This window comes from Enterococcus phoeniculicola ATCC BAA-412 (assembly GCF_000407505.1).
Taxonomy (GTDB): Bacteria; Bacillota; Bacilli; order Lactobacillales; family Enterococcaceae; genus Enterococcus_K; species Enterococcus_K phoeniculicola.
Map to the genome: position 1 here is coordinate 230,687 of NZ_ASWE01000004.1, position 115,343 is coordinate 346,029.

At 35.5% G+C, this 115,343-nt stretch carries 110 protein-coding genes, 1 tRNA gene, 2 pseudogenes and 1 other annotated feature (2 of these 114 running past the window's edge); of the genes and pseudogenes, 98 read left to right on the top strand and 15 right to left on the bottom strand.

The features are described 5' to 3' along the window. From murD to ileS, 11 genes and pseudogenes are all read left to right on the top strand, one after another. Window positions 1-942: the 3' portion of a UDP-N-acetylmuramoyl-L-alanine--D-glutamate ligase gene (murD, locus tag I589_RS15050; protein ID WP_034685434.1), read on the top strand. The gene continues 426 nt to the left of window position 1, outside the view; only the last 942 of its 1,368 coding nucleotides appear in the window; its start codon lies beyond the left edge, outside the window; it ends in the stop codon at window positions 940-942. Between the two features lie 18 nt (window positions 943-960). Then, window positions 961-2,046 (top strand): undecaprenyldiphospho-muramoylpentapeptide beta-N-acetylglucosaminyltransferase, encoded by a 1,086-nt coding sequence (gene murG, locus I589_RS15055; protein WP_010767161.1) that lies wholly within the window; start codon window positions 961-963, stop codon window positions 2,044-2,046. Window positions 2,047-2,067: 21 nt separating this feature from the next. Continuing rightward, window positions 2,068-3,156, top strand: a complete 1,089-nt coding sequence (locus tag I589_RS15060; RefSeq protein WP_010767162.1) for a cell division protein FtsQ/DivIB — start codon at window positions 2,068-2,070, stop codon at window positions 3,154-3,156. Window positions 3,157-3,308: 152 nt separating this feature from the next. Beyond that, window positions 3,309-4,634, top strand: a complete 1,326-nt coding sequence (ftsA, locus tag I589_RS15065) for a cell division protein FtsA (protein WP_010767163.1) — start codon at window positions 3,309-3,311, stop codon at window positions 4,632-4,634. 22 nt (window positions 4,635-4,656) lie between these two features. After that, the gene (gene ftsZ, locus I589_RS15070; protein ID WP_010767164.1) at window positions 4,657-5,898 is read left to right on the top strand and encodes a cell division protein FtsZ; all 1,242 of its coding nucleotides are present in this window, start codon (window positions 4,657-4,659) and stop codon (window positions 5,896-5,898) included. 11 nt (window positions 5,899-5,909) lie between these two features. After that, window positions 5,910-6,587, top strand: a complete 678-nt coding sequence (locus I589_RS15075; RefSeq protein WP_010767165.1) for a YggS family pyridoxal phosphate-dependent enzyme — start codon at window positions 5,910-5,912, stop codon at window positions 6,585-6,587. Window positions 6,588-6,600: 13 nt separating this feature from the next. Next, window positions 6,601-7,218, top strand: a complete 618-nt coding sequence (locus I589_RS15080) for a cell division protein SepF (protein ID WP_010767166.1) — start codon at window positions 6,601-6,603, stop codon at window positions 7,216-7,218. A 23-nt stretch (window positions 7,219-7,241) separates the two neighbouring features. Continuing rightward, the gene (locus I589_RS15085; protein WP_051100877.1) at window positions 7,242-7,496 is read left to right on the top strand and encodes a YggT family protein; all 255 of its coding nucleotides are present in this window, start codon (window positions 7,242-7,244) and stop codon (window positions 7,494-7,496) included. An 18-nt stretch (window positions 7,497-7,514) separates the two neighbouring features. After that, window positions 7,515-8,297, top strand: a complete 783-nt coding sequence (locus I589_RS15090) for a YlmH family RNA-binding protein (RefSeq protein WP_010767167.1) — start codon at window positions 7,515-7,517, stop codon at window positions 8,295-8,297. Window positions 8,298-8,315: 18 nt separating this feature from the next. Further along, window positions 8,316-8,937 (top strand): annotated as a pseudogene (locus tag I589_RS15095) (DivIVA domain-containing protein); the annotation flags it as partial. Between the two features lie 78 nt (window positions 8,938-9,015). Continuing rightward, window positions 9,016-9,234, top strand: a binding site (T-box leader). 58 nt (window positions 9,235-9,292) lie between these two features. Continuing rightward, complete coding sequence (ileS, locus tag I589_RS15100) at window positions 9,293-12,088, top strand: isoleucine--tRNA ligase (protein ID WP_010767169.1); 2,796 nt, start codon at window positions 9,293-9,295, stop codon at window positions 12,086-12,088. A 213-nt stretch (window positions 12,089-12,301) separates the two neighbouring features. On the opposite strand, the gene zwf is transcribed toward ileS, so the two are convergent. From zwf to I589_RS15115, 3 genes are all read right to left on the bottom strand, one after another. Continuing rightward, entirely contained in the window at window positions 12,302-13,828 is a 1,527-nt protein-coding gene (zwf, locus tag I589_RS15105) for a glucose-6-phosphate dehydrogenase (RefSeq protein WP_010767170.1), read from the bottom strand. Window positions 13,829-13,841: 13 nt separating this feature from the next. Further along, on the bottom strand, window positions 13,842-14,489 hold the full coding sequence (gene efaR / locus I589_RS15110; RefSeq protein ID WP_010767171.1) for a transcriptional regulator EfaR: 648 nt from the start codon (window positions 14,487-14,489) through the stop codon (window positions 13,842-13,844). Window positions 14,490-14,679: 190 nt separating this feature from the next. Continuing rightward, entirely contained in the window at window positions 14,680-15,027 is a 348-nt protein-coding gene (locus tag I589_RS15115) for a DUF4828 domain-containing protein (RefSeq protein WP_010767172.1), read from the bottom strand. A 150-nt stretch (window positions 15,028-15,177) separates the two neighbouring features. Between I589_RS15115 and sfsA the strand changes: the two genes are divergently transcribed. The 15 genes from sfsA (at window position 15,178) to I589_RS15190 (ending at window position 28,149) form a co-directional block, all read left to right on the top strand. After that, window positions 15,178-15,912, top strand: a complete 735-nt coding sequence (sfsA, locus tag I589_RS15120; protein WP_010767173.1) for a DNA/RNA nuclease SfsA — start codon at window positions 15,178-15,180, stop codon at window positions 15,910-15,912. A gap of 18 nt (window positions 15,913-15,930) precedes the next feature. Beyond that, window positions 15,931-16,932 carry a Gfo/Idh/MocA family protein gene (locus I589_RS15125; protein WP_010767174.1) on the top strand — a complete coding sequence of 334 codons (1,002 nt, stop codon included), beginning with the start codon at window positions 15,931-15,933 and terminating at the stop codon, window positions 16,930-16,932. Between the two features lie 21 nt (window positions 16,933-16,953). Beyond that, window positions 16,954-18,231, top strand: a complete 1,278-nt coding sequence (locus I589_RS15130) for a DEAD/DEAH box helicase (RefSeq protein ID WP_010767175.1) — start codon at window positions 16,954-16,956, stop codon at window positions 18,229-18,231. A gap of 56 nt (window positions 18,232-18,287) precedes the next feature. Continuing rightward, complete coding sequence (locus tag I589_RS15135; protein ID WP_010767176.1) at window positions 18,288-21,011, top strand: sigma-54-dependent transcriptional regulator; 2,724 nt, start codon at window positions 18,288-18,290, stop codon at window positions 21,009-21,011. Window positions 21,012-21,147: 136 nt separating this feature from the next. Beyond that, window positions 21,148-21,471 carry a PTS sugar transporter subunit IIB gene (locus I589_RS15140; RefSeq protein WP_010767177.1) on the top strand — a complete coding sequence of 108 codons (324 nt, stop codon included), beginning with the start codon at window positions 21,148-21,150 and terminating at the stop codon, window positions 21,469-21,471. Between the two features lie 25 nt (window positions 21,472-21,496). Next, the gene (locus I589_RS15145; RefSeq protein ID WP_010767178.1) at window positions 21,497-21,817 is read left to right on the top strand and encodes a PTS lactose/cellobiose transporter subunit IIA; all 321 of its coding nucleotides are present in this window, start codon (window positions 21,497-21,499) and stop codon (window positions 21,815-21,817) included. 130 nt (window positions 21,818-21,947) lie between these two features. Continuing rightward, window positions 21,948-23,354: a PTS sugar transporter subunit IIC gene (locus I589_RS15150; protein ID WP_010767179.1), complete on the top strand. Its 1,407-nt coding sequence runs from the start codon at window positions 21,948-21,950 to the stop codon at window positions 23,352-23,354. A 115-nt stretch (window positions 23,355-23,469) separates the two neighbouring features. Then, window positions 23,470-23,691 carry a hypothetical protein gene (locus I589_RS15155; RefSeq protein WP_010767180.1) on the top strand — a complete coding sequence of 74 codons (222 nt, stop codon included), beginning with the start codon at window positions 23,470-23,472 and terminating at the stop codon, window positions 23,689-23,691. 21 nt (window positions 23,692-23,712) lie between these two features. Continuing rightward, window positions 23,713-23,907: a DUF3188 domain-containing protein gene (locus I589_RS15160; protein ID WP_010767181.1), complete on the top strand. Its 195-nt coding sequence runs from the start codon at window positions 23,713-23,715 to the stop codon at window positions 23,905-23,907. Beyond that, window positions 23,907-24,320, top strand: coding sequence for a DUF3284 domain-containing protein (locus tag I589_RS15165; RefSeq protein WP_010767182.1), 414 nt, complete (start codon window positions 23,907-23,909; stop codon window positions 24,318-24,320). The genes I589_RS15160 and I589_RS15165 overlap by 1 nt, the downstream gene beginning before the upstream one ends. A 55-nt stretch (window positions 24,321-24,375) precedes the next feature. After that, on the top strand, window positions 24,376-25,566 hold the full coding sequence (locus tag I589_RS15170; RefSeq protein ID WP_010767183.1) for a GNAT family N-acetyltransferase: 1,191 nt from the start codon (window positions 24,376-24,378) through the stop codon (window positions 25,564-25,566). Between the two features lie 194 nt (window positions 25,567-25,760). After that, window positions 25,761-25,832 (top strand) — tRNA-Arg (locus tag I589_RS15175). Window positions 25,833-25,994: 162 nt separating this feature from the next. After that, window positions 25,995-26,309, top strand: coding sequence for an ArsR/SmtB family transcription factor (locus I589_RS15180; protein ID WP_010767184.1), 315 nt, complete (start codon window positions 25,995-25,997; stop codon window positions 26,307-26,309). 141 nt (window positions 26,310-26,450) lie between these two features. Next, the gene (locus tag I589_RS15185) at window positions 26,451-27,386 is read left to right on the top strand and encodes an ABC transporter ATP-binding protein (protein WP_010767185.1); all 936 of its coding nucleotides are present in this window, start codon (window positions 26,451-26,453) and stop codon (window positions 27,384-27,386) included. Continuing rightward, window positions 27,379-28,149, top strand: coding sequence for an ABC transporter permease (locus I589_RS15190; RefSeq protein ID WP_010767186.1), 771 nt, complete (start codon window positions 27,379-27,381; stop codon window positions 28,147-28,149). Before I589_RS15185 ends, I589_RS15190 begins: the two co-directional genes overlap by 8 nt. Window positions 28,150-28,203: 54 nt before the next feature. On the opposite strand, the gene I589_RS15195 is transcribed toward I589_RS15190, so the two are convergent. After that, window positions 28,204-28,644, bottom strand: a complete 441-nt coding sequence (locus I589_RS15195) for a GNAT family N-acetyltransferase (RefSeq protein WP_010767187.1) — start codon at window positions 28,642-28,644, stop codon at window positions 28,204-28,206. 481 nt (window positions 28,645-29,125) lie between these two features. On the opposite strand from I589_RS15195, the gene I589_RS15200 reads away from it, so the two are divergent. After that, window positions 29,126-29,968: a helix-turn-helix domain-containing protein gene (locus I589_RS15200; protein WP_010767188.1), complete on the top strand. Its 843-nt coding sequence runs from the start codon at window positions 29,126-29,128 to the stop codon at window positions 29,966-29,968. 726 nt (window positions 29,969-30,694) lie between these two features. Here the strand turns inward: I589_RS15200 and I589_RS15205 are convergent. After that, window positions 30,695-31,933: an aminopeptidase gene (locus I589_RS15205; protein ID WP_010767189.1), complete on the bottom strand. Its 1,239-nt coding sequence runs from the start codon at window positions 31,931-31,933 to the stop codon at window positions 30,695-30,697. Window positions 31,934-32,190: 257 nt separating this feature from the next. Here I589_RS15205 and I589_RS15210 point away from each other — a divergent pair, with 257 nt between their 5' ends. Further along, window positions 32,191-32,763 carry a TetR/AcrR family transcriptional regulator gene (locus I589_RS15210; protein ID WP_010767190.1) on the top strand — a complete coding sequence of 191 codons (573 nt, stop codon included), beginning with the start codon at window positions 32,191-32,193 and terminating at the stop codon, window positions 32,761-32,763. Between the two features lie 48 nt (window positions 32,764-32,811). Here I589_RS15210 and I589_RS15215 read toward each other — a convergent pair whose 3' ends face one another. Next, on the bottom strand, window positions 32,812-33,258 hold the full coding sequence (locus I589_RS15215) for a flavodoxin (protein ID WP_010767191.1): 447 nt from the start codon (window positions 33,256-33,258) through the stop codon (window positions 32,812-32,814). 195 nt (window positions 33,259-33,453) lie between these two features. Between I589_RS15215 and map the strand changes: the two genes are divergently transcribed. The 16 genes from map (at window position 33,454) to I589_RS15295 (ending at window position 50,243) form a co-directional block, all read left to right on the top strand. Next, the gene (map, locus tag I589_RS15220; RefSeq protein ID WP_010767192.1) at window positions 33,454-34,218 is read left to right on the top strand and encodes a type I methionyl aminopeptidase; all 765 of its coding nucleotides are present in this window, start codon (window positions 33,454-33,456) and stop codon (window positions 34,216-34,218) included. Between the two features lie 24 nt (window positions 34,219-34,242). Further along, complete coding sequence (locus I589_RS15225; RefSeq protein ID WP_010767193.1) at window positions 34,243-35,163, top strand: YihY/virulence factor BrkB family protein; 921 nt, start codon at window positions 34,243-34,245, stop codon at window positions 35,161-35,163. Between the two features lie 23 nt (window positions 35,164-35,186). After that, entirely contained in the window at window positions 35,187-36,305 is a 1,119-nt protein-coding gene (locus I589_RS15230) for a glycosyltransferase family 4 protein (RefSeq protein ID WP_010767194.1), read from the top strand. A gap of 193 nt (window positions 36,306-36,498) precedes the next feature. Continuing rightward, window positions 36,499-37,656, top strand: a complete 1,158-nt coding sequence (locus I589_RS15235; RefSeq protein WP_010767195.1) for a CDP-glycerol glycerophosphotransferase family protein — start codon at window positions 36,499-36,501, stop codon at window positions 37,654-37,656. Next, window positions 37,653-38,393, top strand: coding sequence for a WecB/TagA/CpsF family glycosyltransferase (locus I589_RS15240; protein WP_010767196.1), 741 nt, complete (start codon window positions 37,653-37,655; stop codon window positions 38,391-38,393). Before I589_RS15235 ends, I589_RS15240 begins: the two co-directional genes overlap by 4 nt. After that, window positions 38,390-40,732, top strand: a complete 2,343-nt coding sequence (locus I589_RS15245; protein WP_010767197.1) for a CDP-glycerol glycerophosphotransferase family protein — start codon at window positions 38,390-38,392, stop codon at window positions 40,730-40,732. Before I589_RS15240 ends, I589_RS15245 begins: the two co-directional genes overlap by 4 nt. Before the next feature lie 4 nt (window positions 40,733-40,736). Beyond that, window positions 40,737-41,735: an XcbB/CpsF family capsular polysaccharide biosynthesis protein gene (locus I589_RS15250; RefSeq protein ID WP_010767198.1), complete on the top strand. Its 999-nt coding sequence runs from the start codon at window positions 40,737-40,739 to the stop codon at window positions 41,733-41,735. 27 nt (window positions 41,736-41,762) lie between these two features. Next, a complete protein-coding gene (locus tag I589_RS15255; protein ID WP_010767199.1) occupies window positions 41,763-43,292 on the top strand; it encodes a glycosyltransferase family 39 protein in 1,530 nt (509 codons plus the stop codon). Between the two features lie 340 nt (window positions 43,293-43,632). Continuing rightward, window positions 43,633-44,748: an endolytic transglycosylase MltG gene (mltG, locus tag I589_RS15260; RefSeq protein ID WP_245561643.1), complete on the top strand. Its 1,116-nt coding sequence runs from the start codon at window positions 43,633-43,635 to the stop codon at window positions 44,746-44,748. 124 nt (window positions 44,749-44,872) lie between these two features. Further along, on the top strand, window positions 44,873-45,352 hold the full coding sequence (greA, locus tag I589_RS15265) for a transcription elongation factor GreA (protein ID WP_010767201.1): 480 nt from the start codon (window positions 44,873-44,875) through the stop codon (window positions 45,350-45,352). Between the two features lie 194 nt (window positions 45,353-45,546). Beyond that, a complete protein-coding gene (liaF, locus tag I589_RS15270; RefSeq protein WP_010767202.1) occupies window positions 45,547-46,281 on the top strand; it encodes a cell wall-active antibiotics response protein LiaF in 735 nt (244 codons plus the stop codon). Continuing rightward, window positions 46,278-47,357, top strand: a complete 1,080-nt coding sequence (locus I589_RS15275) for a sensor histidine kinase (protein WP_010767203.1) — start codon at window positions 46,278-46,280, stop codon at window positions 47,355-47,357. Before liaF ends, I589_RS15275 begins: the two co-directional genes overlap by 4 nt. Further along, window positions 47,350-47,982 carry a response regulator transcription factor gene (locus I589_RS15280; protein WP_034685500.1) on the top strand — a complete coding sequence of 211 codons (633 nt, stop codon included), beginning with the start codon at window positions 47,350-47,352 and terminating at the stop codon, window positions 47,980-47,982. The genes I589_RS15275 and I589_RS15280 overlap by 8 nt, the downstream gene beginning before the upstream one ends. A gap of 206 nt (window positions 47,983-48,188) precedes the next feature. Further along, entirely contained in the window at window positions 48,189-48,854 is a 666-nt protein-coding gene (locus I589_RS15285) for a potassium channel family protein (protein WP_010767205.1), read from the top strand. A gap of 15 nt (window positions 48,855-48,869) precedes the next feature. Then, window positions 48,870-49,181, top strand: a complete 312-nt coding sequence (locus tag I589_RS15290) for a HesB/YadR/YfhF family protein (RefSeq protein ID WP_010767206.1) — start codon at window positions 48,870-48,872, stop codon at window positions 49,179-49,181. A 126-nt stretch (window positions 49,182-49,307) separates the two neighbouring features. Beyond that, on the top strand, window positions 49,308-50,243 hold the full coding sequence (locus I589_RS15295) for a glycosyltransferase family 2 protein (RefSeq protein WP_010767207.1): 936 nt from the start codon (window positions 49,308-49,310) through the stop codon (window positions 50,241-50,243). A gap of 249 nt (window positions 50,244-50,492) precedes the next feature. Here I589_RS15295 and I589_RS15300 read toward each other — a convergent pair whose 3' ends face one another. After that, window positions 50,493-51,443: a phosphoglycerate dehydrogenase gene (locus I589_RS15300; RefSeq protein ID WP_010767208.1), complete on the bottom strand. Its 951-nt coding sequence runs from the start codon at window positions 51,441-51,443 to the stop codon at window positions 50,493-50,495. Between the two features lie 184 nt (window positions 51,444-51,627). Then, entirely contained in the window at window positions 51,628-52,446 is an 819-nt protein-coding gene (locus I589_RS15305) for a DUF1189 domain-containing protein (RefSeq protein ID WP_010767209.1), read from the bottom strand. A gap of 187 nt (window positions 52,447-52,633) precedes the next feature. On the opposite strand from I589_RS15305, the gene I589_RS15310 reads away from it, so the two are divergent. The 3 genes from I589_RS15310 to I589_RS17960 all read left to right on the top strand — a co-directional run bounded on the left by I589_RS15310 (window position 52,634) and on the right by I589_RS17960 (window position 57,306). Beyond that, window positions 52,634-53,122 (top strand): GtrA family protein, encoded by a 489-nt coding sequence (locus tag I589_RS15310; RefSeq protein ID WP_010767210.1) that lies wholly within the window; start codon window positions 52,634-52,636, stop codon window positions 53,120-53,122. Window positions 53,123-53,189: 67 nt separating this feature from the next. Further along, window positions 53,190-53,792, top strand: a complete 603-nt coding sequence (locus I589_RS15315; RefSeq protein ID WP_010767211.1) for a superoxide dismutase — start codon at window positions 53,190-53,192, stop codon at window positions 53,790-53,792. Window positions 53,793-54,444: 652 nt separating this feature from the next. Then, window positions 54,445-57,306 (top strand): GW dipeptide domain-containing protein, encoded by a 2,862-nt coding sequence (locus tag I589_RS17960; RefSeq protein ID WP_016250111.1) that lies wholly within the window; start codon window positions 54,445-54,447, stop codon window positions 57,304-57,306. Window positions 57,307-57,769: 463 nt separating this feature from the next. Here I589_RS17960 and I589_RS15325 read toward each other — a convergent pair whose 3' ends face one another. Next, window positions 57,770-58,987 (bottom strand): IS110 family RNA-guided transposase, encoded by a 1,218-nt coding sequence (locus I589_RS15325; RefSeq protein ID WP_010767214.1) that lies wholly within the window; start codon window positions 58,985-58,987, stop codon window positions 57,770-57,772. A 659-nt stretch (window positions 58,988-59,646) separates the two neighbouring features. Here I589_RS15325 and I589_RS15330 point away from each other — a divergent pair. The 15 genes and pseudogenes from I589_RS15330 (at window position 59,647) to I589_RS15400 (ending at window position 74,405) form a co-directional block, all read left to right on the top strand. After that, on the top strand, window positions 59,647-60,597 hold the full coding sequence (locus tag I589_RS15330; protein ID WP_010767215.1) for a glycosyltransferase family 2 protein: 951 nt from the start codon (window positions 59,647-59,649) through the stop codon (window positions 60,595-60,597). A 117-nt stretch (window positions 60,598-60,714) separates the two neighbouring features. Further along, window positions 60,715-61,677 (top strand): diaminopimelate epimerase, encoded by a 963-nt coding sequence (gene dapF / locus I589_RS15335; RefSeq protein WP_010767216.1) that lies wholly within the window; start codon window positions 60,715-60,717, stop codon window positions 61,675-61,677. Between the two features lie 96 nt (window positions 61,678-61,773). Continuing rightward, window positions 61,774-61,974 carry a cold-shock protein CspD gene (gene cspD / locus I589_RS15340; RefSeq protein WP_010767217.1) on the top strand — a complete coding sequence of 67 codons (201 nt, stop codon included), beginning with the start codon at window positions 61,774-61,776 and terminating at the stop codon, window positions 61,972-61,974. Between the two features lie 130 nt (window positions 61,975-62,104). Further along, window positions 62,105-62,782 carry a sugar transferase gene (locus tag I589_RS15345; protein ID WP_010767218.1) on the top strand — a complete coding sequence of 226 codons (678 nt, stop codon included), beginning with the start codon at window positions 62,105-62,107 and terminating at the stop codon, window positions 62,780-62,782. Then, window positions 62,783-63,562, top strand: coding sequence for a DUF4422 domain-containing protein (locus tag I589_RS15350; RefSeq protein ID WP_010767219.1), 780 nt, complete (start codon window positions 62,783-62,785; stop codon window positions 63,560-63,562). 4 nt (window positions 63,563-63,566) lie between these two features. After that, entirely contained in the window at window positions 63,567-64,796 is a 1,230-nt protein-coding gene (locus I589_RS15355) for a hypothetical protein (protein WP_010767220.1), read from the top strand. Between the two features lie 16 nt (window positions 64,797-64,812). After that, a complete protein-coding gene (locus tag I589_RS15360; protein WP_010767221.1) occupies window positions 64,813-65,871 on the top strand; it encodes a glycosyltransferase in 1,059 nt (352 codons plus the stop codon). Window positions 65,872-65,874: 3 nt separating this feature from the next. Beyond that, window positions 65,875-66,936 carry a glycosyltransferase family 2 protein gene (locus tag I589_RS15365; protein ID WP_010767222.1) on the top strand — a complete coding sequence of 354 codons (1,062 nt, stop codon included), beginning with the start codon at window positions 65,875-65,877 and terminating at the stop codon, window positions 66,934-66,936. A gap of 13 nt (window positions 66,937-66,949) precedes the next feature. Next, window positions 66,950-68,002 (top strand): glycosyltransferase, encoded by a 1,053-nt coding sequence (locus I589_RS15370; RefSeq protein ID WP_010767223.1) that lies wholly within the window; start codon window positions 66,950-66,952, stop codon window positions 68,000-68,002. Window positions 68,003-68,122: 120 nt separating this feature from the next. Further along, window positions 68,123-68,521: a glycerol-3-phosphate cytidylyltransferase gene (gene tagD, locus I589_RS15375; protein ID WP_010767224.1), complete on the top strand. Its 399-nt coding sequence runs from the start codon at window positions 68,123-68,125 to the stop codon at window positions 68,519-68,521. A gap of 29 nt (window positions 68,522-68,550) precedes the next feature. Next, on the top strand, window positions 68,551-69,492 hold the full coding sequence (locus I589_RS15380; protein ID WP_010767225.1) for an LCP family glycopolymer transferase: 942 nt from the start codon (window positions 68,551-68,553) through the stop codon (window positions 69,490-69,492). Window positions 69,493-69,657: 165 nt separating this feature from the next. Next, window positions 69,658-70,770: a UDP-galactopyranose mutase gene (gene glf, locus I589_RS15385; protein ID WP_034685442.1), complete on the top strand. Its 1,113-nt coding sequence runs from the start codon at window positions 69,658-69,660 to the stop codon at window positions 70,768-70,770. A 15-nt stretch (window positions 70,771-70,785) separates the two neighbouring features. Next, window positions 70,786-72,201: a flippase gene (locus I589_RS15390; RefSeq protein WP_010767227.1), complete on the top strand. Its 1,416-nt coding sequence runs from the start codon at window positions 70,786-70,788 to the stop codon at window positions 72,199-72,201. Between the two features lie 98 nt (window positions 72,202-72,299). Next, a pseudogene (tagH, locus tag I589_RS15395) lies at window positions 72,300-73,346 on the top strand (teichoic acids export ABC transporter ATP-binding subunit TagH); the annotation flags it as partial. A 249-nt stretch (window positions 73,347-73,595) separates the two neighbouring features. After that, on the top strand, window positions 73,596-74,405 hold the full coding sequence (locus I589_RS15400) for an ABC transporter permease (protein ID WP_010767229.1): 810 nt from the start codon (window positions 73,596-73,598) through the stop codon (window positions 74,403-74,405). 223 nt (window positions 74,406-74,628) lie between these two features. On the opposite strand, the gene rlmD is transcribed toward I589_RS15400, so the two are convergent. Then, complete coding sequence (gene rlmD, locus I589_RS15405; RefSeq protein ID WP_139242879.1) at window positions 74,629-76,005, bottom strand: 23S rRNA (uracil(1939)-C(5))-methyltransferase RlmD; 1,377 nt, start codon at window positions 76,003-76,005, stop codon at window positions 74,629-74,631. A gap of 108 nt (window positions 76,006-76,113) precedes the next feature. Here rlmD and recX point away from each other — a divergent pair, with 108 nt between their 5' ends. The 3 genes from recX to ntdP all read left to right on the top strand — a co-directional run bounded on the left by recX (window position 76,114) and on the right by ntdP (window position 78,696). Then, window positions 76,114-76,911: a recombination regulator RecX gene (gene recX, locus I589_RS15410; protein ID WP_010767231.1), complete on the top strand. Its 798-nt coding sequence runs from the start codon at window positions 76,114-76,116 to the stop codon at window positions 76,909-76,911. After that, a complete protein-coding gene (gene mutY / locus I589_RS15415) occupies window positions 76,904-78,067 on the top strand; it encodes an A/G-specific adenine glycosylase (protein ID WP_010767232.1) in 1,164 nt (387 codons plus the stop codon). The genes recX and mutY overlap by 8 nt, the downstream gene beginning before the upstream one ends. Before the next feature lie 95 nt (window positions 78,068-78,162). Then, the gene (ntdP, locus tag I589_RS15420; protein WP_010767233.1) at window positions 78,163-78,696 is read left to right on the top strand and encodes a nucleoside tri-diphosphate phosphatase; all 534 of its coding nucleotides are present in this window, start codon (window positions 78,163-78,165) and stop codon (window positions 78,694-78,696) included. Between the two features lie 202 nt (window positions 78,697-78,898). Here ntdP and I589_RS15425 read toward each other — a convergent pair whose 3' ends face one another. Next, on the bottom strand, window positions 78,899-79,336 hold the full coding sequence (locus I589_RS15425; RefSeq protein ID WP_010767234.1) for a GNAT family N-acetyltransferase: 438 nt from the start codon (window positions 79,334-79,336) through the stop codon (window positions 78,899-78,901). Window positions 79,337-79,483: 147 nt separating this feature from the next. Here I589_RS15425 and I589_RS15430 point away from each other — a divergent pair, with 147 nt between their 5' ends. From I589_RS15430 to I589_RS15440, 3 genes are all read left to right on the top strand, one after another. Continuing rightward, window positions 79,484-80,602, top strand: coding sequence for an AI-2E family transporter (locus I589_RS15430; protein ID WP_010767235.1), 1,119 nt, complete (start codon window positions 79,484-79,486; stop codon window positions 80,600-80,602). A 108-nt stretch (window positions 80,603-80,710) separates the two neighbouring features. Continuing rightward, window positions 80,711-82,087 carry a hemolysin family protein gene (locus I589_RS15435; protein ID WP_010767236.1) on the top strand — a complete coding sequence of 459 codons (1,377 nt, stop codon included), beginning with the start codon at window positions 80,711-80,713 and terminating at the stop codon, window positions 82,085-82,087. 250 nt (window positions 82,088-82,337) lie between these two features. After that, a complete protein-coding gene (locus I589_RS15440; RefSeq protein ID WP_010767237.1) occupies window positions 82,338-83,918 on the top strand; it encodes a peptide chain release factor 3 in 1,581 nt (526 codons plus the stop codon). 366 nt (window positions 83,919-84,284) lie between these two features. On the opposite strand, the gene I589_RS15445 is transcribed toward I589_RS15440, so the two are convergent. Then, entirely contained in the window at window positions 84,285-84,758 is a 474-nt protein-coding gene (locus I589_RS15445; protein WP_010767238.1) for a DUF3955 domain-containing protein, read from the bottom strand. A 517-nt stretch (window positions 84,759-85,275) separates the two neighbouring features. Here I589_RS15445 and I589_RS15450 point away from each other — a divergent pair. After that, a complete protein-coding gene (locus I589_RS15450; protein WP_010767239.1) occupies window positions 85,276-86,736 on the top strand; it encodes a helix-turn-helix domain-containing protein in 1,461 nt (486 codons plus the stop codon). A gap of 199 nt (window positions 86,737-86,935) precedes the next feature. Here I589_RS15450 and I589_RS15455 read toward each other — a convergent pair whose 3' ends face one another. Both I589_RS15455 and I589_RS15460 read right to left on the bottom strand, forming a co-directional pair. After that, entirely contained in the window at window positions 86,936-87,256 is a 321-nt protein-coding gene (locus I589_RS15455; RefSeq protein WP_010767240.1) for a DUF1827 family protein, read from the bottom strand. Window positions 87,257-87,452: 196 nt separating this feature from the next. Continuing rightward, complete coding sequence (locus tag I589_RS15460) at window positions 87,453-89,708, bottom strand: ATP-dependent Clp protease ATP-binding subunit (RefSeq protein ID WP_034685508.1); 2,256 nt, start codon at window positions 89,706-89,708, stop codon at window positions 87,453-87,455. Between the two features lie 519 nt (window positions 89,709-90,227). On the opposite strand from I589_RS15460, the gene I589_RS15465 reads away from it, so the two are divergent. The 5 genes from I589_RS15465 to I589_RS15485 all read left to right on the top strand — a co-directional run bounded on the left by I589_RS15465 (window position 90,228) and on the right by I589_RS15485 (window position 95,515). Beyond that, the gene (locus I589_RS15465; protein WP_010767242.1) at window positions 90,228-90,494 is read left to right on the top strand and encodes a phosphocarrier protein HPr; all 267 of its coding nucleotides are present in this window, start codon (window positions 90,228-90,230) and stop codon (window positions 90,492-90,494) included. Then, the gene (gene ptsP, locus I589_RS15470) at window positions 90,494-92,221 is read left to right on the top strand and encodes a phosphoenolpyruvate--protein phosphotransferase (RefSeq protein ID WP_010767243.1); all 1,728 of its coding nucleotides are present in this window, start codon (window positions 90,494-90,496) and stop codon (window positions 92,219-92,221) included. The genes I589_RS15465 and ptsP overlap by 1 nt, the downstream gene beginning before the upstream one ends. Window positions 92,222-93,007: 786 nt before the next feature. Next, the gene (locus tag I589_RS15475) at window positions 93,008-94,231 is read left to right on the top strand and encodes a glycosyltransferase family 4 protein (protein WP_010767244.1); all 1,224 of its coding nucleotides are present in this window, start codon (window positions 93,008-93,010) and stop codon (window positions 94,229-94,231) included. A gap of 77 nt (window positions 94,232-94,308) precedes the next feature. Next, a complete protein-coding gene (locus tag I589_RS15480; RefSeq protein ID WP_010767245.1) occupies window positions 94,309-95,193 on the top strand; it encodes an NAD(P)-dependent oxidoreductase in 885 nt (294 codons plus the stop codon). Between the two features lie 91 nt (window positions 95,194-95,284). Beyond that, complete coding sequence (locus I589_RS15485) at window positions 95,285-95,515, top strand: YkuJ family protein (protein ID WP_010767246.1); 231 nt, start codon at window positions 95,285-95,287, stop codon at window positions 95,513-95,515. Between the two features lie 59 nt (window positions 95,516-95,574). Here I589_RS15485 and I589_RS15490 read toward each other — a convergent pair whose 3' ends face one another. After that, complete coding sequence (locus I589_RS15490) at window positions 95,575-96,531, bottom strand: GIY-YIG nuclease family protein (protein WP_010767247.1); 957 nt, start codon at window positions 96,529-96,531, stop codon at window positions 95,575-95,577. A 325-nt stretch (window positions 96,532-96,856) separates the two neighbouring features. Between I589_RS15490 and fabT the strand changes: the two genes are divergently transcribed. The 24 genes from fabT to I589_RS15610 form a co-directional block, all read left to right on the top strand. Next, on the top strand, window positions 96,857-97,291 hold the full coding sequence (fabT, locus tag I589_RS15495; protein ID WP_010767248.1) for a fatty acid biosynthesis transcriptional regulator FabT: 435 nt from the start codon (window positions 96,857-96,859) through the stop codon (window positions 97,289-97,291). Continuing rightward, complete coding sequence (locus I589_RS15500; RefSeq protein ID WP_034685445.1) at window positions 97,291-98,259, top strand: beta-ketoacyl-ACP synthase III; 969 nt, start codon at window positions 97,291-97,293, stop codon at window positions 98,257-98,259. The genes fabT and I589_RS15500 overlap by 1 nt, the downstream gene beginning before the upstream one ends. A gap of 70 nt (window positions 98,260-98,329) precedes the next feature. Continuing rightward, entirely contained in the window at window positions 98,330-98,557 is a 228-nt protein-coding gene (locus tag I589_RS15505; protein WP_010767250.1) for an acyl carrier protein, read from the top strand. A gap of 83 nt (window positions 98,558-98,640) precedes the next feature. Then, complete coding sequence (gene fabD, locus I589_RS15510) at window positions 98,641-99,576, top strand: ACP S-malonyltransferase (RefSeq protein WP_010767251.1); 936 nt, start codon at window positions 98,641-98,643, stop codon at window positions 99,574-99,576. Then, window positions 99,573-100,310 (top strand): 3-oxoacyl-[acyl-carrier-protein] reductase, encoded by a 738-nt coding sequence (gene fabG, locus I589_RS15515; RefSeq protein ID WP_010767252.1) that lies wholly within the window; start codon window positions 99,573-99,575, stop codon window positions 100,308-100,310. The genes fabD and fabG overlap by 4 nt, the downstream gene beginning before the upstream one ends. A 15-nt stretch (window positions 100,311-100,325) precedes the next feature. After that, window positions 100,326-101,561: a beta-ketoacyl-ACP synthase II gene (fabF, locus tag I589_RS15520; protein ID WP_010767253.1), complete on the top strand. Its 1,236-nt coding sequence runs from the start codon at window positions 100,326-100,328 to the stop codon at window positions 101,559-101,561. Between the two features lies 1 nt (window position 101,562). Further along, complete coding sequence (accB, locus tag I589_RS15525) at window positions 101,563-102,045, top strand: acetyl-CoA carboxylase biotin carboxyl carrier protein (protein WP_010767254.1); 483 nt, start codon at window positions 101,563-101,565, stop codon at window positions 102,043-102,045. 20 nt (window positions 102,046-102,065) lie between these two features. Beyond that, window positions 102,066-102,485 carry a 3-hydroxyacyl-ACP dehydratase FabZ gene (fabZ, locus tag I589_RS15530; protein WP_174298979.1) on the top strand — a complete coding sequence of 140 codons (420 nt, stop codon included), beginning with the start codon at window positions 102,066-102,068 and terminating at the stop codon, window positions 102,483-102,485. A 7-nt stretch (window positions 102,486-102,492) separates the two neighbouring features. Beyond that, window positions 102,493-103,860, top strand: a complete 1,368-nt coding sequence (locus I589_RS15535) for an acetyl-CoA carboxylase biotin carboxylase subunit (protein ID WP_010767256.1) — start codon at window positions 102,493-102,495, stop codon at window positions 103,858-103,860. An 11-nt stretch (window positions 103,861-103,871) separates the two neighbouring features. Next, on the top strand, window positions 103,872-104,738 hold the full coding sequence (gene accD / locus I589_RS15540) for an acetyl-CoA carboxylase, carboxyltransferase subunit beta (RefSeq protein WP_010767257.1): 867 nt from the start codon (window positions 103,872-103,874) through the stop codon (window positions 104,736-104,738). Next, window positions 104,735-105,520 (top strand): acetyl-CoA carboxylase carboxyl transferase subunit alpha, encoded by a 786-nt coding sequence (locus I589_RS15545; protein ID WP_010767258.1) that lies wholly within the window; start codon window positions 104,735-104,737, stop codon window positions 105,518-105,520. Before accD ends, I589_RS15545 begins: the two co-directional genes overlap by 4 nt. A gap of 359 nt (window positions 105,521-105,879) precedes the next feature. Beyond that, window positions 105,880-106,719 carry a transporter substrate-binding domain-containing protein gene (locus I589_RS15550; protein WP_010767259.1) on the top strand — a complete coding sequence of 280 codons (840 nt, stop codon included), beginning with the start codon at window positions 105,880-105,882 and terminating at the stop codon, window positions 106,717-106,719. A 16-nt stretch (window positions 106,720-106,735) separates the two neighbouring features. Beyond that, complete coding sequence (locus I589_RS15555; protein WP_010767260.1) at window positions 106,736-107,425, top strand: amino acid ABC transporter permease; 690 nt, start codon at window positions 106,736-106,738, stop codon at window positions 107,423-107,425. 12 nt (window positions 107,426-107,437) lie between these two features. Next, entirely contained in the window at window positions 107,438-108,169 is a 732-nt protein-coding gene (locus I589_RS15560; RefSeq protein ID WP_034685448.1) for an amino acid ABC transporter ATP-binding protein, read from the top strand. 388 nt (window positions 108,170-108,557) lie between these two features. Beyond that, window positions 108,558-109,085, top strand: coding sequence for a YqeG family HAD IIIA-type phosphatase (locus I589_RS15565; protein WP_010767262.1), 528 nt, complete (start codon window positions 108,558-108,560; stop codon window positions 109,083-109,085). After that, a complete protein-coding gene (yqeH, locus tag I589_RS15570; protein WP_010767263.1) occupies window positions 109,082-110,191 on the top strand; it encodes a ribosome biogenesis GTPase YqeH in 1,110 nt (369 codons plus the stop codon). The genes I589_RS15565 and yqeH overlap by 4 nt, the downstream gene beginning before the upstream one ends. A gap of 15 nt (window positions 110,192-110,206) precedes the next feature. Next, complete coding sequence (yhbY, locus tag I589_RS15575; RefSeq protein ID WP_010767264.1) at window positions 110,207-110,518, top strand: ribosome assembly RNA-binding protein YhbY; 312 nt, start codon at window positions 110,207-110,209, stop codon at window positions 110,516-110,518. Window positions 110,519-110,534: 16 nt separating this feature from the next. After that, window positions 110,535-111,182 (top strand): nicotinate-nucleotide adenylyltransferase, encoded by a 648-nt coding sequence (locus tag I589_RS15580; protein ID WP_010767265.1) that lies wholly within the window; start codon window positions 110,535-110,537, stop codon window positions 111,180-111,182. Further along, on the top strand, window positions 111,172-111,756 hold the full coding sequence (gene yqeK, locus I589_RS15585) for a bis(5'-nucleosyl)-tetraphosphatase (symmetrical) YqeK (RefSeq protein WP_010767266.1): 585 nt from the start codon (window positions 111,172-111,174) through the stop codon (window positions 111,754-111,756). Before I589_RS15580 ends, yqeK begins: the two co-directional genes overlap by 11 nt. Before the next feature lie 44 nt (window positions 111,757-111,800). After that, window positions 111,801-112,139, top strand: coding sequence for a ribosome silencing factor (rsfS, locus tag I589_RS15590; RefSeq protein WP_010767267.1), 339 nt, complete (start codon window positions 111,801-111,803; stop codon window positions 112,137-112,139). A 1-nt stretch (window position 112,140) separates the two neighbouring features. After that, window positions 112,141-112,878, top strand: a complete 738-nt coding sequence (locus I589_RS15595; protein ID WP_010767268.1) for a class I SAM-dependent DNA methyltransferase — start codon at window positions 112,141-112,143, stop codon at window positions 112,876-112,878. Window positions 112,879-112,952: 74 nt separating this feature from the next. Next, a complete protein-coding gene (locus I589_RS15600) occupies window positions 112,953-114,128 on the top strand; it encodes a nucleotidyltransferase (protein WP_010767269.1) in 1,176 nt (391 codons plus the stop codon). Next, window positions 114,121-114,846 (top strand): class I SAM-dependent methyltransferase, encoded by a 726-nt coding sequence (locus I589_RS15605; RefSeq protein ID WP_010767270.1) that lies wholly within the window; start codon window positions 114,121-114,123, stop codon window positions 114,844-114,846. Before I589_RS15600 ends, I589_RS15605 begins: the two co-directional genes overlap by 8 nt. 108 nt (window positions 114,847-114,954) lie before the next feature. Beyond that, window positions 114,955-115,343, top strand: partial view of a YebC/PmpR family DNA-binding transcriptional regulator gene (locus tag I589_RS15610; RefSeq protein WP_010767271.1) — the 5' portion only. 328 nt of this gene lie beyond the right edge of the window; 389 of the gene's 717 nt are visible here — the first part of the coding sequence; it begins with the start codon at window positions 114,955-114,957; the stop codon falls past the right edge of the window.

Sequence of the window (115,343 nt, forward strand, 5' to 3'; positions counted from 1 at the left end):
GCCAGATTAGCCGGGAACATTGGATTTCCTGCGAGTTCAGTTGCACAAGAAGCAACTGCCGAAGATGAAATGGTGATGGAGTTATCCAGTTTTCAATTAATGGGAATTGATACCTTCCATCCTAAAATTGCATTAATAACTAATTTATATGAGGCTCATTTGGATTATCATGGTAGCCGTAAAGAGTATCTCAAAGCAAAATGGCGGATACAAAAAAACATGATGTCTGAGGACATCTTAATTTTGAACTGGAATCAAGAAGAATCTCGTGTTCTTGCCAAAAAGACAAATGCGACAGTTCTTCCATTTTCAACAGAGACTGTTGTTGAAGAAGGAACCTATCTTAAGGATGGCTGGATGTACTACAAGAATGAAGCTATCATGGAAAGTAAAGATTTAGGTGTACCTGGTAAGCATAATATAGAGAATGCCTTGGCTGCTATTTTAGTTGCAAAATTGCACGGCTTATCAAATGAAACTATAAAAGAAACACTTACTCATTTTCATGGTGTTCCTCATCGCACACAGTTTACTGGTGAAATTGAGGGACGAAAATTTTATAATGATTCTAAAGCAACCAATATTCTGGCGGCTGAAATGGCACTTAGCGGCTTCAATCGATCAAAGCTTATTTTACTAGCCGGTGGGTTAGACCGCGGAAACACATTTGATGAGCTCATTCCATCACTTGTTGGTGTGAAAGCGATGATTGTTTTTGGTGAAACAAAATCTAAATTAAAAGAGGCTGCAAACAAAGCGGGAATAAAAGTTATTCATGAAACAGAAAATGCTGAAACAGCAGTACCGCTTGCATTTTCACTGAGTGAACATGGAGATTCAATCTTGTTGTCGCCTGCAAATGCTAGTTGGGATCAATATCCTAATTTTGAGGTTCGCGGAAATAAATTTATGGATGCTGTAAAAAAATTGAAAATCAAGTAGAAAAGTGAGAAAAAAAGTATGAGAATTCTAGTTACAGGTGGAGGCACCGGAGGTCATATTTATCCAGCGCTTGCCTTTGTTGATTATGTACAGATGTGTGAGCCGAATGCTGAATTTATGTATGTCGGCGCAAAACGTGGTCTCGAAAATAAGATTGTTCCGACGAAAGACATTCCTTTTGAAACAATTGAAATTCAAGGATTTAAGAGAAGTCTATCGCCATATAATATAAAAACCGTATACTTGTTTATCAAAAGTGTGTTTACAGCAAAAAAAATTCTGAAAAAATTTCGTCCAGATGTAGTAATAGGCACTGGTGGATACGTTTCTGGTGCGGTTGTCTACGCAGCGGCAAAAATGAAAATACCAACCATTATTCATGAACAAAACAGCGTTCCAGGAGTGACAAATAAATTTTTAAGCAAATATGTGACAAAAGTGGGGACTTCTTTTTCAGGCGTAGAGTCGTACTTTCCAAAAGAAAAAGTTATCCATGTAGGAAACCCTAGAGCACAAGAAGTCGCAACTGTTGCAAAATCTTCTGTTTTGTCAAATTATCAACTAGAGCCAAAACGCAAAACGGTTCTGATTTTTGGTGGGAGTCAAGGTGCATTGAAAATTAACAATGCATTTGTTGAAGCGATGGATGAATTTTCTAAGAAAGATTATCAAGTACTGTATGCATCAGGCGAGCGATATTACGCGTCTGTTTCAGAAAAAAGTAAACAACTCAATGCAAAAAATATTAGTATTCAACCTTATATACATGATATGGCGGAAGTTATGGTAAACTCTACTTTATTAGTGGGTCGTGCAGGAGCTACATCAATTGCTGAACTTACGGCTCTTGGACTCCCAGCAGTTTTGATTCCAAGTCCCTATGTAACCAACGATCACCAAACAAAAAATGCGCAAAGTTTAGTGAATGTTGGAGCAGTTGAAATGATTTCTGATGCTGAGTTGACAGGGGAAAAACTTATTCAAGTCATTGATTCAATCATGAATGACCCAGAAAAACAGGAACGTATGGCACGTGCATCTAAAGAAGAGGGCATTCCAGATGCCTCCAAGCGATTATATAACGTAGTTAAAGAAATTATTTAAATTACTACTACCTGAGAGGGGGTGACTTCTATTACAAAGAAAATAGAAGATAATGAGAGAGAAACTGGCAGAACGGGACAATCTGACGTTCCTTCAACAACTGAAGAAACTGAGTTGACGCCGTGGCAAAAAGAAAATTTACGTTATTTAGAAAAGCAGGGAACACAGCCTGCTTGGCAGCCTTCTGTAATCGATGGTAGAAGTGAAACCCCATCGGATGTGCCGATAGATGAGGAAGAGAATACTGTTGAATCAGATGAAGAATCAGATGAAGAGCATGAGGAATCACTAAAAATAAAAAAACATGAAAATGGACCAATTAATGGCTCGTTTGCAGATCGTTTACCGCAGCTAAAAAAACAAAGAAATACAGTTTTGTATCGGAGATTGACACTAATCATCAGTATCTTAATAATTCCTTTACTTTTTTTCCTATATTATGTTTCTCCCTTGAGTAAATTAAATAGAGTGGAAATTGTTGGTAATGAACAGGTAAAAGCAGATAAAATATTAAAAGATTCTCAGTTTGTTTCTGGGGATAGTTTATGGAGTCAGTATTGGGATAGAGAAACAGCTGTAAAGAATATTGAAAAACTTTCTCCACGAATAAAATCCACAAAAATAACATTGAATGGGATTAATAGCTTTAAAATTCAGGTTTCTGAATATAAAGAAGTTGCACTTCTTGCTCAAAAAAAAGGTTATTACCCAATCATGGAGAATGGTGTAGTAATTAAAGAAAAAATAGATAAAAATACTGATAATATGCCTGTTTTAGAGAATTTCTCTGATGAGAAAAAAATAAAAAATCTATTGGAACAATATAATGAAATTCCTAAAGAAATTCAAAAAGGAATTTCTCAAATCAAATATACACCTCGAAAAAATAACGATGAGTTCTTGACAATCTACATGAATGATGGCAATCAAATTCTTGTGAATATATCAAATTTAAGTCAACAAATTGCTTATTATCCTCAAATTGTGAAAGAAATGTCTGGAAAAGGAATCGTCGATATGGAAGTAGGAATTTTCTCGGAAGAGTATAAAAATGAAAGCTCAGATGAAAATAATTCGCAAACGAATGAAACTTCTGACACAAATCAGTAAATTTCAGTGAAGAAATTAGAGAATCTGCTTTCTATAAGCCCCTATTTTGTGGTAGAATTGGTAACAGTGAATATGAATTATAATAAGTATTTTGAAACGAACGAATTTTGTTCGCTTGTATAAGGAAAAGTAAGTAGGAGGGAATCCCATTCATGGCAAAAACAGGTATGTATGTAGGCCTTGATATTGGTACAACATCTGTAAAAGTTGTTGTTGCTGAATATATTGACAGCCAAATGAATATCATTGGTGTAGGGAATGCAAAATCAGAAGGAATTAATCGGGGTATTATTGTCGATATCGACAAAACCGTACAAGCAATACAAAGAGCAGTTAGACAAGCAGAAGAAAAAGCTGGCATTCAGATTAAAAGCGTGAATGTTGGATTGCCTGCAAATCTACTTGAAGTTGAAAGCTGTCAAGGCATGATTGCTGTCAACAGTGAATCAAAAGAGATTACAGATGAAGATGTGCGTAACGTCGCTTCAGCTGCTCTTGTTCGCTCAACGCCGCCAGAGCGTCAAATTGTCTCAATCTTACCTCAAGAATTTACTGTAGACGGATTTGAAGGAATTAAAGATCCTAGAGGTATGATTGGTGTACGTATGGAAATGTTTGGTCTTGTCTTTACTGGTCCGAAAACAATTGTCCATAATATTCGTAAATGTGTGGAGCGTGCGGGTCTGGTTGTTTCTGAACTAGTCATTACGCCACTTGCACTGACTGAATCCATTTTGTCCGACGGCGAAAAAGATTTCGGTACTATCGTGATTGACATGGGTGGTGGTCAAACAACAACATCAGTCATGCATGATAAACAATTGAAATTTACCCATGTTAACCAAGAAGGCGGAGAATTTGTTACAAAAGATATTTCCATTGTTTTGAATACTTCATTTAATAATGCAGAAGCGTTGAAGATTAATTATGGAGATGCATATCCAGAAAGAACTTCTGCAAGTGAAGAGTTCCCTGTGGATATCATCGGAAAATCTGAGCCAATTAAGATTGATGAACGATATCTTTCAGAAGTAATTGAAGCTCGTATCGAGCAAATTTTTAGAAAATCTAAAGAAGTGCTTGATGAGATTGATGGACTAGATTTGCCAGGTGGAGTCATTTTAACTGGTGGGGCTGCTAGTCTTCCAGGCGTAGTTGATTTAGCTCAGGAAATCTTTGACACTAACGTAAAACTTTATGTACCAAATCATATGGGCTTGCGTAACCCTGTATTCACAAATGTCATTAGTATTGTTGACTATTCAGCAAATCTAACAGAAGTTTATCACTTAGCCAAAACAGCTATCACAGGTGAAAAAACGATTTCTACGCAACAACCTGTTGCATCTCCCAAAGAAGTCACCTACGAAACTTATCCAGAGGTTGAAGAACAGCATTATGAGTCACCAGATGAACATTCAACTGGTGAAAACGTAAAAGGGAAGATTTCTGATTTCTTTAAGAATATTTTCGATTAATCAAATCCAGGAGGAATAAAACATGGAATTCTCAATAGATAACAATATTAACGACGGCGCAGTAATCAAAGTAATCGGCGTCGGCGGTGGTGGCGGAAATGCTGTAAACCGTATGATTGAAGAAAATGTAAAAGGTGTAGAATTTATTGCTACAAATACAGATGTTCAAGCACTTAAAAACTCAAAAGCAGAAACAGTCATTCAATTAGGCCCTAAATACACGCGTGGGTTAGGAGCAGGTTCACAACCGGAAGTAGGTCAAAAAGCTGCTGAAGAAAGTGAACAATTACTACAAGAAGCATTAGAAGGCGCAGATATGGTCTTCATTACTGCCGGTATGGGTGGTGGAACTGGAACTGGTGCTGCCCCTGTTGTCGCAAAAATCGCAAAAGACCTTGGTGCGTTGACTGTAGGTGTTGTTACTCGTCCGTTTAGCTTTGAAGGACCAAAACGTGGTCGTTTTGCTGCAGAGGGAATCGCACAACTAAAAGAAAATGTTGACACATTGCTAATTATTTCTAACAACCGTCTTTTAGAAGTTGTAGATAAGAAGACACCTATGCTTGAAGCATTCCGTGAAGCTGACAATGTTTTACGACAAGGTGTTCAAGGAATTTCAGATTTAATTACTGCTCCTGGTTATGTAAACTTGGATTTCGCTGATGTGAAAACAGTAATGGAAAACCAAGGAACAGCTCTTATGGGAATCGGTGTCGCAAGTGGAGAAGATCGTGTGATTGAAGCAACTAAAAAAGCTATATCTTCCCCATTATTAGAAACTTCGATTGATGGAGCAGAACAAGTATTATTAAATATTACCGGTGGATTGGATATGACATTGTTTGAAGCACAAGATGCTTCCGATATTGTTTCTAGCGCAGCGACTGGTGATGTAAATATTATCTTAGGTACATCTATCAATGAAGAACTTGGTGATGAAATTCGCGTTACTGTTATTGCAACAGGTATTGATCCATCAAAAAAAGAAAAAAAATCTAGCCGTCCAGCAAGACAATCACAAATTCAAGCAGTTCCTCAAAAACCTGTGTTAGATATGGAAACTTCTAGACCTGCACAAATAGAAGAAGAAAATGCTTTTGGTGACTGGGACATCCGTAAAGAACAAAATGTGAGACCAAAAGTTGAGGATACTCAATTTGATTCTATTGAGAAAAAAGAATTTGAAACATTCAATAGAGAAGAAGTAAAAACAAATGACGACGATGAATTAAGTACACCACCATTCTTCCGTCGTAAAAGATAGGAGGGGAGCACATGATTACTGATAACTTGCGGGAAATCAGGCAAGCCATTCAGGATTCGTGTGCTTTTGCTCACCGAAATCCTGAAGATGTAACTTTAATTGCAGTTACAAAAACGGTTGATTCAGAAGCAGCAAGAGTGCTTGTTGATTCTGGGATTACACATCTAGCTGAAAATAGAGTAGATAAGTTACTTAAAAAACAATATGATTTACGTGATAAAACTCACTTAAAATGGCATTTGATTGGAAATTTACAGCGAAGAAAGGTAAAATCAATTATAAATGAAATAGATTTCTTTCATGCGTTAGATAGTTTGAGCTTAGCTGCTGAAATAGATAAGCGTGCATTAAAAACTATTTCATGTTTTGTAGAAGTGAATATCTCTGGTGAGGAAACCAAACATGGTATTTCTCCAGAAGAGATAGAGTCATTTATCAGTCAGCTTAGTTCGTTTACGAATATTAAGATTGTTGGGCTGATGACAATGGCACCTCATGGAGCAAATGAACAAGAATTACACGACATATTCAGTAGATTGAAAATTCTTCAAGAAAATGTAAGACAACGAACATTAGCTCATGCACCTTGTACAGAGTTAAGTATGGGAATGAGTAATGACTTCCCGATTGCTATTGAAGAAGGCTCAACATTCATAAGAATCGGAACAGCATTATTTAAAGATGCGTGAAGGAGGAAATACAATGGCGTTATTCAACAAAGGAGCCCTCGCTAATTTTTTTGGTCTGGCAGATGAAGAGGAATTTGATTATTCACCAAAACCAAAGCCTGCGATTGTTCAGCCAAGAACACAAGCAAGACAGCAAAATCAGTCAATGGCACAACAGCCAAATGTGAATGTTCAATCTAAAGAGGTAGTTAGACCTAGACCAGCAGCACGTCCGTCAACTACGCCAACACAAGAAACACAACGACCTTTTCGTAGTACGAAAACATCTGTACAACAATCAAGACAAGAAGATACCAAGGTCGTATCTATGCGTCAAAATGGATCATCTGCGAGTCCACAAACTCGAAGCAGACAGACAAATAAGATAACTATTATTGAACCAAGAGTTTATTCTGAGGCAATGACAATTGCTAAACGAATTTTATCCGGTGATTCTGTGTTAGTTAATTTTCATTTGATTGAAGAAACACAAGCACGTAGAATTGTTGATTTTCTAACTGGAACAGTCTATGCTGAAGATGGCGATATTAAACGTGTGGGTGATGAAATTTTCTTATGCACACCTGCAAACGTAGAAATTGATAGTTCTACCGCACAGTCATTGGCAGAATCACAATTTTTTGATTTCTAGAGGAGGAAGTTCTCATTACAACTATTATTTACTTACTGCTTAAAGGAGTAGAAATTTATACGCTAGTGCTAGTTGTTTATGCACTGCTTTCTTGGTTTCCAGGAGGCTATCAATCACCTTTAGGGCGAATATTAGCACGTATATGTGAGCCGTATTTAAGCATATTTGATCGCTGGAACTTACACTTTGGGCCTGTTGATTTTACAATTATGGCTGCAATTTTACTCTTGAATTTTGCTAGTAGAGGTCTAGTTATTTTAATAGGTACTTTTCTTTGATAAAGGGGGTGGTTATCTGTGAACGCGAATGTGTATCAACATTTCCGAGTAGATGAGCACCCTTTTATTGATTTAATTGGTGGGTGGCTCGAGCAAGTACAAAGTCAATATGCACCATATCTGACGGATTTTTTAGATCCTCGCCAGGCATATATTTTGGAAACTTTAATTCGCCAAGATAGTGATTTAAAATTTACGTTTTATGGCGGATATGAAGCTGCTGAGCGAAGAAGATGTTTAATTTATCCTGACTACTATGAAGCGACAGATGATGATTTTGACATTACGTTATTAGAAATTCATTATCCTAAAAAATTTACGACACTTTCTCATGGTAAAGTGTTAGGCACTCTATTAGGCGCAGGAGTAAAGAGAGAATTTTTTGGTGATATTATTTCTGATGGAGAGCGCTGGCAAGTTTTTCTTGATAAGGGAGTTGCATCGTTTATCGGTATCCAAGTGGAGAAGATGGGCAAAGTATCTGTCCGATTAGAAGAAAAAAATTATACAGACATCTTAACACCAAAAGATGGCTGGTTAGAAGAACATGAGACAGTGAGCTCTTTGCGATTAGACAGTGTGATTTCAACAGTCTATAATATTTCAAGACAGCGCTCAAAGCAGTTAATTGAGTCTGGAAAAGTAAAGATTAACTGGACTGAAAATACACGACCAGATTTTGTTCTGGATTTACTGGATATTATTTCAGTAAGAGGATTTGGTCGGATTCAGATTCAAGGACTAGAGGGAAAAACGAAAAAAGATAAGTATAGGTTGTTATTGGGAGTTTTACGAAAATAAGACGAAGAGGTGAGTAAAATGGCATTGACACCATTAGACATTCAAAACAAAAATTTCCCTACAAAAATGAGAGGGTACAATTCAGATGAAGTTGATGATTTTTTAGACTTAATCGGAAGAGATTATGAAATAGCCATTCAAAAAAATCGTGAATTAGAAAAAGCATTAAAGCATGCTGAAGAAAAATTAGAGTACTTTAACGAACTAAAAGATGCGTTGAACCAATCAATTATTGTTGCACAGGATACAGCTGATAAAGTAAAAACAAGTGCATCGAAAGAATCTGAGGTTATTGTTACCTCTGCTCAGAACAGAGCAAATGAATTGATTTCTAACGCAGAGAAAAGAGCGAATGCATTAAATATTGCAGCTGAAACCAAAGCAAAAGAAATTATTACAGATGCAACCTCTAAGGCGCGCCAATTGGCTACTGAAACAGATGATTTGAAGAAGAAGACACGTGTCTTCCACCAACGTTTAAGCTTGATGTTAGAGTCTCAGCTTGAGCAAGTGAAGAGTCCTGAATGGGATGAAATTTTACAACCATTCTCATCATTTGTTACAGACAGTCATGAAGTAATTAAAGAAGTTTTATCAAAAGAACTTGACAATGAAAATGATCCTGAAGTAAACTCTAATTCAGATGATGAATTATTAATTAACGAAAAAGAAGTTGTTGAACAACAGATGAGCCGGTTTGAATCAACAACTGAAGATAATGATGACAATGAATAGAACAGAAAATCTGCCTGATATTCTTTAAGCGAGCCAAAGATAGTGTGAGTTTGGCAAGACCCTACAGACAGAAAGATCCTCTATGTATGTCTATTTCTGAAGAGAGTAGGAAATAGCGGGTGATTCCGTTAGTAATCACACAAGTGAGTTTTTCTAAAAAACTCTAAAATTGGGTGGTACCACGAACACGTTCGTCCCTTGGGATGAACGTGTTTTTTTATATACAAATAAAAACTTTAAATAAAGGAGCGACACACTGTATGAAAATGAAAGAAACGCTACAGCTTGGCAAGACAGCTTTTCCAATGCGCGGGAATTTACCAAATCGGGAAGTTGATTGGCAAAAAGAATGGGAAGAAAATGAGATTTATCAACGTCGTCAAAAATTAAATGAAGGCAAACCAACATTTGTTTTGCACGATGGACCTCCTTACGCCAACGGAAATATTCATTTAGGTCATTCATTAAACAAAATCAGTAAAGACATCATTATTCGCTCAAAATCAATGTCAGGATTTCGTGCACCATATGTACCTGGTTGGGATACTCATGGGTTACCTATCGAACAGGTCTTAACTAATAAAGGTGTGAAGCGTAAAGAAATGACGCTAGCTGAGTACCGTGAAAAATGTGAAGAATATGCACGTTCACAGGTAGATACACAAAGAGCAGACTTCAAGCGTTTAGGTGTAGCAGGGGATTGGGAAGATCCATATATTACATTAAATCCTTCTTATGAAGCTGCGGAAATTCGTGTATTTGGCAAGATGGCCGAAAAAGGCTATATCTATAAAGGATTAAAACCTATTTACTGGTCTCCTTCAAGTGAGTCGTCTCTTGCTGAAGCGGAAATTGAATATAAAGATGTGAAATCGGCATCAATTTACGTTGCTTTTCCGGTAAAAGATGGAAAAGGAATTGTTGATGAGGATGCGTCATTTGTTATTTGGACAACCACTCCTTGGACGTTGCCTGCAAACCAAGCAATTGCAGTAAATCCTGACTATACGTATGTATTGGTTCAAGCAGATGACCGTAAACTTGTTATCGCAAAAGATTTAGTTGAAACGGTAAAAGAAGCAATTGGATGGGAATCTGTTGAAGTATTAAAAGAATTTTCTGGAAAAGATATGGAATACATGGAAGCCCAACATCCATTCTATGATCGAACATCATTAGTCATTCTTGGAGACCATGTGACACTTGAAGCGGGTACTGGACTTGTTCATACTGCACCTGGACATGGGGAAGATGACTATATTGCTGGTCATAAATATAATTTAGAAGTGTTGTCGCCTGTTGACAACAAGGGAGTTTTTACAGAAGAAGCACCTGGATTTGAAGGTGTATTCTATGATAAAGCGAATCCAATGATTACTGAGCTGTTAGAGGAAAAAGGGGCGCTCTTGAAGCTTGACTTCTTTACTCATAGCTATCCACATGATTGGCGTAGTAAGAAACCAGTTATCTACCGAGCAACACCACAATGGTTTGCTTCTATTGATAAATTCCGCCAAAACATCTTGGATGAAGTAGAAAAAGTAGACTGGATTATTCCTTGGGGAAAAACACGTCTTTATAATATGATCCGTGACCGTGGAGACTGGGTAATTTCAAGACAGCGTGCTTGGGGGGTTCCGTTACCAATTTTCTATGCTGAAAATGGAGAAGCAATCATCACACCAGAAACAATTGAACATGTTGCTGGACTATTTGAAGAATATGGATCAAATGTTTGGTTTAAACGTGAGGCAAAAGATCTTTTACCAGAAGGGTTTACTCATCCTGGCTCTCCAAATGGAACTTTTACGAAAGAAACAGATATTATGGATGTCTGGTTTGATTCTGGTTCTTCGCATGAAGCAGTATTGCGTCAGCGCCCAGAGTTAACATTCCCAGCAGATATGTATCTAGAAGGCTCTGACCAGTACCGTGGCTGGTTCAACTCGAGTATTACGACAAGTGTTGCAATCAACGGAGTTGCCCCTTATAAAGCAGTCTTGTCACAAGGATTTACCCTTGATGGTGAAGGCCGTAAGATGAGCAAATCTTTAGGAAATACAATCCTTCCAGATAAAGTGATTAAACAGATGGGTGCAGATATTCTTCGTCTGTGGGTAAGCAGTGTAGATTATGAATCTGATGTACGTGTATCTATGGAAATTTTAAATCAAGTTTCTGAAGTTTATCGTAAAATTCGTAACACAATGCGTTTCTTACTAGCAAATACAACTGATTTCCAACCAAGTAAAGATGCTGTTTCTTTTGAAGAATTACGCTCAGTTGATAAATATATGATGGTACGTTTGAATCAAGTAATCAAAGAAATTCGAGTAGAAGGATATGAAAAATATAATTTTATTCATATTTACAAAACGGTTATCAATTTCTTAACAGTTGAATTATCTTCATTTTATTTAGATTTTGCGAAGGATGTTGTGTACATTGAAGCGGAGGCTGATTATCAACGCCGCTGTATGCAAACTGTATTCTATGAAACAGCGGTGGCTTTAAGTAAATTATTGACGCCTATCATCCCCCATACAACAGAAGAAATCTGGTCATTCTTGAAAGAAGATGAAGAATTTGTTCAATTAGCTGAATTTCCTGGTTATGAAGAATTTGCTAATCAAGAGGAATTACTTGATACATGGAATGCTTTTATGGACTTTAGAGATAATGTATTGAAGGCACTTGAAGAAGCTAGAAATGAAAAGCTGATTGGGAAGTCTCTTGAAGCAAAATTAACAGTTTATCCAAGTGAACAAGTTCGTAGTCTTTTAACAGCAGTAGATGCTGATTTGGCACAACTATTAATTGTATCACCCGACTACTTTACGATTGCAGATGCAGCAGAAGAAGCACCAGAAAATGCAATGAAATTTGACGATGTAGCCATTCTAGTTGAAAAAGCAGATGGAGAAACTTGTGATCGTTGTCGTCAAGTACGCAAAGATGTAGGATCAAACGAAAAATTACCACATTTATGTGGACGTTGTGCTCATATTGTTGAAGAAAATTATCCAGAAGCTGTAGCTGAAGGATTTGAAGAGTAGAAAGAGCAAGATTGACGAGAGGAGTATTCAACCCTGAGAACAAAGTGGATGCTGTACATCATTGAAAAGTAAGCTTCCATAATTTAACAAGAAGGAGTTGTTCCTTCTATCCCCAACTTTTAAAAAATCTGGAAACAACTATTGTAATTCGCTCTTTTTATATGAACATTAAAGGGATCAGAACAGAATCGTTCTAACCCCTTTAATGTTTTTTTATTTATCCAGTTTTCCTCGTTCACGATACCAGACATCTGGTTCCCAAATCCATTGGAAACCATCTCGTTCTAATAAGTCAAATGCAGCTTTTGGTCCCATTGTTCCAGCTGCATAGTTAGGAAAATCAGGTGTAGTTTTATCCCAAGAAGAACGAATGACGTCTACTAAATGCCAAGATTGTGCAACTTCATCCCAATGAGAGAAATTAGTACCATCTCCATTCAAGGCATCCAAAATAAGTTTTTCATAGGCTTCTGGACTGTTACTAACCGTTTCAGCACTATGACGGAAGTCTAATTTTACAGGCAAAGTATTAAATCCTTGGCCGACTTCTTTTCCATTTAGTGTCATCGAGAATCCTTCAGTTGGTTGAATATAAATGGTTAGTACATTTGGTGGAAGATCGCTATTTTCACATGTTCCTTCAATAGAAGGTTTGAAGACATTTACTGGAACTTGTTTAAAGACAATATTGATTCTTGTCCCTTTTTCTGTTAATCGTTTTCCAGTGCGAACATAGAAAGGAACTCCCGACCAGCGGAAATTATCAATCATAAACTTACCGGCGACAAACGTTTCAGTTTCAGAGGATTCAGAAACATTTTCCTCATGTCGATAGTCTATATAGGTTTGATTATCGAGTTGTCCGCCTCCATATTGTCCACGAACAAAGTTATTTAAAGCTTCTTTTTCATCATAGACGCGTATCGCATTTAATGCTTTGACTTTTTCTGTGCGAATTTCTTTTTCTGAGAAGGCTACAGGAGGCTCCATTGCAAGTAAAGAAACTACTTGCAGGATATGATTTTGAACCATATCTTTCAATGCACCGCTGTGTTCATAATAGCCACCACGATCTTCAACACCTAAGTTTTCTGCGAATGTAATTTGGACATTATCAATGTAGCGATTATTCCATTGAGATTCAAAAATATTGTTAGCGAATCGAATAGCAGAAATATTTTGAATCATTTCTTTTCCAAGATAGTGATCAATACGGAAAATATCTTGTTCTGGAAAGGCTAGACGAATCTGCTGATTTAATTCATAAGCTGATTGGTAGTCAGACCCAAATGGTTTTTCAATGACCAAACGATTGAATCCATTGTCTGTGATGATTTTTTGAGATTTTAAATGAGAAACAATTGTTCCAAAAAATTGTGGCGCCATCGCAAGATAATAAAGTCGATTTCCATTTAGATTGTATTGTTCGTCCAATTTATCAGCTAAATTTTTTAAAGTGTCATAATGCTCTGAGTCATTTACATTGTGTGATTGATAATAAAAATGACTAGAAAAATCTTCTGCTTCTTCGTTTGTAGGATTCAGGTCTTGAATCGTCTCGCGGACAATGTCACGATAGTACTCATCGCTCCATTCTCTACGTGCAGTACCAATCACTGCAAAATGAGTGCCTAGATTGCCTTTTTTAAAAAGGCGAAATAATGAGGGATAGAGTTTTCTTTTAGCTAAGTCGCCTGTTCCACCAAAGATGGTAAAGAGGACAGTATTTTCATTTGCCATAATTATAGCTCCTTTATAATTTATCAACAAAAATTGTGCTAGCAGCCTTGTAGCTGACTGCAATTTGTTTATCTTCATTTTCTAAAGTAATCGGACCCTCGTAGGCAGCAATATCTTTGATGATAAATTCATCATGAATATTTAAGTCAATGGAGACTAAATAATCTAATAAGTCTTTTTCATCTAAGACGCGCGCAATACGAACTTTTGTGTTCACAGGATAACCTGTGAGGGTTTCACGAAGCTTCTCGTGAATAATTTGATTTTCTTTTGGAATCATACCACCATGGGGGCAATAGGACGGATGATTGAGATATTCCTCAAGCTGTTTGGCAAGATGTGAGGAGGTTACGTGTTCTAAAACTTCTGCATCATCATGTACCTCATTCCAAGTGAAGTTCAAATGTTCCACTAAAAAAACTTCCCAAAGACGGTGCTTACGAATTAATGCGCTTGCTTTTTTTAGTCCATCCTCAGTTAATTGAGCCCCTTTGTAAGGAGAATGCTGCACAAGTCCTTCCTTCACAAGTTTTGAAATCATCTCACTCACAGAAGCTGCAGACACCCCTAGACCAGAAACAATTTGTTTATTGCTTACACTGTTTTCGTCGCCTCCGAGTTCTAAAATGAGTTTTAAATAATCTTCACGATTTGGTGTCATCTTTTGCCTTCCTTTCATGGTAGAAACCATCATGCTTAAGTGTATCAAAAAAAAGAACCTTTGACTATTTTTTAAGAAAAAAACATGAATAAAAAAAGGATTTTTCTGAAAATAGAGTAGTCTAAAGAAAAAGAGAATGAAAAGCACCTGTAAGCCCTAGAAAAAGAGAGCTACAGATGCTAACCGGTATTTAATTGTAAAGTTGATAACGCTCATCGTCAGCTTCGTCATAAAAGTAAGTCGGTTGGTCATTCTTTGTTTCAATAATTAAATGGTAGCCATATTCATCTTGAAAAACAAGACGATTCATGCTTAATTCCACAAGAATTGTTTTAGTTGGTTGCTCATCGATGACGATAGAATAATCATCTTTTACAGATAAAGTATGTAATTCCTTACTTTTATCATAAAAGCGCCATTCTCCGATAAAAAGAGAATAATCTTCAGAAGAAGAAAGAGGTCGTTTTTTTCGTAAGACAAGCGAACCAGCCAAACCAAGTAAAGAGGCGCCGATGAATAGTGATAATCTTTTTTTCAAGTTGAAGTCACTCCTTTTATTATTCCATAATATCTAACCAAAAAAGCTCACTTTATTATTATACCAAACATAGAAAGAAATACATCAGTCGAAGGTCTGAACAAGCAGTTTTTTTCTTCTATTTGTGCTAGGATATAAAAGAGGTGACCTATGAAATACACAAATGTTTGTCTTGCAAAATTTATTGAACGCCCTAATCGTTTTATTGCCCATTGTCAATTGATCGATACAGGAGAAGAAGTGATTGCTCACGTGAAAAATACCGGGAGAGGAAAAGAAGTATTTTTTCCGGGGGTTGAGGTAGCGCTTGTTTATTGTCCTAGTAAAACCAGAAAAACAGATTATGATTTGGTTGCGATTAAAAAGAAAGAAGCTTGGTTTAATATTGATAGCCAAATTCCTAATGCGCTAGCAGCTGATGGACTCCTTTCTGGTCAGATTCAACTACCTGGTATTTCGGGAGAGATTATTCACCTGAAACGAGAAAAGACCTTTAAGCATTCAAAGTTTGATATTTATATTGAAACGAATCAGTCAGAAAAAATCTTTGTTGAAGTAAAAGGAATGACGCTGGAAAATTATCAAATCGGTGCGTTTCCAGATGCTCCTAGTCTAAGAGGATTAAAACATGTTGAAGAACTGACACTTGCACAAAGGGAAGGTTATCAATGCTATGTTTTGTTTATTATTCAATTTGAAGAAGTAAAATTAGCGACTATTCATACAGATATGCAACCAGCTCTTTATACAGCTATTCAAAAGGGCAAACAAGACGGACTGCAAGTTTTAGCGTATAATTGTCATGTAACACCAGAAGAGATTCTGATAAAAAATCAGATAGAGTTTCAATTGGAATATCCTTTTGAAGATCCAAATAAAATATGATGAAATGAGGTTGAAGCAATGATAAATTTAGGAATCATTGGAACAAACTGGATTAGTGGACAATTTGTTGAAGCAGCATTATCAACTGGAGAATATGAACTTACAGCTGTCTATTCGAGAAAATTAGCGACTGCACAGGCGTTTGGTGAACCTTTCGGTGAAGTGGAGTATGCGACTGATTTGCACACGTTTTTTGGTATTCAACATATGGATACAGTCTATATTGCTTCACCCAACAGTCTACATTTTGGTCATGCAAAAGAGGCAATCTTAGCAGGAAAGAATGTTATTGTGGAAAAGCCTGCATTTTCAACACCAGAAGAAATGGATGAAATAATCAGCTTGGCAAATGAGCAGCATGTCTTTTTCTTTGAAGCCGCTCGAAACTTTCATGAGAAAGGTTTTCAAAAGGTCCGCGATTTGTTACCATTAAAAAATGAGATTTTAGGTGCAAGCTTTACCTATATGAAATATTCTTCTCGCTATGATCAAGTCTTGGATGGCGGAGAGCCAAATATCTTTTCACCACATTTTTCAGGGGGCGCGCTAATGGATTTAGGAGTTTATCTTGTCTATACAGCAGTTGCCTGGTTCGGTATGCCCAATGAAGTTCATTATTTTGCCCGAAAAGTCTCAACAGGTGTAGATGGCTTAGGCTGGGGAATTCTTCGTTATGATTTGTTTGATGTAACGATTCAACCAGGAAAAATTGGCGATTCTTATGCAACCTCTGAAGTCTATTTTGATAAAGGAACACTTGTATTAAATGGCGTAAATGCAATAGAGGATGTTGTCTATCATGACCGAAATCTGAAACAACGTGAGAAAATTGAGATACATCCTGCAGAAAACCCAATGGCTGAGGAAGCACTTAATTTTGCAAAAGTGATCTCTCATCCTACTGATTCAAAGTACGGCATACTGTACGAAGAATGGGTTGAATTGGCAAGAAATGTAAACCAAGTAATTTATGATTTAAGAAAGAGCGCAGGTATCATATTTGATGCCGATAGTAAGTAAGAAAGAGGAACCCTAATCACTATGACTGATTATCAATCAAAACTTCCAGAACCTTGGCAAAAAAAATGGCAGGATTCTGGTTTTCAAACCGCTTCATTTATTCAAGAAAAAAGTTTTTCCCCTTTGATGGGAAAAAAAGATGTCGTTGGGATTTCTCCAACAGGTTCTGGTAAAACTTTAGCCTATCTTTTACCCTTATTATTAAACGTTAAAAAGGGGGAAGCCAATCAGTTACTAATATTGACTTCTTCACAGGAACTGGCAATTCAGGTAACAGAAGTAGCCAGACAATGGGCCGTAGAGATTGGATTAAAGGTTCAACCGCTTATTGGCGGGGCAAATGTCAAAAGGCAACTAGAACGCTTAAAAACAAAGCCTGAGATAATCGTTGGGACACCAGGACGTGTGTTGGAGCTAATGAAACAAAAGAAAGTTAAAGCACATCAATTCCAAACAATTGTAATGGATGAAGCAGATCAATTGTTTCAAGAAGGAACAGAAAATTTAACTAAACAAATCTTGACGCAAGCGCCTGTCGATTATCAACTGGCATTTTTCTCAGCAACGGCAGACCGTGCACTAGAAACCATTCAATCACTAAAAAACATTAAATTTCATGTTATTGATGTGACAGAAGAAGATGATAGTCAAGGAGAAGTACGGCACGTTTTTTTACGAGTTCCAGAAAGAAAAAAAGTGGACAGCTTACGACGTCTTGCCTATGTTGACGGATTTCAAGCGTTAGTTTTCTTTAATCAAGTAGGAGAGATGGGTGCAGCAGAAGAAAAACTCGTTCATCACGGCGTAGAAGTTTCAAGCTTGGCATCAGATCAGAATAAATTGATGAGAAAAATGGCGATTCAACAATTTCGTGAAGGAAATCTTGTAGAATTGTTAACAACAGATGTTGCAGCCAGAGGATTAGACATTCCCTCACTTCCTTATATTGTAAATGCCGACATTCCAATGACGCAAGAAGGCTATATTCACCGTTCAGGTAGAGTGGGACGAATGGGAACTCCCGGTGTGGTATTAAATCTGGTGTCTCCTGGAACAATTGATGATTTAAAACGATTGGCAAAAGGGTTAGAAATTTCTTTGTCGGAAGTCTTTCTTCATGGCGGAGAACTGCACACCGAACGTCCAGTAGCTGAAGAAAGCGGACAAAACTTGCACACTAAAGCTGTGAAAAAGGAAAAAAGTCCGAAACCTATTGCACACAAGCCAACAGAACCGCAAAAAAACAGGAAAAAGAAGAAACAAAAAAATCAGAAAAACAAAGGTGCGAGGCGCAAATAAGCGCCTCTTTGTGTTACTATATAAGGGAAACGCGTTTCAAAATAGGAGGGCTTTTTGTGAATTCAAGAAAAAGCGAAATATTGAGAACTCTGGAGCAAAAAAAACAAGGGATGACTGCCGCTGAAGTTGCAGAAATCCTAGAGATTGACCGTAGCAACGCAAGTAGATACCTTAGTGAATTATTTAAAGAAAATAAAATAACTAAATCTTCAGGACGTCCAGTTGTTTATTCAATGGCTGAAGAACGTGAGAGTGAGTTTGGAGACAGCTCTACGGACGTTTCTTTTGATAATCTTGTTGGCGAGAACGATTCTTTGAAGGTAAGTATCCAGCAAGCAAAAGCGGCTATTTTGTACCCACCTAAAGGATTACACACTATTATCTTTGGTGAAACAGGGACAGGGAAATCGATGTTTGCAGAATGTATGTATCGTTTTGCTGTAGATTCAAACACGTTGGAAAAAGATGCACCTTTTGTTTCATTTAACTGTGCGGATTATGCACAAAATCCTCAGCTCTTGTTTGGACATATTTTTGGTATCCGAAAAGGAGCCTATACGGGAGCAACAGAAGATAGCTTGGGATTAATGGCCAAGGCTGATGGAGGGATTTTATTCTTAGATGAGATTCATCGTTTACCACCTGAAGGACAAGAAATGCTCTTTACCTTTATTGATAAAGGGGTTTATCGACCACTGGGAGAAAGTGAGCAGGTCTATAATGCATCTGTTCAAATTATCGGAGCGACTACCGAATCCTCAGAATCGTTTTTAACAACATTTAATCGACGAATTCCAATGTCTATTACACTCCCTAATTTGGATTCACGTTCACTTGATGAGCGCTATGAAATTATCTCATTGTTTATTAAACAAGAGGCAAACCGCTTGAATCAACGAATCGATGTAGAACGTGATGCGATTCTTGCATTTATGCTCTATGAAGCAGAAGGAAACATCGGTCAGATAAAAAGAGATTTAAAACTGGTCTGTGCTAAAGCATTTTTACATTATCGAACGCATGACGAGAAACGTTTAGTAATCTATAAAAAAGATTTATCCTTACAAGTGCAAAAAGGCTTATTAAAAGTAAAAGAGCTTCCAGATCGCTTAGATTATTTTGCGGAAGGGAAAAGTAATTATCTGACTTTTGAGCCAGGAACCGCAGATGTCGTCTGGTCTCAAGACCCTGAAAGAGATATGCAGGTATATAATGAGATAGAAGAAAAGGTTTCCTCTCTATCACAAGATGGACTAGAGAATATAGACTTGGAATCGCTTATTTCAAGGGATGTAGATGCGTATTTTCAAACCTATGTTGAAGAGCTGGCACAAAGTGAAATACACAAAGAACTATTACCAGGAGATATATGGGATTTAACGAATCAGCTTTATGATATCGCAGAAACTCGATTAGATAGAAAGTACAATGAAAAGGCGCGGTTTGCGTTTGCGCTTCATCTACAAAGCACCATTGAACGAGTAAAGGAAGGACACCTTATTGTCCACCCAGACTTAAATAATGTCCGGAAAAATTTAAAAAAAGAATTTCAAGTAGCTATCGACTTATCTAGCTTGATTGAAGAAGAAAAACAAATTGAAATCCCTTTTGATGAAATTGGCTTTATCAGTATGTTTCTTTCGATTAATGTAGGTGAAAAAGAACAGATAAAAGAAAATAATGTAGGTGTAGTAGTCTTAATGCATGGCAGTTCAACTGCTTCAAGTATGCTTGAAACAGCCCAAGAGCTGTTAGGAGTTAATTCAGGAATAGCAATGAATATGTCTTTGACGATGGAAGTACAAACAATGTACGATCAGCTACTCTATTATGTTAAGAAAAATAAAGAGAAACTAACAAATGGAGTATTACTATTAACAGACATGGGTTCACTGAATTCATTTGGGAATATGATTTATGAAGAAACCGGTATTCGCACAAAAGCAATTACAATGGCAAGTACAATGATTGTGCTTGAAGCAATCCGCATGGCAAACGTGGGTAGAAGCTTAGAAGATATTTACCAAAATATTCAGATGTCTTTTGAGAGTATTGTCCGTCAACAATTCAAAGTGATTCCACAAGACAGAGAGGAAATTAAAAAAGCAGTAATTGTGACCTGTTTTACTGGTGAAGGAGTTGCAGCAAAATTATATGAACGGATTGTTCCTGTTGTTGATGAAAGTAAAGTAGAGATTATTCAAATGCAGTTCATCGAGCGTGAGTCATTTAAAAAACATATAGATAGTCTGATGGAGGAATATGAAATCAAGGCGATAGCTGGAACAGTTGATGTAGAATATCAAAACATTCCATTTTTCTCTGCACTGGACATTTTTGATGATGAAAAGTTAAATATCCTAAAAAGAATTGCTGGAGATGAAATTCCTGTTGAAAAAATTGTCTCTTCTTTACAAGGAACAATTACTAATGTTTCTTCTTTACAAAAACTGATTCAAATTTTACAAAAAACGGTCCATCAGATTCAAACAGACATGCATGTTATTGTTGAACCGGGTGTAGATGCAGGGATTGTCATTCATTTGGCTTTCTTAATAGATGGATTAATTAATGGGGATGAAAGTCGAGTATTTCCCAACCTAACAGACTTTTCAAAAAAATATCGTTTGGAGTCTGATGTCATTCGGACGAATCTTATGGCGGTTGAAAAAGCATATCGTATCGCGATATCAGAAGATGAAATTGCCTATCTCGTACAAATGTTTATAGAAAATAAGATTAAAAGCAGTCTGGATATTACACACAAATTTAGTGTGTAACAACAAATAGTCAGTGTGCACACTATCTGTATAGACCAAAAGGGCGTGAAACCGTTCTTTTGGTCTATTTTTATTTTGGCACGCTTTTTGCATTAATATAAAGTGTAGTCAAAAATTGTAAGAGGAGTGGAGAAAAATGGCTAAAAAAACAATCATGTTAGTTTGTTCTGCAGGAATGAGCACAAGTCTATTAGTAACAAAAATGCAAAAAGCAGCTGAAGAAAAGGGAGTAGAAGCAGATATCTTTGCGGTATCAGCATCAGATGCAGATAATAATTTAGAAGCAAAAGATGTGGATGTTTTACTTTTAGGCCCACAAGTTCGTTTCATGAAAGCGCAATTTGAACAAAAACTAGCACCTAAAGGAATTCCATTGGATGTAATCAACATGCAAGATTATGGAATGATGAACGGCGAAAAAGTATTAGCACAAGCTGAAAAATTAATCGACAACAAGTAATAGTGGAAACCTGGAGGACAGAATAGTGGAAGATCAAAAGAATTTAGAAGCAATCATGGGCTTAATCATGTACGGCGGAAACGCAAAAAGCGATGCAATGGAAGCCATTGCAGCAGCAAAAAAAGGTGAATTTGAGGAAGCAGATCAAAAGATTGCAGATGCAGAAGCTTCATTAGTAGAAGCACACCATTCTCAAACTGGTTTATTGACGCAAGAAGCGCAAGGAAACCACATGGAAGTGACTCTATTAACTGTTCACAGTCAAGATCACTTAATGACAGCAATTGCTTTTACTGATTTAGCAAAAGAAATCATTGCGTTATATCGTCGTCTAGACGAAAAATAAACACCTATTCTTTTTTGAACGGAAGATTGGGAAAAGTAGTTTAAAAATTTTTGAACGGATTTTTAATTATTTTTGATATAAAGAAGCTTAGCTTCCTTATATATATACGAACTTATAGGAGGATTATAAAATGAATGCATTAACAGCTTGGTTAGAGAAGTACATCCTTCCGATCGCAGCAAAAATTGGTGCGCAAAAACATTTAGTTGCTTTGCGTGATGCTTTTATCGGAACAATGCCAGCAACAATGGCCGGCTCAGTGGCGGTTATGCTTAACGCAATTATTCGTGATTTACCACCGCAATTTGTGAAAGGATACGATGGAAATACGATTCCTGTAATCAAAGAAATCATTCAAATTAATGGGTATGTTTGGAATGGTACTTTGGCAATCGCTGGTTTAATTTTCGCCTTTTCATGGGGCTACAACTTAGCTCGTGCTTACGGTGTAAATGATTTAGCTGGTGGTATCGTATCACTATCTGCTTCAATTGCTGGAGTAACTTATTCATTCTCAGGCGCTTTAAAAGATGTTGTAGTTAGCCCTGAATTAGTTGATTCAATTAATGCAAATTCAGCAACGACTGGCTGGTCTGCAACAGCAGATCAATTGAATGTTGGTGCTTGGGGTTGGATTCCATTAAACAACATGGACAGTAACTTCTACTTTACAGCTATGATTATTGGGTTTGTTTCTACTATTATCTTTGCTAAATTAATGTTAGCTGATATTACAATCAAATTACCTGATTCAGTACCACCTGCAGTTTCAAAAGCATTCGCTGCGATTGTTCCTGCAACAGCTGCTCTTTACGCTGTGGCTGTATTCTACTGGTTATTCTCTAAAGTGGTTGACATTACCTTTATCGCTTGGTTGCAAGAAACAATTGCATTACCATTGCTAGGGTTGTCTCAAGGCTTTGGTGCAGTAGTAATTGTTACATTATTCGTACAAATTTTCTGGTTCTTCGGTATTCATGGACCTAACGTATTAGCACCAATCTTGGAAGGTGTGTTCGGCGTCGCTCAATTGAAAAACGTGAACTTATTCCAAGAAGGCGGTATGGATGCAGTATTGAAAGATGGATATAAATGGGTACGTGGTTCATGGGATGCATTTGCATGGTTCGGTGGATCTGGTGGTACAATTATCTTGATTCTTGCAATCTTGCTATTCTCTAAACGTGCAGATTTCCTAACAGTTGCTCGACTATCTGTAGGACCTGGACTATTCAATATCAACGAACCAGTTATGTTTGGTTTACCAATCGTGCTTAATGCACTATTGTTCATTCCATTCTTAGTTGCTCCAGTTGTTGCTGTAGCAATCGGCTACTTTGCAACAGACCTTGGATTAGTAAATCCAGTATCACAACAAGTGGTTTGGGTAACTCCTCCATTCTTGCTATCATTCTTAGCAACAGGAGCTGACTGGCGTGCACCAGTAGTAACCTTGGTAAGTATGCTTGCCACATTTGCTATCTGGACACCATTCGTAATTGCAGCAAATAAAGTTGATCCATCATTAGGTGAATAAAACTTTTTAGTGAAAACCGCTATCGCTTCTTGAGGTGAAGCGGTTTTCCTTTCATTTTAACTATTTGAAATATGAACTAGTTATCGTTACAATAGATATAAAGGAGGAATGATTTATGATTAGTATTGCAAGTGCGATGCAACAAGAGGCCATCAAAGAATTACTAGAAGCATATAATGAAGATGGGGTTACATTTACTTTTAAAGAAAAACAAGGAATTAAATTATTCTTTGAAACAAGTGCTGATGATAAAGATGCAGCAGCAAAGAAAGCAAAAGAGCTGATTAAAGCTGAACCTTGGGGAAGTGTACTTTTCTTCCAAGCAGCGGCGGTTTAACTAAAGATTGGACGGATGAAAATGGTTAAAAATGGTTTATTTTTATGCAGTATCGGCTTTTTGATTATTTTATACAGCCTGAATCCTAAGAACATGCAATACGACATATTAAGTATGGTTACAGGATTTACTCTTATTGGCTTGGGTGTCTTTTTCTTCATGAAAGGCAAGAAGAAAGAAGATCTTAAGAAAAAAGAGGATGGAGGGAATAAATAATGGAAATCGTGAAAAAACTAAATATTCCCGCAGAATTTTTCTTCGACAAAGTTGTGGATTCTGTGATATTTGATATCCGAAAAGCAACAGGAAAATCTGTCACAAGAAAACAATTGCGAAATTATGAGTATGTTAAGCAATTTTCAAAAGATAGTCGGGCGAGAATAAAAATAGAAAAATTCGTTGAAAACCAATCGTATCATTTTCGTACTTCAACTACGCGTAATTCCTATGTCGTACAATATGAAGTTCGTCCGATAGATGAAAAAAGCTGCGAAGTTCATTATTCTGAAACGATGGAATCATTTGGATTTATTCAAAAAGCAAATGACTTTTTGTTGGGAATAGCTTTAGGCTTTTTCAAAAAGCGTCAGTTCAAAAAGATGCTAACCATGATAGAAGAATCGTATTAAAGGGGTCTAATTTGGACGCCTTTTCTTTTTGTTTTATCAGTTAGGAGGAAAAAAGATGAGTATTGCAAAAAAATTAACAGATGATTTTATTCCACAAATGTTTGACTTGGCTAGTTATGCATTTAATTTTCAAAATCCAGAGGACTCACGTGCGCGATTTGAGTGTATGGCAGAGCATTCATGGAATTATGGCGATGTAGCAGATGGGACATTAACAAGTCAAGTAATGGCAACCCCATTTACTATAGACTTCCATGGGCAGGACTATTCGATGGCTGGCGTTGGATTTGTCGCTTCATATCCTGAATATAGAGGGCAAGGAGGGATTAATCGAACCATGACTTATCTTCTAAAAGATTTGAATGATCAAGCAATTGATTTATCTTACCTTGCGCCATTTTCATATCCTTTTTATCGTCGCTATGGCTTTGAATTATTATTTGAGCGAATCTTGTATAAGTTGCCTTCTTCTGAATGGCCCAGAGTAGGAAAAACAATTGGTAAAATGAAACGAATGAGCTATGAAGAAATAAAAAATTCAATCAGTCAAATTTATCAAGCTATGCCGATTTATCAGTGTGGAGCAGTTAAGCGTGAAGATTGGTGGCTAGATTATAAATTCAATATGAAGCCAGGAAAAAAATTTGCGCAATATGAAAATGCGGAAGGAATCGTCGAAGGCTATCTTGTTTACCGCGTAGATGGTGCGGTTTGTATAATTGAAGAGATTGGCTATTTAACACCAGAGGCTTTACGTGGAATTGTTGGGTTTATTGGATCTCACAGCGGGGTTTTTCAAGAGTTTCAATATGAATCTTCCTATACAGGGAGCAACTTAAATTATCTATTACCTAGTGCGCGATTTTCTATGAGTATACGTCCAGATATGATGGGAAGAATTGTTAATATTGAACGATTTTTAAAAAAATATCCATTTAAAAAAGGACATTCAGGAGAATTTTACTTGAAGATTACAGAAGATCCATTTGCACAATGGAATGAGGGAATCTATCATTTATCTATTTCGGATGAAGGCAAAGCCAAGGTGGAAAAGATAAATGATGAAGAGAAAGTGAATGGACCTGTTATTGAATCTACAATCCAATCAATTACTCAGCTGTTATTTGGTTATAAAAAGGCATCAGAGCTAGCTTTTTATGGACGAATAATAGCAGAATCTTCTATTTTAAATCAGTTCTCTGATTGTTTAGTCGACCAACAACCTATTTTGGAAGATTACTTCTAATTAAAAAAGAAAATAAATGATTTTGATGCGAGGCACAAAATTATTTGTTTTCTTTTTTGTTTTACAAAAATGAATCTTCCCTTTAGGGTAGAAACAAAGATATTATTTCATGAAACAAGATTGACAGTTTCCAGTCACTGATTTAGAATAATCTAGTATGTTTCTTTTTAAGTGCATGAAATAATTTGTATCAGGCTTCCTTAGTTAAATGGATATAACAAGGTCCTCCTAAGACCTAGTTGCTGGTTCGATTCCAGCAGGAAGCGTAATAGACAACTAGGTAAACTTCTCAACTTGATAGAGCAAACGGGGAGTTTTTTATTTTGGTCTAAAAATAGAAAACTCCTTGAAGGGGAATTGAGCTTGACACTACATAGATACTTATCTATATTATATATAGGTAGTCGTCTATGTAAGGAGGAAAGAAAATGAATGACGAAAATTTATCTTCTGTGCTTAAAGCCATGTCTGATCCTAATCGGATAAAAATTATTGATATACTATCACAGGGGACGATGTGTGGTTGCCATGTGTTGGAGCATTTTGAGTTTACTCAACCGACGCTTTCGCATCATATGAAGGTGTTGGAGAAGGCTGGAATTGTCTCTGTTAGTAAGAAGAGCCAGTGGCACTATTATGCATTGAACGATGAATTTGTTGAATCGTTTATGTGCTCAATGACGCAGCTTTTTAGAAAAGATAAGAACGTGTCTGAGCAAATTGCATATAAAAAGAAAATATAGAGACTTGTTGATTCAGATGTGCGGTCGAATTACTGTGTACATAAATCAAAAGCAAAGAGATGAGAGTACTTTTAGAAAAAATGATTCATTTATTTATTTGCGTAATTACGTAAAGAATAAATTTTGTTAGGGGATAGGAAAATGGCAAATGCACTTGAAATTGTTGCGTTAAAAAAAATATATGATACAGGGGTGGAGGCGCTTCGTGGAATCAATTTATCGGTTGAAGAAGGTGACTTCTATGCGCTTTTAGGCCCCAATGGAGCGGGAAAATCAACAACGATTGGAATTATTACTTCCTTAGTCAATAAAACATCTGGTCAAGTTCGAGTTTTTGATTATGACCTAGATACAGATTTAGTTCGTGCAAAACAGCAAATTGGGTTAGTACCGCAGGAGTTCAATTTTAATCCATTTGAAACAGTTCAACAAATTGTTGTAAATCAAGCGGGCTATTATGGTGTTTCACGAAAAGAAGCTTTAAAACGTAGTGAAAAATATTTAAAGCAATCGAATTTATGGGAAAAAAGAAATGTTCGTGCACGAATGCTTTCGGGTGGAATGAAAAGAAGATTGATGATTGCCAGAGCATTAATGCATGAGCCACGTCTTTTGATTCTAGATGAACCAACAGCTGGGGTAGATATCGAGCTGAGACGAGATATGTGGGCTTTTTTACAAGAACTTAACGAAAATGGAACAACAATTATTTTAACCACACATTATCTGGAAGAGGCAGAGATGCTTTGTCGAAATATTGGAATCATTCAAGCCGGAGAATTAATTGAAAATACAAGTATGAAGTCATTATTATCTAAGCTGCAGTTTGAAACCTTTATTTTTGATTTGGCTCCTTATGAGACAGCACCTGAAATTATAGGCTATAAGAGCGTTCTTGATGATGCACAGACTCTTGAGGTTGAGGTAGAACGCAATCAAGGAGTAAATGCAATTTTTGAACAGTTGACAGCTCAGGGAATTAAAGTACTTTCTATGCGGAACAAATCCAACCGTTTAGAAGAGTTATTCCTGAAAATTACTGAAGAAACGCATCATGTGGAGGATAAAAATGTTTAATTTATATATGACTGCTTTAAAAAGCTTAGCTGTAAAAGAAACGAATCGCTATTTACGAATTTGGGTGCAAACATTAGTACCACCAGTAATTACAACTTCTTTATATTTTGTTATTTTTGGAAAAATGATTGGTGGACGAATCGGTGAGATGGGCGGATTTTCTTATATGGAATTTATCGTCCCAGGGCTGATTATGATGTCTGCAATTACCAGTTCTTATGCTAATGTCTCTTCTTCCTTTTTTTCACAGAAATTCCAAAAAAACATTGAGGAGCTTTTGGTAGCTCCTGTACCTACGCACGTCATTATTTGGGGATTTGTGATTGGCGGATTGGGTCGAAGTGTACTGGTGGGGTCATTGGTGACTATCATTTCCTTGTTTTTTGTACCACTCCACGTACATTCATGGGCGATTGTCATTTTAACGCTGTTGATGACGGCCATTTTATTCTCGTTAGCAGGATTAATTAATGGTATCTTTGCTCAATCATATGATGATGTCTCGATTGTTCCTACGTTTGTCTTACAGCCGTTAACTTATCTGGGAGGCGTCTTTTATTCAATTTCTATGCTACCGCCCGTTTGGCAAGCTATTTCAAAGATTAATCCAATTGTATATATGATTTCAGGTTTTCGATTTGGCTTTTTAGGAACAACAGATGTTCCCATCTACCTATCTATTACAATTTTAGTTTTATTTATCGTTGTTCTTTATTCTGTCTGCTGGTATTTAATCAATAAAGGGAAAGGCTTAAGAAGTTAAATAGGTAACATAAGTCGATTGACACGTTAAAAAAAGAGCCGAGAGGCTCTTTTTTTAACGTGTTAGAATAATCAACTCTTTTTCTATAGTAAAGCCATTTTTTATGTAGAATGCTTCTGAAGGATATCCTTTTTCCGTGTTTAACATAATCGCGTTTAACCCTTTCTTCTCAATATCATCTGCGATGCTATTGAGAAAGAGTGAACCAATTCCTTTTCCCTGCAGATTGTAGTCGACACAAAATTCATCTATATAATATTCCATCCCTTTAATCCATGGTTTTTTCATCCCAACACTTAGTGCGACAACTTTTCCTTCAAGAAGCGCGACATAGCCTAAAAAATAGTTGTTTTTTAAATGGTTTTTATAAAAAGTGACTACTTGATCTCTTGATTCATAGACGTCGTTCCACGGTTCTTTTGTAAAAGTAGCTATGGCTAAATCTACGCACTCTTCCAAGTAGTTAGATGATAGTTCTTTGATTTGTAAGTTCACTATAAGCTCTCCTTAATGTTTAGTTAATTATATGATAACTTCCATAGTGGAGAGGTGCAAGTTTTAAATTGTCTCTGTATTTTATAATGAAGGAATAATTCAAATAGAATTAAGGAGAGTAGCTAGCTATATTCTGAATAGATGGAGATAGTAAATTTTAGGAAAGGTCTATCCTAAAAAATTGATAAGTACATACTCAAGGTTTTAATATATACAAAGAGAGAGCCATACATAACTAAAAATAGTTATGTATGGCTCTATCAGCTCTTGTACAAAACATAAAGACGGCTTTATCAGGTTCTATTATACAGCTGTAATCCAGCCTGCATTTCCTAATGGACCAATGATTAATTCACATAGTTCTGCTAATCCCATCACCAATACACCTTCCTTTATCATTATTTTTATTATATAATATTATAACATAAGTCCTGCTTTAATTGTTATGATTATGCAGTAAGAAAATGTTCGGAGGAGAACTATGCAAATTAACGGTCAGCTAATTAAAAAGAAGAGAAAACAATTGAATATGACCCAAAACCAATTAGCTAAGGGTATTTGTAAACAAGCGACGATTAGTAATATTGAAAAGAAAAATACAGCAAACAATATGCAAATCATTACAGCTATCTGTAATCGATTAGGGTTAGAGGTAAACGATATCACTGTTACGGTGCACAAGAGTCAAGTACAAGGGCTTCTAAAAAAAGTTACAAAGCTGATACGATATTATAAATATGAGGAAGCTGAAATTTTACTTAAGGATGTAGTTGAGGTGATGGATGAGCTAGAAGAACATCAGCTACAAGAAGCTTATCACTGTATCGGAGCACTTTCATTATTTAGGAATGGAAAAGATGATGTGACACTGTATAATTTATATCAATCTCTTGAACATGCGACAAATGAGGGATCAATTATTACCATACTATCCAATAATTTATTAGGTATCTATTATGCTACGAAAGGTTTTACAAAGCAGGCAGATGCTTTTTTTGAAAAATCTGTTAGACTGGCTGAATTAAGTCGCGGATACGAGCGGGAAGAAGCTTTATCTACTGTGTATTACAATATTGCTAAATATTACTCTTCCAAAAATGAATATCAAAAGGCGATAGATTATTGCGATGTTGGAATTTCTATTTGTACTGAAAATATGTCCCTGTTAGGATTAGTACATCTTGCATACGAGCGAGCATTTAATTGTAGAGCGCTCAATGAAGAGGTGGGAAGAGAGGCATATAAGTTTGCTGAACAACTAGCTGAACTGACGAAGAATACAGAAATGTTGGCAATTATTAGAGCAGATTTAAAAAAGAGTTAATTTATAATTGATTACCTGGAAAAGAAGGACTCGTTTATGTTCAAACTTGTGGTTAAAAATAGTAAAAGAAAGATTACTGGTGCTGTAGATTAGAAACTCCTTTCTAAAGAAGAGACGGAGAATCTTCTTTCCAATGAGGTTAACTAGTGGTGATAGTCCTTTATACAATCGGCTAAATAAAGTCTTGTCTAAGGGATTTTTTTATAAAGATAGGGTAGTTTAGAGAATTTTGGAGACGGATAGTTTTCATCAAAACTCTGTTCGAGTGCAAGATGATTTTTAAAGTTTTTACTTTTAGGAGTAGCATAGCTGCGAAGGATTCCTACTTAAAGACGTCTGTTTATACTAACTGCTATGAAATCATCCTATTTAGATCCTCTTTAATACGACTAAAACTGATGAGAATTGAATGATTCTAAAAAAGCGCCTATTTTTCTACTTTGTCTTAAAAAATTAGCGATTTTCCAATAAATAAAATAACTCGAAATTCATCAAATATAATTACAAAAAATGACAATCTATTTATGGAATGGCCAGAAATAATAATCTTTCTAGCTCAACTAATTATTAAAATTTTTATTAGGATTACCATTTTTTTGAAACTGATGAGTAAGCAAAATAGACTGGTATGAGTCCGGTTCAATACCGAATTCATACCAGTCAGTTGGCTAATTAATTTGTGTGCAACTTTAAGAGCGCACCTCATTTTGTCTCAACCTGTTTATCTTAAGCCCAGTCTCCATTACGAAATACAGGGACACGACTTCCGTCTTCACGGATTCCGTCAATATTCATCTTATCAGAACCAACCATGAAGTCTACGTGTGTTTGGCTTCTGTTTAGTCCTGCTTCGGTTAATTCTTCTTCACTCATTTGCGTTCCACCTTTAAGGTTAAATGCATAGGCTGAACCAAGAGCTAAGTGATTTGATGCATTTTCATCGAACAACGTATTATAAAAGATAATTCCTGATTGAGAAATTGGTGATGGGTCTGGAACAAGCGCGACTTCACCAAGATGTTTTGCCCCTTCATCAATAGCCAGGAGTTTTGCTAAAACTTCTTCTCCTTGTTCAGCGGAAAAATCAGTTACACGTCCATCTTTAAACGTAAATTTCATTCCGTTAATAGTTGTTCCTGCATAGCTTAGTGGTTTTGTACTTGAGATGTAGCCATCTACATGACGACTATCAGGAGCAGTAAACACTTCTTCAGTTGGCATATTTGCCATGAATTTTTCATTTCGCGCATTAAAGCTTCCCGCCCCTTCCCATAGATGATTTTTTGGAAGGCCAATAGTTAAATCTGTTCCAGGAGCAGTGTAGTGTAGGGCAGTAAACTGCTCTTTATTTAGCTCATCTGCTTTAGATTCTAATTTTTTATCATGTGCTTGCCATGCAGCAACAGGATCCTCGGAATAGATACGGGTGGTCTTAAAAATTTCATCCCACAGAGCATCTACTTGTTCTTCTTCAGTAGAGAGTTCCGGAAAGACTTTGTTCGCCCATTCAGTGCTGGCAGCTGCTACAACAGTCCAGCTGACTTTGTTTGCTTGTGTTGCTTTACGTAAATTCATCATTGCTTTTCCAGCTGCTGCTTGATAAGCGGCGACGCGATCAGAATCAACTCCAGCTAAAGAATCAGGGTTAGAAGAAACCACACTAATTCGGCTCGCTCCTTTTTCTATCCAGTTATCAGCTTGGTCTACTTTATATTGAGGTACTTCGGTGATTCTTGATTCATCTGCAAAGCTCAGAAATTCTTTTTGAACAAATTCATCTGTCCATTGTACTTGAACTTCAGCTGCTCCAAGTTTATATGCTTGCGCTGTAATTAAACGAGCTAAAGGTGCTTGATCAACACTAATTTGTAAAACAACCGTGTGGCCGTTTTGAACATTGACTCCTACTTCAGCAATTAAACGTGCATATTTTTCTAGATTTTCATTAAAATTTTCTAATGTCATATACGTCTCTCCTGAAAATTAATATTTTAGTAAACATGAATATGATAACATTTAACAGGAATCAGAACAAATAAAATAATTAGAATTTGACAACTAACTATGAGAATTATTAAAATTAAAGTAATCACTATTGATTTTTAACTAGAGAAAATGAAGGCGTAAAAAAAACATGTTTTTTCTAAAGAGAAAACGTGTTACAATAACCGTATAAACTTGTTGAAAGCGTTGTTGACATTGCATAAGGAGATTAAAAAATTATGGCAAGAAAAAAAACCATAACCAGAGAACAGATTTTAAAAGCTGCTCATGACGTAGTTGCTACAGAAGGTTTTTCTCGTTTTACAGCTCGTAATATTGCAAATAAGATGAAGTGCTCGACTCAACCGATTTATTTAGAATTTAAAAATATGGACGATCTAAAGCAAGAGCTGTATCGACAAATTCATCATTATTTATCAGTAGATATATTTCCAGTTGTTCGTACAGGAAAGCCGTTAATTGATTTGGCTTTAAACTATATTCATTTTGCTGTAAATGAAAGTGGTTTGTACCGAGCTTTGTATTTGGAATACACAGGTGCGGGAGAAGAAATGCAAAAATTTTCCTATGATTGCTTTTTAAGTATGGTAAAAAAAGATAGCTCCTTTGATCATTTGTCTGAAGCTGAACTTATTTCACTGCACACTGGTACATGGATTGTTGCTACGGGCGTGGCTTCACTGATGACGTCTGGTCTTATTCATTTGACAGATGAAGAGATTGAACAATTGATTCAAAATACGATTGATCATATTTTAAGTGATGATAATTTAGTAGAAGTAAATTTTTAAAAACGAAAAAAGAGGCCGGGGAACTATCCCTTGCCTCTTTTCTGGTCTCTATGCTTGCGCTTTTTCTACTAATGATTTTGCAAAAGCTTCTAAATTCTGAATGTCGTCTTCTTCAGCTGCTAAATCAACCTTTACAGATTCGGCCCCTTTAACAGCACCGATTTTTGAAAAAACTGCTTCAAAATCGTCTACTGATTTACAAAACTCATCATAAAATGTGTCGCCAGAGCCACAGACACCAAAGATTTTTCCTGATAAATCAACTTCTTGAAGATCTTCATAAAAATCAACAATTTCATCGGGTAATTCACCGTCACCATAAGTATAGGTAGCGACCACGCAAATATCTGCGTCTGTGAAATCTTCTGCATCAACTTGGGTACATTCATCAATTTCAACTTCTAAATCCATATTTTCAAACGCTTCTGCTACAATATCGGCGATTTCTTCAGTATTTCCTGTCATACTGGCATAAACAATTTTTGCTAAAGTCATGAAATTCCTCCTAATGGGTCCATTTAAATAAGTTACATTATTTCTTGGGGTTCAGCAAAAATGCTGTACTCTATGATGATTATAACAAAAGCATTTCAGAAAGAAAACCGCGGATTAAATATTACAAATTCCTCATTTGTCTAGAGACTAAATATTATGGTAAAATAGATAGGATTCGAAAAAGGAGACGAGAGAATGATTACATTAAAATCTGTACGTGAAATTGAAATGATGAGTGAATCTGGCGAAATTTTGGCGGGCGTTCATAAAAGTTTACGTTCATTTATTAAACCGGGAATAACAAGCTGGGATATTGAGCTTTTTGTAAAAAAATATATTGAAGACCATCATGCGATTGCTGCTCAAATTGGTTTTGAAGGTTATGAATATGCGACATGTATTAGTATCAATGATGAAATATGCCATGGGTTTCCGCGCAAAAAAGTGTTGAAAGATGGCGATTTGATTAAAGTTGATATGTGTGTAGACTATAAAGGGGCGATGTCTGATTCTTGTTGGGCATATGTCGTTGGAAAAAGTACACCTGAAATTGATCACTTGATGGAGGTTACAAAGAAAGCTCTGTACATCGGTATCGAACAAGCACAAGAGGGAAATCGAATTGGTGATATTGGTCATGCAATTCAAACATACGTTGAAGGAGAAAATCTTTCTGTGGTACGTGATTTTGTGGGTCATGGAATTGGTCCTACGATTCATGAAAGTCCAGCTATTCCACATTATGGAGAAGCTGGAAAAGGGCTGCGTTTAAAAGAAGGTATGGTGATTACCATTGAGCCCATGGTGAATACTGGTACTTGGAAAATGAAGATGGATCCAAATGGCTGGACAGCTTACACACAAGATGGAGGTCTTAGCTGTCAATTTGAGCATACGTTGGCGATTACAAAAGAGGGACCAAGGATTTTGACTTCTCAAGGCGAGGAAGGAACCTACTAAATTTCGAAATAAGGAGAAATCAGTATGGGGATAATAGATAAGGTAAAAGAAAATAAAAAATTACTTCGCTTTATTGAAACGACTCAAAAGAGAATCCTTGATTCTGAAATGGGTGTAACATCTGTTGTTGTTGCATACTATTTACTATTATCCATCTTTCCGTTACTCATTGCAGTAGGAAATATTTTGCCTTACCTTAAAATAGATCCAAATACAGTTTTACCCTACGTTAAAGAAGTGATGCCTAGTCAAATCTATGATTTTTTAGGCCCGGCTATACAAGATTTATTAACGCAAAGTTCGGGAGGACTATTGTCTGTGTCAGCAATTGCTGCATTGTGGTCTGCCAGTAAAAGTATTAATGCTTTACAAACGGCAATGAACAAAGCGTATGGAGTAGAGCCAAGAAAAAATTTCATCTTAGTTCGATTGTTGTCACTTGGAGTCATTGTTTTATTTATGGTTGCGATTGTTGGAGTTGTGGTAATATTTGGTTTGGGGCAAATGATTTTAAGCTCATTACAACCTATCTTTGAATTTCCAACACATATCATAGATACATTTCAAACATTAAAATGGCCCGTCGTTTCATTAGCCTTATTTTTCATTATGATGCTAATCTTTCTGATTGTCCCAAACGCGAAAGTAACAATTCGCTCGGTGATTCCAGGTGCTGTTTTTGCTACTATCGGTTGGATGCTGTTGGCACAAGTGTTTGGTATTTATGCCAATTATTTTGCTTCAAAAGTTAGTGGATATCAAATTATTGGAAGCTTCATTGTATTGATGCTATGGTTGAACTTTTCTGCAACCATTATTATTCTAGGTGGAATTATTAATGCAGTTGTTCAGGAATATCTGAGTGGCACGGAAATTGAAGCTCGTCAAAGTTTGATTAGCCAAGGAATAAAAAAATTTAAAGCTATTTTTAAATTGAAAAGATAGTTTATCAGAAAGAGAGCATGACGATGGATTTTGCATTTAAATTTATAGTAAGGTTATTTATTACCATGATTATTTCTTTGGTACTAACGCCTTTTATCAAGCTGCTGGCGTTTAAAATTGGAGCGGCAGATAAACCGGGTGCGAGAAGGATTAATACAAAAATTATGCCAACAGCGGGTGGGTTAAGCATTTTTATCTCCTTCAGTTTTTCTGTTTTGTATTTATTTAGAGATACGTTTGCATTTGCCACAATGATGCCTATGATTTTAGGGGCACTAATAGTTGTTGTTACAGGATTGATTGATGATATTTGGGAACTGAAGCCATATCAAAAAATGCTTGGATTATTACTGGCTGCGTTAGAGATTTATTTCTTTGCTGGTATTCAAATTAAATCCTTTACATTACCGTTTCTTGGACATATTGAATTAGGATGGTTGGGTCTGCCGATGACTATATTATGGATATTGGCAATCACAAATTCAGTGAATCTGATTGATGGGCTGGATGGACTTGCATCAGGAGTATCGATGATTGCTCTGGTAACCATTGGAATTATTGGTTATTTCTTTTTACCAAATACAGGTGCCTATGTGGCCATGATGATTTTTGCATTAGTAGCGGCAATCGCAGGTTTTTTCCCTTACAACTTCTATCCGGCAACGATTTATTTGGGAGATACAGGGGCGTTATTTCTTGGATTCATGATTTCTGTGTTATCCTTACAAGGGCTGAAAAATGCGACATTTATTACGATGCTTACCCCTATGTTTATTTTAGGTGTACCTATAACAGATACGGTATATGCGATGATTCGTAGAAAATTTAATAAGCAGCCAATTTCGTCTGCCGATAAAATGCATTTGCACCACCGGTTATTGTCGCTAGGTTTTACTCACAGAGGAGCGGTACTTACAATTTATGCGTTAGCCTTGGTATTTTCATTTATTGCATTACTGATGAACTACGCAAGTACTTGGGCAACCATTCTTTTAATTATTAGTAGTGCTATTGGATTAGAATTATTTATTGAATTGATTGGACTAGTTGGTGAAAATAGACAACCATTAATGCGAACCCTGAAATTTATCGGTAATCGAAAATATCGTCAGGAAGTGCTGGAAAGAAACAAAAGAAAATAAATGATTATGAATGAATTGAGGTTGAGAAGATTACGCTCACCTCTTTTTTTATTACAAAAGAAAAATGTTAGGAGATAAATTGATTCAATGCTCTTAAATTATAAGAAGAAAAGGGGAGAAAAGTAGTAGAAGCATTTTCTTTTTTACGAATTTACTGTAAAATGAAGAGTGATTTTACATTGGAGTGTGAGCTATGAAGGAAGGACTTCTTTCGTTAATAAAATCCAGTTACCTGTTTCTTGTAAGAACGAAAGCAAGACATGTTAAGACTATGCATAATAAAATTGTTTATTTATTAAGCTTCCCAAGTACAAGTCAACCTATCTTAGAAGACTTATATGCAAAGTTTGGTAGCCGTTTAGTTATTTGTTATACAGAAAATGCAAAAAAGAACGCATATTTTTTTCATGAAAAAGGGGTAGAAGTCTATTCAATTGATCAATTTAATGTGCTTATCAACAAAGTGATTCCTTTGGTAAAAGGCGCTAAAACTGTTTTGTGTGATAATTATTTTGCTTTTTTAGGAGCTATTTCTTTTTTTTCTGAAACAGAAGTAATCCAACTTTGGCATGCAGATGGTGCAATTAAAAAGTTTGGGATAGAAGCCAATTATGCAAAAGTTCGTTCTAAATCAGATATTCATCGCTATCAGCAAGTTTACCAGGCTTATACGCATTATGCGGTAGGTTCAGATAAGATGGGTAAGGTATTTGAATCCAGCTATCAGGCGATCGCTGAACAGATGTTACCGATAGGCTATTTACCTTCAGATCGATTATTAAAAGATGATTGGCGAAATTTACAAAATGAGCGATTTTCTGAAATCTTCTCTGACCTCAAAAATAAACGTATTTTATTTTATACGCCCACTTATCGAGAAACTATGACTGAAAATCCTTTAGACTTTGAACAAATATTGAGAGAATTAGGAGAGGATTGGGTCTTTTTTGTAAAAGCTCATCCACATGATAAAGAACTAATTGCTAAATTTGATTCATTAAAAAATGTCTTTTCTGATTTACGAGGATTTACTCTACAAGAATTTTTACCATTTGTGGACTGTTTGGTAACAGACTATTCATCCGTCCCTTTTGAATATACATTGGTGAAAGAAAAAGGAAAAATTATTTTCTTTTGTTATGACCTAGATGACTATCAAAAAGAAGTAGGAATACAAGATGATTTTAATCAATGGGCACCGGGGGCAATTGTTTATACACAAGAACAATTGATTGAGGAAATCAAACAAGAGGAGACTAAAGATTTCAGTGCCTTTAATCATTTATGGAATCAATATAATGACGGGAAGGCGACACGTCGATTAATACAACGAATTGAGGAGAAGGTATGAAACAAGATACAATGATGGGCGTTCCTATAGATGCACTAACTTATGAAGAGATAGTAAAGGATATTCCCGAGTATTTAGAAACTGATAAAAAAATGACAGCAATCAGCGTCAATCCTCAAATTGTAACAGAAGCAAGAAAGTATCCTGAAATTGTCTCCTTTATAAAAGAAAGTACGCATCGCATACCAGATGGAATTGGGATTGTGATGGTTTCTAAGTTAACAAAGGGGCCTATTAAAACACGCGTAGCTGGAATAGAATTAATGACAAAATTTTTAGCTTATGCAAATGAACATAAAAGAAGCGTCTTTTTTTATGGAGCAAAGCCGGAAGTAATTAAAGATGCGGTAAAGAACATTCAAAATCAATATCCAGATTTACACATTAAGGGTGCAGTTGATGGATATACGAAGCTTACGGAAGAAGAGCTTGTTGATCAAATAAACGATCAACAACCTGATTTTTTATTCGTTGGTTTGGGATTTCCAAGGCAAGAGCAGTGGTTAGCAAGAAATGTAGACAAACTTAACGTGTCTATTTTTCAAGATGTTGGGGGGAGTTTTGACGTCTTTAGTGGTCATGTAAAACGTGCCCCTCAATTTTATATTGATTACCATTTAGAATGGCTCTATCGTTCAGTAAGTAATCCAAAACGAATCGGACGCATCTTTCAGTTGCCGGTGTTCGTTTGGAAAAGTTTATTGTGGAAAATGAGAAAGAAAGAGTGTGAAAAATGAAAATAGCAATTGTTGGATACAATATATTCGGTGTCGGTGGCACAAGTCGAAGTAATATTAATTTAGTTAAAGAATTGACAAGAGCCGGTGCCGAGTTGACAGTTTTTAATATTACAGATTTTACGAATGAAGATGTAACAGATTTAATTACTCGTGAAGAAATGAGTACAAAAATTATTTTTTCTCCACTAAATGAAATCTTTTCTATTGTAGAACAAGATGTATATATTTTAACTAGAGAGTCTTTGTTCTTACTCTCTAAAGCAATAAAGTCAAATTTTCCAAAGAGTAAGGTTATTGGAGAAGTACATGCACCTCTAGAACGCTTAAAATTTGAGGAGACGTTTTATCAAGACTCAATTGATGTATTTAGGGTGGCAACAGAGAGCATTAAAGAAAGTTTTAAAAAAATTATAGGAAAAGAAAATGTTGTACAATATCCTGTAAGTATTGAGCACATCAAGTATCAGCAGAAAATTGATAATGAGGTAGTTGCTTCAAATAATCTGGTTATCTATTCTCGATTTGACGAAGAACAAAAAGATATAAGTTATGCTATTCAATTGATACATTACCTAGTCAATACCTTGAAAATCTATCAATTTAAACTCTATATTAAAGGGGCTGGGCCTGGAGCTACATTGTATAGAAATTTAATTCGTTATTATAATATTCAAAACTATGTAAGAATTAATTATGATTTGCCATCGGATTATATCTACTTATCAACAGCGAGATTTGAAACATTTGGATACTCTATCATGGAGGCTTTTGCTGAAGGGCGACGTGTATTGATGTATGAAGGTGATGATAACGTATTGCCAGAAATTTATGGAGATTATGAAACAATTGGATGGTTAACCAAAGATATAGAAAGAGATGCAAAATATATTTTGGATTATATTAGTAAAGTTCGTACAAATGATGAATATTTGCGAGATGTACAGAGAGCAAAAAAATATAGTGTTGTTGAAGATTATGGTAAAAATTATTTGATGAAAGTTGTTAATTCTCCATATTCTTCAAACTATGTAGGACAAGATGACGATAGAGAGCTTGTTCAAGAGATATACAAATTACATGGTCGAATTGAAAGTAGTCTTTCAACTAAATTTTATGGGAAATTGAAACGTACAAAGGGAATTAGAAAAATTTTAAAAAATACAAAAATACAAAAAATTATGCGGTCTTATTACAATAAAAAAAATGGTTCAGAAAGTGTTCTATCAGAGATGAATTTACGAGATGATTTTGTATTTGTTGAATCATTTCATGGAAAGAACTTTTCCGGTGATCCTAAGTATTTAGCTTTAGCTTTGAAAAATAAATATCCTAATTTAAATATATTTGTTAGTTCTATAAATCAGTTGGTCGATATGGAAATCTACAGCTTTGGATGCATTCCTTTGAGAACAGGGAGTAGGCTATATACTACTCGTTTTAAACAAAGTAGATGTGTCATTTTAAATGGAAACTCTTTAGACAAAGTTGGGAAGAATGAACAACAAATTTTTGTAGAAACATGGCATGGATTCCCATTAAAAAAAATGGTTTCAGATCTTGAGGATGAAAAACAGAGAGAAGAAGAAACAGAAGCATTTATACCAAGAATGTTAAAATGGAGCTATTTACTCAGCTCATCTGAAAAAAATACTAAATATATCCAAAGTGCATTTTCACTTTCGAAAAATGAAGATTTAGAAATTCTTGAAACTGGAGTCCCTCGTAATACTTACTTGTTGCTAAATAAAGATAATGTAGAGGAGATACAAAGAGTACATTTTAAATACTTTAATAAAAAAGAAAAAGAAAAGAAATATGTACTTTATTGTCCAACATGGAGAAAAGATTCCAGAGACAATATTTCTACATTGGATCTGATTAAATTAATTAACTTATTACCAAAAAGTTATGAATTGATTGTTAAATTACATCCACATGAATCACATCTACGAAAACAGTACGCACAGTTAAGTTCAAGAATTCATTGTTTTTATAATGAACTTGTAGATATACAAGAATTGTATTTAATCTCAAGTTTATTAATTACGGATTATTCTTCAGCAATGTTTGACTTTGCTCATTTAAATAGAAAAATAATTATTTTTCAAGAAGATGCTGAAGCATATGCATCAAAGATTGGATGGTATTTTGACTTAGAAAATTTAATAGGAATTAGTGGCGCAAATTATTCAGAAAAGAAGCTTGCTGAAGAGATTATTCGCCCATATGATGAATTTTCAACCGAACTGATTACCAAAAATCTTATGACAGATGATTCCGTAGAGTCAACAAATGAGATCATTAATATACTATCAAAAAAAGTAAGTTGGGAGTAAGCAAATGGCACAAGTGATAAAAAACAATAGAAATAGAGTAGTTGAAAAAATATTTAATCGCGCAAAAATCTATAATCTAGAAAATCTTCCGGAAACATTCAATGAAAAAAAAATAGGTATTGATTTGGATAGTACACTTAATATTTTGCAGCTAATGGAAGCTGATGAACGCATTGAAAGTATTTATCAAAAAATGATTGATTCTGACTATATTTTTTATTTACATTACAAAAAAATTTCGTATTTTACTAAAAGAAAATACTTAAAAGAGATTTGGGAACGAGAAGATTTATTTATTGAAAATGAAACAATATTTACAATTGAGAAGCCAATTAATGACAAAGATACTAATGAAATACCACGTAGCTTAATCGTAATATTCTCTTCTTTTCCAGAACGTGAAGCATACATTAGTAGTAGAGTAGCAAAAAGAATGTTCCAACCATACTATACGTATATTCAAAATACACTTATAGAAAATACTTATGTAGTAAGAATATTTGATAATAATCTCACCTTTGGAAGTTATTATATGGATACTGATAACTTTATTAATTATGAAGAAAATATTCAGATGATTATTTCAAATGTTAGAAGTGAATTTAATATTGACTATAATCGTGTAATTTGTGTAGGTGAAGGTAAAGGTGGAACAGGTGCATACTATCATGCTAAATTAGGGGATTTTCATTCTGTTGTAGTTGCACCGATTTGTAATAACCTAGCTAAAGAAAATTACGAAAGAGACGTGGAACTTCCTGCTGAGACAAAAGTTGATCTGGAGAGTAAACTTGATGTAATTAGAGAGAAGACTTCAAAAGGGAAGCACTATATTATTGTTAATGAGTATCTTGGAAAAAGGTACATGGTTAATGAAGAATTTGGTGACACAATTATTAATTATCCTAATCAAAATATTTGTAATATTTCAGAGCTATCAAGTAAGAGTGAGCCAATACAGTCTATGTTGATTAACGAACTGCTATTTTCTGATTTAAAATAAACGAAAGTACTGGAAGAGGAGAAATTGATGGATAGAGATACTAATAAGATACGTGGCATACTGTTTGCTTTGTTTTACAGTATATTATCCATAACATTTTTATGGATAATATTATTAAACATTAAAACGAACATTACTCACTATCAATCAGCATTTTGGTTATCACTAATAATGATAGCCATCGCAATCGTTTTTATAAAAAAAACGAATTTTTCTAAAGTAATAATTGATGGAACCAGGAAAAATGAATTCTTGCTAATAAGTATTCTCTTTCTTATTTCTACAATAATCACAATTTATATTGGTTTGGAGACCAGAGTAGAATTTTTATGGGATTTCGGTATAGTTCAACAGAATGCATTTAATATTGCTAAAACTGGTAATTATGTAGATATTTCTTATTTTGCTAGATATCCTAATAATAATTTTATACTCTTGATTGCTACAGGGATATATAAATTTCTATTCTTAATAGCGCCTAATTTAGATATATATGCAATGTATAAAATTCTTATTGTAATAAATAGTTTACTAATTAATATGAGTATTTTGTTTATTTACCTTAGCTCAAAAAAAATATGGAATTCAAAAGTTGCTTTATTTTCAACTATCATCACTTATACTGCAACTCCCATTTTATTATATTCAGAGATATTTTACACTGATACTGTTGGTATATTTTTTGTATCGTTGACAATGTTTTTGTACGTAAAGTTAAAAGAAACAAAAACATCTTTATCTAGTTTGTTTTTTCTTATTTTAATTGGGATTTCTATAGGATTAGGTTACAGAATTAAAGCATTTGTATTAATTATTGCAGTAGGAATAATTATTGACTTAGTTTTAGGGAAAATAAAATTTCAAGAAAAAATAAAAAAAGTTACAATATTAATTGTAACACTGTTGACCAGTCTGGTTATCACTTCAGCATTATTTACCTCAATAATTCCTGTAACTGATAAATTGAAAACTGAAAATGAGTTTCCGATAGCTCACTGGGTTATGATGGGGTTGAACACTCAAAATGATGGACGATTTGCTCACGATGATTATAAATACAGTCTTTCAATAAATGGATATGAAAATAAGAAGGAGAAGGAAATTGAGAAAATAAAAGATAGAATTTCTGAATTTGGGCCATTAGGATTGGTACGCTTCTTATTTGTAAATAAAGTAACTAGGACATGGGCTGATGGTGGATTAATGACAGATTACTATGGCTCACGTGAAGGATTAGTAAACGGATTTATCCAACAAATATATCATAGAGATACGAAATATAATTATAAATTTCATGTCTATTTTCAAGTAGGTATATTTATACTATGGTTCTTTGTTTTTTTAGGTGCTCTTTTGTTCAAAAAAAGAAATGAAAAGATAGATTTTATAAATATATCGATTTTTGGATTATTTTTATTTCAACTTATTTGGGAATGCAACGCGCGATATATATATTGTTTTATCCCGCTATTTATTATCAGTGCAACTAACGGGTTTGTCACTTTTAAAAATTTGGTAAGAGGGGGAAAAAGAGTAAAACGACATTCAAAAACTTAATTTATATTCCCCTTTATTCAAGTTTCATGTATAATAGTTAAAGTTATAAACATGAAAGTAAGGAGGAGTTGTTTTGACTGATGAGCGAAAACAACATCCAGAAGAAGAGTCTTTTAAAGATAAGATTCTGAATTCTCTGCATGGATCATATGATCAGCCATTTGATGATCCGTTCAATAATGAAGAAGAGCCTGTTAAATATAGCGATAGAGTAGAAACGCCAGATAGCTTATATCATGCTGCCGAATCTGAAGAATCCGTTGGGTCTAGAAGCAATAGAAACAATGAGACAGCCGATGTATCTGAACCTTTCTCTAACGATTTTGAAGAAGAGGGAACCATTAAAGGAAAAAAGAATAAACGACGTCAACAGCGAAAGAAAGAAGACAAGCTTGTTGGTAAGATCGTTTCAATTATCATCTTAGTATTAGTAATTGTGGGGGGAATATTAGGCTTTTCAGTCTACCGCTATGTATCAAGTAGTTTAGAACCACTAGATGCTAAAAATGAAAAATTGGTACAGGTAGAAATTCCAAGTGGTTCATCCAACAAAGAAATTGGAGATATTTTAGAAAAGGATAAAATCATTAAGAGCGGGTTAGTTTTCAACTACTATACGAAATTTAAAAATTACACTGGATTCCAAGCAGGATATTATCAAATGGCTCCCAACATGACCCTTGATGAAATAGGCGATTTACTGGAACAAGGTGGATCAGCTACGCCTGTTGAGGTAGCCGATAACAGACTAACAATTCCGGAAGGCTATGATATTCAGCAGATTGCTACAAAAGTGGCTAAGGTCACTGAGTATAGTGAAAAGCAGTTCTTGGCTTTAATGGAGGATGGAGAGTTCTTTAAAAAACTCAAAGCAAAATATCCTGAGCTATTAGCCGGGGCTGAAAAAGCTGAAGGTGTACGTTATAAACTTGAAGGCTATTTGTACCCTGCAACGTATGATTATTACAAAGGAACGACATTAGAAGAGATTGTGACACAAATGGTTGATAAGAGTAATAATGTATTACTGCCTTATTTAGAACAAATTCAGCAAAAGAATATGACTATTCATGAAGTGTTGACGATTGCTTCTTTAGTTGAGAAAGAAGGAGTTAAAGAAGGCGATCGAAAGAATATTGCTCAAGTCTTCTTTAATCGTTTAGCTATTGATATGCCGCTCCAATCAGATATTTCTATTTTATATGCATTAGGAGAGCATAAAGAACTGGTTACTTACGAAGATACTGCTGTAGATTCGCCTTATAATTTGTATCTAAATACAGGATATGGACCAGGACCATTTGATAGTCCTAGTGAGGAAGCCATTCAAGCAGTTCTTAATCCTACTGAAAATGAGTATTATTACTTTGTTGCAGATATCGAGACTGGGAAAGTTTATTTTGCAAAAACATATGAAGAGCATACAAAATTGGTAGAAGAATACGTTAATAAGTAATTAAATAAAAGAAAATTAAATAAAGCATTTACATTTTGATGAAAGCATGGTAATCTTTTTTGGACAATTCCGTAAAAGATTACCTTTTGCGATTATTTTGCGAAACATAAAAGGAGACAGTATTATGGTAGAGAAAGTATTTCCGATGACACTTGAAGGAAAAGAAAAATTAGAACAAGAACTAGAAGAGTTAAAGACAGTAAAACGTGGAGAAATTATTGAGCGAATTAAGATTGCCAGAAGCTTTGGTGATCTATCTGAAAACTCAGAATATGAATCTGCAAAAGATGAACAAGCCTTTGTTGAAGGTCGAATTACAACATTAGAAAATATGATTCGTTTTGCCCAAATTATTAATAATAATGGCGTTGCTTCTGATGAGGTATCAATTGGAAAAACAGTAACGTTTATTGAACTACCTGATGAAGAAGAAGAAAAATATACGATTGTTGGAAGTGCAGAAGCAGACCCATTTTCTGGTAAAATTTCTAATGATTCACCGATTGCTCAAGCATTGATTGGAAAAAAAGTCGGTGATGAAGTAACGATTGCTACACCTGGTGGAGATATGAATGTGAAAATTACAAAGGTTGAACAGATTTAAGGATTCCTTCTTGTGAGGAGTGACTAAAATCTATAGAGCACATTGCTTTTTTGCAATGTGTTTTTCTATGAATTGAATTATTTTAGGTTGAGTTAATGGACTATTTCGGGCTAAAGTCCTATAGTAATTTCAAAAATTACCCGTTAAGATAAGGTGTATAATAAAATACGACTATGCGAAAGGGAGGGAGATTTATGAATAACCCATGGCGCTTGTTTTTAGTAGGAGAGGCTTTGTTATTCCTACTTGCATTATGGCAAATTATGAGTAATCCAGCGCTACTTATCCTACTCTTTTTTGGTATTTTCAATATAGTATTAGTGGTAAGGAAGAAGAAACAACGCACACATTTTAATAATTTTCAATTAGTTTTAGGTGGTTTAATTGTATTTATTAGTCTGTTAAGCAGCTCTGCTATGTGGATGATGCTCGTTTTAGCCGTTGTTTTTATTGGCTTAAAAGGAGTAGAATTGTCTGGCATTGATATGACAAAAAATACTTTTTGGCGAAAAAAACAAATGATTATGGTGAACACCAAAGAATCAGGTGCTCACAGTGGCGAGAGAAAAAAACACCATTGGTTCGGGAATGAACGAATTGGAAATCAGGCTTATGAATGGGACGATATTAATATTGATTTAATATCAGGAGATACAATAGTTGATTTGGGGAATACACTTTTACCAAAAGAAGATAGCGTGATAATCATTCGAAAAGGGATTGGTCGTACAAGAATACTGGTTCCTTTAGGGGTAGCAGTATGTTTAGATCATTCTGCTCTTTTAGGAAGTGTCTTATTCGAAGGGGAAGAGCAAACCTTAAAAAATGAACAGGTAAAAATGTACAGTAATGATTATGATGAAAATCCTCGTCGATTGAAAATTATTACGAATACCTTATTAGGAGATGTTGAGGTGATTCGCATATGATGGGAAAAATTTCTCGCCCAATGCTTGTCGCCTACTCCTTTTTAAGTACGTTCTTTGTTATTCTATTTACATTGTTTACGTATTTTTTTGCAAGTGAAACAAAAAACTGGTGGTCCCAACTTTTTGAAGTACAAATTTTTCATGTACCGATTCTTTTTCATATTCTTGCACTTTCTTTGGGGTTAAGTTTCGTTACATTTCTACTTATCACAGTCATTCAAAAAGCACAGTATGGTAAAATTGAAGAAAAACTAAGGCTACTTGCGAATAGTGACTATGAAAGTAAGAAGCTAGAGCAGCCGGTTCCACATCCAAATAATGATTTATATATACAGGAAGTGGATAAAGATATTTCAAAAATAAAAGATAAAATGATGGAAATGTCTAAAGAACTTCAGTTTCTAAATAGTCGTCCTCAAATGATGGATGGAGAAACAAAAGAAGAAATTCTCGAAATGGAGCGGCACCGTTTAGCTAGAGAGCTTCATGATTCGGTTTCACAGCAATTATTTGCGGCAATGATGTTAATGTCTGCGTTGAATGAGCAAGCACAAAAGGCTGAGACTTTGGAGATGTTTCGAAAGCAACTAGCAATGGTAGCTGATATTATTAATGCTTCTCAATCAGAGATGAGAGCTCTTTTGTTACATCTTAGACCGATTAGTTTAGAAGGAAAAAGCTTGAAGCAAGGAATTGAGCAGCTACTTATAGAGTTAAAAAGTAAAATTCAAATTAAGTTAAAATGGGAGATAGAAGATGTTACGTTAAATAATTCTATGGAGGATCATCTATTCAGAATTGTCCAAGAATTATTATCTAATACGCTTCGTCACGCAAAAGCCGACGAGCTGGAAGTTTATCTTCATCAAGTAGATCAAAGTGTCTTATTGAGGGCTGTAGACGACGGTGTTGGATTTGATATGAGTCAGAGTAAAACTGGGAGTTATGGATTGACCAACATACGAGAGCGAGTAACAGGAATGGGTGGTACTGTGAAAATTATTAGTTTTAAGGGACAAGGTACAAGTGTAGAAATAAAAATCCCCTTATTTAAGGAGGTAAAAAATGATGATTAAAGTGTTGTTAGTGGATGATCATGAGATGGTTCGATTGGGTGTTTCTTCTTATCTTTCTATCCAAGAAGACATTGAAGTAATTGGAGAGGCTGAGAATGGTCGAATTGGCTATGAAAAAGCGTTAGAATTAAGACCGGATGTTATCCTGATGGATTTAGTTATGGAAGAAATGGATGGAATCGAATCAACAAAAGCAATTCTTAAAGATTGGCCAGAAGCTAAAATCATCATAGTTACAAGTTTTATTGATGATGAGAAGGTCTACCCAGCAATTGAGGCTGGTGCTGCAGGCTATTTGTTGAAAACCTCAACAGCGCATGAAATCGCAAATGCTGTTCGTGCGACACAACGAGGTGAACGGGTCTTAGAGCCTGAGGTGACAACAAAAATGATGGAAAAAATGAGTCGCCGAAATGAACCTATCTTACATGATGAACTAACGAATCGTGAAAATGAAATACTCATGCTGATTTCTCAAGGAAAAAGTAATCAAGAGATTGCAGATGAATTATTTATTACCTTAAAAACAGTGAAGACACACGTTTCGAATATCCTTTCAAAGCTTGAGGTAGAAGACCGTACACAAGCAGCTATCTATGCATTTAAGCATGGACTTATAAAGTAATTTAGCAAGAGATGATGCACTTATAAAAAAGTAAGCGTGTCATCTTTTTTTGTGTAACTATTTCCCTTATAATGGGTGGAAAGAGGATATGTTGGAGGTCATAGACGAGATCTGGCAAACTCGTTTGTTCTTTCAAATCTCTTTTGTAGTCAATTTTTCTTCCCTTTGTTATACTATATTTTGAACATGAGAATAGGAGAAGCGTTATGAAGCAAAATTTTGCAATTGTTGGTCTAGGTCGTTTTGGCGGAAGCATCTGCCGTACTTTGATTGAATCTGGGCAAGAAGTATTGGCAATAGATAATAATGAGGATCGTGTAAATGAATACATGAATATTGCAACCCATGCAGTTGTTGCAAATGCACAGGATGAAATGACATTGCGCTCTTTAGGCATTCGTAATTTTGATCATGTAATTGTAGCAATTGGTGAAGATATTCAAGCAAGTATCCTAGTTACTCTGATGGTTAAAGAAATGGGTGTACCTAGTGTTGTTGCAAAAGCGCAAAATTCCTATCATGCAAGAGTATTAGAAAAAATTGGTGCAGATCGAGTAGTTCATCCGGAAAGAGATATGGGTATTCGAATTGCACATAACTTGGTTTCTAAGAATATCTTGGATTATTTAGAATTGTCAGATGATTTTTCTTTAGTAGAAATTCGTGTGGCTAATCCCAAATTCTTCAATAAATCATTATTGGAGTTAAATTTTCGACAACGCTTTGGTTTGACGGTAGTAGCCATACGTCGTTCAAATGGAGAAGTCGTTGTGTCTCCAGATGCTAATGAATTCGTTCGAGAAAATGATAATTTATTAGTTATTGGCGAGACAGATGATGTAGATGTTCTAGATGAAAAGATGAACATGTAGAAGGGAAGAGACGATATGAAATTAGAAATAACACCAAAAGCACAAGAGTGGTTTAAAGAAGAGATTTCTTTAGCTCCTGGAATGGGCATCCGTTTTTATGGAAAAGTTTATGGGAAAACAGATGTGCATGAAGGCTTTTCTATTGGCATGTCAGCTGAGCAACCTGTTCAGCCGCTTTTAAAAGAAGAAGTCGATGGAATCACTTACTATATAGAAGAAACAGATGACTGGTTTTTTAAAGGGTATGATTTAACTGTTGATTTTGATGAAAAACTGGAAGAACCCAAGTATGTATTTACAAAAAATCAAGAAGATGAAAAGCAGTAAGATAGAGATAGTTGCTGTATGACACTTTAAAGAAGTCTGAAAAGGGAGTTTTCTTTTCAGATTTCTTTTTTATACTTGATGAAAAATGTGCTATACTTTTTGATGAGATGATTGGAGTTGAGGTACATGTTATCAATAGTCATACCTTGTTATAACGAAGAGGAGACAATTTCACTCTTTTATAAAGAAGTAGAAAAAGTACGCCAACAAATGAATGAGATTTTTGAATATATTTTTGTAAATGATGGCTCATCGGATGAAACTTTAACGATTTTACGAAAGTTAGCAAAAGAAGATCCTACGCAAGTTCGCTACATCTCTTTTTCGCGAAATTTTGGGAAAGAAGCTGGATTGTATGCTGGATTGAAAGCTGCTAAGGGAGAGCTCATAACGGTTATGGATGTAGATTTACAAGATCCTCCAGATTTATTACCTTTGATGATGAAAAAAATTCAAAAAAGCGATGTGGATTGTGTCGGGACGAGACGAGTGAATCGTGAAGGAGAACCCCCTATAAGAAGTTTTTTTGCAAAAATGTTTTATAAACTCATCAATAAAATTGGTGATACAGAGATGGTGGATGGAGCACGTGATTTTCGCTTAATGACTCGCCAAATGGTAGATGCTGTTTTAGAGCTCACTGAATATAACCGTTTCTCAAAAGGAATTTTCAGTTGGGTTGGCTTTAAAACAGAGTACCTTGAGTATGAAAATCGTGAACGTGTTGCGGGAACTACATCGTGGTCTTTTTGGAATCTGTTTAACTATTCTATAGATGGAATTATTAATTTTTCTGATACACCATTAAATATTGCCTCATTTGTGGGGGCATTTTCTTGCGTGGCTTCGGGGATTGCCCTAATCTTTATTATTGTACGAGCTTTATTGTTTGGTGATCCAACAAGTGGATGGCCATCTTTAATATCTGTCGTTCTCTTCGTTGGAGGATTGCAGTTGCTTTGTCTTGGAATTATTGGGAAATATATTGGAAAAATCTTTCTGGAAACCAAAAAAAGACCCGTTTATATCGTCAAAGAAACAGAAACTACAAATCCATCATAAGACTAATTCAAATAGGAGTGCGAGTTCATTGCATTTTGATTTCAACAACTTCTATACTAGAGTTGAAGGGTTAAAAAATAAGCGAAAAGTGCCTCTCTATATCTATTTTTTCAAAAATAGATATAGAGAGGCACTTTCTTTGCTTTCAAATAATTCCTTCTATCTTAAACATTTCGTTTTTTTTAATTGTGCGTTGATTTTTTGAGTCACTATCTAATTGCACGAAAGTATTGTTAGTGATGCGTTTAATTAATATCCTTTTCTTAAATTCACTTGATTCATAGAAATTAATCTTGTTTTTGTATAGCTTTTCAGATTCTCAAGAAATATTTTCATGAATTTTTCTTGAAAGTTTGGTGTCATACCAGAAGAATGTGGGGTGATTAGGACATTCTCCATAGACCATAAAGGATGATTTTTAGGCAAAGGTTCTTCTTCAAAGACATCTAATGCTGCAAAGCGTAGTTGTTTTTTGTTCAAAGCATCTATTAAGTCCCCAGTGTTTACTGAAGGGCCTCGTCCCACATTAATAAAGGAAGCTTCTTTTTTCATACTTGAAAAGAATTCGGCGTTATATAGGCCTGTTGTTTCATCTGTGAGGGGGAGAATATTTATGACAATATCCATTGATGGCAAGAAGTCTAGTAATTGGTTTAAAGGATAAACTTTTTTGAAATGAGAGACTGTATGCCCAGATGTGTTGATTCCAAATATATTTGGACCAAAAGGGTATAATAGCTCAGCGAGTCTTTGACCAATTTTTCCAGTTCCTACAATGACTATATTTGTATTTTCTAACGAATGATAGGTAATTGAATCATCCTTCCATAGTTGAACTTTTTGATTTAAGATTGCTTTTCGAATGCCGCGATAATCACAAAGAATGGTTGCAAGAACATGTTGACTGATAGAGTCAGCATGGAGACCACTCGCGTTAGATAAAAGTAGCGAACGTTCAGAAAATTTTTCTAATGGTAAATAGTCAACTCCAGCAGAAATTGCTTGAACCCAGCTTAAGCTAGCGTGTTCACTAAGTAACTCATCTGCTAGTTCTTTATCCCAGCCAATCATTATCTCAACATCAGATACCTGAGAGGGAGCAATTTCGGTACACCACATGTAGCCTGGTGCAATATGATTGATTTGACTGATAAATTCATCACGAAAAGGCCTAGTCGAATAAATAATTTTTTTTGACATAGAATCATCTCCTTATAACTAGTGTACCAAAAAAAAGAAAAAAACAAAAAAATGTGTTTCTTAATTCACTAAAAGAGCCTATATACTTATCAAAAATAGTATATTTGAAAATAAAAAATGTATACACTCGTCTAATCAATTGAGTGTATACATTTTTTATTGATAGTATTCAAGAATAGTTTACTTATTGTAAAGGAGGTAGCTCTCTTTTTGGAAATCCTTTAGCTGCTTGAGAGAAAATAAATAAAGAAACGAGTGTAATGAGCAAGCTGCTATCAAATGATGGTGCGAAAATAAAAATTATCGCTGAAAGAATAGCAGGAACAGTAGCACAATAAATCATCGTTTTTAGTGATTCGAAGAAAGTAACTTTATAAAGCTTTAATTTAGCATAAATATTTGCACCTATTGTTGCAAAAAATAAGGTAACAATTAAATTAATAAAAGAAGGGTATAAGGCGACAAAAAAGGCGACTAGTTGAATCCACCAAGGAACATCTGAGCTATCTAATACAGTTCGTAAATTCTTACCAGATAAGTTTTTTAACGTTTCGTTTGTATAAGGAATATGAAATTGGTCACTACCAAATAACGCAGTGGTTATTCCACCAGTATTTGGTAAGCTCAAAACGAGCTCATCTTTTAAAAGTCCAACGCTTAGAAAGTTACCAATCAAATCAGTCGAGATATCAGTCGCATCTCTTTTTCCTTCTGGATCAAAAGTAAAGATGATTGAGTTCGTTTGGTAGATGAAGCCTTTTGTGTCTGAGGATGTTTGCAGCTTACCATCTGCTATTGTAAAATCAGGAATTTCAGCAGCAATTGCCTGACCGTCTTTTTGAATGTCCTGAAAGACGTTGAGTACCCGAAAAGCGATAGGAACAGAAAGAATAGCACTTAGAAAAATTGTATATAAAATAGTTTTCCAAAACGGTGTCTGTTTTGCATCCTTAAGTTTCTTAAAATTAAAAATAGAGTTGTAAAATAGTTGCCAAGTTTTCATAATAATCTCCCTCGTATATCAAATAAAGACTGATAAAAGTATACAATCAATTTTATAGGAGTGGTTGAAGAAATACAAGGGAAGCATAAAATTATTAGAAAGCAATAATTTTAATGAAAATAATTAAGTGAACATGGTTTTTTTTTATGTATTACTGTATGATAGTTGTGAAAGTAGGGATGTTGTATTGAATAGAGTAAAGAGTGTAATAAATACATTAGAGAAAAAAGGCTACTTAGAGATTTTTCTGTATGTTTTTTTTGGTGGTCTGACTACTCTGGTAAATTTTATTGTTTATTTTATTTGTAGAGAGCTATTTCAAAGTGACTTTATTATTTCAAATACTATTTCATGGATTTTATCAGTGACTTTTGCATTTGTAACGAACAAATTATGGGTTTTTCATTCTAAAACGGATTCTTTTATAGCTTTGTTAATTGAGTTTTTTAAATTTGTCTTTTACAGATTACTTTCATTTGGAATAGATATGGGTTCAATGTTTATTTTACTAAAATGGTTGGATTTAAATGACTATATTGCAAAGGCAGTTACACAAATCCTAGTTATCGTTTCAAACTACTTCTTTAGTAAGCTATTTATTTTTAAAAATACAGATAAAATCATTGAAGTTTCAGATGATGAAAAAAAAGACGAATCACAAGCAAAAAAATTGTAGAAACCAACAGACTCTGATAATCTTAGTAATGGAAACATTATCATGATTTTACAGGAGGAATTTTATTATGACTTACACTTTACCGGATTTACCTTATGCTTATGATGCATTAGAACCTTATATTGATGTTGAAACAATGCATTTACATCATGACAAACACCACAATACTTATGTAACCAATTTAAATGCTGCAATTGAGAAATATCCAGAGTTAGGCGAAAAAACAGTTGAAGAGTTGATTTCAGATATGTCAGCTATTCCTGAAGACATTCGTACAGCCGTTCGCAATAATGGTGGTGGACACGCTAATCATAGTTTCTTTTGGGAAATTTTAGCACCTAATGCTGGTGGTGCACCAACAGGAGCAATTAAAGAGGCTATTGACACTACATTTGGAAGTTTTGATAAATTAAAAGAAGAGTTTAAGACTGCTGCAACAGGTCGTTTTGGTTCTGGTTGGGCTTGGTTAGTTTTGAATAATGGAAAATTAGAAATAACTTCAACACCAAACCAAGATTCTCCATTGATGGATGGACAAACACCTGTATTGGGCTTAGATGTTTGGGAACATGCTTATTATTTGAAATATAAAAATGTACGACCTGATTACATCGAAGCATTTTGGAATTTAGTGAATTGGGATCAAGTGAATAAACATTTTTCAGCATAACATATTGAAGTCGGGTTAGAAGTGTTCAGCCTATTTGCGAAGCCTTCAATTCTTAAAGCGTCTCGCCTTCATCTAGAAAAATTTTATTAATGAATTTTAATACAAGTCATTGAGATGCAGTAGTGAAGGCATTTGGGGCTGTAACAGTATGTTGTCCCCTTTTAATAGCTTTTTGTTGAGTATGGACAATAGACTTAATTGAAGAAAAACTAGAATCAGAAGAATGCTCTTCTAATTCTAGTTTTTTTGCTATTTCACAATTAGACTGACGGCAGAATTTAGAGGAAGAGAGTAGGGTAAGAATCAATTTGTCTGCGAGAACAAAATCTTTATAATTGGAAATAGTTGGTATTTATATCCGCAACTGGGACCTTTATTCCTGAAGATTTAAAACCTTTTGAGAATTATGATTAACAAAATAAGTGAAGATTGGATTTTTCTAATCTAAAACCTTCAAAAAGAGAAAATTTGATATATAGCATATATAATAGATATTTAGTTTCTCAAGCCTATCTTACTTTTATAACTATTTTCCCATAAATATGCTGGCATTTTTAATTAATGATTTTTTGAAAATTAAAATTTCATATGACTTTTATTTATGGTAAAATCAAGTTTATTAGTCTTTACATATTTTGAATAGGAGAAAGAAATGAAAAAAAGAAAAATAATTAAACAAATAGTCTGTTTAAGTCTAACATTAGTTGGTCTTATTGGTATGAGTGAGAAGGTAATAGCTGAGGAAATACAGGACTATGATATACAATCAATTATTAAAGAGGATGTAATAGAACAAACTCTTGAACAAAAAAATTCAGTTATGGGTAGTAGTATGAGTAATAATCAAGTTCTATCTACCTTTTCTCTTGGAAAATCATTAAATGCAAGCGATGCAACATTACCAAATAAAGATTTTATCGATGTTTCTTCTTGGAATGGCGCTCTAACTGTCGATCAATATAAGAAAATGAAGTCTTATGGTGTAAAAGGTGTTGTTGTAAAATTAAGTGAAGGAGATTATTATGTTAATCCGCAAAGATTTATACAAATCAAGAATGCTCAAACTGCTGGATTAACAGTATCTGCTTATCATTATAGTAAATTTTCCACTGAAGCTGGAGCAAAAAAAGAAGCAAATTATTTTGTAAATGCAATTTCAAATACAGGTCTATTAAAAAATGTAACTCTTGTAAATGATGCTGAGGATTCGAGTATGGTGAGTGGGCATGTAACGAATAATTCCATTATTTTTGCCAATACATTGAAATCTCATGGTTATTCAAATGTAGTTCATTACTCAATGGCTTCTTGGATTACCGGGGGAAATCCCAAACTAAACCCATCTGTTTTAGGTAAGTCAAATATATGGGTTGCTCAATATCCATATACGCCGAATAAAAATAATTTACTACATTCTGATTATGCTGCGTGGCAATGGGCGTCAGATTTAACATTTTCCGGAGTAACTACGCCAATAGGTGGGAATTTTGATATTAATATGGACTATCTGGGGCGATTTACGAATAAAACGTATGATTCAATTGAAAAAGAAGTAAAAACTAGTTTCAAGGCAAAAATTAAGGAGTCTTTGATATCTGAAAAGCATGGGTTGTGGGACGATGTATATAATACACATGAAGGTATCCGTTCCTTGGGAAAAGGCAGTAAATTTGCTAATAAGAATGTAACAATCAGTGCAACTGTAAAAACGAGCCGCTCTACTTATTGGAAATTTACAGTTGATGGGACAAATTATTGGATGGATATGGCTGCATTTACTCCTACTTTGTATACAGTACAAAAATCTGAACAGGTGAATTATACTGTTGTAGTGAAACCCAATAGTGAATCAGCCAAACAAGGAATCTGGACTGCACCATGGAATACAACATTAGATGGAAAATATTTAGGACACGGTGGAACGTATGCCGGAAAAACAGTTCAAGTGTCGCGAATAGTAACATTAAATACGGGAAGTACCTATTATGAATTTACTGTGAATGGAAAATTGATCGGCTGGTTAGATACGCAGGCTTTCTATGAGCCAATTATAGAAGAGTATGCAACAAGTTATCGTGCAACTATAACAAATAATGCCACAAATCAAGGTGTTTGGAGTGCGCCTTACAATACAAAATCTGGAATTAAAGGTTACGGAAAAGGTCAACAATATATAGGAAGAACTGTAAGTATTTCAAAAGTAGTTAAAACTTCAAGATCAACCTATCTTCAAACTAACATAGACGGAAAAAATATATGGATTGATCAAAAAGCATTTACTCCAGCTTTGTATACAATACAAAAATCTGAACAAGTGAATTATACTGTTGTAGTGAAACCCAACAGTGAATCAGCCAAACAAGGAATCTGGACTGCACCATGGAATACAACATTAGATGGAAAATATTTAGGACACGGTGGAACGTATGCCGGAAAAACAGTTCAAGTGTCGCGAATAGTAACACTAAATACGGGAAGTACCTATTATGAATTTACTGTGAATGGAAAATTGATTGGCTGGTTAGATGCGCAGGCTTTCTATGAGCCAATTATAGAAGAGTATGCAACAAGTTATCGTGCAACTATAACAAATAATGCCACAAATCAAGGTGTTTGGAGTGCGCCTTACAATACAAAATCTGGAATTAAAGGTTACGGAAAAGGTCAACAATATATAGGAAGAACTGTAAGTATTTCAAAAGTAGTTAAAACTTCAAGATCAACCTATCTTCAAACTAACATAGACGGAAAAAATATATGGATTGATCAAAAAGCATTTACTCCAGCTTTGTATACAATACAAAAATCTGAACAAGTGAATTATACTGTTGTAGTGAAACCCAACAGTGAATCAGCCAAACAAGGAATCTGGACTGCACCATGGAATACAACATTAGATGGAAAATATTTAGGACACGGTGGAACGTATGCCGGAAAAACAGTTCAAGTGTCGCGAATAGTAACACTAAATACGGGAAGTACCTATTATGAATTTACTGTGAATGGAAAATTGATTGGCTGGTTAGATGCGCAGGCATTTTATGAACCTATCATAGAAGAGATAGATGTCAATTATAGTGTAGAGATAGTAGATTCAGCTAAAAATCAAGGAGCTTGGAGTGCGCCGTATAATACAGAATCAAATATTATAGGTTATGGAAAAGGATCGCAATATGTAGGTCAGCAAGGAACAGTAGACAAAATTGTAAGAACAACACGCTCTGGTTATTGGCGAGTTACACTAGATGGAAAAACATTTTGGTTAGATGAGGTTTCATTCAAAAAAGTTGTTAAGAAAGCTACAATTGATATTTCTGATGAAAATGAAAGTGATACGATTGATAGCTCACAAAGTGAAACTGAAGAATCAATTATTAATACTAGTGAAACATCTGAACCATCTAATAAAGATGGAATAGTAGAGTCGTCAGATAATATTGAAAATATAATGGAACAAACTTCTTCTGACTCTATCATTGATTCAGAAGAAGTAATGGAGTCTACAGTAGACTAATAATTATTGTTTACTATATATTCAAGTTTAGAGAAGTTATTGGAGAATTTTATCTATTTCATAATAGTTGGAAATAGATAAATTTAAAAAAATTAATTTGCTTATTTTAATTCTCGAGAATCTGGAACTATGATTAATGATTGTGTATATGAAATTTTAACTTTTGTTAACTAGGGAGTGCGAGCTAAACTGAGCAAGAGGGTGGGACATAACTAATTAAGTTATACCCCACCCTCTTAAAGCTTTAATAAAGGTTGATAACAGAAGCAACTCTTTCTTATTTCTCGGAGCCGAGCATTTCTACTCGGCCTCTTTCCTACGATTAGTCAAGAAGAAAATCTAACGATCTTCTTACGTTTTAATTAGGGCAAGAATAACCATCAAAGCACACACCAAATAAACCAGATGTCTACCTGAAATTTTTATCTGGTTTGTGGTATAATTTGCTCATAAGGACTTGTCCTTATTGGTCGTTAGAGGCTGTATACGCATAAGCGTACCTTGTATGATTCCTGACCATGGAATACATGCACTTCAGAAGCTTGTTGATACAAGCAACTGTGGCAACCTTCTCTTTCTTAGGAGCAGGTTGCTTTTTTAGATTATAGTAATAATCTACTAAGTGATTAGGAGCAGCTCGCTGCTGTCGAATCATGTTTCGGATGGTGAAGTAAAGAATTTTCCGTGCCTTTGGATTCCCTCTCTTGTTGATGTGGTCTTTTCCAACATACTTTCCAGATTGAAAGCGTCGAATATCAATCCCAACAAAAGCATTTAGCTTATTTGAAGTAGAGAATCGTTGAATATCACCTAATTCGCCAAGTAAAAGCACAGCGGTCAATTCCCCAATTCCTGGGATTGACTGATATAATTGAAACGCTTCAAAAGGCTGCGCACGTTCAATCATCTGTTGTGCCAACTGGTCCTTTTGTTCAAGTAGGTCTTGAAGCAGATAGGCGTAGTATCGAACTTTTTGACACTGAATACTGTCAGAGTCAACGGCAGGATATGCACAGGAAGCGTAGGCCAAAAGTTGATCCGCTTTTTGCCATGCTCTATTTTCCGAGATCTTTTTTCGAGTTGCTTTCATTAAGCGATTTTTGATTTTCGTTCGACTGGAAGAAAGAACAAAGGCGGGATGAGGGAATAGTTCAATAAGGGACAAAGCATAAAGGGTTACACGACTGGAAAAGAACTGTTCTACTTCTGGAAAAGTCAGTTGTAAGGCATTGTGTAAGTCCATGCGAATGCGTTTGATTTTTTCCTCTATTTCTTGATAGAAGCGGGAAAGATCCCGTAAATCCAGGTAGTGTGATTGTTGGAGTTGTTTGATAGGTCGCTGATTTTTCCAATGAGTCTGAGCTAATTGATGGGCATCGGCTTGATCGGTTTTCCAACTACGCAAAGAGCCTTCCTCCAACTGCTTTTTTGCTTCTAAAGGATTTAACAGACTATAGAATAGGTGATTGTCCTGACAAAATTTTTCTAACGGACGAGAGTAGACTCTTGTCGCTTCAAAAACAATTTCAGGTGTATCAGGTAACGACCGAATTTCTTCCAATAACAGATGAAATTCTTGTTGAGTATGCGTAATTTTCCCTTCTGAAAGACAATATTCGTCTTGGTAAAGCACTTTGTAACTTTCCCCTTTTGAGACATCAAAAGCTAAGATAAACGTCATTATTTTTCCTCTTTTCTTTTTTATTCAAAGACCTTCACTGATTCCTTCCGATTCTACTTTCCTTTACACGGACTCGTAGTCCTTGAGGTCTTGTTCGAACTTCCTTTCACCCTCACTATACGCTATAAATAGAAAATAGTGGGTAAGATATTCCGTCGAATATCCTACCCACTAATCTTAGTATGTTTTTGTTGTTATGCTGTAAAAGTGACACCTTTGTGGCGAGTCAGCATGATTTTGAATAAATTGATATGGGAAAAAATCACTATCAAAATTTCCACTGTTAATTGACTAATTTATCAAATGAACATATAGACTTAAAAGTATTTCTCGTATTCTCTGTCTTTCTGATTGGGTTACTATATCAGTAATGACTAAATCTAGTTTTTTTAAATTTTTTGTCCAAACATTCATTTGTAATTGTTTGTATTCTTAAAGAGTTCCATCTTGTCATACTTAAAATTCTATAGTTATGTTTACCTTATAAATAGTATAGCCATTTATAAATTATCCCTTGTTGCTAGTAGTTATAGAGTGTAAAAATCTATCTACGAATTAGAAATTTATAATATAAAAATTTTAATTAGTTAATTTGAAGATAAATTAAATACGTGGTATTCTTAGACGAATGTATAATTTATAGTTTTTGAGGTGGAAAAATGGACACAATGTTAACAATAGTCGTTCCTTGCTACAACGAGGAAGAGGTATTACCTATATCCAGTAAAGAATTGTTGATATTCTTATTAAAAATGATAGAGGCAGAAAAAATTAGTAATGAGAGTCAAATTATGTTTGTTGATGATGGAAGTAAAGATAATACATGGGAGATTATTGAGCAACTCTCTAATGAAGATAAACATTATACTGGTATTAAATTTAGTCGAAACTTTGGACATCAAAATGCACTAGTCGCTGGTTTGACAAGTGCTGAACCTTATTCAGATGCTATTGTTACAATTGATGCAGATTTACAAGATGATATTAATTCTATTGAACAAATGATTGATGCATATCATGATGGTAATGATGTAGTATATGGTGTGAGAGGGAACAGAGACTCAGACACAGCTTTCAAACGAAAAACAGCAGAAGGATTCTATAGTGTAATGAAAAAGTTGGGTATTAATATGGTACCTAACCATGCAGATTTTCGTTTATTAAGTAAACGAGCAACGCAAACTTTGCTAGAATTCAAAGAAGAAAATCTTTTTTTGAGAGGGATGGTTCCATTAGTTGGCTATCCTTCAGCTAAAGTTTTCTATGCTAGAAAAGAACGTGCTGCTGGCGAATCCAAGTATCCGCTAAAAAAAATGTTGAGCTTTGCTTTTGAAGGAATTACATCATTTTCGATTGCACCAATTAAATTTATTAGAAATCTAGGTATTTTTATTTTGATAATAGGTATTATCTATATGGCATATATTTTTGGGCGAAACATTTCTGGAAATACAATAAGTGGATGGTCTTCAATTGTGGGCAGCATATGGTTATTGGGTGGTATTCAGATGATTAGCTTATCTATTGTTGGTGAATATATTGGGAAAATTTACACTGAAGTTAAAAGAAGACCAAGGTTTATAATAGAAAAAAATATTAGAGATAAGTAAAGAATAAGCGAGTGAAGTTAACGGAATGTATTATTAGTTTGTTTTGTAATTCTCAATTATTATGGCTCCCACTTAATATTGGCTAGTAAAAATATTTTGGGAAGTATAGGTGATCATATGATTATTCAAAAAGTACATGGATCAGAAAATGATTTTTTCTTAATTGATCAAATGGAGGATGCTACTAAGCTTTCTTCTAGTGAGATTGAAGGGCTTAGAAAAAGTATTTGTTCTAGAGAGACAGGGCTGCTTGGTGGAGCGGATGGTCTTTTGTTAGTTGAAGAATCTGAGCAAAATACAGCAATAGGAAAAATGCGCGTGATTAATAGTGATGGTAGTGAAGCGAGTATGTGCGGAAATGGGTTAAGAACGGTAGCACGCTACTTATCTGAAAAAACACAAGAAGAAACCTTTAAGGTTGAAACAATGTTCGCTGATTTAAAAGTGAGAAAGACAGCTGTGTTAGCTGAAGGGGTTGAAACGTATCAAGTGGAAATCTCCCCTGTAAGCTTTGATCCGCAGACGATTCCATTGAACCAAAAGGAACCAATCATTAATCAGTTTCTTCCAGCGCTTTCTTCTAAAATTCGATTTTCTGCAGTTGCTGTTCCTAATCCTCATCTCATTGCATTTGTGGATCACGAGTTATTGATGAGTTCTGAATTTGAACGTATTTCACGATTGGTAAATGAAAAAAATGAGTTGTTTCCTGATGGTGTAAATGTGAGTTTCGTAGAGATAGTGGCGAAAAATGAGTTATTTGTTCGAACGTTTGAACGAGGAGTAGGCTTTACTAGCGCTTGCGGGACTGCAATGTGTGCGAGTAGCTTAATGTATGATTTACTTTATGGTGGGCAATTTTACGAAGTAATCACTGTCCGAAATGTTGGTGGATTAGTAAAAACAGTAGTTCATGAAGAGGAAGGAACCTATTGGATGGAGTTAATCGGTAATGCAACGGTCTCTCATGAAATTGAAGGCGAACTGGAATTGTTTCTTCAGCACGATTTTACTAAGCTGCACATTAAAGAAACCCGTGAACAAAAGGCGTATGAACAATTTTTAAGTACCATACATTAATAATTTGAAAAAATCTATTGCTAGCGTTTTCACTCTTAGGTATAATAGCGTTGGCGATGAATTTATTCGTTAAAAATCTTTGGAGGCTAGACAAACATGGAACAAGGGAAAGTAAAATGGTTCAATAATGAAAAAGGGTTTGGGTTTATTACAGTTGATGGTGGCGATGATATATTCGTTCATTTCTCAGCTATTCAAGGAGATGGATTCAAATCACTTGAAGAAGGTCAAGAAGTGGAGTTCTCAATTGTTGAAGGAAATCGCGGACCACAAGCTGCGGAAGTTACTAAATTATAATCGTTATTTTTTAACAGGTGCTTAGCGCCTGTTTTTTTGTATCAAAAATACTTGCTTGAAGCGCAATTCATCGTTATACTGTGTAAAGTGAAAACAAGGAAAATTTGAAACTTTATGAAATGAGTGACTTGTGTTGAGAGAAGAAAAAAAAGAATATACAAATGAGTTGATAAACTATTTACAACCTAGTCCTTTCTTTCTTTTTTTTAAGAGAGCATTTGACATTATAGGCGGCTTTTTGGGAATGCTTTTGTTTTTTTTAGCTGCTGTAATCCTCTGGATGATTTATTTTTTTAGCAAAAAAAATAAAGGACCATTGATTTTTAGCCAAACAAGGATTGGAAAAGATGGAAAAAAATTTGACATCTATAAGTTTCGATCAATGGTTGTAAATGCAGAAGACGTACTGAAACAAAATGACGAATTATATAAAGAATATGTAAACTGTGGATATAAGCTGGATGAAGGGAAAGATCCTCGAGTAACGAGATTAGGCTCTTTTATTCGAAAAACAAGTATCGATGAGCTTCCTCAATTTTGGAATGTTCTTAAGGGGGATATGTCCCTTGTAGGTCCAAGACCTGTTATTCAAGAAGAGTTGTCAGAGTATGGTGAGAAAGTAGAGTTGTTTTTATCAGTCAAACCTGGAGTAACTGGAGTATGGACTGTTTCTGGAAGAAGTGATGTTCCTTATCCAGAGCGAACAGATTTAGAGCTTTCCTATTTAAAGGATCTTAGCTTGAGAAACGATTGTAAAATTTTAATTCAGACATTTATTGTCGTCTTAAAAAAAGAAGGAGCCCATTAAGTGAATACGAAGATTTTAGTTGCAGCACATAAAAAATATTGGATGCCGGATAATGACAACTATCTGCCCATACAGGTTGGTAGAAGTCTACATCCAGATTTAGGTTACACTGGAGACAATGAAGGAGACAACATTTCTCAGAAAAATCCGCAGTTTAATGAACTGACAGCAATGTATTGGGCATGGAAAAATTTAGATGCTGACGTTATTGGATTAGTTCATTATCGCAGATATTTTGTTAGAAAGAAAAAAGGGAAAAACATTACAGAAAAAAGGGAGAATATTCTCTCTGAAAAAGATATTTTGGACTATCTTCAAGAGGTAGATATGATTTTACCTAATCCAAGAAATTACTATATTGAAAGCTCTTATTCACATTATGCGCATGCACATAATGGCGCAGATTTGGATGAAACAAGAAAAATCATCCAAGAAAGGTTCCCTCTATATATACCTGCGTTTGATTCTGCAATGAAAAGTTCAAAGGCACACATGTTTAATATGTTTATCATGAAACGTGAAGATTTTGATGCGTATTGCAGTTGGCTGTTTGATATTTTATTTGAGTTAGAAAAGCGAATTGATATTTCTTCATATTCTGATTATGAAGCCCGTGTTTATGGGTTTATCAGTGAACGCCTTTTAGATGTCTGGGTAAATACAAATAAAAAAACGTACAAAGAGTTACCAGTCCTGTTTATGGAGCCACAAAATTGGATGAAAAAGGGAAGTAATTTTTTGAAGAGGAAATTTTTCCATTCAAAAAAAGAAGTGGGGTAGACAAATGGAAAAGACAACGAAAAAATATCCAATAAATCAGATTCTTTTTTTTATTGCTTTATTTTCATGGGCGCTCTATTTAGAGCTACAGACAATTACGATGTTTAAAGACCATTTACCCAATCACGGATTTTTAGCTATACGGTTATTATGTTTCTCTCTGTTGGGAATAAAGGGTTTATATGAGCTTTCTGTTTACATTAAGCAAAAAGAATATAGTCAATTTAATTTAAAAAAAGAAGGTCGTTTTTTTATTGGTGTTCTTTTTATGTTACTGAGTGTGCTCATTGCATTCGTAAGTAAAAATACAGTTATAGTCGACACTTGCTTTCTAATTTTTTCTGCAAGAAACCAAGACCTGCGAGTAGTAGTGAAATGGTTTATAGGTTTACAGTTAGTGGTGATGGGTGCCTGTATTTTAGGTTCCTTAACAGGGGTTCTCCCAGAACGAGTTTCTTTTAGGTCGGGAAACGTATTTAGATATTCTTTAGGGTACTCTTGGACAAGTTTTCCAGCACAAAGTTTTTATTATATCTCTCTAATGATATTTTTTGTCAAAGGAATGACGTTTAGATGGTGGGATATTCTGTTTGTTGTAGCGGGATCTGTTTTTTGGTATCAAGTGACGGACACGAAAAATCCAATTGCTCTTATTTTACTATTTATCGTTTTATCGATGATTGTTCGAAAATGGCAACCTTTTTTTACTGGAAAACTGATGACTATTCTTTTTACAATCGCTACACCAGCAATTACAACGTTAATGCTCGTTCTTTCAATTTTTTATAATGCAAAAGTAAAATGGTTTGTTTCGTTAAACCATTTGTTGTCTAATCGACTAGCTCTAGGACACAAAGGTATCGACAGCTTTGGCTTCACTGCCTTTGGCCAAAAAATAGAGTTTGTAGACAACGTCAATAAGAATCTATCTAAAAATCGAAAACTAGACTATAATTTTATTGATAGTTCATTTTTAAATATTTTAGTGACTAAGGGACTTCTTTTTTATGTAATGATCGTTGCTTCATTGACGATGCTTGTCTATAAATTTATGAAATCATCTTATGTAATAGGCGGATTGGTGTTTCTTTTTGTCGTTGTTCATAGCTTGTTTGATCCGCAGCTGTTGGATTTGTGGTTTAGCCCATTTCCTTTATTTATCGGGAAACTCTTTTCAAGAGATAGAGTAGATGAAAATACAAATTGGTGGCAATCAACAAGTCGTTCACTATAGATTTGAGGAATAGAAATTGGAAAAAGTATTTATTAAAACAGAGAATGGTAAAAATCCACATGCAGGTAGTAAGGCACGGGATGATGTAGATGAGTTACTAAAACAACGTGGCTATCGGCCGATTATTGTGGGAAATTATGAGCCACGAGAAGATCGTAAGGAGAATTTATTTGAAAAAATACAGCGTCACGTTACTTCATTAGTAAATGCCTTTCGCTTATTCTTTTTACTTCCAGGTAAATCAATGGTTGTTATGCAGCATCCTATGACTGGGTTTGTTTATTTTAATTGGATGATAAATCCATTGAAAAAAATAAAAAAGGTAAAACTTGTGGCACTAATTCATGACTTGGACTCATTAAGAAAGCTACATGGAGAAAACCAGAAAAATGATGAATTGGCCGATTTGAAGTTGTTAAGAAAATGTGATGCAATTATCTGCCATAATTCAAAAATGAAAGAGTATCTAATTGAAGAGAAATTCCCTGAGGAAACGATTGTTTCCTTAGAGCTGTTTGATTATTTGACACCTGAAGTTATAACTGCGTATGATGAATCAAAAGGAATTGTGATTGCAGGAAATTTAAATGAAGAAAAATCTGGCTATTTGAGACAGTTAAAGCAGCTTTCAAAGGAACTTGTCTTTGAACTTTATGGGCCTAACTATTCTGAATTGCCACAAGAATCTGTCCATTATCATGGTTCATTTGCGCCTGATGATCTTTTAGAGGCTATCAAGGGTAGCTATGGATTAGTTTGGGATGGATCATCAATTGGTATGTGTGAAGGGAATTTTGGTGAGTATTTACGCTATAATAATTCTCATAAAGCATCCCTTTACTTGGCAGTAGGGATTCCAGTGATTGTCTGGAAAGAATCTGCTCTTAGTGAATTTGTGGAAAATGAAGGGATTGGCTTCTCAATCTCGAACTTGTATGAAATTGAAACGAAGATAACGTCTCAGAACAAAGAGGAATTAATAAAAAATGTAGCGGTTATGAAGGAAAAAGTGACGAATGGGTATTTCCTAAATTCAGCGATGTCGGTTGTTGAAGGAAAATTGGAGGAGAAGTAAGTGATGAAGCCAATTATCAGTTTTATTTTACCAATCTATAATACGGAAGAGACACTCCTTCGCCAATGCTTAAATAGGCTAGAGCAGTATTCAACCATCCCGATTGAAATTGTGCTGGTTGATGATGGTTCAAGTAGTACGATTAAGAAAATAGCTGATGAGTATGTTTCTGATGTTCGATTTCATTACTATTATCAAGAAAACCAAGGTGTTTCTGCAGCGCGGAACACAGGCCTACGTCATGCCCACTCAGAGTGGGTTTTCTTTTTAGATCCGGATGATTTACTTACTCAAGATTCAGAAAAATATTTTTTGAATGCTGTAAAAGACAATAAGAAGACGGATATGATTATTTTCAGCTATAGTGAGTTAGACAATCAAACACAACAGATTTCTCCAGTGCCACTTTCCAAAATTGTCAAGTCAGACAATGGCCAGCTGTTGAACCCAGAATCCTTGTTATTAGCCGTTCTAAGAACTCCTGAGACAAAGGGAAGCTATTCAGGTTATTATCTTGGGATGCCGTGGGGAAAGCTCATCAGACGTGAATTTCTGGTGAACCATGCAATTGAATTTCCTAAGGATATCACTAAAAGAGAAGATGCACTTTTTGCCGTACAAGTCTATAGCTGTCAGCCGAGAGTTTCTTGTGAGGCGTCAATGGTCTATCTTTACAGAACAAATAACAATGACTCTTTATCGAAAAAGTATGCTCCGGAGCTACCAGATATGTTTTTAAATTTGTTACACCGCTTATTGAAATATGAAGAGTTGGTGAATGATAAGCAAGCTTTCAACGAGTCGTACTCTATCTATTGTTTTGATTTAACTAAGGAATTAGTTAACCTATATTACTGTAATCAAAATAACCCAGAGACATATAAAGAACGAAAACAAGCGTTTCTAAACTTTCGTGAGACAGAGGAACTTTTACCGTACTTTACAACGGTGCCAAGATTTAATGGACCTTTATGGAAAAAAGTCTTGTTTTACTGCATAAAAAATAAACAGTTTTTCTTTTTAAATGCGATTTATGTGTTAAGGAAAGTGCGTGCTTCATTGTAAAGGAGAAGAAAAAATGATTAAGGTAGACCTATTAATCCCTCGTTATTCTGGAAAAGGCGGAACAGAAACGGTTATAAAAAAAGTCGTTGATTTTTTTGAAAAAAGAGAGGATATTACATTTCACCTTGTTTTGTCTCAAGGAATGGATTCTTTGACGTGGTTAGGGACATTTCAAAATTATGAAGAAAATAAAAATACCTCTTCCAATAAACTGGTTCAATATGCCTCTGGTGTTCTTTATCTATCAAAGTACTTTAAACGAACAGATGCTGACATTATAATCTGTCTAAATACAACTATGCTTCGTGTGGCACATTTTTTCAAAAATCGATATAAAAAATCTTTTAAACTAGTATCTTGGATTCATTTTTCAATTTTTGATGAAAAAGCTATTAATTCTAAGTTTTTACATTTAGCAGAGTATCATTTAGCTATTAGCAGTGGCATAAAGAAGCAATTACAATCTTTGGATATTCCAGATGAACAGATTTTTTTATTGTTTAACCCGATTGAGCACCAAGAGAGAACGATTTCTCCACCAAATCAAGGAAAAAAATATATCTATATTGGACGATTAATGATGGAAGGTCAGAAGAATGTGTCTGAGCTTTTGTATGGATTAGCACAGCTTGATGGAGAGTGGAGCCTAGATATCTATGGAGATGGTGAGGAGCGACAAGAACTGGAGAGTTTAGCTTCAAAGCTTGGTATTGCTGATAAAGTGGCATTTTTAGGTTGGGTAGTCAACCCGTGGAACCAGATACAATCGGCAACTGCTTTAGTATTAACTTCTCAGTTTGAAGGATTTCCCATGGTTCTTTTAGAGTCAATTTCATATGGAGTGCCATGTATCTCTTCAAATTGTCCTACTGGTCCAGAAGATATTATTACAGAAGCGAATGGTTTGCTTTACAAGATGCATAAAACAGAGGAATTATGTCAGTCATTAAGTATTATTGGAGAAAAAACGTTTTCCAGTGAGGAAGTAAAACAATCAATTAATCGATTTTATCCAGAGACATATTTTACAGTTTTCGCACAATTTCTTTACAAAATTATTTCTTAGATTACAGAAGGTTTAAAAAAGTCTTGTGGTTGTATCAGAAATTCTATAGATGATTGAAAAATATGTTTTCTTTTGGTATGGTTTGTAAGTGATTAAAATAAGAATAGAAGAGGGAAACATATGAAGCGTGTAATAACCTATGGAACATTTGACTTATTGCATTATGGACATATTAATTTATTAAGACGGGCAAAAGAACAAGGGGACTACTTGGTGGTTGCTCTTTCAACAGATGAATTTAATTGGGATGAAAAACAAAAAAAATGTTATTTCTCATATGAAAAAAGAAAACAGTTATTAGAGGCAATTCGTTATGTAGATTTAGTTATTCCTGAAAATAATTGGGAACAAAAAATTACTGATGTAAAGGAATATCATATTGATACATTTGTTATGGGAGACGACTGGGCTGGTAAATTTGATTTCATTCAAGATGAGACTGAAGCAGAAGTTGTTTATTTAGCTAGAACTCCTGAAATATCAACGACTCAAATCAAGAAAGATTTGAAGTTGAATTAATTTTCTATAAGAAGGAGTGACTTCATTTTATGAAAGTCTGGCAAAAAACAATTATTGGATTCTTAATGTTTATCTTAGTCGTTTTAATTGGAGCCGTTGCCGTAGGGGCGGTGTTCTATAACGATGCAAAAAAGGTTGCAGACAGTGCGTATGAACCAATTGAACGAGGTACACCAAGTTTACGTAAAGAAGCACTGGATTACTCAAATTCTGAACCATTTTCTGTATTGCTTCTAGGGATTGATACAGATGAAGTTAGAGGGAGCCAGACAGAAGGTCGCTCAGATTCGATTATGGTCGCAACAATTAATCCACAGAAGAAACAAACTACCTTAGTAAGTATTCCACGAGATACTTATACAGAGCTTGTTGGAAACGGAACGTCTGATAAACTAAATCATGCGTATGCTTATGGCGGCGTAGCCATGGCAATGTCCAGTGTAGAAAATTTACTTGATATTCCTATTGATCACTACGCTCTTGTCAATATGGATGGGATGACTGACTTGATCGATGAAGTTGGTGGAGTAGATATTGATAACCATCTTGCTTTTGAATATGAAGGTGCGAATTTCCCACTAGGAAAAATTCATCTAGAAGGCTGGCAAGCTGTGAAATATTCTCGTATGAGATATGATGATCCTGAAGGAGATTACGGTCGTCAAAAGCGTCAACGAATAGTGTTAGAAGCGCTCTTTCACGAGTTGGCATCTATTGATAATATTTCCAATTACAAAAATCTGTTAGAAGTTTTAGGGAATAATGCAAAAACTGACCTTTCTTGGGATACAATTATGACTCTTCTAAAAAAATATACACCGGCGTTAACGACAATGAAGACGGACCAACTACAAGGTGAAGGTTTTGATGGGGACGGAGTCACTGGTGAATACCAAATTAGTTATCAAGGAATTGCACCAGATGAACTATTACGTGTCCAAACGCTGTTAAAAGAACAACTAGAAAAGTAGTTTGAGTTGTTGAGTACTTACAAATAGATAAATGATACGATTTAGGGTTGGGATAAACTGGTTCAGTGTAATCTCAGCCCTAGTATTGATTTTAAAGAACACAAGAATAACAGTATTTAAAAAAATAGTGCCTTAGGTTCTTTTTTTTGACAAGAAATGGAGTGGATGAATATGTTTGATTATTTAGTTGTTGGCTCAGGCTTATACGGTGCTGTATTTGCACATGAAGCGGCAAAAAAAGGAAAAAAAGTAAAAGTAATTGAGAAAAGAAATCATATTGCAGGAAATATCTATACAAAAGAAACTGAAGGGATACAAGTTCATCAGTATGGAGCCCATATCTTCCATACAAGTGATAAGTCTGTTTGGGAGTATGTTCAGCAATTTGCAGAATTTAACAGATATACGAATTCACCCATTGCAAACTATCACGGTGAAATTTACAATTTGCCTTTCAACATGAATACATTTAATAAATTATGGGGCGTAATTACTCCTGATGAAGCGAAACAGAAAATTGAGGAACAACGATCTGTATTGAAGGGAAAACAGCCTGAAAACCTTGAAGAACAAGCAATTTCACTTGTAGGAACAGACATCTATGAAAAGCTGATTAAATCCTATACTGAAAAACAATGGGGAAGAGCTTGTACTGAGCTTCCATCATTTATCATTAAACGACTACCCGTGCGTTTTACCTATGACAATAATTATTTCAATGATATTTATCAGGGAATTCCCATTGGCGGATACACCCAAATCGTTGAAAAGATGCTTGAACACCCCAATATAGAAGTTGAATTAAATGTAGACTTCTTTGAGAATCGTGCTAATTATGAAACGGTAGCTAAAAAAATTGTTTATACAGGAATGATTGATCAATACTTTGATTATGAACATGGCGTACTTGAGTATCGCTCTCTTCGATTTGAAACAGAGGCATTGAATCAAGAAAATTTTCAAGGAAATGCAGTTGTCAACTATACGGATGGAGAGACTCCTTATACACGAATTATTGAGCACAAGCATTTTGAGTTTGGTACACAGGAAAAAACAGTGATTACAAGAGAGTATTCAAAAGAATGGAAACAAGGGGATGAGCCCTATTATCCTGTAAACGATCAAAAAAATTCTGAGTTATATCGGAAATATTATAAATTAGCTCAAGCACAGGAAAATGTGATTTTTGGTGGACGCCTTGGTTTGTACAAGTATTTTGATATGCATCAAGTAATTAAAGCAGCGTTGCATGCTGTCAAAAAAGAATTGAAGGATTAAGGAGGCGGCTGCCCTGTGAAAATCATCAAAAATTATCTTTACAATGTGGGCTATCAAGTCCTTGTGATGATTTTACCACTAATTACCGTCCCTTATATAGCACGTGTAATTGGGGCTCATGGAGTAGGTGTGAACGCCTATACGAATTCAATTATTCAATATTTTATTCTATTTGGCAGTATAGGTGTCAATTTATATGGGAATCGGTCAATTGCTTATGTGAGAGATAACAAAAAAGAAATGAGTAAAGTATTTTGGGAAATAACCGTTTTGAAAGTAATAACGGTTACCTTGGCTTACCTTGCTTTCTTGCTGTTTCTTTTATTTACGAATAAATATCAACATTACTTTTTATATCAATCTATTCTAATCTTAGCCGCAGGGCTTGATATATCGTGGTTGTTCATGGGGATTGAAGATTTTCAAAAACCAGTTTTAAGAAATATGCTCGTTAAAATCGCTTCTGTCGTACTTATTTTTAGTTTAGTAAAGACATCGAATGATTTGGGCATGTATATATTGATTACATCAGGATCAATTTTTATCGGAAATCTTACCCTGTGGCCTTACCTGAGAAAAACAGTTCGTCGAATTCATTTACGCAAATTACAAATATGGAAACATCTGCGTCCATCTCTTAGTCTATTTATACCTCAAATAGCTATTCAGATTTATCTGGTATTAAATAAAACGATGCTAGGGGCACTTGTATCAGTTACCTCAGCCGGATATTTTGACAATGCAGATAAACTTGTAAAAGTAATCTTGGCGGTTGTTACAGCAACTGGAACAGTCATGCTTCCTCGAGTAGCTCATACATTTGCTAAAGGAAACAATGAAAAAGTAAATGAATATTTGTACACATCTTTTGATATGGTAAGCTTGATTGCTACTCCGATGATGTTTGGCTTAATGGCTATTTCACCAAAGTTTGCTCCCTGGTTTTTTGGTCAAAATTTCTTGGGGATTGAAACATTGGTAATGGTCCTTTCGCCTGTTATACTATTGATAGGCTGGAGTAATGTTACCGGACAACAATATCTTATGCCTACACACAAGATGAAATATTTTACCTATTCAGTGACAGTAGGCGCGGTGGTTAATTTGCTGTTAAACATACTTATGATTCCTTTATGGGGAGCGGTAGGTGCATGTATTGCTACTGTTATTTCTGAGGCATTAGTATGTATTGTTCAGTTCTATTCAGTGAAAAAATTTATTCCAATAAAAAAAATGTTTTTAAATATTTGGAAATATTTGGTTGCAGGAATTTTGATGTTTGTAGCAGTTTATTATCTAAATGTGACTTGGCAGTTTAGCATGATGTATTTGTTCATTGAAGTTGTTATCGGTATTTTGATATATACTTTCGTTATTTTTTTATTAAAACCTACAAGTTTAACTGTTTTGTATAAATTTATTAAACGATAGTTTAAAGTCATGAGATAGACTTTTTTCTCATATCTTTTTATGCTATTATATATGTTGTCTCAAAATCCAGACGAATGTCTAGAAAAACAAGAGATAGGATGAACACAGTGGAAAATAAACAAGTAAAAGTTAGAAGTACTTTAGTAACAAAAGAATATGACTTATATAAGAAAAAAGCAGATAAAATAAAAGCTTTGTTTAAATTTTACCGAAAAGATATTCCAAATTTTTGGGCGTTAAAAGGTGTCAGTTTCGAAGTTCATGCTGGAGAATCTGTTGGTATTATTGGAATCAACGGTTCGGGGAAATCAACATTATCTAATGTGATAAGTGGAATTATTCCTCCAACTTCAGGTACAATGGAGGTCAACGGCGAAACATCTATTATTGCAATTGGTGCTGGATTAAAGGTACAACTGACTGGAATTGAAAACATTCGATTAAAGGCACTAATGTCCGGAATGACTAATAAAGAAATTGATGCAAAAATGGAAGAAATTGTTTCTTTTGCTGATTTGGGAGACTTTATCAATCAGCCAGTTAAAAGCTATTCAAGTGGGATGAAGTCTCGATTAGGTTTTGCAATTGCTGTTCATAATAATCCTGATATTCTAATTATTGATGAAGCATTATCCGTTGGTGATGATACATTTTATCAAAAATGTGTCGATAAAATTATGGAATTTAAAGAACAAGGGAAAACAATCTTCTTTGTTAGTCATGCCTTGGGACAGGTGGAAAAGTTGTGCGATAAAACCATGTGGATGCATTATGGTGATTTACGTATGTATGGACCGACGGATATTGTGATGAAAGAATACCGAGCTTTTATCGAGCGGTTTAAGAAACTTTCAAAAAAAGATCAGAAAGAGTATCAAGAAGAAAAAAAAGACGCGCAGAAAGAGTTTACACTTGAACAGCTTTCTAATAGTTGTCTTTCTGATGGTGAATTAGAAAAGCAAGACTTATCAGATAGTGAGATTCAATCAAATCTTAAACGAACTCCTTTGGGTGAAAAGATGAGTTTAGTGACTAGTATTATTTTAGTCCTTTCTGTTATTAGCTTATTCTTCTTAACCGTGGTTAGTTTTAGTGGCAGATCGCTCACTTATGCGTTAGTAAATCCTGTCACTACTTTTAAACAAGCAGGTAACGGAGGAGAGGCAGCTAGAGAAAGATTAGCGAAACAGAAACTTGCCGCTCAAGTAATTCATGTAGGAAGCAAGTATAAAGCAAGTAAAGGTGAGTCGCTTGTAGATATTGCTCAAAAACATGATGTTTCGCTAGAAAAGCTAGCAAAATTAAATAAACTATCTGAGGATACAGTGCTAACTGAAGACAAGGTTATTAAGATTCCTCTCAATAAGTAGTTTAGAGAGCAAAGGAGAAACAACGTGAAAGAAATAGTCGCAGTAATAAAAGAACAATTCTTACACATCGGAATGATTTTTCGGATGTCGAGATATGAAGATAAAGCCACCTATCAAAGTCATTATCTGGGACTTGCATGGCAAATATTGAATCCCGCGATTCAAGTTGGTATCTATTATTTGGTTTTTGGTGTTGGTGTTAATGGAAGCCGGGAGATAAGCGGTGTTCCTTTCTTTGTATGGATGCTTACGGGGATTATTGCATGGTTTTACATGAATACTTCAGTATTAGGTGCTTCTAACAGTATTCATCGACAAGTAGGAATGGTTGCAAAAATGAAATTTCCAGTAAGTGTTCTTCCTACAATAAATATTGTAAGTAATCTGTCCTCTTATTTTCCAATGATTGGAATTTTATTAGTTACTTTGTTTGTATCGGGTGTTACTCCGTCCATATATTGGATACAGTATATCTATTACTTTTTTTGTATGATTGTATTTATGTTTGCATTTGGTCTATTAAATGCCACAATCACGGTCTTGATACGTGATTATCATATCTTTTTGCAGTCAGTTTTGCGGTTGCTTTTCTATGTTTCTGGTCCAATTTGGGATATTAACAACAGAAACTTACCAGATAAACTGGTAAATGTACTAAAACTAAATCCTTTTTATTATATCATCGAAGGATTTCGAGATACATTTTTATCACGAGGCTGGTTCTGGGAAAAAGGAACATACGGGTTAATATTCTGGTGTATGGTGTTAATTCTTTTAATATTAGGTAGCCATTTACACATGAAGTTTAGAGCAAGATTTGTCGATTATATTTAAACGGTAAAGAGACTGGAAAGTCCATCAAAGCTGATGGACTTTCCAGTCTCTTTCAGATTGTCATCAAATAATACAGGCGAGCCTTTTTGCGTTCTCTCAAAAATCAGTTATCTACCTCTTTTCATTAAGAAAGTAAGGTGATGAGAGTCTAGCTTCCAAGCTTTAGTCAGTAGAATATTTTGTAAAGCAATCTAGGTCGTTCTTTTTTCAAGCGTTAAACTATTTATTTTTTTGATAATTTCACAACGACTTCACAACGTGCAGTTTGAGGAAACATATCTACTGATTGTAGATAATCCACAGTAAAGACAGTTGTCAGTTCTTTTAAGTCACGTGCAAGTGTAGATACATTGCAAGAGATATAAACCATCTTTTTAGGAGGTTGTTTTTTGAGTGCTGTTAGTAATTTGCTGTCTAGCCCTGTACGTGGGGGATCAACAATGAGTGCATCGGGTTTAAATCCTTCTTTAAACCATTTAGGTAATAGCTCTTCAGCAGTTCCTACTTCGTAATGTGTGTTTGAAAATCCTAAACGTGCGGCATTCTCTTGCGCGTTGAAGATGGCTTGTTCAATCGTATCCATTCCTCGCACTTCTTTTGCCAAGCCTGCAATACTTAGACCAATCGTTCCAACGCCACAGTAAGCGTCCACTACTGTTTCCTCTTTTTTCAAATCAAGTGCTTTGATGCCTTCTTCATAAAGTACACTTGTTTGCTGAGGGTTTAACTGAAAGAAAGCTCGAGCAGAAAGATCAAATACAACTTGATTGATTTGTTCTTCAATAGCTTCTTTCCCCCATAGATGAAATGTATCTTCTCCCATAATTAGTGAAGTTTTTTTACTTTGAACATTTTGCATAATAGAAACAACTTTCGGCAGGCGTTGATTCATTTCTCTGATTAAAGCATTCTTCTGTGGAAATTTTGGCGTTGAGGTGATGAATACAACTTGAATTTCCTGTGTTTGAATACCAATACGTACCATAATTGTTCGGAAGATTCCGCTGTTTTTGCGCTCATCGTAAATGGGTAGTTCATATTTGTTCAAAAGTTGTACGATAGTATTCATAACATTAGTTGTCTGTTTTTCTTGAACGAGACAGTTATCTATAGATACCAAATCATGAGAATCCGCACGATACAACCCTGCCTCTACACGCTTTGTTTGAGGATTTTGTCTGAGCTGAAATTGTGCTTTATTTCGATAATGCCACGGGTCTTTCATTCCTAGTGTCGGACGTAGTTCGTAGGATGTATAATTTTCAGGTTTGAATTTTTCTAGAGATTGCTTCAATAAATCACGTTTAAAATCAAGTTGCGCAGGATAAGAAAGGTGCTGGAGTTGGCAGCCACCACAAGCCTCATACACGCTGCAGGGAGGTTCTACGCGCTCTTTGCTTTCTTTAAGAATCTTTACAAGAGTCGCTTCAGCAAATTTTGGCGTCAATTTTGTAATCTTCACTTGAACTTCTTCTTTTGGAAGAGTGTTGGGGACGAAAATAATCAGACGTTTATAGTAACCGATTCCTTCGCCATTAATTCCTAATCGTTTAATTTTCAAAGGGATAGTTTGCCCCATTTTCACAATTGTTGTCATAATTTCTCCTTGCTTATATAAAAATGAACTAAGGATAGTTTACCACAGTTTTTTCGATTTGTGAGAGATTCTATGGTATAGTAGAATGTACGTTCGATGAGGAGTGATAAAATGATTACGGTTGTCAGAATTGCAAAGGGAAAAGGTCCTTTTTATACTATTCAGCTATCCGAAGGTGAGGATTTGCGTGTTTCAGAGGATATTCTTGTTCGTTATCGTTTACTAAAGGGACAGGAAATCTCGGAGCAGACCCTTGATGAGATAAGAAAAAGCGGAGGTTATGATTACGGTTTACAGATGGCGATGAATTATTTAAGCTATCAGCTTCGGACAGAAAAAGAAGTTCGGACTTATTTAAAAGAAAAAGAGATTGAGCGAGACGATCGTGATAAAATAGTCATAAAATTGAAAGAATTAACCTTGATAAATGATTTAGTTTATGGTGAAAGTTATGTCCGTACGCAGGTAAGGATTAGTGATAAAGGTCCTCAAACAATTAGTCAGCAATTAAAGCTAAAGGGACTAAAACCAGAGGAAATTGAACAAGCACTGACGTTTTATCCTAAAGACTCTCAGATTGAAGTTGCTCAGCATACTGCGGAAAAGAGTTTGAAAAAAATTCATGGAAAGAGTCAAAGAGAAACCATGCAGAAGGTTAGACAAACGTTGATGCAAAAAGGATTTTCTCCTGATGTAATTACAAGCGTGATGGAAAGAATTCCTTTTGAAATAGAGGAAGAAGAAGAGTATGCAATTCTAGTACAACAGGCAGATAAGCTGTGGTGCCGTCACGAGCGTTTAGACGCTTCAAAAAGAAATATGAAGATAAAGCAGTCTCTTTATCAAAAAGGTTACAGTTTCGATGACATACAGCGATATTTGGATGAAAAGGAAGTAAGTAATGACTAAAGAAAAAATTTGGGAACAATGGGACAAAAAGAAGAAAGAACAATTTCAACAGACGTTCATTGAATGGTATGAACGCGAGAAAAGGAATCTTCCTTGGCGAGTGAACCAAGATCCTTATAGAATTTGGATTTCTGAAATTATGCTTCAACAGACAAGGGTAGAAACAGTTATTGACTATTTTTATCGATTTATGGAGTGGTTTCCAACCATTGAAGACCTTGCAAATGCAGCTGAAGATAAGCTTTTGAAATCTTGGGAAGGCTTAGGCTATTACTCGCGTGTAAGGAATATTCAAGCTGCGGCAAAACAAATTATTGAAGAACATGATGGGAAAATGCCTGATACCATTGAAGAGATTAGCAAGTTAAAGGGAATAGGGCCGTATACTGCAGGAGCAATTGGGAGTATAGCTTTTGGATTACCTGAGCCTGCAATAGATGGCAATGTTATGCGGGTAGTTAGTCGTCTATTTTGTATAGAAGAAGACATTGCAAAGACTAGCAGTAGAAAAATATTTGACGAAGCGATGCGCGCAATTATCGATGAGCAACATCCAGGTGAGTTTAATCAAGCCTTGATGGATTTGGGCTCACGTATATGTAAACCTACCTCCCCAAAGTGTGAAGAATGTCCGATTCAAACGTATTGTAGCGCTTTTTCAAAGGGCATACAGACTGACTTTCCTGTGAAATCAAAAAAGGCAAAGCCCAAAAATGTTTACTACTTAGCAGGTGCGATTGAAAATGATGATGGTGAATTTTATTTAAAACAAAGAGAAAAAACGGGTCTTTTGGCAAATATGTGGACATTTCCACTAATAGAGGTTTCTGAATTTGAGTATCAGACCTATAAAAAACAGTGGGAAAAAGAAGCAGAGATGACTTTGTTTGATTCAGTAGCGGAAGATGAAGAATTAACAATTTTCCCTGAATACCCTGTAATTTGGCAGAAACGACATTTGGGAGAAGTTACTCATATCTTTAGTCATTTAAAATGGCATATTCTTTTATTTTATGGACGATCAAAAAAAGAATTTACTACAGAAAATAGGAGTCAATGGCTAGTGCAAAGCGATTTTAACTCTTTGGTATTTCCTAAACCGCAGATGAAGCTAGTCGAACAACTAAAGAAAAATGAGACGCATGGAAATCATTAGTAGGCAAAGTAAGAAATTATTGTTATAATAATTTACGATGTCGGTGTACTAAACACCCAAACAAAAAACAGGTATCTGTTGAGGGAAGGGTTACTATGCGAGTTCCTAGAGAAGGCGAGTTTGTAACAATTCAAAGTTACAAGCACGATGGCAATTTGCATCGGACGTGGCGAGATACCATGGTATTAAAAACAAGCGAGTATTCTATGATTGGCGTAAACGATCATACACTAGTAACTGAGTCAGATGGACGACGTTGGGTGACTCGTGAACCAGCAATTGTGTATTTTCACAAAAAATACTGGTTCAATGTAATAGCAATGATTAGAGAAAAGGGTGTTTCATATTATTGTAATCTTGCTTCTCCTTATTTACTCGATGAAGAAGCCTTGAAATACATTGATTATGATTTAGATATCAAAGTATTTCCTGATGGTGAAAAACGTTTGCTTGATGTGGATGAATATGAATTCCACAGCAAAATAATGGAGTATCCTAGTGATATTGATTTTATTTTAAAGGAAAACGTAAAAATCCTTGTAGATTGGATTAATAATGAAAAAGGCCCATTCTCTGAAGGCTATATTGATATTTGGTATGATCGCTACAAGCAATTGTCACGTAAATAAGAAGTAACTGCCAAGAAAATTCTTGGCAGTCTTTTTGTAGTGTGTTAAATAAGAATAAAGCAAGAATTTGGGAGTTATCATTAAATAATGAAAAAGAAACCATAAAAAAACTTAGCTTTCCATCTCTTTACATAAAAGGACTACCACCTTGAATTACTAACCATTTGCGGTATGGGGAATACGGAAAAGCGTGTGATATATTTTATTGTAGATCTTTTTCCATACTGAGATGTTCAATTCCTGCATCAATAAACGGTTCGCCATAACTTTTATAACCCATTTCTTGATAGAAGCTAATAGCAGTCTTTTGAGCTCCTAATTTAATTTTATTGAAGCCCTGTTCTTTCGCAAATTTTTCTGCCTCTGAAATCAGTTGTTTTCCATAGCCGTGTCCACGAAATTTTTTTTGAACAGCCATTCGTTGTAATTTTAATTCATTTTTTTCCAAAGGTAACAAACGAACGGTTGCCATAGCTTCCTGATCATCGGAATAAAGAACGAAATGAACTGCGTAAGCCTCATCCTTATCAATTTCACGTTGAAGAGGAACACCCTGTTCCACTACAAAGACCTGGTTTCGTATGCGTAATGCATCCAGATAAATCGTATTTAGCGTATCTTTTGTTTGAACGACTTTCATATTCTTCACTCCTATTCTACTTTAGTATAAACAAAAGTTTTTCATTGGCAACTATCAAATGAGAGAAAAATAACTTAGATAGGGTGAGACAAGCTTTTTATAGAAAGATGTTTTATACTTAAACTAGAAAAGAAAGGAGGAAATAGTTTGTTTGAAAAACTTCGAAATTCTAAATTAATGTTTTGGTCATTAGAGCTTTTAATTATCGCGACTTTCGCGTTTATGTTGACCAAAATTAACTTTTTATTTGCTCCAGTGGGGACTTTTTTCTCTACATTATTTGCTCCGGTGCTAATTGCTGGTTTTTTGTTTTACCTTTTAAATCCTATTGTAAAATTTTTGATGCGGTTTAAAATCCCACGAATCTATGCAATCATTCTTGTATTCGTGCTATTGGTATTGGCGATTGTTTGGATTTTTCTTAGTTTTATCCCCAGTTTGATTAACCAAATATCATCACTGGCTTCTAATATGCCAACAATCGTGAAAAATACTCAGGCTTGGTTAACAGAGATGAGCAATCTTCCACTATTTAAAGAAGTGGATATTAAAAAGTATATTGAACAATTAGATTTATCCTATGGCGATATTATCCAAAACTTTTTAAGCGGCTTATCGAGTGGCTTGGGGTCAATTGTTGGAACGATTGCTTCCACAACAATGGTTATCTTCACCGTACCATTTATTTTATTTTATATGCTGAAGGATTCAAAACGACTTGTTCCAAATATAAAACGATTCTTTCCAGAAGCACGACGAACACAGATTGTCGAACTGTTGGGACAATTAAATCAAACACTTGCGAATTATATCAGTGGTCAGGCAATTGAATGTGTATTCGTTGGAACCTTTACTTTTTTAGGATATCTCATTTTAGGGGTAGATTATGCATTTTTATTTGGTGTTATTGCTGGATTAACAAATCTTATTCCCTATTTGGGTCCCTATCTAGGGCTTGCCCCAGCATTTTTAGTAACGGTGTTCAATTCACCTTTTCAAGCGCTAATGTGTTGTGTAGTTGTTTTAGTAGTTCAACAGCTTGACGGGAATATTATCTATCCAAATGTTATCGGAAAATCACTTCAAATCCATCCATTAACAATTATTTTAGTATTGTTAGTTGCAGGAAACCTTGCCGGTCTGCTTGGTATCTTTTTAGGAATCCCTTTTTATGCCATCTGTAAAACAATTGTGGCTTTTGTTGTAAAGGTTGTTCGAGAAGATTATGGGAAAACAAAAGAAGAAGAGAATCCATTGGAAGAATAGTTTATATTGCAATGGAATTCGCTTTATGATAACATTTTAACGTGGCTACTTTTAGCCACGTTTTTTTCTATAAAAAACAAATGAAAACTATAAGGAGAGAATGCTATTATGAATGCTGACCCTGACAGTCAGTCGCTATTAGCGCAAGTTTTACTATTAGTTGTTTTAACACTGATTAACGCCTTTTTGGCTGCTTCAGAGATTGCGGTGGTTTCAATTAATAAAAACCGTGTGGAGCAAAAAGCTGGGGATGGAGATGTAAAATCACAAAAACTACTAAAAATACTGCAAGACCCAAATAATTTCTTGTCAACAATTCAAGTCGGAATTACTTTGGTTAACATTTTATCAGGAGCATCATTGGCCGATACGCTATCTGTGAAACTAGCACCCTATCTTGGCGGTGGTAGTGCTGGGAAAAATATTGCGAATATTATTGTCTTAGCAATTTTAACGTATGTGTCCATTGTTTTTGGAGAGTTATATCCAAAAAGAATTGCGCTAAACAAGTCAGAAGAAGTAGCAAAAGCAACTTCTGGGTTTATCAGAGGGATTGGAATTGTAGCCAAGCCGTTTGTCTGGTTGCTATCTGCTTCAACGAATCTATTATCTCGTCTAACACCAATGGAATTTGATGATGAGGACTCTAAGATGACGCGTGATGAAATGCGGTATATGTTGGAAACTGAAGGTGTTTTAGATAATGATGAATTAGAGATGTTACAAGGTGTCTTTTCTCTAGATACAAAGGTTGCCCGTGAAGTGATGGTTCCACGTACGGACGCATTTATGATTGATATCAATGATACAATTCAAGAGAATATTAACGAGGTTCTTTCAGAAAACTATTCAAGAATCCCCGTTTACGATGAAGATAAAGATAAAGTAGTGGGTGTACTTCATACGAAAAATCTATTAAAAGCTGCGCATATAAATGGATTTGATAATTTAGATTTAAGACAAATTATTCAAGAACCTTTATTCGTACCTGAGACTATTTTTATTGATGATCTTCTTTATGAATTAAAGAAAACGCAAAACCAAATGGCCATTTTACTAGATGAATATGGCGGGGTTGTTGGATTAGCAACGTTAGAGGATTTATTAGAAGAAATCGTTGGTGAAATCGATGATGAATCTGATGAAGTAGAGAAGCTTTATGAAAAAGTTGGAGAAAATGAGTTTCTGGTACAAGGTAGAATGCTAATTGACGAGTTTAATGAGGTTTTTGAAACGGACTTGCATATGAGCGATGTTGATACAATGGCGGGCTACTTGATTACTGCTTTAGGAACTATACCAGATGAAGGTGAAAAATTATCCTTTGATGTAGATAATATCACATTAATTTCTGAGGAGATGGAAGGGTCTCGAGTTCTTGTACTTCGTGTATTTTTCCATGATCCTGAAGACAAAGAGGTTGAACCAGAGGAAGAACGTCGGCTATTTCGTAAAGAATTTGACGAAGATGAACCAAGAAGATAATCAAAAACCAGTAGAATTGTTAATGAATTCTGCTGGTTTTTCCTATTTATATAGAATGTAAAGAGAACTAGTGAGAAAATTTAATAAGAATTAAGAAAAAGGGAAAATTACAGAGAACAAGTATTTATTTTTCTATAGATTCCATGATATACTGGGCTAGTTAGAGAATTCGAGTGTTTGCCACTTTGAATTTTATAAGATCTATGGAGGGAAACCTCATCTACTTTAAGTAACAGAAATGGAGCCGAAAATGAATAATCCTAAATTAAACGAACAAGTTGATGCTCGTCGAACATTTGCTATTATTTCCCATCCGGATGCTGGGAAAACAACGATAACAGAACAGCTGCTTTTATTTGGTGGTGCTATCCGCCAAGCTGGAACTGTAAAAGGAAAGAAAACAGGAAACTTTGCAAAATCTGACTGGATGGAAATAGAAAAACAACGTGGGATTTCTGTAACCAGCTCAGTAATGCAATTTGATTACGAAGGAAAACGTGTGAACATCTTGGATACACCAGGGCATGAAGATTTTTCTGAGGACACGTATCGGACGTTAATGGCTGTTGATAGTGCAGTTATGGTAATTGATAGTGCTAAAGGGATTGAAGCTCAAACCAAAAAGCTTTTTCAAGTTGTCAAAAAAAGAGGAATTCCTATCTTTACTTTTATCAATAAACTAGATCGAGATGGTCGCGAGCCTCTCGATTTATTAGAAGAGCTGGAAGAGTTGTTAGATATTGAATCGTATCCAATGAACTGGCCTATTGGTATGGGAAAAGGGCTAGAGGGACTTTACGATATTCATAATAAACGAGTGGAATTATATCGTCCAGAAAATTATGATGGAGAACGATTCATTCCTCTAAATGAAGATGGTCAAATTCCAGCAGATCATAAGCTTTCAGAAGATGGCATCTATCAGCAGGTTTTAGAGGAAGTAGAGTTGTTAAAAGAAGCTGGTGATGCATTTGATGTAGAAAAAATTGCAGCAGGAAATCAAACGCCTGTATTTTTTGGCTCAGCACTTACAAATTTTGGTGTTCAAACGATGTTAGAAACATTCTTGCAGTTTGCTCCCAAGCCACATGCCCACAAAACAGAGTCCGGCGAAGCAGTAAGTCCTTATGAAGAAGAATTTTCGGGGTTTGTTTTTAAAATACAGGCAAATATGAACCCTGCTCATCGAGATAGAATCGCATTTGTACGTATTTGTTCTGGAACTTTTGAGCGAGGAATGGATGTTGTTTTAGAACGAACAAATAAGAAAATGAAATTAAGCAATGTGACTCAATTTATGGCGGATACCAGAGAAAATGTACAAGAGGCTGTTGCTGGTGATATTATTGGTGTATATGATACCGGAAATTACCAAATTGGGGATACAATCTATGAAGGAAAATTAAAAGTAGCTTATGAGGAACTGCCATCATTTACGCCAGAGCTCTTTATGAAAGTTGCTTCAAAAAATGTTATGAAACAAAAGTCCTTCCACAAAGGAATTTATCAATTAGTACAAGAAGGTGCCATTCAGCTGTATAAAACATATTTAACTGATGAGTACATTATCGGAGCTGTTGGACAGCTTCAATTTGAAGTATTTCAATATCGTATGTTAAATGAATATAATTCTGAGGTTGTGATGACACCGATGGGAAGTAAGATTGCCCGTTGGATTAAACCTGAAGATCTAGATGAACGAATGAGCTCAAGTAGAAATATTTTGGCGAAAGATCGTTTCGATCAGCCTTTATTCTTATTTGAAAATCAATTTGCAATGCGTTGGTTTGCAGACAAGTATCCAGATGTAGAATTAAAAACTCTACTATAGAATAAATCTGTATAGGCGAAGGAGTATGTCTACACGACATATCGCTCATCAGCAGTGGATTTTATGAAGAGATCGGGATAGAAGCCTTCAACTCAAGTATGTATCATGCGTAGAAGATGATGAGAGCGAAACGAAGAGAAGGAACTCATCACGTAGTGTAGATGAGTTCCTTCTCTTTCCGTCCTTTAGTAAGAGTTTATTAGGGTGAGGTATAACTTAATTGGTTATGTCTCACCTTCTTTTAGGTTATATATTAATCATACAAGGATTTATAACAAAGCTTCTTTTATACTAACGACTTTATTCCAAGTAACACGATCTCAATAGTGCAAGCTACTATTTGAGGTCGCTGTTTTTATTTCAATACTATTTTTTGAAATGAGAACGAACAAACTTTGCCGTTGAAAAAGTGAGTACGAGAACTCCCGAAAAAAGGAATAAAAACCCAATAGGAATAAGATAAAAATTTTCGTGTAGAATTCCTGACGAGTCAATATATTCTACTGAACTTGCTTTAATAAAAAAGCAAGCAAATCCAAAAAAGAGTAGAAAAGTACCAATTACTGCGGTAATCATATTAAATTTAGCTCTTCTTGTCTCGCTACCATCTTTAATTAATTTTTCTGCCATAATGTTTCTATTTTTTCCTCCTAAAATCAATTCATCAAGCGAAATGTAAAACATACTAGAAATAAGGATGAGCATCTCCAAGTCAGGAAGATTCCGGTTATTTTCCCAATTAGAAACTGCTTGCCGAGTGACACCTAAACGTAAAGCAAATGCCTCCTGTGTTAATTGATTATTTTTTCTTAATTCCTTTATTTTTTCACCAAATTCCATTGTGTACGTTCCTTTCGTTAATGTAGTTTTATCATAGAGAAAAAACACTTAGTCTACAAGACAGCAGTACTTGCTTTCCTCTAGAAATAAGAAGAAAGGGATACTTGCGGAGAAAAAATAGCTATAAAATAAGAGAAATCCAATGAGAATATGACTTACTACGTTTCTTTTACTGATACCAAAAAAATGTAAAGAATTTCTAAAAAAGTATAAAGTAAAATAAAACGGATGTCTAACATTAAGAATAAAAAAACAGCTTCTGATAGCTGATTCCACATTTTATCCAACGAATAATTTATCAAATCTTTTTAGCAAATAGTTAGTCAAAAAAGTAGAGGATGGGGATGGTTAATCTTTCAAAATGGTTAATTAATCATTTTCCTTACTCTTTTAAAAAGATAAAGCAAGTATTCTTTTTTTTTGGTCGAAAATCTATCCTTTATTCGATAATTCATTTTTTCAAAATATCGATTTTTGCATGGTATTATATGAATTATTACTATAAAGGAGCGCTTATATGGTACAGAATATCTTGTTAAACGAAGAAGGAAAAACAAAGTTGAAAATTTTAAACAGGGTTCGTGAACTAGGGAAAGGACAGTATCCCATCTATTTTTTTGAGAATGAGTTAGGATTTTCATATGTGAAAACTTCCAAGCTTATCCACTCGATGGATATGGAATTACAACAGTTAGATCCACATTTTCATCTTCTAAATGACAGAGACAAAATAGAGATAAAAGGAGATATTCCTTATTTTGAGGATTATCAGCGTTTTTTATGTAGACAAAGTTTATCTTACCGCTTCTTATTATCAACTATTCTCTATCCCAATAAGAGTATGGCTGATTTTTGTATAGAAGAAAAACTAAGTCAGTCCTCTGTTATGAGACGATTGCGACCCCTTATTTCGTATTTAAAGGAGAGTCATATCCGACTGAATTGCTTACAAATGAAGCTTACTGGAAAAGAGAGTGTTATTCGTATGATTATCACTCACTTTATATGGTATGTCTCTTTTGGGGAAGATTTAACAAACTATTTTGCAAAAGAAAAAGAATTACACATGGAAGAGTTATTTTCGCCAGAAGATAGCCGTTGGATGATTTATGGAGAGGAGAAGGAATGGAATGTTTATCAGGGAGTGGCGCTCTTAAGGATTCAACAAGGCTATGTTATAGATGAGAATATTTTCCAGACGTTTTCCTTGCCTGTGATTAACAAAAAATTCAGGGAAATCTTGACTGAGCAAAAATTGAGTGAAACAGCAATTCAACGAGAAAATCATTTTATAGGCTATGCGATGTTCTATAAAATTCAGTATTTCTCGATTCATGATCCTCGATTGAAATATGTCAAAAAGTATCTTGAAACCAATAAAGTAGTCAGCGAGCATACACAGAATTTTTATGATTTTTGTGTAAAAGAATTATTTTCTACAAAGATTTCGTCTGAACAGAATAAATTAATCTGGATTGATTTATTTAACTTATTTTTAAAGAAAGATGTTTTTCCTGAAGTAGTGTTTAGCTACAATCTTTCAACAAGTACATTAATGACTCATTATCATCCTATGCTGCTTAAATTGAAAAAAAAGATTAATCAGTTCTTAGATCGGGAATATAGATTTGAGTCAGCTCGTTTGAAAGAAAGAGAGGACTTGTTGATTTTACTTTCAGCGATTGTGTTACCCTATTTTGAAGAAAAAAAGGTAAAAAAGACTGTTCATTTAGGAATAGCAGGAGTTCAAGATGAAAGTCTCTTACATTTTTTGTTCTATCATCTGAAACAAATAACAGGAATAGAGATTGAAATTTGTGGGAATAAGCTTGATAAGGAATACGATTTACTATTAAGCTCAGCTACGAAGTTTTTGCCTGAACCTATGACGAGACCTTACTATATTCTGGATACGGAAAATATGCAGATGCTTCATCATATTCAGAAGAAGATAGATAGTTTGTTGCTGGAAAATTAATCTAGGGAAAACAGAAAGATACGTTCATTTATGCTAAATAAAAATATTTAGAAATGAAGTAGCAGGATTGAAATCGAGTAGACCAATCTAGACATGGAATTCGAGTATAAAAAGATTCATTTCCTGTCATATATGAATTGAAAAAGAAGGAGCAAAACGAGTGTAGTTTCGTTTTGCTCCTTCTTTTAGTTATAAAAATCTAAATTGCGACGCCATTTCGTTGATTCACTTTAGGAATAGATATTTCTATCGTTCCATCCATTTCAACTGTTTTAATCTCATCTAAACGATAAGAGTCAGCAGTCAATTTTTTAATAAAATGGGATTTGATTTCTTCAATTTCTGAAGATTTCAGGTTACGCTTTTTATTAACAATCAGAATTTCATCATGCATTAGCGCAGAAGTATAGACAACTGTCGTATTACCAGCAGAGTAAACCTTAACCATCTCAGCATCTGTGTTTTCTAATTGATTCATAACCAATCTAGAATGGCTATTTGTAACGTTTACGAGTTTCATGCTGCTCACCTCACTAAGTAAATTTGAATCTTAGTATATTCTGTTTCTATTATAAAATTTTTTTATGAAAATAGGAAGAATTTTGACTTAAAAATACCCAAAAAAAACAATAAAAGAGTAAGTTGATTCTAATAGTAAGCGTACAAAAAAGACTAAGTGCCTGTTTATAGGCACTTAGTCTTATAACAAAATAATTTTATTGTGGTGCAGGTTCATCGGAAACGTCGCTTGATTCCTTCACTAGACGTTCAGGTTTAGATGTGATAAGAATTTTTCCATCCTTATCTAATTTTGCTTTCAAATCATGGATAGTTGGATGATCTAGATAAAATTCGGCAATACCATCTTCAATTTGTTCTTGGATGGTTCTTCTCAATGGACGTGCACCCATGGAAGGATCATATCCTAAATCTACCAGTTTTTCCTTCACGTTTTCGGGTACATCAATAGTAAGATGTTGAGAGATAAGCAAGTGGTTTACTTCATCTAACATTAGACTAACAATGTTCATCAAGTTTTCTTTGCTTAATGACTTGAATTCAATAATCCCGTCAAAACGGTTAAGAAATTCTGGGGTAAAGTAATTGTTCAATTGGTTTAACACGGAGCGAGTAACCCCTTCTCGTGCAGCCCCAAAACCAACATTAGCCTCCACGTTTCCTGTACCAGCGTTACTTGTCATTATAATTAATGTATCTTTGAAGCTTACTGTTCGACCCTGCGCATCTGTTAGTCGTCCATCATCAAGAATTTGTAAAAACATATGAAGGACATCAGGGTGCGCTTTTTCAATTTCATCTAAAAGAATTAAGCTGTATGGATTACGGCGTACCTTCTCAGTTAGCTGACCTGCTTCATCATAGCCGACATAGCCAGGAGGTGAGCCAATAAGTTTAGAGACACTGTGTTTTTCCATATACTCAGACATATCAAAGCGAATCATTGAATCCTCTGAACCAAACATTTCATAAGCAAGTTGTTTTGCTAGTTCCGTTTTTCCGACTCCTGTTGGACCTACAAATAAGAAAGAGCCAATAGGACGGTTTTGCTTTCCTAGACCCACACGATTCCGGCGGATAGCTTTTGAAACTTTTTCAATTGCTTCATCTTGTCCAATTACATGTTTTTTCAAATCATCAGAAAGATTCTTCAATTGTGTTTGTTCTTTTTCTTTGAGCTCCCCTACAGGAATACCAGTTTTTTGTTCAACAATTTGCTCCATATCTTTTTCAGTGATGACAGGTGTTTTTTCATCGCTTACTTGTTTATCCTTCATCGTTTGCAGTTTGTTGATTTGATCTCGGTAATAGGCAGCTTTTTCAAAATCTTCTTCTTGAGAAGCTTGTTGCTTTTGCGCTTCTGCATCTGCCAATTTTTTCTCAATCATTTTTGGATCAACAATTTGAATCGTTAAGTTCATTTTAGAACCAGATTCATCTAGTAAATCAATGGCTTTATCAGGTAAAAATCGATCTTGAATGTAGCGGTTTGAAAGAACAGCTGCAGATTTAATCGCTTCATCTGTATATTTCACATGATGAAAATCTTCATATCGTTTTTGTAATCCTTGTAAAATGGAAATTGTTTCCTCCACACTTGGTTCATCTACACGAACAGGCTGCATACGACGCTCAAGAGCGGCATCTTTTTCGATGATACGATATTCATTTAGAGTCGTAGCACCTACCATCTGTAATTCTCCACGAGCTAGAGCAGGTTTTAAAATATTGCCTGCATCCATATTCCCATCTCCAGCAGAACCAGCACCGACGATTTCATGCACCTCATCTATAAATAAGATGACATTTTCAGCTTGCTTAATTTCTTCAATCAATTTTTGCATTCGTTCTTCAAATTGACCTCGTATTCCTGTTCCTTGAACCAAAGAAACGACATCTAATCGAATGACTTCTTTATCCATAAGTTTTTGAGGAACATCCCCATCAATAATCTTTTGTGCCAGTCCTTCGACAACCGCTGTTTTACCTACACCAGGTTCACCAATCAGGACAGGGTTATTTTTAGTACGGCGATTCAAGATTTCTATAATACGTTTAATTTCTTCATCACGACCAACGACAGGATCGATTTCACCTTTACGAGCAAGTTCAGTAATATTAATACCATACTCACCTAAAAGGCCCTTTGCAGGTTGTCCACCATGTGGAGGTTGACCATTATTAAAATTATTACCTCCGCCAAATTGAGTAGGAGGAGTCTGTTCATTAGGAATACCTTGGTTTTGCATTTGGCGTGACATTGAACGGAATAAATCGTCTAAACTGCCGAAACCAAATGGGTCTTGTTGTGTCATACGTGGCTGTTCTCCATTTCGTTCATTTTTTAGTTTTTGATAGCAACTCTGGCAGTAGTCGAGTTGTTTGCGTTGACCATTAACATTCGCGTATAGGTGAATGGTTGCTTCATTTGTTCCACAATTAATACAAAGCATAAATCCTTCACGTCCTTTCAGAATGATTGTTACTAGTAGTTTATCGCGAAATTTCTCTTTTTGTAAAAAGAAAACGCTTGGTAAATTCGGCCGATATATAGAAGTGAAGAATTCATTGACCAAATTTGACCTTTAAGTTTATTATACTTATTTTTTTTACGCATGCAAGTTTTTAAACTTCAAAAAATGGAGGAGAATAGGTTCCTTTTTTCAGAATAAAAAAACGATGGATTAGTAGTTCAAAAAATGGATATATTTTAGTGGAAAATGGATATAAAGAAACGAATCTCTCCTTACTAAAGAATAGGGGGAAAAGACCAATTGAATTGCTGAATATTGGAAATATTATGAAATAGGAGGGTTTTTGGCTCATTTTGAGGGAAAAGTGTTGTATCGTTAACAAAAAAATGGTAATCTTTACAATTGAAAGGGTAGAAATTTTCACGGTTCTATTAGGCTGTAAAAAAAGAAAACCCTCACAATAAAAATACACTTTTATTATAAAGGAGACCGATTAACATGGAAAACAAACAATTTCACGTAGTAGCAGAAACAGGGATTCATGCACGTCCAGCTACATTATTAGTACAAACAGCTAGCAAATTTAACTCTGATATTAACTTAGAGTACAAAGGTAAATCAGTAAATCTTAAATCTATTATGGGTGTTATGTCTCTTGGTGTTGGCCAAGGTTCTGACGTAACAATCACTGCAGAAGGTGCTGACGAAGCAGATGCAATGGCTGCTATCGTTGAAACAATGCAGAAAGAAGGATTATCTGAATAATGGTTGAAATGCTAAAAGGGATTGCCGCAAGCGATGGCGTAGCCGTAGCAAAAGCTTACCTGCTAGTTCAACCGGATTTATCATTCAGTAAAGTAACAGTAGAAGATACTGCTGCTGAAGAAGCTCGCCTAGACAATGCCTTGGCAAAATCTACTGAAGAATTACAAGCAATTCGGGAAAAAGCAGCGCAAAGCCTCGGTGAAGCAGAAGCGCAAGTATTTGATGCCCACTTGATGGTTCTTTCAGATCCAGAAATGGTTGGTCAAATCAAACAAAATATTCAAGACAATAAGGTAAATGCTGAGTCTGCTTTAAAAGAAGTTACTGATATGTATATTGGTATGTTTGAAGCGATGGATGACAATGCGTACATGCAAGAAAGAGCTGCGGATATCCGAGATGTTGCAAAACGTATTTTGGCTCACTTGTTAGGTGTTACTTTACCTAATCCGTCTATGATTAATGAAGAAGTTGTTGTTGTGGCACATGATTTAACACCAAGTGACACAGCTCAATTAGATCGTAAGTACGTTAAAGCGTTTGTCACTGATATTGGCGGACGTACGTCACATTCTGCAATTATGGCACGTTCTCTTGAAATTCCAGCAATTGTTGGAACGATGGAGATTACAGCAAAAGTTAAAGCAAATGATATTTTAGCTGTTAACGGGATTGAAGGGGATGTCATTATTGACCCTACTGAAGACCAAAAAGCTGAATTTATTAAAGCTGGAGATGCTTTTGCTGCTCAAAAAGCAGAGTGGGAAAAATTAAAAAATGCAGCTACAGTGACTGCTGATGGCAAACATTTTGAATTAGCAGCAAACATTGGAACACCTAAAGATTTAGAAGGAGTTCATAACAATGGAGGAGAAGCTGTAGGATTGTATCGTACTGAATTCTTATATATGGATTCACCAGATTTTCCAACTGAAGAGGACCAATATAAAGCTTATAAAGCAGTATTGGAAGGAATGGAAGGAAAACCAGTCGTTGTTCGTACAATGGATATTGGTGGAGACAAAGAATTACCTTACTTGCAATTACCACATGAAATGAATCCTTTCTTGGGTTACCGAGCATTGCGTATCAGCTTATCAGAACAAGGAGACGACATGTTCCGTACGCAAATGCGTGCGTTGCTTCGTGCATCTGTTCATGGTAACTTGCGTATTATGTTCCCTATGGTTGCCACACTGAAAGAATTCCGTGCTGCAAAACAAATCTTTGTAGACGAAAAACAAAAATTGGAAAGTGAAGGAACGAAAGTTTCTGATACGATCCAAGTAGGAATTATGATTGAAATTCCAGCAGCAGCAGTAATTGCTGATAAATTTGCTAAAGAAGTTGACTTCTTCAGTGTTGGAACAAATGACTTAATTCAATATACAATGGCTGCAGACCGTATGAATGAACGCGTTTCTTACCTATATCAACCATATAACCCATCAATTTTACGTTTAATTAAGAATGTAATTGATGCAGCACACGCTGAAGGAAAATGGGCTGGTATGTGTGGAGAAATGGCTGGAGATCAAACAGCAGTTCCATTATTAATGGGTATGGGATTAGATGAATTCTCTATGAGCGCTACATCTATTCTTAAAACTCGTAGCTTAATGAAGCGTCTGGATACAACCAAAATGGCTGAACTTGCTAACCGTGCACTAAATGATTGTGACACAATGGAAGAAGTCGTTGAATTGGTTAACCAATACGTTGATTAATCATTACTAATAGAAGCGTAAGTGAGTTCGATATTGTTCTCGCTTACGTTTTTTTGCGCTGTTTGAACACCTCTGTCAGTTGCTAGTTGGAGGTTTCTAAGTCAACGAATGTGCAAAAGTAGAATCGAGTGTTTATAGATGGGCGTATGAAGTGAAGATTTTTAATTTAAAACAAGCCTTCAGAGTAGTGAAAAAAGTTCTCATTTCATTGTTATTTAGTAAAAATATGAAATTGAAGAGTTTAGACATGTAACAGTGTCTTAAATTCTTTTTTATTTTCTGTAAGCTTATAAGGATTTTGATTGTTCAGAACAGATTGAGCTGAAAACAAATGGTGCGTATGGAACAACAGTATTATTTGGTTATTTCCAAATGATATTGGCATCTATTTGGTTTAACCGTTCTGTAAACTTGCAATTTATTTTCCATAAAACTTTTTTTTAAAAAAGCTAAAAAAATAGCACATTTGTATGAAATATAAACTAAAATTTCCATTTCTACTCAATAAACTCGTGTTTGTTTAACTAACAGTTTTGTCATATAAAAGTAATTTTTTACAGATAAAGGTTGATTTAGAGGGGTTCAAGCGTAAGATCAGGTTTTTTTAGAAAAACTAAGACCTTAGATTGAGTGACACAGAAACCAGCTATGATATAATATGGATAACAAATTCAAAGAATCATTGTCTCATTCATTCAATTTGTTTCAATATATTGCAATTATTTAAGTATTTTTAGAATTCGTTATTAATGAAAAATATCATTAGGATAGTTTGGAGGAATCATTGTGAAAATAGGCTTTTTTTCAGACACGTATTTTCCCCAGGTGAGTGGTGTAGCAACCTCAATCAAAACATTAAAAGAAGAACTCGAGAAGAATGGTCATGAAGTATATATTTTCACGACATCTGATCCCAATGCAGATAAATTTGAAGAAGATGTGATTCGGATGCCTAGCGTTCCCTTTGTGTCATTTAAAGATCGAAGAGTTGTTGTTCGAGGAATGTGGTATGCATATTTAATTTCAAAAGAATTAGAGTTAGATTTAATTCATACACATACAGAGTTTGGTGCAGGACTACTTGGTAAAATGGTTGGGAAAAAAATGAAAATACCTGTTATTCATACATATCATACAATGTATGAAGATTATCTGCATTACATTGCGAAAGGAAAAGTTTTACGACCTGCACATGTGAAATATTTTTCGAGAGTATTTGCAAATCATACGACAGGAGTGGTTTGTCCAAGTGAACGAGTGATAGAAACCTTGCGTTCTTATGGGGTGGTTACACCGATGAGAATTATCCCTACAGGAATTGATATTGAGAAGTTTAAACGTTCTGATATCACAGCAGAAATGACCCAGGAAGTTCGATCACACCTTGGGATAAATGAGGATCAGTTGATGATTCTATCTTTAAGCAGATTGTCTTATGAAAAAAATATTCAAGCGATTATTCAAGGATTTCCAAAGGTACTGGACTCATTGCCAAATGCTAGACTTGTCATCGTTGGCAAAGGTCCGTATATGGAGTCTTTACAAGAAATGGCTGTAGAGCTAGCTATTTCTGAATATGTACAGTTTGTTGGAGAAGTGCCTAATGATGAGGTAGCCTTGTACTACAAAGCGGCAGATTTCTTTGTTAGTACCTCCACCTCTGAAACTCAGGGATTAACGTATACAGAAGCTATGGCAGCAGGTACTCCGTTAGTTGTGGAAGGAAATGCATATTTAAATCATTTGATTAGTCATCCTTCTTTAGGAGAGACATTTGATTCAGATGAAGCCTTTCCGCAAGCATTGATAAATTACGTGAACAAGTCTGTACAACACGATGAATCAGTTTTACAGGAAAAATTATTTGAAATTTCTTCTACGCATTTTGGTGAAGAGATGATTTCATTTTATCAGGATATGATTGATTATCATGAGCAACAGCTTATGCAAAAAGAATTAGAGCCATCAATAGAAAAAATTCGAGTAAAGTTAAGTAGTTTAAAGAAATAATTTCATTTTTAAGGAAAATTCTTGTTTCTAGAGTATACTAGAGACAAGGATTTTTTATTTTTAGGAGGAATGGACAAATGGAAATAGGTTTTATTGGAACTGGTGTGATGGGTGCGTCAATTATCAAAAACATGTTTAAGCAAGATTTTAAAGTGAATGTATACAATCGCACGAAAAGTAAAACAGATGAATTAGTTCAGCTAGGAGCGACTTGGTATGACACGCCCAAACTAGTTACTCAAGCAAGTGATATTATCTTTACAATGGTAGGATTCCCTAAAGATGTTGAAGAAATTTATTACGGTAAACAAGGGATTTTTGAGGCAGATGTGAAAGGGAAAATACTCGTTGATTTAACGACGAGTACACCGACTTTAGCAGTAAAAATAGCAGAGACAGCACAAGAACAAGGTGCCTATGCTTTAGATGCCCCTGTATCTGGTGGTGATTTAGGTGCTAAAAATGGTACGCTAACAATAATGGTTGGCGGTGAGAAAGAAATATATGAGAAAGTACTGCCGATTTTTGAAAGCTTTGGGAAGACATTCATGCTTCATGGCGGTGCAGGAAAAGGGCAACACACAAAAATGGCTAACCAAATTATGATCGCAGGAACCATGACTGGAATGACAGAAATGCTTGTGTACGCTCAAGCAGCGGGATTAGATTTAGAGAAAGTGATTGATACTCTAGGTGGCGGAAGTGCAGCCAACTGGTCAATGTTAAACTATGGCCCTAGAATTTTAAGAGAAGATTACTCTGCTGGTTTCTTCGTGAAACACTTTATCAAAGACTTGAAAATTGCTTTAGATGAATCAGAAAAGTTATCTATAAAACTACCTTCTACAGATTTAGCAAAAACTTTATATAATCAATTAGCTGAAAAAGGATATGAAAACGACGGAACACAGGCTTTGATTAAGCTTTGGTGGGACTCTGGGAAAAAACCACAAAAAAATTAATAAAAATCTACAATTTTTTTTCTAAAAATCATGCAAGTATGCGCAGCTTTTGTTACAATATAACAGGAATAGAGAAAGGGAGGCCACTCGCATGAAACACTCACAACTTGTTGCCATCATTAAACGCTTAGAAGCAATGACTGAAGCAACTGACAACGAAGTACAAGTTCGCCGTTTTGAAAAAGAGGGTGTCGAAAAATGTACTGTTACTTTTGATAAGTCAACAGATACGTTTGAGTTAACCGAGGCAGATACACAACAACAATACCAATTTGATAATATTGATATTGTTGCGATGGAAATCTATGATTTAATTCAATAAACCTTTTTCACTAGTCTAATAGACAAATGAAGAAACCGATAAAAACTAAGGCAAATGTCTTAGTTTTTATCGGTTCTTTTTTCAGTTTCCCAAGTGACGCTTCCTTCAATTTTACCGGCTACTACTTTCTTAATGTAATTTGCTAGGATAAACAACGGATCTACCTGACTTTTCCTGAGAGAAGTTGGGAGAGAGGGCTTTTTTTTAGTTTCGTCTGAGAAATCTGGTTTCACTTTAGAAGATGTAATTTTCTCGTCGACAATTTTTCCAAAATATATGAAATAGTGTTTCGTCTCCTCTGAATTTATAGGAAGAGATAATAGCAGTTTCTTAGAACATAGTGCCTCTTTTTGCTGAGTGATTAAATAAATGAATAATGACATTTGTTCAATAGCCAATTGAAGTTTTTGCGCATATTCAAAGTTCATTTGCTGAATACAATAAGCCTGCCTTTTTTTTAAATACTCTAGGATCACTTGATTCTCTCCAGAAAGAAGTCCTCTAATTTCTGAATCCTTCTCTTCTATAGTAAGATTTTTGATTTCGGGAAGCTGTGCATCAACTATGAGCTGAGTGATTTTTTCGATACCAGCCAGCTGATAGGTCTCTTTGATAGTTGTGAGTACCTCAGGCAGCTGTTTATAGTTTTTAAAAGGACCATAGCTTTTTTGCTTTTTGTCATGAGTTAGTTCAAATACCTGCTGATCATAGGTAAGGTATAGGTAGTTTAGTGATTGATTCATTTGTCTATTATACATAGGGTGGTAGCTTTGAATAAGCTGACATTCAAGCAATAAGGCATCTAGTTCAGTATCAACAAGAATGACCTCAAAATCGTAAATGTTATGAACCATACGTAAAACTTTTTTTGAATGTTGGTTGTTCTTTTGAAAATAACTCGATACTCTATCTTTTAATCGTTTCGCTTTTCCAACATAGATGACTTGATTTTGGTAATCTTTCATTAAGTAGACACCGGGTGTTTGGGGAAGCTCTTTTACTTTTTGTTTTAACATAAAAAAACACCTACCTAAATTGTGACTGGATTATAGCTGAAAAAAGTCAAAAAAACAAATAAATTGCAATTAGATAAGAAAATTTTAACGAATACACACATAATTGTTTGATAATCAAAATAATTTTTTCCGCGTAGTTCATTTTAATAGAAATCGATGAAGTCCTTGATAGACAATAGCTGCAGAGAATTCAGAAAGAAAAAAATAGAAATGAGTTTGATTTAGATAACGAAAAAATCAAAAAAATTGGTTGCATTCACAAAAAAAATACGATATAGTTTGAACATCAAATGATTTGATAATCAAACTAAATGGATGGTGCCCCATGGAACTGGAAACAATCAATGATTACCTGGTGAGTGTATTTAACGATATTCTCACAATTGAAGAGTCTGAACTCAAAAAATCACAATTTAATGATCTTTCAATCACAGAGATGCATACGATTGAAGCGATTGGCATGTATAGAAAAAAAACAACTTCTGAAGTTGCTAAAGAGTTATCAATCACTGTTGGAACATTAACTATTGCCATTAACAAGTTAGTTAAAAAAGACTATGTTGAGCGTATTCGCAGTGAAGATGACCGTCGTGTTGTAAAGCTTGGTTTAACTAAAAAAGGAAAGTTACTTTTCCGTGTTCATCAGCATTTTCATCGTGAAATGGTGAAAAATATCTTAAACGGTATGGAGAAACCAGAAGAAGAAGCATTGCTAAAGGCACTGAAAAACCTTCATACGTTTCTGCAAGGATATAAATGATGACAAATTTTGGTAAAATTTCCTGCACAGCACGTTACTTACCCGAAAAAGTAGTAACAAACGACGATTTAGCAAAAATATTAGCTACCTCTGATGAGTGGATACGTTCTAGAACGGGCATTGAAAAACGTCATGTGGTAACTGATGAAAATACCTCAGATATGTGTATAAAGGTGGCACAGCAATTAATTAGAAAATCTGGAATTAATGCAGAACAGCTAGATTTTATCTTAGTTGCCACTATGTCGCCAGACTATACAACCCCTTCAGTTGCCTGTCAGGTACAAGGAGTCATTGGTGCAAAACAAGCAATAGCATTTGACATTAGTGCTGCTTGTTCAGGTTTTGTTTATGGACTTTCCGTTGCTGAAAAATTTATCCGTACAGGTTCGCAGTATGGACTTGTTATTGGTGGAGAAACATTCTCAAAATTATTGGATTGGCAGGATCGTTCAACCGCGGTATTGTTTGGTGACGGTGCAGCAGGAATTCTGGTAGAAGCGCAAGATACACCAAGCATTCTAAGAGAAAAGCTAGCAGCAGACGGAATCAGAAATCAGTCATTAACTGCGGGATTTCAGGCAAATAAAAGTCCCTTTTTTGACGAAAAATCAGAATCTTCTTACTACTTAAAGATGATTGGTAGAGACATTTTTGATTTTGCCCTTCGAGATGTTGTATCCAACATTCAAGAGGTGGTTGGCGAAGAAAAAGAATCGATTGATTATTTTTTACTGCACCAAGCTAATGAACGAATCATTGAAAAAATTTCTAAAAAACTAAAAGTTCCTAGAGAAAAATTCTTAACAAATATGAGTAATTATGGAAATACATCGGCTGCAAGCATTCCGATTTTACTGGATGAAGCGGTTGAAAATGGAAAAATTCAATTAGGATCAAATCAAAAGATTGTGTTTACAGGTTACGGCGGAGGATTGACTTGGGGCAGTATGCTTCTCACTCTGTAGTAGCTGTTTACAATAAATTAATGAGCAGCGCTCAATCACAAGTTGAAAACAATATTGGAGGAATATAGAAATGGTATTTGAAAAAATTCAAGAAATTATTGCAGAAGAATTAGGAAAAGAAACAGAGGAAATTCAATTAACAACAAATATTCAAGGGGATTTAGAAGCGGATAGCTTGGACTTATTCCAAATTATTAATGAAATTGAAGATGCATTTGATGTGAAAATTGAAACAGAAGATGGCATTTCAACTGTTCAAGATTTAGTAACGTACGTTGAAAAACAAAAAGCAGAATAATATCGATTAAGGTTAGGCTATTAGCCTGGCCTTTCCTTTTATAAAAGAAATCAAATTTACTACGTTTTAACAAGGAGAACACAATGAAGACAGCATTTTTATTTAGTGGGCAAGGAGCACAATATCAAGGGATGGGTCAATCGCTATATGGACAAGAAAAGATTGTTCGCGAGACCTTTAATGAAGCAAGTGAAATCTTGGACTATGATATGGCGAAGCTTTGTTTTGAGGAAAATTCTCAATTAAATCAAACAGAATATACTCAGCCAGCAATTTTAACTGTTAGTGTTGCTTTTCAACGGCTACTAGCCGCAGAAGGGTTTTCTGCAGATGTAGTTGCTGGACTAAGCTTAGGAGAATATTCAGCATTAGTTGCTAGCGGAGCCTTAAGGTTTTCATCCGCTGTTCAGCTTGTTTCAAAGCGTGGCAAGTTTATGACAGTAGCAGCTCCTCCAGGTATGGGAAAAATGGTTGCAGTAATGAATGCACCTGTAGATGTTATTGAGAAATGTTGTGAACAAGCCCAGCAGTTTGGGATTGTTTCACCGGCAAACTATAATACACCGCAGCAAATCGTAATTGGTGGAGAAAGTAGCGCCGTGGATGAAGCGATACGTCTCTTAAAGGAGCAGGGGATTAAGCGGATGATTCCATTAAACGTGAGTGGACCATTTCACACGAAACTCTTAGTACCTGCTGCTGAGAAGTTGGAAAAAGAATTAGAAAGTGTCCGCTTCTTTGAACCAGTTGTGCCAGTCATTAGCAATACTACGGCGCAAGTTATGAATGCAGATCAAATAAAAGAGCTATTAAAGAAACAGGTCATGTCCCCAGTTCGTTTTTACGAAAGCATCGAAACAATGAAGAAACTCGGTGTGACGAGAATCATTGAAGTGGGACCTGGAAAAGTGTTAAGTGGATTTGTTCGTAAGATTGACTCATCACTCGAAATAGCACGTGTGGAAGATGCGGAAACTTTTCTTCAAACAAAAGAATTTCTAGCTGGAGGTAACGAATGAAATTAAAAGGAAAAAATGTCTTTATTACAGGGAGCACTCGCGGACTTGGTGCTGCGATTGCGAGAGCTTTTGCAAATGAAGGAGCCAATATTGTTCTCAATGGCCGTGGAGAAATTGATCCAAATAGTATCCAGGAGATTCAAAATCTTGGCGTATCATGTATCGGCGTCTCTGGAGATATCTCAGACTTTGACAACGCAGGGAAAATGATTGATGAGGCTGTGAAGGGGCTTGGCAGTGTGGATATTCTTGTAAATAATGCAGGAATAACAAATGACAAGCTGGTTTTGCGAATGACAGCAGATGATTTTGAAAAATGTTTGAAAATCAATTTAACAGGAACGTTTAATATGACACAACATGTATTGAAAAAAATGATGAAGCAACGCCAAGGGGCAATCATTAATCTTTCGAGTGTTTCTGGACTAATTGGAAATTTAGGTCAAGCAAATTATGCAGCAAGTAAAGCAGGCGTAATCGGATTTACAAAATCAGTTGCAAGAGAAGCTGCCACTCGTGGGATTACTTGTAATGCAATAGCACCAGGGTTTATTGAAACAGATATGACGGATGTCTTATCAGATAAAGTAAAGGAAGAAGCAACTAAGCAAATTCCTCTACAACGTTTTGGACAGCCGGAGAATGTTGCTGAGACTGCTGTATTTTTAGCTAAAAGTTCATATATCACAGGTCAAGTCATCAATGTTGATGGTGGTATGGTTATGCAAGGGTAATGAAAGGAGCAAATTATGAATCGAGTAGTAATTACAGGTTATGGTGTGGCATCTCCAATTGGAAATGACAGCGAAGCCTTTTTAGATAGCTTAAAAAAAGGGACAAATGGGATTCGTCCAATTACTAAATTTGATGCAACAGATACAGGGGTTACATTAGGAGCAGAAGTTCACGATTTTCCATTTGATAAATACTTTGTAAAAAAAGACAGTAAACGAATGGATTTATTTTCTATATATGGAATTTATGCGGCGTTAGAAGCAATGGCAATGAGCGGACTTACCACTGAAACAGTCAATCAAGATCGTTTTGGTGTAATGGTTGGCTCTGGAATTGGTGGATTACAAACGATTCAAGATCAAGTAATCCGTATGCATGATAAAGGAGCACAACGTGTATCGCCAATGTTTGTTCCAATGTCTATTGTTAATATGGCTGCAGGAAATATTGCTTTGCGTGTTGGAGCCAAGGGTATTTGTACAGCAACTGTTACTGCTTGTGCCAGTGGAACACATTCGATTGGTGAGGCCTTCAGAAATATTAAACATGGTTATTCTGACGTCATTTTAGCTGGAGGATCAGAAGCATCTATCACTGGGATTGGTATTTCTGGATTTGCTTCATTAACAGCTTTGACAAAAGAATCTGATCCAAATCGTGCATCTATTCCATTTGATGCTGAACGAAATGGTTTTGTTATGGGGGAAGGTGCAGGAATCTTTGTTGTAGAATCCTTAGAGCACGCCCAAAAACGTGGAGCAAATATTTTGGGTGAGGTTGTGGGATACGGTGCTAATTGTGATGCCTATCATATGACCTCTCCTACACCAGATGGTTCAGGTGCTTCTAAAGCAATGATTTTAGCAATGGAGGAAGCAGGAATTTCGCCAGAAGAAGTGGGCTATATCAATGCCCATGGTACAAGCACACCGGCGAATGATAAAGCAGAAGCAAAAGCTATTCAGCTTGCTTTAGGTGAAGGATTCATGAATACCTATGTAAGCAGTACAAAATCAATGACCGGTCATTTGTTGGGAGCTGCTGGTGGTGTTGAGGCGATAGCAACATTACTTGCGTTGAAACATCAGTTCGTTCCGCCAACGATCAATGTGAAGGAAGTTGATCCTGAAATTAACTTAAATGTTGTAATTAACGAAAGCAAATCTGCAGAGATGACCTATGCTATGAGTAATTCATTAGGTTTTGGTGGACATAATGCGGTTATCTGTCTGAAACGCTGGGAGGATTAAGATGAATATCGGTGAGATTAAAGAACTATTGAATCAATTTGATCACTCTTCATTAACGGAATTTGATTTACGTGAAGGTAGCTTTGAATTGTACATGAACAAAAACCACGAATCAAGACAACAAGCGAGCCCAATTGTTAGTCCAGTTGCACAGCCAACTGAGTTTTCAGCTCCTTCTGTTGTCAACGCAGCCCAGCCAGAACCTACTCTCTCTGAAAAACAAGAAACAAAAAAAGAGGTAGTAGGAGAAGTTGTGAAGTCGCCGATTGTTGGCGTTGTTTATTTACAGCCGTCCCCTGATAAACCCGCGTATAAATCAGTTGGAGACACAGTGAAAAAGGGCGAAGTTCTTTGCATCATTGAAGCAATGAAATTAATGAATGAAATTACCAGTGAATTTGATGGCGAGATTACTGAAATTCTTATTGAAAACGAAGAGGTCGTTGAATTTCATCAGCCCCTATTCCGAATAAAGACGAACTAGAAAAGAGGATAATGATGAAAATGAATACAGAAGAAATCAAACAAATTATTCCCCACCGTTATCCTATGCTTCTGATTGATACAATTGAAGAAATAGAAGAAGGACAACGAGTGATTGCAAAGAAAAATGTAACAATCAATGAGCATTTTTTCCAAGGTCATTTTCCAGGCGAGCCTGTCATGCCGGGAGTCTTAATTGTTGAAGCGATGGCACAAGCTGGAGCAGTAGCTCTACTGTCATTAGAACAATTTAAAGGAAAAACAGCCTATTTTGGTGGAATTGACAAAGCGAAATTCAGACAAAAAGTGGTTCCAGGAAATACGTTGATGCTTGAAGTAGAGATTCTTAAAGTAAAATCTTCAGCTGGTATTGGTAAAGGAATTGCTCGTGTGGATGGGAAAAAAGTAGCTGAAGCAGAATTGACATTTATGATTGGATAGGTGACGTATGTTTTCAAAAATTTTAATAGCCAATCGCGGAGAAATAGCCGTTCGAATTATTCGGGCCTGTAGAGAAATGGGAATTCAAACTGTTGCTGTCTATTCTGAAGCAGATAAAGAGGCACTTCATACGCAGATGGCCGATGAAGCGATTTGCATTGGTCCTGCTAAAGCAGCAGATTCTTATTTGAATGTTCAAGCCGTTTTAAGTGCAGCGATTATCACAAAATCAGAAGCTATCCATCCGGGATTTGGTTTTCTGTCAGAAAATAGTCAGTTTGCTTCAATGTGCGAAGAATGCAATTTGGTTTTCATTGGTCCTAAAAGCGAGACCATTGATGCGATGGGTAATAAAATTAATGCAAGAAAGCTTATGATTGAGGCGAATGTTCCAGTAATACCTGGAAGTGAAGGGGTGATTTCAAGTGTGAAAGAAGCGCTTGAAATTGCAGAGACCATCGGCTATCCAGTCATGCTAAAGGCTGCAGCTGGTGGTGGCGGAAAAGGGATAAGAAAAGTGCGCTCAGCTGAAGAACTCCCTCAACATTTCTCCTCCGCCCAACAAGAAGCAAAAGCGGCATTTGGCAACGATGACATGTATATAGAAAAAATTATTTATCCTGCACGTCATATTGAGGTACAGGTTTTGGGAGATAAATCTGGAAATGTGGTGCACTTAGGTGAACGGGATTGCTCTTTACAAAGGAACAATCAAAAAGTCATGGAAGAATCTCCTTCAGTTGTTATTTCGGAAGAAAAGCGAGCAAGTCTTGGTAATGCGGCAGTTCGAGCAGCAAAAGCAGTCGCCTATGAGAATGCTGGAACCATAGAATTTCTTATGGATGAGCATGGCGATTTCTTTTTTATGGAGATGAACACGCGAATTCAAGTAGAGCATCCTGTGACAGAAATGGTTACTGGAGTTGATTTGGTCAAAAAACAAATAGAGATTGCTTCAGGAGAGCCTTTGAACATTCTGCAAGAAGAGATTCAGTTTTCTGGACATGCTATTGAGTGTCGAATTAATGCAGAGAATCCTGCATTTCATTTTGCTCCATCACCAGGGAAAATTCAAAATCTGTTACTCCCGAGTGGAGGAATGGGCTTGCGTGTGGATAGTGCGATGTATTCGGGATATAGTATTCCGCCGTACTATGATTCAATGATTGCGAAAGTCATTGTTCATGGCCACACACGTTTTGATGCACTAATGAAGATGCAGCGGGCACTGGGTGAACTAGTAACAGATGGTGTTGTTACGAATGCTGAATTTCAAATGGACTTAATCAGTCATCCTGCAGTATTAGCAGGAGACTATGACACAGCTTTTTTACAAGAAACATTCTTGCCTAATTGGGTACCTGAGGAAGAGTAGGAGGACGAACCATGGGGTTGTTTAAGAAGAAAAATTATATTCGAATTAATCCAAATCGACCAACCCAAACGTCGAATCAGCCTTCTGTTCCAGACAATATGTGGGCAAAATGTCCAAGCTGTAAACGAACACTTTATACGAAGGAAATTGGGGCAGAAAAAATTTGCCCTCATTGTGGATATAATTTTCGAATTAGTGCGTGGGAACGTCTATCATTACTGATTGATGAAAAAAGTTTTGAAGAATGGTCAACAGATTGTCAAACTGAGGATCCATTAGCGTTTCCAGGTTACTTAGAAAAAGTTGAGAAAACAAAAGAGGCTACAGGACTTCACGAAGCTGTTTTGACAGGAAAAGCAACAATTGACCAACACCCCATCGCAATTGGTATTATGGATGCAAATTTTATTATGGGGAGTATGGGAACTGTTGTAGGTGAAAAAATTTGTCGGCTATTTGAACAAGCGATTGAAGAAAAGCTTCCAGTCATTCTTTTTACTGCATCAGGTGGTGCGAGAATGCAGGAAGGAATCTTCTCTCTAATGCAAATGGCAAAGATTTCAGCTGCTGTCAAAAGACACAGTAATGCAGGACTTTTTTATCTAACGGTATTAACCGATCCAACAACTGGTGGAGTAACGGCAAGTTTTGCAATGCTGGGAGATATTATCTTAGCTGAGCCTCAGAGTCTTATTGGTTTTGCAGGAAGAAGAGTAATTGAACAGACGATAAAGCAGGAGCTGCCTGAAAACTTTCAAAAAGCAGAGTTTTTATTAGCTCATGGATTTGTTGATCAAATTGTTCCCAGAACAGAATTAAAGCAGAAATTAGTTGATTTCATTCAATTGCATACCATGGAAGGGTGGTCTGGCAAATGACAAATACAGCACATGAGATTGTTCAGTTAGCTAGGCATAAAGATCGATTAACTAGTTTAGATTACTTTGAACAACTATTTGATGATTTTCAAGAACTTCATGGGGATCGTTTGTTTAGTGACGACCATGCAATTGTTGGGGGAATTGCTTTATTAGCAGGAAAGCCAGTAACCGTCATCGGCATTCAAAAAGGTCGCAATCTTCCAGAAAATATTGAACGAAACTTTGGCTCCCCTCACCCTGAAGGCTATAGAAAAGCATTGCGCTTGATGAAACAGGCTGAAAAATTCCATCGACCAGTGATTACCTTTATAAACACTGCTGGCGCATTTTGTGGTGTTGGTGCAGAGGAACGAGGCGAAGGGGAAGCTATCGCTAGAAATCTGTTTGAAATGGCAGATTTAAAAGTTCCGACAATCTCAATCATTATCGGCGAAGGTGGAAGCGGTGGAGCTCTTGCGTTAGCATTAACAGATGAAGTTTGGATGCTTGAACAAACTATCTATGCGATTTTATCACCAGAAGGTTTTGCTTCTATCTTATGGAAAGATGGTAGCCGTGCAACAGAAGCGGCGGAGCTTATGAAGATTACAGCTCCAGAGCTGAAAGAATTAGATGTAGTAGATAAGGTTATTCCTGAGACGTTTAAAGGAAAACCACTCTCTCAAGAAAAGGTACTTCAAATAGTAAAAAAAGCGTTGATAGAAAAAATATCTCAGCTTGCGCAAAAAGAGACAGCTGTTTTGTTGGAAGAACGCTATCAGCGATTTAGAAAATTTTGAAATTTGATTAAGGGTGGGCTAGTCGTTGTTGTACTTCCCGCTGTATAATAAGATTTTTAGAGTGTAGATGATAACTGGTTGAGTTATCATCTACACTTTTTTATATTCAATAGAAATGTATAAATATTTGTTCTGTGCATCCGTTAGTAAATGGATATTTTGATTAGATTTATTATTTTATTATATGATAATAAAGCGGAAATATAGTGTTTTCTTTGCTTTATAAGGATTTTTGTTAGAGATGAAAAATTTATTGCTTTTTTTTGAAAAAATAGATGAAAATTCAAAATGAGTGTGTTAATATGTATATTATCACAAATAAATGATTATTAGTGTATAAAAATTAAAGGAGTGTTTGTATGAAAAAGTATTTCGGGATTCTTTTAGCAGCGGCTGCTGTATTCATTTTAGGAGCGTGTAGCAGTGGTGGGGATACATCGAGTTCTAGCGAAAAGGACACAAAGACCAATCAGCTAGAGGCTATTAAAAAAGCAGGTGTTTTGAAGGTAGGGACCTCTGCTGATTTTGCGCCTTTTGAATTTCATAAAATGGTCGATGGAAAAGATCAAATTGTAGGTTCTGATGTAGATATGATTCATAAGATTGCAGAAACGCTGGATGTAGATGTAGAGTTTATGGATATGGAGTTTAACGCAGTTCTTACGGCTCTTCAACAAGGGAAAGTTGATATTGCCATTTCTGGAATCTCCGCGACACCTGAACGTCAGAAAACATTTGATTTTACAATGAATTACTATAATCCGCCACAAAAAGTGGTGATTAATAAAAAAAATGCAGATGTCTATACGTCAATTGAATCTTTGAGTAAAAAGAAAGTGGGCGCACAAAAAGGCTCTATTCAAGAGACTGTCGTAAAGGAACAAATTGAGGACGCTCAAATTGTTTCTGTTGCAAAAGTTCCCAACTTGATTATCGAGCTTAACCAAGGTTCTATTGATGCATTGGTGGTAGAAGAAACAATAGCTGCTTCTTATATCGCACAAAATGATGAGTTGATGTTTGCAGATATAGATTTAGTTTCTAGTGAAGATGAAGCATATGCGATCGCTTTACCAAAAGGAAGTACAGAATTACAAGAAGAGCTGAATAAAATTGTTAAAGGGCTAGTAGATGACGGTACAGTAGAAGAATATGTTCAAAAAAATATTAAGCTAGCAAATGAAGGAACGGATAAATAGATTGGAGCAATAAGATATGAATTTTTCTTTCTTACCGCAGTATCTCCCTTATTTCTTATCGGGAACAGTAGTAACATTAATAATATCGATAGTAACCATTATATTAGGCACACTCATTGGCGTTTGTATGGCTTTAATGAAGTTGTCAAAAGTAACTCCGTTAAGATGGCTGGCAAATATTTATATTGAAGTCTTTCGTGGGACACCCATGCTTATTCAAGTGCTCATTGGTTTTGGTTTACTCCAAGGGATTGTCTCAGCACCTACAGTTACAATTGGGGTATTAGCAATTGATTTTGGTCGACTCATCCCAGGAATGCTTGTTCTTTCGTTGAACTCAGGTGCTTATGTAGCTGAGATTGTTCGAGCAGGGATTACTGCAGTCGATTACGGTCAAAGTGAAGCAGCAGGCTCATTAGGTCTTAGACCGATGCAAGCAATGCGCTACGTAATCTTGCCGCAAGCACTCAGAAATATTTTACCGCCGATGGGGAATGAATTTATTATTTTAATTAAAGATTCTTCCCTTTTGTCGACAATTGGCATATATGAGCTGTTGAGTAGTGCGCAAATTGTAGTTTCTGACTCGTTTATTCCATTGGAACCTCTCTATGTTGCAGCAGGAATCTATTTTATTCTGACATTTATCATGTCCAGAGTGCTAAATCTTTGGGAAAAGAAATTAGGAAAAGGGTATCATCGGTAGGAGGGGATTATCATAAATACGTTAATTGATATAAAGGATTTACAAAAAACATTTGATAAGAACGTTGTCTTAAAAGGGGTAAATCAACAAATTCAAAAAGGGGAAGTTGTCGTTGTAATTGGGCCATCAGGTTCAGGAAAAAGTACCTTTTTGCGTTGTATTAACCTATTGGAGGAGCCTACGAGTGGGACAATTATTTTTGATGAAACAGATGTCACAGACAAGAAGAATGATATTTATAAAATGCGGGAAAAATTAGGAATGGTTTTCCAGCAATTTAATTTATTTCCTAACATGACTGTTTTGGAAAATATTACGTTGTCTCCCATGAAAGTAAAAAAAATGAATAAAGAAGCTGCTGAATTAATAGGCATGGATTTATTAAAAAAAGTTGGCTTAGTAGATAAAGCTGATGCATACCCTCAATCACTATCTGGAGGACAACAGCAGCGAATCGCAATTGCACGTGCACTTGCGATGACGCCGGAGGTCATGCTTTTTGACGAACCAACTTCAGCTTTAGACCCTGAGATGGTTGGTGAAGTACTCAGTGTGATGCAAAACCTTGCTCAAGAGGGAATGACCATGGTGATTGTTACACATGAAATGGGCTTTGCAAAAGAAGTCGGCGATCGAATTTTATTCATGGATCAAGGAGTGATTGTCGAGGAAGGAACGCCTAAAGAAGTATTTGAAGAAACAAAAAATCCTCGAACAATTGATTTTCTTTCAAAGGTGCTCTAAAAAAGAATAAGTCTGCTCTAGAGTACTTAAACAGGAAATGAAAGAGAAGCATTTGTGATTTGTAGATACCATGTATAGTACGACAACTTGTGGAGTTGTTGAAGACTATATGTGGTATTTTTTTCGTTGAGTAGGGTACTGGAATAGTGCAGTTAAGCTTTGTTTGTCAAAGAATCAATAAGTTTAGACATTTCTATTTCACAATAGTAGTTTTTTTTAGAGAAATAACGTATAATAAGGGGTTGAGAGGTCGAAATAAAAGTGTTTAGCTCCGAGAAATAAAAAGGAGTGGCTTTTGTTCCTATCGTTTATCAATAGTTAAAGAGTCCAAAACATAACTCTTTTTAGTTATGTCTCAGACTCTTCATTTTTTAATCAAGGAGACAATATGTTTTCAAATTATAAACCAACTTGGATGGTAGATGCCATCTATCAAATTACCCCTTTGCAATTGAAAAAAATGGGCATTAAAGCAGTATTAACGGATTTGGATAATACGCTCATTGCTTGGAACAATCCAGATGGAACACAAGAGCTGTTAAACTGGATTTTAGAAATGAAGAATGCTGGGATTCCCGTTGTCGTTGTATCTAACAACAAGTCAAGTCGGGTTAAGCGTGCGATTCAGCAATTTGAGCTGGATTACGTTGCACGTGCACTGAAACCTTTTGCACGTGGAATTAGATCTGCTCAAAAGAAATTAAATCTTTCAAATGATGAAGTAGTCATGGTTGGTGATCAGATTATGACCGATATTCGTGGTGCAAATCGTGCAGGCATCCGAAGTATTCTTGTGAAACCAATCGTAGATACTGATGGTTGGAATACGCAAATTAATCGTTTTTTTGAACGAAAAATTATGCGTTCTTTAGTAAAAAAACACCCTGAAATGAAATGGCGAGGTGGACTCGAATGACAGAAGTAATTCATTGTATTGGCTGTGGAGCCGAAATACAGACACAAGCCCCTGGTGAGTTAGGTTATACACCAAATGGCGCATTAGAAAAAGGTTTAGCAACTGGAGAAGTCTATTGTCAACGATGTTTTCGATTGAGACATTATAACGATATTCAAGATGTTCATTTAACAGATGACGATTTCTTGCGTCTGTTAAACACATTAGGACAAGAAGATGCTTTAATTGTTAATGTAGTAGACATTTTTGATTTTAATGGCTCTCTTATTCCTGGTCTACACCGTTTTGTAGGAGATAATCCAGTACTTTTAGTTGGAAATAAAGTGGATATTTTACCTAAATCACTTAAAAAATCAAAAATGAAGCAGTGGATGGTTGAACGTGCACACGAAGTGGGGCTACGTCCGATAGATGTTCTTTTAACAAGTGCGAAAAAACCAAATGAGATGGAAGAATTGTTGGCGACGATTGAGAAGTATCGTGAAGGTCGAAATGTCTATGTTGTTGGTGTAACCAATGTTGGAAAATCAACTTTGATTAATCAAATTATCAAACAGACGGCAGGAATTCAAGATCTAATCACAACCTCTCAGTTTCCCGGAACGACATTAGATAAGATTGAGATTCCGCTAGATGACGGGCACTTCTTAATAGACACACCGGGAATTATTCATCGACATCAGATGGCACATTATTTAGGAAAAAAAGATTTACGAATCATTGCGCCAACTAAGGAAATTAAGCCGAAAATCTATCAGCTGAATGCTGGACAAACACTTTTCTTAGGTGGTCTTGCTCGATTTGATTTTATTCAAGGGGAAAGAAGTTCATTTATTGCGTATGTTTCTAATGATATAGAACCCCATAGAACAAAACTGGAAAATGCAGATGCGTTTTACGAAAAACATGTGGGTGGTTTAATACAACCACCACGTGTAGATGAAGTGAAGGACTTTCCTGAGCTGATACGTTTTGAGTTTTCAGTAAAAGAAAAAACAGATATAGTTTTTGCCGGTTTAGGTTGGATTACCGTTACAAGCCCAGGCGTTGTAGCAGGGTGGGCACCAAAAGGTGTAGATGTAATCAAACGTAAGGCATTGATTTAAGAAAGAAGGACGATTATGGCGTTACGCGGAAAACAAAAGCGTTTTTTAAGAAGTCAGGCACACCACTTACAGCCTATTTTTCAAGTAGGTAAAGGTGGAATGAATGAAGCAATGTGGATTCAGATTGAAGAAGCATTAACAAAACGTGAATTGATTAAGATTAGCTTGTTGCAAAATACAGATGAAGTAGCTGAAGATGTAGCAGAGATTCTAGAAAATGAGATTCATTGTCAGGTTGTGCAAATTATTGGTCGTGTATTAGTTTTATACAAGCCTTCTGACAAAGAAAAATATCAAAAAATTTCAAAAGAAGTACGTGCAATTTAAAAAAGGTGGTGCGATCATGAGTATACAAACGTATTCTGATAATAGGGCAACAGTTTTAACTCTGTCTGAAAAAACAGAAGTGACAAATAGAAAACAAGTGGGAATTTTAGGTGGGAATTTTAATCCAGTCCATTTGGCTCATTTAATGATTGCAGATCAAGTTGGTCAGGGCTTAGGACTAGATACAGTTTTCTTAATGCCTTCTTACTTGCCTCCACATGTGGACGAAAAAAAAACAATTGACGCAGAACATCGTTTAGCTATGCTTGAGCTTGCAGTGGAAGAGAATCCATTACTAGCAATTGAAACAATTGAGCTTGATCGAAAAGGAAAAAGCTACACGTATGATACGATGAAGACTTTAACTGAATCAAATCCCAATACGGATTACTATTTTATTATTGGGGGAGACATGGTAGAATATTTACCAAAATGGCATCGGATTGATGAATTGTTAGAGTTAGTCAATTTTGTAGGAATTAAACGTCCAGAGTTTGGTACAGAAACTCCTTACCCGATTATTTGGGTGGATGTTCCAGAAATAGATCTAAGCTCCTCTAGCATCCGAAAAAAGGTGAAAAATGGCTGCTCAGTACGCTATTTAGTTCCCGATAAGGTGAGAGAGTATATTCAAGAAAAGAGGCTCTATCTCAATGAAGAATAGTGAGCAATACACAAGTGAGAAACGTGAACAATTGATGCAGCGTGTTCAAATGCAGATGAGTGAACGACGGTTTAAACATGTTTTAGGTGTTGAGGAGACAGCAATTGCCTTAGCGAAAAAATACGGCGCCTCTCCTGAAAAAGCAAGTATCGCTGCATTAACTCATGATTATGCCAAAGAAAGACCAGATGATGAGTTTATTTTAGTCATTAATCGTGACGGATACGATAAAGAGTTGCTTAATTATGGCAATGCGATTTGGCACGGTCTTGTCGGAGCGGACTTTGTCTCTAGAGAGCTGGGGATTACAGATGAAGAAATTCTCTCTGCTATTCGTTTGCATACTACAGGGGCTGCTCAAATGAGTTTACTGGATAAAATTATTTATGTAGCGGACTATATTGAACCGGGCCGTACATTCCCGGGGGTAAAAGAAGCACGAGAATTAGCATTACTTGATTTAGATGAGGCAGTTGCGTTTGAGACAAAACACACCTTAGAACATTTATTAGCCCAAGAACAAAAGATTTATCCAAAAACAATAGAAACGTATAACTATTGGGTAGCAAAGTAAGCTACAGAGATATCAAGGAGGGAATTATCATAGATAGTCAACAGATGTTAGAAATTGCAGTAAAAGCAGCTGACTCAAAAAGAGCAGAAGATATTATGGTTTTAGAAGTAAAGGAGATTTCTTTATTAGCGGATTACTTTGTTATCTGTTCGGGAAATAGTGAACGTCAGATTAATGCAATTGTGGAAGAAATAATTGAAAAAGAAGAAGAGCAAGAAGTTGAAGTGAAGCGTGTTGAAGGAAAAGATGGTGGAAAATGGGTCTTAATTGATTTAGGGGATGTAATTATCCATGTATTCCATACAACTGAACGTAGCTTCTACAATTTAGAAAAATTATGGTCAGATGCTCCTTTGGTAAGTATTAATGAGTGGGTAAGCTAACATGGCTTACGAAACCTTTGCTTTTGTTTATGACGAGGTCATGGATAGCAGCTTATATGAAAAATGGTTGGCTTTTTCCAAGCGTCATTTTCCAGAGAATACAAAAGAAGTATTTGAGCTTGCCTGTGGAACAGGTGCTTTAGCCGTTTCTTTTGCAAAAGATGGCTATGAAGTAACTGGTTTGGATTTATCAGAAGAAATGCTGATGATTGCAAGCAATCGTGCCTTTGAGGAAGAAGTTGAGGTCCAATTTGTTCAAGGAAACATGCTGGATTTATCAGAAGTAGGGCAATATGAAGCAATTACCTGCTTTTCAGATTCCCTTTGTTATATGGCTAACCGTCAGGAGGTTCAACAAGTTTTTGATGAAGTGTTTCAGGCCTTAAAAGAAGAGGGAACCTTTATCTTTGATGTGCATTCTACGTATCAGGTGGATACTGTTTTTCCTGAGTACAGCTATCACTATCAGACAGATGATTTTGCTTTTCTTTGGGACAGCTATCCTGGAAAAAAAGAACATAGCATTGAACACTTTTTGACCTTCTTCGTGGAGGACCCCGAGGAACCTAGCCGTTTTATACGAGAAGATGAACTTCATCAGGAAAGAACCTATACAATGGAGAACTATTTAACGATGTTGGAAAATGCTGGGTTTCATCAAGTGAAGGCTTATGCTGATTTCACAGATGAAGAGCCTACCGAGACGACACAACGTTGGTTTTTTGTTTGTCAAAAATAGCCTGCCAATAAAAGGTTGGACAGTACCTTAGTGGGGCTGTGCCAACCTTTTTTTAGATAGAACGGAGGGAATAGATGAGAAGCTGTGGGATAGTAGTAGAGTATAATCCTTTTCATAATGGACACTTGTATCACATAGAACAAGCTAGACAGATTAGTCAAGCTGAGGTCGTTATTGCTGTTATGAGCGGGAATTTTCTTCAGCGTGGAGAGCCAGCAATTTTTGATAAATGGGTACGAGCAAAAGAAGCATTAACACATGGTGCAGATATTGTGATTGAATTACCTGTAGAGTGGTCTGTACAATCAGCTGATTATTTTGCCAAAGGAGCGGTTCAACTCCTGCATGCGATGAGATGTGATGCGATTTGTTTTGGTACAGATAGTCATGAGTCATTTGATTACGAAACTTTTGGTTCATTTGTGAAAGAAAATCAGCAGGAAGTGGAGAAAATATTCCAGTCTTTACAAGATTCTTCGCTCTCTTATCCGCAAAAAATGACAGAGGTCTTTCAAAAAATCTATCCGGACATTTCTTTAGATTATACCTCCCCCAATCATATTTTAGGACTTAGTTATGCAAAAGAGAATGCTTTGTATGAATCTCCAATGAAAATCTATCCTATTTTGCGCAACTCAGCGGACTATCATGATGCTGTCTTTTCTTCAGAAAAAATTGCAAGTGCAACGGCTATTCGTAAAGCAGTTAGTGAAAATAGAGAGACAAGCAATTATGTGCCGGAGCAAACACAAACAGATTTGAAGACACAGTATGCTTCAAGCTGGGAAGATTATTGGTCATATCTCCAATATAAGATTCTTTCTACCGAAGTGGAGGAATTAAGGCAGCTTTATCAAATGAATGAGGGGCTAGAGTATCGAATAAAAAGGGCTGCAATAGAGTCAGAAAGCTTTGAACAGTTTATTCAACTTGTTAAGAGTAAACGGTACACACAAACAAGACTACAACGTTTGGCTTGCTATGTTCTGTTGAATATCAAAGAAGAAGAAATCAAACGACAATGGTCGAATCCTTATTTGCATGTATTAGGATTTACGAATAAAGGGCAGCTGTATTTGAAGAAAAAGAAGAAATCTATCAAGGTTCCTTTAATTTCAAAAATTGGCAAAAAAGAAGAACAATATACACTTCTTGTTCGAGGCGATAGAATTTATCAAATGGGCATAAAAAAAGAAGAACAAAATTTTGGTAGAATTCCAATAAGAATAGCAGGTGAAACAAATGAATGAATATGATAATCTTGAATTTTTTGAATCCTATAGCCAAATGGAGCGCTCAAAAAAAGGGTTGGCAGGTGCAGGTGAGTGGCATCAATTTAAAAAACTGCTTCCTGATTTTCGGGGAAAACGTGTGTTGGATTTAGGTTGTGGCTATGGCTGGCATTGCCGATATGCAATTGAGCATGGAGCTTCTTTTGTACTGGGCTTAGATACTTCACAGCGAATGCTTGATCAAGCAAAACAGATGACGCAAACACAAGCGATTCACTATAAGAATATGAAGATAGAGGATGTTAATCAGTTAGAACAGACCTTTGATTGTGTGATTAGCTCACTGGCGTTACATTATGTTTCTTCGTTTGAAGAGGTTGTACAAAAAGTTTATGGATTGCTCACAGAAAAAGGCACTTTTGTATTCTCAGTAGAACATCCTATCTTTACTGCAGAGGGGACAGAGGACTGGATATACGATGAAAAAAAGAACAAAATTGCTTGGCCAGTAGATTCCTATTTTGATGAAGGAATTAGAGAAACAACATTTTTAGGGAAAAAAGTGAGCAAATATCATAAGACGCTGACTACTTATTTGAATAGTCTTTTGATAAATGGATTTGATCTCCTAGAAGTAGTGGAGGCAACACCAGATCCAAGCATGATGGATTTACCTGATATGAAGGACGAGCTAAGACGCCCAATGATGCTGTTGATTTCTGCCAGAAAAAAATAAATGTCTGCTTTCTGAAAAAAGACTTCACAGAAACGGATTTCACAAGTATAATAATACAGGACGTTTTATATTAGAAAAACAATAGATAAAAGAAAGTGACGTGATAGTATGGGTCGTAAATGGGCAAATATTGTGGCAAAAAAGACTGCCAAAGATGCAAATAATAGCCGGATTTATGCGAAGTTTGGAATTGAAATTTATGCAGCAGCAAAATCTGGTGATCCTGATCCACACGCAAATCAAAAATTACGTTTTGTTATTGAACGCGCAAAAACATACAATGTACCAAAACACATTATTGATCGTGCGATTGAAAAAGCAAAAGGTTCAGGAGATGAACAGTATTCAGAACTTCGCTATGAAGGGTTTGGGCCAAATGGTTCAATGGTCATCGTGGACACATTGACAAACAATGTAAATCGTACTGCAGCAGATGTTCGTGCTGCCTTCGGTAAAAACGGTGGGAACATGGGTGTCAGTGGAGCAGTTTCTTACAT

What these genes read in the sequence shown, in the direction of transcription:
- murG (WP_010767161.1), top strand. Translation starts at nt 961, where the DNA reads ATGAGAATTCTAGTTACAGGTGGAGGCACCGGAGGTCATATTTATCCA.
- ftsA (WP_010767163.1), top strand. Translation starts at nt 3,309, where the DNA reads ATGGCAAAAACAGGTATGTATGTAGGCCTTGATATTGGTACAACATCT.
- ftsZ (WP_010767164.1), top strand. Translation starts at nt 4,657, where the DNA reads ATGGAATTCTCAATAGATAACAATATTAACGACGGCGCAGTAATCAAA.
- I589_RS15075 (WP_010767165.1), top strand. Translation starts at nt 5,910, where the DNA reads ATGATTACTGATAACTTGCGGGAAATCAGGCAAGCCATTCAGGATTCG.
- I589_RS15080 (WP_010767166.1), top strand. Translation starts at nt 6,601, where the DNA reads ATGGCGTTATTCAACAAAGGAGCCCTCGCTAATTTTTTTGGTCTGGCA.
- ileS (WP_010767169.1), top strand. Translation starts at nt 9,293, where the DNA reads ATGAAAATGAAAGAAACGCTACAGCTTGGCAAGACAGCTTTTCCAATG.
- zwf (WP_010767170.1), bottom strand. Translation starts at nt 13,828, where the DNA reads ATGGCAAATGAAAATACTGTCCTCTTTACCATCTTTGGTGGAACAGGC.
- efaR (WP_010767171.1), bottom strand. Translation starts at nt 14,489, where the DNA reads ATGACACCAAATCGTGAAGATTATTTAAAACTCATTTTAGAACTCGGA.
- sfsA (WP_010767173.1), top strand. Translation starts at nt 15,178, where the DNA reads ATGAAATACACAAATGTTTGTCTTGCAAAATTTATTGAACGCCCTAAT.
- I589_RS15125 (WP_010767174.1), top strand. Translation starts at nt 15,931, where the DNA reads ATGATAAATTTAGGAATCATTGGAACAAACTGGATTAGTGGACAATTT.
- I589_RS15130 (WP_010767175.1), top strand. Translation starts at nt 16,954, where the DNA reads ATGACTGATTATCAATCAAAACTTCCAGAACCTTGGCAAAAAAAATGG.
- I589_RS15140 (WP_010767177.1), top strand. Translation starts at nt 21,148, where the DNA reads ATGGCTAAAAAAACAATCATGTTAGTTTGTTCTGCAGGAATGAGCACA.
- I589_RS15150 (WP_010767179.1), top strand. Translation starts at nt 21,948, where the DNA reads ATGAATGCATTAACAGCTTGGTTAGAGAAGTACATCCTTCCGATCGCA.
- I589_RS15155 (WP_010767180.1), top strand. Translation starts at nt 23,470, where the DNA reads ATGATTAGTATTGCAAGTGCGATGCAACAAGAGGCCATCAAAGAATTA.
- I589_RS15160 (WP_010767181.1), top strand. Translation starts at nt 23,713, where the DNA reads ATGGTTAAAAATGGTTTATTTTTATGCAGTATCGGCTTTTTGATTATT.
- I589_RS15165 (WP_010767182.1), top strand. Translation starts at nt 23,907, where the DNA reads ATGGAAATCGTGAAAAAACTAAATATTCCCGCAGAATTTTTCTTCGAC.
- I589_RS15170 (WP_010767183.1), top strand. Translation starts at nt 24,376, where the DNA reads ATGAGTATTGCAAAAAAATTAACAGATGATTTTATTCCACAAATGTTT.
- I589_RS15180 (WP_010767184.1), top strand. Translation starts at nt 25,995, where the DNA reads ATGAATGACGAAAATTTATCTTCTGTGCTTAAAGCCATGTCTGATCCT.
- I589_RS15185 (WP_010767185.1), top strand. Translation starts at nt 26,451, where the DNA reads ATGGCAAATGCACTTGAAATTGTTGCGTTAAAAAAAATATATGATACA.
- I589_RS15190 (WP_010767186.1), top strand. Translation starts at nt 27,379, where the DNA reads ATGTTTAATTTATATATGACTGCTTTAAAAAGCTTAGCTGTAAAAGAA.
- I589_RS15200 (WP_010767188.1), top strand. Translation starts at nt 29,126, where the DNA reads ATGCAAATTAACGGTCAGCTAATTAAAAAGAAGAGAAAACAATTGAAT.
- I589_RS15205 (WP_010767189.1), bottom strand. Translation starts at nt 31,933, where the DNA reads ATGACATTAGAAAATTTTAATGAAAATCTAGAAAAATATGCACGTTTA.
- I589_RS15210 (WP_010767190.1), top strand. Translation starts at nt 32,191, where the DNA reads ATGGCAAGAAAAAAAACCATAACCAGAGAACAGATTTTAAAAGCTGCT.
- I589_RS15215 (WP_010767191.1), bottom strand. Translation starts at nt 33,258, where the DNA reads ATGACTTTAGCAAAAATTGTTTATGCCAGTATGACAGGAAATACTGAA.
- map (WP_010767192.1), top strand. Translation starts at nt 33,454, where the DNA reads ATGATTACATTAAAATCTGTACGTGAAATTGAAATGATGAGTGAATCT.
- I589_RS15225 (WP_010767193.1), top strand. Translation starts at nt 34,243, where the DNA reads ATGGGGATAATAGATAAGGTAAAAGAAAATAAAAAATTACTTCGCTTT.
- I589_RS15230 (WP_010767194.1), top strand. Translation starts at nt 35,187, where the DNA reads ATGGATTTTGCATTTAAATTTATAGTAAGGTTATTTATTACCATGATT.
- I589_RS15235 (WP_010767195.1), top strand. Translation starts at nt 36,499, where the DNA reads ATGAAGGAAGGACTTCTTTCGTTAATAAAATCCAGTTACCTGTTTCTT.
- I589_RS15240 (WP_010767196.1), top strand. Translation starts at nt 37,653, where the DNA reads ATGAAACAAGATACAATGATGGGCGTTCCTATAGATGCACTAACTTAT.
- I589_RS15245 (WP_010767197.1), top strand. Translation starts at nt 38,390, where the DNA reads ATGAAAATAGCAATTGTTGGATACAATATATTCGGTGTCGGTGGCACA.
- I589_RS15250 (WP_010767198.1), top strand. Translation starts at nt 40,737, where the DNA reads ATGGCACAAGTGATAAAAAACAATAGAAATAGAGTAGTTGAAAAAATA.
- I589_RS15255 (WP_010767199.1), top strand. Translation starts at nt 41,763, where the DNA reads ATGGATAGAGATACTAATAAGATACGTGGCATACTGTTTGCTTTGTTT.
- greA (WP_010767201.1), top strand. Translation starts at nt 44,873, where the DNA reads ATGGTAGAGAAAGTATTTCCGATGACACTTGAAGGAAAAGAAAAATTA.
- liaF (WP_010767202.1), top strand. Translation starts at nt 45,547, where the DNA reads ATGAATAACCCATGGCGCTTGTTTTTAGTAGGAGAGGCTTTGTTATTC.
- I589_RS15275 (WP_010767203.1), top strand. Translation starts at nt 46,278, where the DNA reads ATGATGGGAAAAATTTCTCGCCCAATGCTTGTCGCCTACTCCTTTTTA.
- I589_RS15280 (WP_034685500.1), top strand. Translation starts at nt 47,350, where the DNA reads ATGATTAAAGTGTTGTTAGTGGATGATCATGAGATGGTTCGATTGGGT.
- I589_RS15285 (WP_010767205.1), top strand. Translation starts at nt 48,189, where the DNA reads ATGAAGCAAAATTTTGCAATTGTTGGTCTAGGTCGTTTTGGCGGAAGC.
- I589_RS15290 (WP_010767206.1), top strand. Translation starts at nt 48,870, where the DNA reads ATGAAATTAGAAATAACACCAAAAGCACAAGAGTGGTTTAAAGAAGAG.
- I589_RS15295 (WP_010767207.1), top strand. Translation starts at nt 49,308, where the DNA reads ATGTTATCAATAGTCATACCTTGTTATAACGAAGAGGAGACAATTTCA.
- I589_RS15300 (WP_010767208.1), bottom strand. Translation starts at nt 51,443, where the DNA reads ATGTCAAAAAAAATTATTTATTCGACTAGGCCTTTTCGTGATGAATTT.
- I589_RS15305 (WP_010767209.1), bottom strand. Translation starts at nt 52,446, where the DNA reads ATGAAAACTTGGCAACTATTTTACAACTCTATTTTTAATTTTAAGAAA.
- I589_RS15315 (WP_010767211.1), top strand. Translation starts at nt 53,190, where the DNA reads ATGACTTACACTTTACCGGATTTACCTTATGCTTATGATGCATTAGAA.
- I589_RS17960 (WP_016250111.1), top strand. Translation starts at nt 54,445, where the DNA reads ATGAAAAAAAGAAAAATAATTAAACAAATAGTCTGTTTAAGTCTAACA.
- I589_RS15325 (WP_010767214.1), bottom strand. Translation starts at nt 58,987, where the DNA reads ATGACGTTTATCTTAGCTTTTGATGTCTCAAAAGGGGAAAGTTACAAA.
- I589_RS15330 (WP_010767215.1), top strand. Translation starts at nt 59,647, where the DNA reads ATGGACACAATGTTAACAATAGTCGTTCCTTGCTACAACGAGGAAGAG.
- dapF (WP_010767216.1), top strand. Translation starts at nt 60,715, where the DNA reads ATGATTATTCAAAAAGTACATGGATCAGAAAATGATTTTTTCTTAATT.
- cspD (WP_010767217.1), top strand. Translation starts at nt 61,774, where the DNA reads ATGGAACAAGGGAAAGTAAAATGGTTCAATAATGAAAAAGGGTTTGGG.
- I589_RS15355 (WP_010767220.1), top strand. Translation starts at nt 63,567, where the DNA reads ATGGAAAAGACAACGAAAAAATATCCAATAAATCAGATTCTTTTTTTT.
- I589_RS15365 (WP_010767222.1), top strand. Translation starts at nt 65,875, where the DNA reads ATGAAGCCAATTATCAGTTTTATTTTACCAATCTATAATACGGAAGAG.
- I589_RS15370 (WP_010767223.1), top strand. Translation starts at nt 66,950, where the DNA reads ATGATTAAGGTAGACCTATTAATCCCTCGTTATTCTGGAAAAGGCGGA.
- tagD (WP_010767224.1), top strand. Translation starts at nt 68,123, where the DNA reads ATGAAGCGTGTAATAACCTATGGAACATTTGACTTATTGCATTATGGA.
- I589_RS15380 (WP_010767225.1), top strand. Translation starts at nt 68,551, where the DNA reads ATGAAAGTCTGGCAAAAAACAATTATTGGATTCTTAATGTTTATCTTA.
- glf (WP_034685442.1), top strand. Translation starts at nt 69,658, where the DNA reads ATGAATATGTTTGATTATTTAGTTGTTGGCTCAGGCTTATACGGTGCT.
- recX (WP_010767231.1), top strand. Translation starts at nt 76,114, where the DNA reads ATGATTACGGTTGTCAGAATTGCAAAGGGAAAAGGTCCTTTTTATACT.
- mutY (WP_010767232.1), top strand. Translation starts at nt 76,904, where the DNA reads ATGACTAAAGAAAAAATTTGGGAACAATGGGACAAAAAGAAGAAAGAA.
- ntdP (WP_010767233.1), top strand. Translation starts at nt 78,163, where the DNA reads ATGCGAGTTCCTAGAGAAGGCGAGTTTGTAACAATTCAAAGTTACAAG.
- I589_RS15425 (WP_010767234.1), bottom strand. Translation starts at nt 79,336, where the DNA reads ATGAAAGTCGTTCAAACAAAAGATACGCTAAATACGATTTATCTGGAT.
- I589_RS15435 (WP_010767236.1), top strand. Translation starts at nt 80,711, where the DNA reads ATGAATGCTGACCCTGACAGTCAGTCGCTATTAGCGCAAGTTTTACTA.
- I589_RS15440 (WP_010767237.1), top strand. Translation starts at nt 82,338, where the DNA reads ATGAATAATCCTAAATTAAACGAACAAGTTGATGCTCGTCGAACATTT.
- I589_RS15445 (WP_010767238.1), bottom strand. Translation starts at nt 84,758, where the DNA reads ATGGAATTTGGTGAAAAAATAAAGGAATTAAGAAAAAATAATCAATTA.
- I589_RS15450 (WP_010767239.1), top strand. Translation starts at nt 85,276, where the DNA reads ATGGTACAGAATATCTTGTTAAACGAAGAAGGAAAAACAAAGTTGAAA.
- I589_RS15455 (WP_010767240.1), bottom strand. Translation starts at nt 87,256, where the DNA reads ATGAAACTCGTAAACGTTACAAATAGCCATTCTAGATTGGTTATGAAT.
- I589_RS15460 (WP_034685508.1), bottom strand. Translation starts at nt 89,708, where the DNA reads ATGCTTTGTATTAATTGTGGAACAAATGAAGCAACCATTCACCTATAC.
- I589_RS15465 (WP_010767242.1), top strand. Translation starts at nt 90,228, where the DNA reads ATGGAAAACAAACAATTTCACGTAGTAGCAGAAACAGGGATTCATGCA.
- ptsP (WP_010767243.1), top strand. Translation starts at nt 90,494, where the DNA reads ATGGTTGAAATGCTAAAAGGGATTGCCGCAAGCGATGGCGTAGCCGTA.
- I589_RS15480 (WP_010767245.1), top strand. Translation starts at nt 94,309, where the DNA reads ATGGAAATAGGTTTTATTGGAACTGGTGTGATGGGTGCGTCAATTATC.
- I589_RS15485 (WP_010767246.1), top strand. Translation starts at nt 95,285, where the DNA reads ATGAAACACTCACAACTTGTTGCCATCATTAAACGCTTAGAAGCAATG.
- I589_RS15490 (WP_010767247.1), bottom strand. Translation starts at nt 96,531, where the DNA reads ATGTTAAAACAAAAAGTAAAAGAGCTTCCCCAAACACCCGGTGTCTAC.
- fabT (WP_010767248.1), top strand. Translation starts at nt 96,857, where the DNA reads ATGGAACTGGAAACAATCAATGATTACCTGGTGAGTGTATTTAACGAT.
- I589_RS15500 (WP_034685445.1), top strand. Translation starts at nt 97,291, where the DNA reads ATGACAAATTTTGGTAAAATTTCCTGCACAGCACGTTACTTACCCGAA.
- I589_RS15505 (WP_010767250.1), top strand. Translation starts at nt 98,330, where the DNA reads ATGGTATTTGAAAAAATTCAAGAAATTATTGCAGAAGAATTAGGAAAA.
- fabD (WP_010767251.1), top strand. Translation starts at nt 98,641, where the DNA reads ATGAAGACAGCATTTTTATTTAGTGGGCAAGGAGCACAATATCAAGGG.
- fabG (WP_010767252.1), top strand. Translation starts at nt 99,573, where the DNA reads ATGAAATTAAAAGGAAAAAATGTCTTTATTACAGGGAGCACTCGCGGA.
- fabF (WP_010767253.1), top strand. Translation starts at nt 100,326, where the DNA reads ATGAATCGAGTAGTAATTACAGGTTATGGTGTGGCATCTCCAATTGGA.
- accB (WP_010767254.1), top strand. Translation starts at nt 101,563, where the DNA reads ATGAATATCGGTGAGATTAAAGAACTATTGAATCAATTTGATCACTCT.
- fabZ (WP_174298979.1), top strand. Translation starts at nt 102,066, where the DNA reads ATGAATACAGAAGAAATCAAACAAATTATTCCCCACCGTTATCCTATG.
- I589_RS15535 (WP_010767256.1), top strand. Translation starts at nt 102,493, where the DNA reads ATGTTTTCAAAAATTTTAATAGCCAATCGCGGAGAAATAGCCGTTCGA.
- accD (WP_010767257.1), top strand. Translation starts at nt 103,872, where the DNA reads ATGGGGTTGTTTAAGAAGAAAAATTATATTCGAATTAATCCAAATCGA.
- I589_RS15545 (WP_010767258.1), top strand. Translation starts at nt 104,735, where the DNA reads ATGACAAATACAGCACATGAGATTGTTCAGTTAGCTAGGCATAAAGAT.
- I589_RS15550 (WP_010767259.1), top strand. Translation starts at nt 105,880, where the DNA reads ATGAAAAAGTATTTCGGGATTCTTTTAGCAGCGGCTGCTGTATTCATT.
- I589_RS15555 (WP_010767260.1), top strand. Translation starts at nt 106,736, where the DNA reads ATGAATTTTTCTTTCTTACCGCAGTATCTCCCTTATTTCTTATCGGGA.
- I589_RS15565 (WP_010767262.1), top strand. Translation starts at nt 108,558, where the DNA reads ATGTTTTCAAATTATAAACCAACTTGGATGGTAGATGCCATCTATCAA.
- yqeH (WP_010767263.1), top strand. Translation starts at nt 109,082, where the DNA reads ATGACAGAAGTAATTCATTGTATTGGCTGTGGAGCCGAAATACAGACA.
- yhbY (WP_010767264.1), top strand. Translation starts at nt 110,207, where the DNA reads ATGGCGTTACGCGGAAAACAAAAGCGTTTTTTAAGAAGTCAGGCACAC.
- I589_RS15580 (WP_010767265.1), top strand. Translation starts at nt 110,535, where the DNA reads ATGAGTATACAAACGTATTCTGATAATAGGGCAACAGTTTTAACTCTG.
- yqeK (WP_010767266.1), top strand. Translation starts at nt 111,172, where the DNA reads ATGAAGAATAGTGAGCAATACACAAGTGAGAAACGTGAACAATTGATG.
- rsfS (WP_010767267.1), top strand. Translation starts at nt 111,801, where the DNA reads ATGTTAGAAATTGCAGTAAAAGCAGCTGACTCAAAAAGAGCAGAAGAT.
- I589_RS15595 (WP_010767268.1), top strand. Translation starts at nt 112,141, where the DNA reads ATGGCTTACGAAACCTTTGCTTTTGTTTATGACGAGGTCATGGATAGC.
- I589_RS15600 (WP_010767269.1), top strand. Translation starts at nt 112,953, where the DNA reads ATGAGAAGCTGTGGGATAGTAGTAGAGTATAATCCTTTTCATAATGGA.
- I589_RS15605 (WP_010767270.1), top strand. Translation starts at nt 114,121, where the DNA reads ATGAATGAATATGATAATCTTGAATTTTTTGAATCCTATAGCCAAATG.